Here is a 102245-nt window from a genome sequence, read left to right as displayed (position 1 = left end):
CGATGTGCTGAAAGCGATCGCCTCGCGCTATCCATCATTGCGACATGTATTTGCGGATGGCGGGTATGCAGGGCCCAAACTGCGGGACGCGCTAAAGGCCCTCGGCCGATGGACCGTCCAGATCGTCAAACGCTCTGACACCGCGGAGGGCTTTGAAGTGCTGCCGCGACGGTGGGTCGTCGAGCGCACCTTCGCCTGGCTGAACCGATGTCGCCGCCTATCGAAAGATTGGGAAAAATCCATCGCAAGCGCAGAGGCTTGGATCCTCATCGCACACATCAGACGCGTCACACGGCATCTCGCAAGGGATTGAGAAGGTGCAGTTAGTTTTGAATCAGACTCTAAGGCCCAATGGGTCGCTTGGCCCGGTTCGAATTGGAAACCTGCCGGGTGGTCGAAGGTCAGGTGCCACGTGTCGTGGGTGACGGGGGCGATGGCGGTCAGGGTCAGGGTGTGAGTCATGGCGAGTTCTCCTGCAGGGGTTGCAGGCTTAACCCGGACCTTGCGGCCCGGGTTCCGGATCAGATGACGATCTGCTGGCCAAGTTCAATTACGCGGTTGGGCGGCAGGTGGTAATAGGCCGGCGCGTTAGTCGCGGTTTTGGTCATTGCCACATAAAGACGCTGTTGCCAGCCGGGCATGGCGCTTTTGTCGGACAGTTTGTAACTGCGACGGTTGATGAAGAACGAGGTGGCCATAATCTCGAACTTTACGCCAAGTTTGCGGGCCATCATCAGGGCGCGGGGCACGTTTGGATCGTCCATATAGCCGAAGGTGATAAAGACGCGGGTGAAGCCGTCGGTGAGCATTTCGATCACGACCTGTTCGTTTGGCGGCACATGGGGCGCGTTCGATGTGGCGACGGTGACGATGTAGTTGCGTTCGTGCAGGACCTGATTGTGTTTAAGGTTATGCAGCAAGGCAGGCGGCGCGACGACGGACTCGGCGGTCAGGAACATGGCGGTGCCGCTGACGTGGGCCAGATGCTCTGACCCGTTCAGCGAGGTGATGAGAGTCGCGAGCGGCACGGAATCGGCGCGGGACTTTTCCTGCATGATCCGGCTGCCGCGCACCCAAGTGATCATCACGATCACCAATAGGGCCGCGACGGTCAGGGGCAGATAGCCGCCTTCAAGGAATTTGGTCATGTTGGCAGCAAAAAGGCCGATTTCGATCACAGCCAGCGGGGCAAGCATCGCGAGGGCCAGCGGGACGGACCATTTCCACAGGTAGCGGTAGACGAAGAACGCGAGGATGGTTGTGACCAGCATTTCACCTGTCACGGCGATGCCGTAGGCCGTGGCAAGGCTGGCGGAAGAGCCGAAAGCCAGCACCAGTACGACCACGCAAAGCAGCAGGATCGCGTTCATGCGGGGGATGTAGATCTGCCCGTGTTGGGTTTCAGAGGTGTGGTGCACCTCCATCCGTGGCAGCAGGCCCATTTGCACGGCCTGGTGCGCAACAGAGAACGCACCGGTGATCACGGCCTGCGATGCGATAACCGTGGCAACGGTGGCAAAGGCGACCAAGGCGGGCAGCGCCCATGACGGGGCCATCAGAAAAAAAGGGTCGCGGGCGGCGCTGGGGTCGGCGAGCACCAGCGCGCCTTGGCCCAGATAGGACAGGGCCAGCGATGGGAAGACGACAAAAATCCACGCGAGGCGGATCGGACGGCGGCCAAAGTGGCCCATGTCGGCATAAAGCGCCTCTGCCCCCGTGATCGCCAGAAAGACCGAGCCAAGGACCGGCAGGGCAGAGGCCCCGTGGGTAAAGAGGAATTGCAGGCCGGGGACCGGGCTGAAGGCACCAAGGATACGCGGGTCATCGGCGATGTGGATCAGACCCATGATCGCGAGCATTGCAAACCACACCAGCATGATCGGGCCGAACAGGCGGCTAATGCCTTCGGTGCCGCGGCGCTGGGCGGCGAAAAGGGCGATGATGATGCCGATGGTGACGGGAATCACGTATGGCGCGAAGGACGGGACGATCAGGGTCACGCCTTCGACCGCGGACAGGACGGAAATTGCAGGGGTGATGATCGCGTCGCCAAAGAACAGCGAGGTGCCGACGATCCCCAATATGAGCAGGCCTCGGCGTTTGCCAAGGGCGCGCTGGCCAAGGGCGAGCAGGGACAGCGTGCCGCCTTCGCCCCGGTTGTCGGCGCGCAGGATCAGGACGACATATTTAAAGGTCGCGATCAGGATCAGCAGCCAAAGCAGCAGCGACACGATGCCAAGGACATCGCCGGATTGCGCCGGACTGCCGCGCGTTGCGGCGGCCAGCCCTTCACGCAGGGCATAAAGCGGGCTTGTGCCGATATCGCCGTAGACGACCCCGACGGACCCAAGCGCAAGGGCAACGGTCGAGGCAGGGCGCGCGGCGTGACCAGTAGTGACGGGGGACATGGCAGTGACCCATATGAGGACAGCAAGCGCGCAATTAATCCTGCGCGATATGCTTTACAAGTGGTCCTGATCGGGCGGCTGAAGAAGGGTCCGGTAGAGGTGATCGACAAAGGTGTCGGCGCCACTGAACGGATCGACATCGCCAAGGACGGCGCGCACCTGAACGTCGAAATCGGCGTAATGCTGAGTCAGCGCCCAGATCGAAAAGATCAGGTGGTGCGGGTCGGATTTGCGGATCAATCCGGCGTCCATCCAGCCGCGCATGATCTGCGCCTTTTCATCCACAAGGGTGCGCAGCGGGCCAGCAAGCACCGCGTGAATTTGCGGGGCACCGGCAAGGATTTCATTGGCAAACAGGCGGCTTTCGCGGGGGAAATCCCGGCTCATCGCCAGCTTGCGATGGGCGTAGGCGAGGATCTCTTCGATGGGGTTGCCGTTTGGATCAAGGGTCCGCAGCGGGTCGAGCCATGTTTTGAGCAGCTCTTCGAGCAAGGCGGCATAAATCGCCTCTTTCGAGGGGAAGTAATAAAGCAAGTTTGGTTTGGACAGGCCCGCCGCATCGGCGATCTGATCAAGGGTCGCGCCCTTGAAGCCAGCGGTTGAAAAAGCGTCCAGCCCGCCAGACATGATGGCAGAACGGTTGCGGGTCTGAATGCGGGTCAACGGCGGCAAGTCATCCATTTTTTTACCATGCGCTAAAAAACGCGGCATGGTCTAGCCAGCGCGTGTACCACTGCATGTTTTTTAAGCATTTGCCATGGTTTTGCGCGTGACGCTTGACTGAGTATGACCCTCTGTTAGCGTTTGTTTGACCGTACGGTCAAATCGGCAACACGCAGGAGAATACCATGGCAGCCCCCGGAGAGAACCTGAGGATTAACCCGGATCGTTTGTGGGACACCTTGATGGATATGGCCAAGGTTGGCCCGGGTGTTGCAGGCGGCAATAATCGCCAGACGCTGACGGACGAAGACAGCGAAGGGCGTCATCTGTTCGCTGGCTGGTGCGCCAAGGCGGGCTGCAAGATGGGTGTCGATAGCATGGGCAATATGTTCGCCCGGCGCGAAGGCACGGACCCGGACGCGCTGCCAGTCTACGTCGGTTCGCACCTAGATACACAGCCAACGGGCGGCAAGTATGACGGCATTCTTGGCGTGCTGGGCGGACTAGAGGTGATCCGGTCGCTGAACGATCTGGGGATCAAGACGAAGCACCCGATTGTTGTGACGAACTGGACGAACGAGGAGGGTACCCGCTTTGCCCCCGCGATGCTGGCCTCTGGCGTCTTTGCTGGGATGCACACAGAAGACTGGGCCAAGGACCGGGTAGACGCCGACGGCAAGCGTTTCGGTGACGAACTGCGGCGCATTGGCTGGGAAGGCGACGAGAAAGTCGGCGAACGTAAGATGCATGCTTTCTTTGAGCTGCACATCGAACAGGGGCCGATTTTAGAGGCGGAGAATAAGCAGATTGGTGTTGTCACGCACGGTCAGGGCCTGTGGTGGCTAGAGGTTACGCTGACCGGTAAGGACGCGCATACAGGCTCTACCCCGATGAATATGCGGGTAAATGCAGGTCTGGGCATGGCGCGGATTACCGAGGCGGTGCACCGGATCGCGATGGATCACCAGCCTGCAGCTGTGGGTGCTGTGGGGCAGGCGAATGTCTATCCGAACTCTCGCAACGTGATCCCGGGCAAAGCGGTGTTTACCATCGACTTTCGTTCGCCCGATTTGGCGAAGCTCACATCGATGCGCGAGAAACTGGAGGCCGAGGCGGCGCAGATTGCGGCTGATCTGGGGTTGGGGATCACGATTGAGCCCGTTGGGCATTTCGATCCGGTGACCTTTGACGAAGGTTGCGTGACTGCGATCCGCGATGCGGCAGAGCGGCTGGGTTATAGCCACATGGATATCGTGTCTGGCGCTGGGCATGATGCCTGCTGGATTAACCGGATGTATCCGACCGCGATGGTGATGTGCCCTTGTGTGGACGGGCTGAGCCATAACGAGGCGGAAGAGATTTCCAAAGAGTGGGCGGCTGCTGGCGCTGATGTGCTGCTTCATGCGGTGGTAGAGACGGCAGGCGTGGCGGAATAGGGGCGCTGCCCCCGGCCCCAAGGGGCCTCCCCCGAGGTATTTGTGACCAGAAGAAGGTCGGACGAGGAGACGTGATATGAGCAAGGTGATCAAGAACGGGACGGTGGTGACCGCCGATCTGACCTACAAGGCGGACGTGCTGATCGAGGGGGATGTCATCACGGCGATTGGGCCGGATTTGCAGGGGGATGAGGTGCTGGACGCGACCGGCTGCTACATCATGCCCGGCGGGATCGACCCGCATACCCACCTAGAGATGCCGTTTATGGGCACCTATTCGGCCGATGACTTTGAGTCCGGCACCCGCGCGGCGTTGGCGGGCGGCACGACGATGGTTGTCGACTTCGCATTGCCTAGCCCCGGGCAAGGGATGCTGGACGCCCTGCAGATGTGGGACAACAAATCCACGCGGGCGCATTGCGATTATTCCTTCCACATGGCGGTGACCTGGTGGGACAAGCAGGTGTTCGACGAAATGCCCGCGGTGATCGAGCGGGGGATTACGACGTTTAAGCACTTTATGGCGTATAAAGGTGCGCTGATGGTGAATGACGACGAGCTTTATGCCTCGTTTTCGCGTCTGTCAGAGCTGGGCGGGATCGCAATGGTCCATGCCGAGAATGGCGATGTCGTGGCAGAGCTGTCGGCCAAGTTGTTGGCTGCGGGCAATACCGGGCCAGAGGCGCATGCCTATTCTCGCCCGCCGCAGGTCGAGGGTGAGGCGACGAACCGCGCGATCATGATTGCTGATATGGCGGGCGTGCCGCTGTATGTGGTGCATACGTCTTGTGAAGAGAGCCACGAAGCCATCCGCCGGGCGCGGATGGCGGGCAAGCGCGTCTGGGGCGAGCCGCTGATCCAGCATCTGACGCTGGATGACAGTGAATATGCCAACGCCGATTGGGATCATGCGGCGCGGCGCGTGATGTCGCCGCCGTTCCGCAACAAACAGCATCAGGACAGCCTGTGGGCTGGTTTGCAGTCGGGGTCGTTGTCCTGTGTGGCGACGGATCATTGCGCCTTTACCACCGAGCAGAAGCGGAATGGCGTGGACGATTTCACCAAGATCCCGAATGGGACTGGCGGACTGGAGGATCGGCTTCCGATGCTGTGGACGCACGGCGTGAACACCGGGCGGCTGACGCCGAACGAATTTGTCGCGGTGACATCCACAAATATTGCCAAGATCCTGAACTGTTATCCCCGCAAGGGTGCCGTGCTGGTGGGGTCGGACGCCGATCTGGTGGTGTGGGACCCGGAAAAGTCGAAAACGATCAGCGCGACCGACCAGCAATCAGCCATCGATTACAACGTGTTCGAGGGGCAAGAGGTCAAAGGCCTGCCACGCTATACGCTAACGCGGGGGCGTGTTGCCTTTGCCGATGGCGCGATCATTCCAGAGCCGGGGCATGGGCAATTTGTTGCCCGCGCGCCGAAGGGGGCGGTCAATGAGGCGCTGTCGACGTGGAAAGAGCTGACGGCACCGCGGGCGGTGGAACGGTCGGGTATTCCGGCGACGGGGGTTTGAGCGAAACAATGGTGACCTCCTCCGATCCTCGCTTTTTTGAAAACACTCCGGGGGAGGGCCCGCTTGCGGGACCGGGGGCAGCGCCCCCAACGATTATCGCGGCTAAGTCCGTCGATCTGACCTTTCAAACCGGCGACGGCCCCGTTCACGCGCTGAAGGATGTCAGTCTTGATATCAATAAAGGTGATTTCGTCAGCTTCATCGGGCCTTCGGGCTGCGGTAAGACGACGTTTTTGCGCTGTATTGCCGGATTAGAGACTCCGACGGGGGGCAAGCTGACGGTAAATGGCATGTCGCCAGAGGAGGCGCGCAAAGCGCGGGCTTATGGCTATGTGTTTCAGGCGGCGGGGCTGTATCCTTGGCGGACAATTGGCGGGAATGTGAAATTGCCGCTAGAGATCATGGGGTTTTCCAAGGCGGAGCAGGCGGAACGTGTGGCCCGCGTGTTGGATCTGGTTGATCTGGCGGGGTTTGAAAAGAAGTTTCCTTGGCAATTGTCGGGCGGGATGCAGCAGCGGGCCAGCATTGCGCGTGCGCTTGCATTTGATGCGGATATTTTGCTGATGGACGAGCCCTTTGGTGCGCTGGACGAAATCGTGCGCGACCATTTGAACGAGCAGCTGTTGCAGCTGTGGGCGCGGACAGAAAAGACGATTGGGTTCGTCACACACTCCATCCCTGAGGCGGTGTATCTGTCGACCAAGATCGTTGTGATGTCGCCGCGACCGGGGCGGATTACGGATGTGATCGAGAGCACGCTGCCGCGCGAGAGGCCACTGGATATTCGTGATACGCCGGAGTTTATCGCGATTGCGCACCGGGTGCGGGACGGACTGCGGGCGGGGCATGCGGATGATTGAGGGTGGTGCTTGGGGCCGGCGTTGGACGCTCCGCGGGGAGTATTTCTGGCAAGATGATGGGGGATGCCGTGCGTAGTGTCCTACCGATCCTGACGGTTGTCGCTGTGTTGCTGGGGGTTTGGATGCTGTCGGTGGTGCCGATGAATATCCATCTGGCGGCCGATCAGGCCCAGCGTGATGGGGTGGTCGTGGTGCCGGATACGCCTATCGCGCGGCAGGACGTCGGCGCTGTGGCACTGGCGCTGCGCAATCCGGCGGTGGTGCCGATGACTTATGTCTTAGACAGGCCGCGGTTGCCGGGGCCGCAGCAGGTTGCGGCAGAGCTGTGGAAGACGACCTTTGGCGTGAAGGTGACGTCGAAGAAATCGCTGGTCTATCATGGCTGGGTGACGCTGTCGGCGACGCTGCTGGGATTTGCGATTGGCACGACGCTGGGGATCGCGCTGGCCGTCGGGATCGTGTTTTCGCGCACGATGGACCTGAGTGTGATGCCTTGGGCGATTGCCAGTCAGACGATCCCGATTTTGGCGTTGGCCCCGATGATCATCGTGATGCTGGGGTCGCTTGGGATACAGGGCTTGCTGCCTAAAGCGATTATCAGTGCTTATCTATCGTTCTTTCCTGTCGTCGTTGGCATGGTGAAGGGGTTGCGGAGCCCGGACGGGATGCAGCTGGATCTGCTGCGTACCTATCATGCAAGCGCGTCGCAGGGGTTTTGGAAGCTGCGGTTGCCGGCTTCAATGCCCTATCTGTTTGCCTCGCTCAAGATCGGGATTTCCGCCGCTTTGGTCGGCGCGATTGTGGGAGAGTTGCCGACGGGTGCGCGGGCCGGATTTGGTGCGCGGATGCTGGTTGGCGATCAATATGGGCAGCCGCTGGTCACTTGGGCCGCGCTGTTTGCGGCGGCGATTACGGCGGCGGTTTTGGTGGGCATCTTTAGCTTGGCTGAGCGGGCGTCGTTAAAGCGGATGGGGATGGTGCGATGATGGCTTTGGTTGCGATCATCGTGATCTGGGGGATTGGCTGGACCATGAACCTAGCGCTGGCGCGCAGCGGGCATCGTAGTGCTGGCTGGGCTGCGCCGCTAATCTTTGGCCTGACGCTGCTGCTGGTCTGGGAAGTGGGCGTGCGGCTGGGCGATGTTAGCCCGATCATTCTGCCGCCGCCATCGGCGATTGCGGTGACCTTTATGGCAAGCCTGCCGATCCTGTGGGCTGACTTTGCGCAGACGATTTTGAAGGGCGCGCTGACGGGGTATGTACTGGGCGCGGTTGCGGCTTTTGCTGTGGCGGTCATGGTGGACCGGTCAGAGTTTTTGACGCGGGGCGTGTTGCCGGTGGGGGCGTTTATGGCGGCTTTGCCGATCGTGGGCACCGCGCCGATTTTCGTCAAATGGCTGGGCTCTGACTGGCCGTCGAAGGCCGCTGTGGTCGGCGTGATGGTGTTTTTCCCGATCCTTGTGAACACGGTCGCAGGTTTGCGCGATACAAGCGCGATGCAGCGTGATCTGATGCGGACTTATGGCGCGGGTTATTGGCCGAGCTTGTTTAAGCTGCGGGTACCGGCGGCGATGCCGTTTGTGTTTAATGGACTAAAGATTGCCACAACGCTGGCGCTGATTGGTGCGATTGTTGCTGAATTTTTCGGCTCTCCGACCGTCGGGATGGGGTTTCGGATATCGACCTCTGTCGGACAGCTTGCGCTGGATCTGGTCTGGGCCGAGATTGTCGTCGCAGCCCTTGCCGGAAGCGCCTTTTACGGGGCGATGGCGATGATTGAGAAGCGGCTGACCTTTTGGCATCCGTCACAACGTAAATAACAGACCGGGAGAACCCGGCATATTTCCATCAACAAGGAGAGAGACATGAAGCATTTGATGACCGCCGCCACACTGGCCTTTGCCGCCAGTGGCGCACAGGCGCAAGACAACGATGTGACCTTGCAGCTGCAATGGGTCACACAGAGCCAGTTCGCCGGCTATTACGTCGCGCAGGACAAGGGCTTTTACGAAGAAGAGGGTCTGAACGTCACGATCCTGCCGGGCGGGCCTGATATTGCTCCACCACAGGTGTTGGCTGGTGGCGGCGCTGATGTGATGCTGAACTGGATGCCATCGGCGCTGGCTGCCCGCGAAAAGGGTCTGCCGGTCGTGAACATCGCGCAACCTTATAAGACATCGGGCCTGATGCTGACCTGCTGGAAAGATACCGGCATCACCAGCGTCGAGGACTTCAAAGGCAAGACCATCGGCGTTTGGTTCTTTGGCAATGAATATCCGTTCCTGTCGTGGATGTCTCAGGCTGGCATCTCCACCGATGGCGGCGATGATGGCGTGACGGTGTTGAAGCAGGGTTTCAACGTTGACCCGCTGCTGCAGCGTCAGGCGGATTGCATCTCGACCATGACCTATAACGAATATGGTCAGGTGTTGGATGCAGGTGTATCCCCGGACGAGCTGGTGACGTTCAAGTACGAGGACCAAGGCGTCGCGACGCTGGAAGACGGCATGTATGTGCTGGAAGAGAACCTGAACGATCCGGCGTTCGTCGAGAAGATGGTCAAGTTCGTCCGCGCGTCGATGAAGGGCTGGAAGTACGCAGAAGAGAATGCGGCTGAAGCGGCGCAGATCGTGCTGGATAACGACGAGACAGGTGCCCAGACGATTGAGGCGCAAGAGCGCATGATGGGCGAAGTCGCTATGCTGACCGCTGGATCGAACGGTGCACTGGACGAGGCTGACTATCAGCGCACGGTCGATACGCTGCTGGCTGGCGGCTCTGATCCGGTGATTTCGGCCGCACCCGAAGGGGCTTGGACCCATGTGATCACCGATCAAGCGCTGAACTAATTACAGCGCTTAGTGATTAGGTATGAGCCGCGCCGCAGGATGATCTGCGGCGCGGCTTTTTTAATGGGATGCAGCGCGCTGGGTCACGGACAGCTGATAGGTAAAGCCGTCCGGGCGCAGGTCGCGCTGGGCGGTGGCTTGCAGCTGGGCGGGCACGATTTGATCAAGGATGAATGATCCAAACCCCTGACGCGGCGGGGTGTCTGCAATGATGACATCGGATTCGCGCCATTCGAAGTCAAACCCCGCAGTGGCGTTCGGTTTCCATGCGACGTTCAACTTGCCGCCCCGGGTTTTCAGGGCACCGTATTTGATCGCGTTGGTCGTCAGCTCGTGCACGGCCATGGTCAGGATCTGTGCCTCTGTCGCGTTGACTTTGATGTCGCTGCCGACAGCGGTGATCTGATCGGGGCCGATGTCGCTGTGTTCGGACAGTTCGCGCTGAACGATTTTGTCGATGGTGATGCCGTCCCAATTATCGCCAGTCAGATAGGTATGGGTGCGCGCAAGGGCCATAAGGCGGCCCTGAAACTTGGGCAGGAAATCGGCCAGATCATCGGCGCTGCTGGCCATGCGTTTTGCCGTGGCGGACACGAGGGCAAAGATATTGCCGACGCGGTGGTGCAATTCGCCGACGACGGCGTCTTTGAGCTGCTCGGCCATTACCTGTTGCGTGATGTCCTGTGCGTTCTGGATCATGTAGCGGACCGTGCCGTCAGTCTGGAATATCGGGTTATGATGGCAAGACCAGTACATTTCCTTGATCTTGCCTGTGGGCTGGCCGTCGTCGTCCATGACAGGGATCGCGTAAAGCACCTTTTCCAAAGAGTTCGCCTCGCCTGCAAGCGCACGGCGGAAGGCGGCTTCGAGCATGGCGCGGCGGTCCGGTTCCTCTGGGAACACGTCAAACACCGGGCGGCCTTGGATCGCGTTCAAGTCGCGACCGACTGTCGCCAAATACAGCTTGCTGGCGGTCACGATGTGAAGGTCCTGATCAAGGACCAGACAAGGGGCCGGAAGGTCTTGGAACAGCGCAGACCATTCGATGTTCGAGAACGTCATGTCGTGTCGTATGCCTTTGATATCCAGCCGATCAAGCGCGGCGGTTTGCACGATAGTTCACGTATGCCTGAGAGCTATTTAAACCGGGCGAAAGCATAATCAAATCCCTTTTGCTTGCCGCGCAGGATATGAAGACGATCAGCTTAGCAGGTCAGATCAGTCCCAAAAATCGCAGCAGCATGTTCGGCCAGATAGATGCGCAGCCACGGGGTAAAGGCGTCTGGCGTGGCGGCGATTTGGGCGGTCAGATCGGGCAGTGTGATCCAGCTGGTCTGCATCACTTCGGCAGGGTCAGGTGCAATGTGCAGGTCATTCGGCGCATGGGCCAGATAGACCTCGACCAGCTCGTGTTCGATCAGGCCGCCACCGACATCGGCGCGATATTCGATCTGGCCTTTGTGGTGCAGGGTCAGGCCGGTGATGCCCAGTTCCTCGGTCAGGCGGCGGGCGGCGCAGGTGGCGGCGTTCTCGTCCCAGTGCGGATGGGTGCAGCAGGTGTTCGCCCACAGGCCCGGCGTGTGGTATTTGCCCAGCGCTCGCTGCTGGATCAAGATTTGATCGCCGCGCAGCACAAAGACGCTGACCGCCTTATGGCGCAGCCCGCGCACATGGGCGTCGAGTTTGTCGACTGGCTGAAGGGTGCCGTCGACCCAAGCGGGGATCATTGTCGTCATAGCTTCTTTCGGTGGCGCGTCGCCGATATAAGCGAGATTGTCCAGGGTTTGAAGGATTAGATCGCGGCGGGATTTCGCGGTGCCAGAGTATTGTGGTGGGGTGTTTCAGGCGGGATTGCCAGCGGGAAAAAAGCGTCGCAAGGTGCACCCGAAACGATTTGGAAAGGCGGAAGCCATGACGATACGCGCTGTAGTCTGGAACGAGAACGTTCACGAGACGCATAACAAAGTGGTCGGGGATTTGTACCCGGATGGTATTCACGGCGCGATCGCTGCCGCGTTGAATATGGACGCAGGCATCACCGCGACGACCGCCACGATGCAAGAGCCAGAGCATGGTTTGACCGCCGCGCGGCTAGCGGAAACCGACGTGCTGCTGTGGTGGGGACATGCGGCGCATGGCGATGTGGATGACGCGGTTGTCGAACGTGTGGCAGAGGCGGTTTGGGGTGGCATGGGCCTGATCCTGCTACACTCGGCGCATTTTTCGAAGATATTTAAGCGGCTGATGGGCACGCCCTGCAACCTGACATGGCGCGAGGCAGGCGAGCGTGAGCGGCTTTGGGTGACGTCCCGTAGCCACCCGATTGCCGCGGGCATCGGTGACTATTTCGAGCTGGAAAACGAAGAGATGTATGGCGAGCCTTTCGGTGTGCCAGAGCCACTAGAGACGGTTTTCGTCAGCTGGTTTGCCGGGGGCGAGGTGTTCCGCTCTGGTCTGACGTACAAGCGCGGGGCGGGGAATGTGTTCTATTTCCGTCCGGGGCACGAGACCTATCCGACATATTTTGACGCCAATGTGCAGACTGTGCTGCGCAACGCGGTGAAGTGGGCGCATAACCCGGCGGCGCGGATCACGGCGGTGAACGACGCGCCGAACGTGCCGATCGAGGAGGCGCTGGAGAAGATCGAGCAGCGCGGGCTGAAGCTGCATGCTGACGGCGAAGAGGGCTTTCGGTGAAGCCGGTCCGTGTTCTGATCGTTGGCACCGGCGGCATGGCGAATGCCCATGCCGAGGCCTATGCCGCCATGGAGGGCGTGGAACTGGTGGGCGGTGTGGACCGCAACCCGGACAATCTGCACGCCTTTAACGCCAAGCACGGGATCACCCATGCGTTCGACTCTGTCGTCGATGCGCTGGAATGGGGCGCGTTTGACGCAGTGTCCAACGTGACGCCGGATGCTGTCCACTTTCCCACCACGATGCCGTTGCTGGCGGCGGGCAAGCATGTGCTGTGCGAAAAGCCCTTGGCCGTGAACCATGGTGAAGCCGTGCAGATGGCCGAAGCGGCGTTCCATGCGGGCGTGGTGAATATGGTCAACCTGACCTACCGCAACATCCCTGCGGTGATGGAGGCCGCGCGTCTGGTCGGCGAAGACACTATCGGAGAGGTGCGCCATTTCGAGGCGTCTTATCTGCAAAGCTGGCTGACCCAGCCTGCTTGGGGCAAGTGGAATGAAGAGGCGCAGTGGCTATGGCGGCTGAGCTCCAAGCACGGCAGCCTTGGCGTGCTGGGCGATGTCGGCGTTCATATTCTGGACTTTGCGACCTTTGTCGCCGGGTCGAATACAGAGCGGATGTCGTGCCGGCTCCGGACCTTTGACAAGGCACCGGGCGGGCAGATCGGTGAATATACGCTGGACGCCAATGACAGTGCCACGATGCAGGTGCAGTTGCACAACGGCGCGGTGGGTGTGGTGCATGCCAGCCGCATGGCCAGCGGGCATCTGAATGATCTGCGGTTGCGGATTTTTGGCACCAAAGGCGGCCTTGATGTACGGTGGGAGAATGACCAGAGCATTCTGCGCGCCTGCCTAGAGGGCGATCTGATGGAGGCGACTTGGCAGGATATGCCGCTGCCAGCGGTCAAGACGAACTACGTCCGCTTTATCGAAGCGATCCGTGCCGGAGAGGCAGTCCTGCCCGACTTTGATCGCGGTGCGATCTTGCAGCAGGCATTGGATGCGGCGGTTGCGTCGGATGCGGATGGTTGCCGGGATCTGGCGATCTGATGGGCGGGCCGGCGATCTTTTTCCATGCGGACGCGGTCGAGGGCGAAGGCAAGGAATTGGTGGGTCGCCGGTCTGCGGGTCAGTCGTTCCTGCGCGGATTTCTGCAGCATGTGCCGGGGGACCGGGTGCATGCGCTGACGCAGGACGCGCAGGCGGGAAAGGCCTTTGAAAAGGTGGCGCGGGAACTGGGCGAAGAGCGCACCCTGAGCGTGCACAATCTGCGCGGGGACAGCGATTTCACGCAAGCCGGGACAGTGTTTTTCCCGGGGCCGGGGTATCTGTCTGCACCATGGCGGCGGCAGCGTTACGGCGCGGACAAATGCAGTCTGGTCGGGATCACGCATACCGTGTCCACCCGCCGCGTGATCGAGGGGCTGCATCACCTGATGCTGGACCCGGTCGAGGACTGGGATGCGATCATCTGCACGTCCCATGCCGTGCACAGCATCGTGGCGCGGCAGCTGGAGGAAGAGGCCGCGTATATCCAGGACCGCTTTGGTGCGACCCGCGTGCCGCTGCCGCAATTGCCGGTTATCCCGCTGGGGATTCATGCTGCGGATTTTGCGCCAGTGGACGGTGCCCGCGCGCGGATGCGGGCGCAGTTTGCTACGCCGGATGATGCGCTGGTCGTGATGACGATGGGGCGGCTGACGAGCGTTGAAAAGGCGAACCCTGCGCCGCTGTTCATTGCGCTGGAACAGGTCGCGCAGGCGCTGCAGCGGCCTGTGCATTTGTGGATGGTCGGTTGGGCGAACCGGGATGACGAAGAGGCGCTGCACCGGGATGGCGCGGCCGCCTTGGCACCTTCGGTCAAGATGCAGATCATCGACGGGCGCGGCGCGGATGTGCGGCGCAATATCTGGGCGGGGGCCGATGTCTTCACCCTGCCGGTGGATAATATCCAAGAGACGTTTGGCCTTGTCCCGGTCGAAGCGATGGCTGCTGGCCTGCCCGTCGTGATGCCGGATTGGGACGGGTTTCGGGATACGGTCGTGCATGGCAAGACGGGTTTCCTGATCCCGACGCGCATGACGGGCGGCGGGCATCCGATTGGCGCGGATTTAGCGCAGCGGTTTGCTGATGGCACCGACGGGTATTTGCAGCATTTGTCCCTGATGCAGCAGCAAACGCAGATTGATATCCCGGCCTATGTTGCCGCCTTTGTGGCGCTGGGCGACGCAGGGCTGCGGGCACAGATGGGACAGGCGGGGCGGGACCATGTGGCCGCAACCTTGGATTGGTCGGCGGTGATCCCGCAGTATCTGGCGTTGGCCGGGGAACTGGCGGCGCGGCGCAAGAGCGCGCGCGTGCGCCCCGCGATCAACCCGCTGCAGGTCGATCCGTTCACGCTTTATGGCCGTTATCCGACAGAGCAGCCGGATGGCACCTGGGTGGTCACGCTTCGGCAGCCCGGGGACGCCAGCGCCTTGGCCGCATTGGACAAGCTGAACGGGCGCGATTTGTACAAGCGTACGCTGATGCCGCCCGCACGGATGGCAGCGTTCTTGCAGATCGTGGCCGAAAGCGGCCCAATTACGATTGCAAAGGCCGCAAACGGCGCAAAGATGCGGCTAGACCTTGCGATTGGTGCTGCTTTGTATTTAGCAAAGTATGATTACCTGAGTATTACGCGGCCCCAGACAAATTAAGGCCGTAATTAACCGCATATTGACCACCAACAGTTCAATCCGGACAGTGCGCAGGCATAAATGGCAACCGGACGACGAAGGGCAGATCAATGCGGCTATCGGTCAATTTCGAAAACACGCAAGGCACGGAGCCCGGTAAAGGCCCGGTGCAGGTCGGTTGGTTTCTGAACCAGCGCAAAGCAGGCATCGTTTATTTCCCGCCAGAGCGTGTGCGCTCTGCTGATATGAACAAGACGCACGCCAAAAGCGCGAGCCGGTGTCCGGCGGTGATCAATATGGAAAGCCGCTATTTCATGGTGCGCTGCCCGTTCGATCTGAACCTTGCGTTTGTGCGCGACAAGGACGGCAAGCCAGCGCTGCGCAATTTGAACGGCGATATGTCAGGTATTCGCGCCAATAAGCTGCGCGAAAAGCTGCATATCACGGCAGAGCATGAATGGCGCTATCCCGGTGTGCCGACGATCCAGCTGGAATTGCCATACGTCTTTATCGCGGACGAGCCGGTTTACATGAGCCAAGTTGCGCCGTTCTTGCATTATGCAAAGGTGCCGCTGCCGGGTACGATCTTTGGCGGGCGGTTCCCGATCAACGTCTGGCCGCGCCCGCTGATGTGGGCGTTTGAGTGGGCGGATATCGAAAAACCGCTCAAGGTGAACCGCGGCGATCCCCTGTTTTACTGCACCTTCGAGGTTGCGCCTGCGGATCGGTCCGTCGTGGTGTCAGAGGTCGAAGTGACCGAAGAGCTGACTGACTACATGGACCTGATCAGCGGCGCCGTGAACTATGTGAACCAGACGTTTTCCCTGTTCGAAGCCGCCGAGGCCCGCCGTCCGGCGAAGCTGGTGCAGCCGATTAAACGCACGCGGCAAGACTGATTACGATGGTTGAAGACTATGCCAAGCTAAAGGCGGACGCCCAGCAGGCGCATCGCAATGGGCAGCTTGATGTCGCGATGGCAGGCTATGCCCGCTATCTGGCGCAGGTGCCGGGCGATGGCGGGGTCTGGTCCAATCTTGGCGTGCTGCACCGCAAGACCGGGCGACATCTGATGGCGCTGCGTGCGCATCAGCGGGCCTTGGCGCTGGACCCGGGCGGGACCATCACGATGAACAATGCGGCCAATGTGATGTCCGATATCGGTCAATATGCCGAGTCTTTGGCCCTGCGCCGCCAGATATTGGCGCAGACGCCGGATGATCTGGGGCAGTTGCAGATGGTCGTGCGCTGTTTGCGCGGTCAGGGCGATTACGCCGGCGCTATTAGTTTTGCCACTGACGCGCTGGCGCGGTTTCCGGATGACGCGGAACTGCGGATGCAGCTTGCCTTTGCCCAGCTGGGGCATGGCGATTACGCGCAGGGGCTAGAGAATTACAAGGCGCGCTGGCGGGCCGGAGAGTTAAAGCCGCGTGATCTGCCGTTTCCTGAATGGCAGGGGCAAAGCCTGTCCGGCAAAGTGATTGCGGTGCTGCCAGAGCAAGGCTTTGGCGACGCGGTGCTGTTCGCGCGGTTCCTGAGCGTGTTGCAGGGACATGATTGCCGTGTCGTTATGGCAGTGAAATCGCCGCTACGGCGTCTGTTTGCGAACCTGCCTGGTGTCGACGCGGTGATTGACGGGCTGCGGGCGGATACCAAGGTCGATTATTGGGTCAATATGATGGACCTCGCAGCGCTGTATTTTCAGCAAGGCGGCGCGGTGCCCGCACCCACCGTTCTGTCCGTGCCGGATGACGCGCGCGCGCGGGCGCAGGGGCTGGTGGCCCCTTTTACGGATAAGCTGAAGGTTGGCGTGGTCTGGACCGGATCGGTGACCTATCGCGGCAACGGATTTCGGTCGTTCAACCACCGCGATTTCCTGCCGCTGACCGACATACCCGGCGTGCAGGTGTTTTCTCTATATAAGGGGCCTGAACTAAAGGCCTATTACGCGGACGGATCGGACGGTTTTATACTGGATACGGGCAGCACAGAGCGCGACTTTGCCGATACGGCAGCCATGATGCAGGCCTGTGATTTGGTTATTACGTCGGACACCGCAACGGCCCATATCGCCGGATCGCTGGGCGTTCCGGTTTGGTGTATCCTGCATTGGGATGCGTTCTGGGTCTATACCCACCACGGTGCATCGACCCCGTGGTATCCCCAGATGCGCCTGTTTCGGCAGCATCGCCCGCTGTATTGGTCCGGCGTAATGGCGGATGTGACCGATGCCCTGCAGACCCTGTCGGAGGCGAAAGCATGAAGGATATCCTTGTTCCAACCGCGCCAGGAGAGTTGATCGACAAACTGACGATCCTGCGCCTGAAGACCGAGCACATCAGCGACGCGGCCAAACTGGCGAACGTGCGGCACGAGCAGCAGGTTTTAACCGCGATTGCCGATGACGCCTTGCCGCGCAGCGACGCGCTGGCAAAGTTGTGGGACGAACTGTACCGCATCAACGGCGATCTTTGGGTGATCGAGGATGACATCCGCGCCTTTGAGGCGCGCGGCGACTTTGGTGCTGGCTTCATTGCGTTGGCGCGGGCGGTTTACGTGACCAACGATGAACGCGCCGCGATCAAGAAGCGGATTAACCTTCTGCTAGGCTCTGCTATCGTCGAAGAGAAATCCTATTACGCCCCGGAGACAAATCGATGACATCTGCCAAACGTGCCCCCGCCGACCGCATCAAAGCGGCGCGCCGCGACCTGTCCGAACTGCGCGCAGAGCTGACGGAGGCGTTGAGCATAGAGCGTACGCGCAAGCGCGGGCCGCTGGTGCGGATGATGCACGAAGTGCAGGGCATGCTGGTGCCCGGCTTTCCCTATGTCTCTCAATCCGGGCAGGATCAGGCGGTAGAGCGTATTTTGCAGGGCAAGCGCGGTGGCACGTTCGTCGATATTGGGGCCTATGACGGGCTAACTGGTTCAAATTCTCTGTATTTTGAAAAATATCTTGGCTGGACGGGTACGCTGGTCGAGCCGGTGAAACAGAACCGCGACAAAGCGGAAATGTGGCGCAGCAGCCCGTGCCTGCCCTATGCGATTGCGGACAGCGATGGCGAGGCGTCCTTTATCGCAGTCACCCAAGGTTACACCCAGATGAGCGGCTTGGAGGGTGAATATGACGCCGGGCTGTTGTCGCGCGTGCGGGCTGATCCACGCCACGCCGAGGACCGTATTGTCGTGCCAACGCGCAGTCTGAACAGTCTTTTTGCCGAACTTGGGCTGACGCAGATCGACTTTGTCTCGCTAGATATCGAAGGCGGAGAGTTGGCGGCGCTGCGGGCGTTTGACCATGCGGCATGCCGTGTCGATGTTTGGGCGATTGAAAATAATACCGGCGGCCCGCAGATCGCGGCTTTGATGCGGGAAAAGGGTTATAATCTGACAGAGTTCTGCGGCGTGGACGAGATTTACGTGCGTCATGATCTGTAAACCATATTCGCGCGCATTGCGCGTTTAAGGTCACCTTCATACCCCGCGTTGCATGCCTTGTGTTACGTCAACGCGAGGAACGAACCCATGAGCGGCAACCCCAACCAACCGATCATCATTAAACGCAAGAAGGTCGTTAAAGGCGGCGGCCATCATGGCGGCGCTTGGAAGGTTGCCATGTGTTTAATCCTTTAGGGACAGCGTTTTGCGGTCCACGTTTTGGGAATGCGCCCCTGTATTGGGGCAATGACACGCCGTTCTGACGTTTGTGACCGCATCTTCGGCGGTGATACCGTCCGTTTTCGGACTACCCTTTATTGGCATCTACATTCTCAATGCCAAGTTAACGGCGGCCTCGAAATTGGAGGCAATTTGAATAAATTTGATCAAGCTTTATGCTCTAGAATATCAGACCGACGGGCCACGGTCTGACGCTCGCCGGCCGCAGTATACAAGCTTAGACCGTTGCGAACTTCGTTTAAGGCCGTCAGTCGCGCATGAGCAGAGCGGATGCCACCGCAGACCGCCAAAAGCAGTCTAGCATTACGTTGCAGCGCTTGATCAAGCTGGGCTGCAATTGGGCCTGGCGGTGTGGCTGCTGCAACGGTTTGCGCTAGAATTGCCTTGCGATCGGCCAGTTCGGACAAGTCCATTAAATCGCCAGAGCGTATCAATTTGCGTTCGTCTGCCAGCAAATCGAGGAGGTCCTCTGCAGGAGTGTTACGCATTGGCACGTGCTTTCATTGCGTCGAAAAGTGATTCGGCAAGTCCAATCCCGCCAGCCGAAACCAGATTTTCGGCCTGCGCATCGCGCAGAAATGACGCAAAACTGTCCTCTCCTTCGCCTCCGCCGAATGCGCCGCGCGCGGCGTCGAAGCCGGCTGACTTCAACATTTCTGATAAAAATGTCGCTTCTAATTTTTGTGCTGCAGCCATCAACTTTGCGTCCGAAGTCAAAGGCAGCGTGCGAACTTGTGGCGGCACGGCGGCGGGCATTGCGGGAATCGGCGTCATGGGGACCTCTCGATCTATGTTTTTTACGTTGTCGCTGAGAGCGGTAAAAAATTTCGTAACCTTCTTGAGGTTAAAAGAGGAAATCAGAACAGAAAGTCTCGTGATGCAGTTACCGATTGTATTGTCTGCCGGCACCGCCGCCGCCGCGCCTGCTAGCGCTGCTCTCGACGGCCGTAAAACCATAACAGACGGGGTCGCGATCACTTTTGCGGATACTTATATGCGATTGCTACAATCGACCCAAATACCGTCATCTGACCCCGGCACGGCGATAGTTGACGTTGATTCGGGCGATATTATTTTGGACGAGGCGACAGTCGAAGTTGACCCAGAAAATCCAGAAATTTCCGACAGTGATGTTTCCAAAGCATCGGTTTCGGACATGGCTCCAACTGATTCACACAGTAAATTATTGCCCGACCTGCCTGCGGGTGCGTTGGCAATTATGCCGTTGTCGATACAGGCTCCCCTTACGGTGGCGCAGGGTGCGAAGAGAGATATTGAAGGTCTTGCACTTCGTGTGGGTGCCCAGGGTTCTCGATCCATCATCGACTCTATTGCGACCAATCAAAGTCCAGACGAAGAGCAAACTTTCGGTTTAGGTCTGCGTCGAAGCGATTTATCGCTCTCTGGAAATGGTAGCGTGCCAACACCAGAAAACACTAGGCAAGTCCCTGACACTAAGCGTAACTTTGGAAACTATGGCGCTGTTTCGCTGCCTCAACAGCAAGGCGGGCTCGGTGAGGTTAGTCAGACTGCATTAGAAACCGCAAAGTTAGTGCAAGCATTAACTGACAAAAACGCGCCAACCTTGCAGATCCAGACGTCGCCCTCACCAGACACCGCCATACCGGCGGGTGTGCTGTCTACTTTCGCCTTGTCCGGCACCCGGCTTCCTCCGATCGCGGGGGGGCAAACAGTGCTTAAAGACTCTGATGCGGTAGATGCGCCCATTGGGACTGGTGAAAAGATCGTTAAAGTAATGGCTGAAACTGATTTCCGTCCAACTGGGCCACTTCCGCATGAAAAAAATCCGGAACAGGCCGATATCGTAAATTTACCCAATAAGCGGGGCCAGGCTACTGATTTCACGCCTGAATTCACGTCAAAAACAGAACGATCTCACCCAGATCTCTTGGCTTCTGTAGTGGCTCCCCCACTCGGTACCCGCGAGGATACCGTGAACAATGCCGGGTTAGGAATTCCGGCTCCAGCAGGTGCATCAAGCTTGTCGGCAGCTGGATTTCCCGATCAGCCAACACAGCGTCCACACACGCCATTGCTGGCGCAGCACGTTGCACATCAGGTGGCAGTCAGCGTCCAGCAGACCTCTGATCGCGTCACGGAAATGGCGCTCGACCCGGTTGAACTGGGAAAGGTCCGCATGACAATTAAAGCGACTGACCAGTCAATTGTGCTGACCGTCGTGGCCGACCGACCCGAAACTGCGGACCTCATGCGGCGTCATGTTGATGTCCTTCAACAAGAGTTCAGGGCCCTTGGCTATACGTCCGTCACACTTAATTTCAGTGCGGGGCAGGATCAGGCCGGTTTTGGTCTGACAGGCGGTGCGGCGGACCGTTCGGGGTCCGAAGGCGGTGAGGCCGACAACCCTTCAACTATTGACGCGGCAGATGCCGTACCTGCCGAAACGATCCGCGAGGCGGACGGCAGCCTTGACCTTCGCTTGTAGGAGCACCGAATGGATATCAATACAGTATCAAGCAGCGCGGCCACGTCATCAGCAGTGGCCACCGCCGACAACGGAAGCGGAGCCAAGATCAGTTCAGATTTTGAGACTTTTTTGAAAATGCTGACGGTACAGATGCAGAATCAGGACCCGCTCAATCCTGTCGATTCATCGGATTACGCAACCCAACTCGCCACTTTCTCTGGGGTAGAGCAGCAGGTACAGACGAACGACCTTTTACGATCGCTCGCGGGGCAAATGGGCACCGGCGGGTTGGCCCAGCTTGCGGGTTGGGTCGGCATGCAGGCCCGCGCCCCCGTACCTGCCTACTTCGATGGCGCGCCCGTCAGCGTCGTTCCGAACGTTCAACGCGGCGCAGACGCCGCGCAGCTTGTTGTTTTCAACGAATCCGGGGCCGAAGTGCAGCGCCTCGACATCGGCTTGGACAATCAGCCCGTCGTTTGGGCTGGCGTTAAGGCGGATGGTCGGCAAATGCCCGACGGTCACTATCGTTTCGAAACAGTCAGCTCTGCGCTTAATGAGGTTGTCGCCACAAACACGGCAGAGGTTTACGCCACAGTCAGCGAGGTTCAGATCAAGGATGGTATCAATACACTTGTCCTGTCTGGCGGTCGCACCGTCGCGGCAAGCGACGTTACCGCAGTGCGCGATGCAGCCCTGTCCTAGACCAGACCTTGAATGAACCAAGCCGCGCCGACGATCACGCCGCCCAGTGCCATCCACGCCAAGCGCGCGCGGCGGCGTTGGGGCCGTGGCGGTGGGGGCGGGTTGTTCAAACGGATCAAAGCTTCTTCAGCAAGCCGGGGCAGTTGCGGACCAAATCGCGCCAAAACCAGCGCTGTTTTACGCAAATCGTTCAACAAGGCGCGGGGACCGATGCTTTTGCTGACGTAGTCCGTGACGATGGGTTGGGCCACTTGCCAAATGTTCATATGAGGGTCGAGCGACCGCGCCACACCTTCGACGACAACCATCGTGCGCTGCAAATGAATCAGCTCGGTGCGTGTTTCCATGCCAAAACGCTCGGTCACCTCGAATAAATAGGCCAGCAACCGCGCCATAGAGATACGGCTGGCATCCATACCAAAGATCGGCTCGCCAACAGCGCGCAGGGCGCGGGCAAAATCGTCAACATTCATATGTGCAGGAACGTAACCCGCCTCAAAATGCACCTCGGCAACGCGCTGATAATCCCGTCGGATAAAGCCAAACAGGATCTCGGCATAAACGCGGCGGGTGTATTCGTCGATTCGCCCCATGATCCCAAAGTCATAGGCGATGACTGTCCCGTCAGGCGCGACCTTCAGGTTCCCTTGGTGCATGTCGCCGTGAAAATAGCCGTCCCGCAGGGCATGGTTCAGGAAAAGTTGCAAAATACGCGCAGCCAATGCGGGGCGATCGACCCCGGCCGCATCCAGCGCGGCATTGTCGCCTGCGCCGATTCCCTCCACCCAGTCCAGTGTCATGACGCGGCGGCTGGACAGGTGCCAGCGGATCGACGGCACCTTGAATTTCTCGTCTTTGACCGTGTTCGCCTGAAACTCCGCTGCTGCCGCGCTTTCAAGTCGCAAGTCCAACTCGCCCATCACGACACCTTCAAAGTGGGTGATGACCTCCATCGGGTGCAGACGGCGCGACGCAGGGGATAGCACCTCGATCATGCGGGCAGCAAAATAGAAGGCGTCAATGTCGCGGCCAAAGGCGCGTTCAATGCCGGGGCGCAAAATCTTAACGGCCACCGATTCGCCTGTTTCGATCAAAGTGGCCTTGTGCACCTGCGCCAGTGACGCTGCCGCGACGGGTTCGGAAAAGCTGGAAAATACCGTTTCAACGGACACCCCAAGTTCGCGCTGCACCTCGGCCTTCGCCTCTGCAATCGAAAACGGTGGCAGCTTATCCTGCAGCACGCGCAGCTGGACGGCCAAGTCGTCGCCGACAACATCGGGCCGGGTGGATAGGATTTGACCAAACTTAATGTACGCTGGACCCAGCGCCGTTAGGGCCCGCGGGGCAGGGGGCGCGGTTGGGTCGCCCTTATAGCCAAGCCACTGAAAAGGCCAAACAATCCCGCGCACGACGCCGCGCAGCAGCGGTCCGGCATCGAAGGCATCCATGATGACTTTCATGGCCCCTGTCCGTTCCAGCGTCGCGCCGGTTCGGATCAGGCGGATGATATTGTGGGGGCCGCGCACTTACAATTTCCATCCCGAATGTAGGGCCGCCACGCCCAGCGTCAGGTTGCGATATTTCGCATTATCAAAGCCCGCCGCGCGCACCATGCCAAGAAATGTTTCTTGATCTGGAAAGTTGCGGATCGATTCGACCAGATACTGATAGCTGTCGCGATCGCCGGCGATGATCTGACCCATGCGGGGAATCACGTTGAACGAATAGGCGTCATAGGCCTTTTGCATCATCGGATTCGGCAGCTGGCTGAATTCCAACACCATCAACCGCCCGCCGGGGCGCAGCACACGGAAAGCTTCGTTCAGCGCTTCTTGGGGCCGGGTCACGTTCCGAATGCCAAAGCTGATCGTGTAGACGTCAAACGTATTGTCCGGGAACGGCAGCGCCATCGCATCGCCGACAACCCAATCAAGCTGATCGTGCATGCTTTCTGCCTCGGCGCGTTTGCGTCCCTCGACCAGCATAGATTCGGTAATATCCAGCACTGTCGAATGGCCAGACCCGGCACGCTTCAGGAACCGGAACGAAATATCGCCGGTGCCGCCAGCCACATCCAGCAGGCGTTGACGGGGGCGCGGGGCCAGCCAGTCCATCATCGCGTCTTTCCAAATCCGGTGCACACCGCCCGACATTACGTCGTTCATAATGTCGTATTTACTGGCCACGGACGAAAAAACGCCCTGCACGCGTCCGGCTTTGTCTTCTTCGCGCACGGTCTCAAAGCCGAAGTGGGTGGTTTTGTCGCTCTCGGTCATGGCTTGCGGTCCTGTCCTTGTCGCACCAGATGTAGTGTGCCGCGACGGTCCTACAATGTCGCATCCGCTGAAGGAACAGCCAATGCCCGAATTGCCAGAGGTAGAGACAGTGCGCCGCGGGCTGGCCCCCGTCATGGAAGGGCAGCAAATAGTGCTCGCAGAGGTAAACCGCCCTGACCTGCGCTGGCCTTTTCCCGACCGCATGGCCGCCCGTTTGACCGGCGCGCGGGTCGAACGCCTGCGGCGGCGGTCCAAATATATCCTTGCCGATCTTGATAGCGAAGAGACGCTGCTGATCCACCTCGGCATGTCGGGGCGCATGTTGATCACCGGCGCAATGCTGGGCGATTTTCATCACGACCACCCCGCGCCTGCCAAGCATGATCACGTCGTGTTTCACATGGGGCAGGGCGCGCGGATCACCTTTAACGATGCGCGCCGCTTTGGTGCGATGGACTTGATGCCAACGAGGGCCGCCGCCGAACACTGGCTAATGAAGGATCTGGGGCCAGAGCCTTTTGCCAATGATTTCAACGAAGCCTACCTGATCGATCGCCTTAAAGGGCGCAACACACCGATCAAATCTGCCCTGCTGGACCAGCGCATCGTCGCGGGACTTGGCAATATTTACGTCTGCGAAGTGCTGTATCGCGCGGGCATTCATCCCGCCCGCAAGGCCGGACAGATTGCAGAAAAAGGCGTGGCTGAATTAGTCCCCCTGATCCGCCAAGTGCTAGAGGAAGCCATCGCCGCAGGCGGGTCATCCTTGCGCGATTACCGCCAGGCAGACGGTGAGTTGGGCTATTTTCAGCACGGTTTCGCGGTCTATGGACGCGAAGGTGAACCCTGCGTCACCCCCGGCTGCTCTGGCACGATTGACCGGATCGCACAGTCAGGACGCTCGTCCTTCTTTTGCCCGCAATGTCAAAGATAGCTTGATCGCGGCGGCAGTTTTGCGCATCACATGGTGTCTGACCTGTTGAACGGAGGGCCGCATGGCCTATGAGACCATAATCGTCGACACCGCCGACGACGTCGCCACGATACGCCTGAACCGGCCTGACGCGCTTAATGCGCTGAACCAGATGCTGCTGAACGAGCTTTGCACAGCGCTGGAAGAGGCCGACGCCTCTGACAAGGTGCGCTGCATCGTTGTCACCGGATCGGAAAAGGCATTCGCCGCTGGCGCTGACATCACCGAAATGGCCGACAAATCCTACGTGGATATGACGGCGCAAGCTTATTTTCAGAACCAATCCCGCCGGATCGAACAGATCCGCAAGCCTATCATCGCTGCCGTATCCGGCTACGCGCTGGGCGGCGGGTGCGAGTTGGCGATGATGTGCGATTTCATCATCGCCTCTGACACCGCCAAGTTCGGCCAGCCCGAAATCAACCTTGGCGTCATCGCCGGGATGGGCGGCACTCAGCGCCTTGCGCGCTATGTTGGCAAATCCAAAGCGATGGACATGAATCTGACCGGCCGCTTCATGGACGCCGAAGAGGCGCTGTCCTCTGGCCTTGTTAGCCGTGTCGTGCCTGCGAAAAAGCTGATGGAAGAAACGCAAAGCGCTGCGCAAAAGATCGCAGCTAAGTCGCTGCTTGCCTCTATGGCCGCCAAGGACGCCGTGAACCGCGCGTTCGAGACGACATTGGCCGAGGGCCTGAATTACGAACGTCGTACCTTCTATGGCCTCTTCGCGACTCAGGACCAAAAAGAAGGCATGGCTGCCTTTCAGGAAAAGCGCGAAGCGCAGTTCCGCGACAAGTAACGCTTTCCTTTTTGGCGGGGCCGGTCTATAGGCCCCGCTACATGCGCGTGATGCCCGCTTTGGCAGATCATTCCGGTAGTGAACCCGGTGGGCCTTTTAGGTGCGCAATATTATTGTATCGACTTAGAAAAGAAGGCCCAGAATCATGGCAAACACCCCACAGTCCAAAAAACGTGCAAAGCAGAACGAAGCTCGTTTTGCAGTCAACAAAATGCGCCGTTCGCGCATCCGGACATTCCTACGCACCGTCGAAGAAGCAATCGCTTCCGGTGACCAGACCGCTGCTGCTGCGGCTCTGAAGGCTGCTCAGCCTGAACTGATGCGCGGCGTGTCCAAGGGCGTCGTCCACAAAAACACCGCAGCGCGCAAGATGTCGCGCCTGTCCAGCCGCGTCAAAGCACTGGCCTAAATCCTTAGCCAATCGGCACGCTGTTGCCCGATTGCATAGGTTCCAAACGCGTCCTTCGGGGCGCGTTTTTTTTCGTCCGGACGAGTCTGTGGAAAAGTTGTGTGACGTTTCAAAGACGTCAGAGATTCTTAATGGCCCGGATAGGAGTCAAGCGCGTTGTTCTGTTGTGAACGACCCAAACCCCTTGCTAACTTAGCCATGCGATTCACATCGTTCCGGGGGGGACATGGGATTGCGGCGCAGGCAGTATGCGAACAGGGTCGTGGATTGACCCTTGGATCGCCGCCCGGATAAGTCGCCGTAATTAACGCAGCCAGACTGTTACACCGTGGATTATTCACGGGAAAATCGGTCGGCCTGACCGTTCGCGGGTGCCGTGCGTAGCACACGAATGGCGGCGCTGTTTCCCCCTTTGGTTTTGCGTTTTTGCGCAGACGCTGGTCATCCGGCGTCCTGCGCAAAGACGCAGAAATGTCAGTACGGTCATGCCCCGCAATTGCGGCGGCTTTGGCTGTGGTGCCCGGGACATGTGGACGTGGCAGGCCTGCCGGCCTGTCTAGCAGGCAGTGAAAAACGGATCGGGATACCATGAGCGACGACGTGTGGGGGCATGTGCTGGCGGAACTTGAAAAGGACATGAGCAAGGCGAAATTCCAAAGCTGGATCGCCTCTTTGTCCTTCGTCGGCGTCGAAGACCGCGTGGCCCGGTTCGAGGTCCCAACAACTTTCATCGGCAACTATGTCGATCAGCATTTTGCTGACCAGATTGTCTATGGCTTCAATCGCGCCGGGCGTGCGGTGGAACGGCTGCACTTTGACGTCAGTCTGGCCAAACGCGACGCCGCAACACCGATTCCCGTTGCTGCGACCACGGCCAAAAGCTCCACCTCTGATTTTGGCGCGGACTTTGACCCGTTGGGTCTGCCGATTGACCCGAATCTGACCTTTGACAATTTCGTCGTCGGCAAACCGAACGAGCTTGCCCACGCCGCAGCCCGCCGCGTTGCTGAAGGCGGCCCTGTGACCTTTAACCCGCTGTTCCTGTATTCTGGCGTTGGTCTGGGCAAGACTCACCTGATGCACGCCATCGCGAACGAATTGGCCCGCCGCCAGCCAGAGCTGCGCGTGCTTTATATGTCCGCCGAACGCTTCATGTATCGCTTCATCACCTCGCTGCGCGAACGCAAGATGATGGAATTCAAGCACGCTTTGCGGTCTGTCGACATCCTGATGGTCGATGACGTGCAGTTCATGGCGGGCAAAGATTCCACACAAGAGGAATTCTTTCACACCTTCAACGCGTTGGTCGATGCGCGCAAACAGGTCATCATCTCTGGTGATCGCGCGCCGGGCGAAATCAAGGACATGGAAGACCGCATGCGTTCGCGCCTGCAGTGTGGCCTGATCGTCGATCTGCACCCGACCGACTTTGAACTGCGCCTTGGCGTGCTTCAGTCCAAAGTGGACCGCCAGCAGGAAATCTATCCGGGCCTGAAAATCGCGCCCGGCGTGCTGGAATACCTTGCGCATAAGATCACTAGCAACGTTCGCGTTCTAGAAGGTGCCCTTGTGCGCCTGTTCGCACACGCCAGCCTTGTGGGCCGCGATATCGATCTGGAACAGGCCCAAGACTGCCTGTCCGACATTCTGCGCGCCAATGATCGCAAGGTCAGCGTCGAGGAAATTCAGCGCAAGGTGTCCGAATATTACAACATCCGCCTGTCCGACATGGTCGGCCCTAAGCGGGTGCGCAACTTTGCCCGGCCGCGCCAAATGGCGATGTATCTGTCCAAGACGCTAACCAGTCGGTCGTTGCCTGATATTGGCCGCCGGTTTGGCAAGCGTGACCACACGACAGTCATGCATGGCGTCAAGAAAATCGAGGAACTGTGCAACACTGACGCCCAGATCGCCGACGATCTTGAAATCCTGCGCCGCGCATTGGAGCAGTAAGAGCCACACCCAGCGGAAAAACGCTGGAAAACCCTTGAGCATGACGCAAAAAGCAGTAGCTTCGCGGTCCCGGACCACGGGTGCAACGGCGGAGCTAGACCTATGAAATTTTCCATCGAACGGGCGAGCCTGCTCAAGGCCGTGGCGCAGGCGCAGTCAGTCGTGGAACGGCGCAACACGATCCCGATCCTCGCTAACGTGCTGATCGAGGCTGAAGGCGACAGCGTTCAGTTCCGCGCCACCGACTTGGATATCGAAGTCGTCGACCGCGCTGATGCGAAGGTCGACCGCGCCGGCGCGACTACGGTCTCTGCCGTGACGCTGAACGAAATTGTCCGCAAGCTGCCTGACGGTGCCTTGGTGACTTTGACCGAAGAGGGTGCCTCTGGCCGCCTCACGATCGAAGCGGGGCGGTCGAACTTTTCGCTGGCAACCTTGCCACGCGAAGATTTCCCCGTGATGGCGACGTCCGATTACACCACCAATTTTAGCGCGCCCGCCCCGGTGCTGCGCCGCTTGTTCGATAAGGCGAAATTCGCGATTTCCACTGAGGAAACAAGGTATTACCTGAACGGCGTCTATATGCACGTCTCTGACGGTGACAGCGGAAAAGTGCTGCGCTGCGTCGCGACCGACGGCCACCGTTTGGCCCGCATCGACGCCGAACTGCCCGCCGGTGCCGAAGGCATGGCTGGCGTGATCGTGCCCCGCAAGACAGTGGGCGAGCTGCGCAAACTGCTCGACGATGACGAGCTTGAGGTCGCGGTGTCCGTATCCGAAACCAAGGTGCGCTTTGCCACGCCGAACCTGACCCTGACGTCAAAGGTCATCGACGGCACCTTCCCCGATTACACTCGCGTCATTCCACAGGGCAACACACGCCGCATGGAAGTCGACGCTGCCGAATTCGCCCGCGCCGTCGACCGTGTCGCCACGGTCAGCAGCGAACGCAGCCGCGCCGTTAAGTTGCAGCTAGAAGACGACCGCCTGATCCTGTCGGTCAACGCCCCTGATTCGGGTGCGGCAGAAGAAGAACTGGCCGTCGCCTATTCTGATGAGCGTCTGGAAATCGGTTTTAACGCGAAATACCTGCTGGAGATTGCCAATCAGGTGGACCGCGAAAACGCTGTCTTTATGTTCAACGGCTCTGGCGATCCGACCTTGATGCGCGAAGGCAACGATATGTCCGCGGTCTATGTTGTCATGCCGATGCGGGTTTAAAGTTTCGGTTTTTAGCAAAACCGAGCCTCCGGCGGAGGTATTTTTGACCAGAAGAAGGGTGGACCCAGCATGACGGGCTTGCGGGTCACCAGATTGCAACTGTCGCATTTCCGCTCGCATAAGCGGGCGGAGGTCGCGGCTGATACGCGGCCCATTGCGATATTTGGTCCCAATGGCGCGGGCAAAACCAACCTTTTAGAAGCGGTGTCTTTGTTGTCGCCGGGGCGCGGGTTGCGCCGCGCTGGCGCAGAAGATCTGGTGCGCCGGCCAGAAGCGTTGGGTTGGCGCATTTTTGCGGATGTGACCGCTGGGCGACAAACCCACGAGATCGTAACTGGGGCCGAGGCGGGTCAATCGCGCAGCGTGCAGCTAGACGGCAAAACCGTAACCCAGACTGCATTGGCAAATGTGCTGCGCGTGCTTTGGCTTGTGCCTGCGATGGACCGGCTTTGGATCGAAGGCGCCGAAGGGCGGCGGCGGTTTCTTGACCGTGCGACACTCAGTTTTGTGCCCGGCCATGCCGAGGCGGCGCTGCGCTATGATAAGGCCATGCGCGAGCGTAATCGCCTGCTGAAAGACATGGTGCGCGACGCCCATTGGTATGCAGCGCTCGAAGGCCGAATGGCCGAGGCCGGCGCGCAGGTGCAGGCCAATCGCGCCGCCACTGTGGCCGCCTTGATGGCGGCGCAACAAGACGCCGCAACGGCCTTTCCGACCGCGACTTTGTCCTTGATCGAGGGCGGCGACGACGTTCAAGGCGCGGATGCGCTGAAAGAGGCGTTCGCTGCTGGCCGCGCCCGCGATCTGGCCGCTGGCCGCACGCTTCTTGGGCCGCACCGCACGGATCTGGATGCCGTCTTTGCCGACAAAGGCACCCTTGCCCGTGATTGTTCGACGGGAGAGCAGAAGGCCCTTCTGATCAGCCTGATCCTTGCCAATGCCCGCGCCTTAATCGCGCAGGACGGCCAGCCGCCCATATTGTTGCTCGACGAGGTCGCAGCCCACCTAGACGCCGCCCGCCGCGCGGCGCTTTATGACGAAATCTGCGCCCTTGGTGCGCAGGCTTGGATGACTGGGACAGAGGCGCAATTGTTCGAAGCGCTTGGTGACCGGGGCCAATATTTACAAGTCACCGAAGCGGATGGCGCGTCGGCGGTAGAGGGCGCTTTATGACGATCACGGCCGCTGACATGGCGCTTTATGCTGCCGCCCTTTTCGCGCTGTTCCTGACGCCCGGCCCGGTCTGGGTTGCCTTGATCGCCCGTACGCTGTCGGGCGGCTTTCACGCCGCGTGGCCGCTGGCGCTGGGTGTCGTGGTGGGCGACGTGCTTTGGCCGCTACTGGCGATCCTTGGGGTCAGTTGGATCGTGTCCGTCTACGGCGACTTCATGGTGGTGCTGCGCTGGGTGGCCTGCGCGATCTTCATCCTCATGGGCTATCTGATTATCCGCAACGCGGATCGCAGCATCGGGTCCGACAGTCGCCTGACGCGCCCCGGTATGTGGGCGGGATTCATGGCGGGCGTTGCGGTCATCCTCGGTAACCCCAAGGCGATCTTGTTCTACATGGGCGTGCTGCCGGGCTTCTTTGACCTGACCAAGCTTATACGTCCCGACATTGCTGCGATCTGCTTTTTGTCGCTGATCGTGCCGTTGATCGGCAACCTGATCCTGGCGTATTTCTTTGGTCGCGCGCGCGCGCTTTTACGGTCCCCGGCCGCCGTGCGCCGCACCAACCAGATCGCCGGCGGGCTGCTGATCGCGGTCGGCTGTATCATCCCCCTGATCTAGCACAAAATATGGGGGTTCGTGCGTGACAGTGGGGCCGGAAATGACTATATTTTCCCGGTAAGAAGAAGGAAATTCCCGCATGTCCGACGACACCGCCGAAAACGCCGCCTACGGCGCTGATTCCATCAAAGTTTTGAAGGGGTTGGAGGCTGTTCGCAAACGGCCCGGCATGTATATCGGCGACACCGATGACGGTTCTGGCCTGCACCACATGGTCTACGAAGTCGTGGATAACGGCATTGACGAGGCGCTTGCCGGTCACGCCGACCACGTCAGCGTGAAAATTCATGCCGATGGCTCTGTCTCTGTGGGCGATAACGGTCGTGGTATCCCTGTCGACATGCACAAAGAAGAGGGCGTCAGCGCGGCCGAGGTCATCATGACCCAGTTGCACGCGGGCGGCAAATTCGACAGCAACTCCTACAAGGTGTCCGGCGGTCTGCACGGCGTCGGCGTGTCCGTTGTGAACGCGCTGTCCGACTATCTGGAACTGCGCATCTGGCGGAACGGCAAGGAGCACTATGCGCGTTTCGAGGGTGGCTACACCACGGAATCCCTGCGGGTCGTGGGCGACGCCAATGGTCGCAAAGGCACTGAAGTACGCTTTCTGGCCAGCCTCGAGACATTCTCTAACCGCGACTACGACTTTCACACGCTGGAAAAGCGCCTGCGCGAACTAGCCTTCCTGAACTCCGGCGTGCGCATCATCCTAGAGGACGAACGCCCCGCAGAACCCCTGCGCACAGAGCTGTTCTATGAGGGCGGTGTTAAGGAATTCGTAAAATACCTAGACCGTTCGAAATCCTCGATTCTGCCAGAGCCAATCTATGTCCGCGGCGAACGGGACGATATCGGCATCGAAGTCGCGATGTGGTGGAACGACAGCTACAACGAAATGGTGCTGCCGTTTACCAACAACATCCCGCAGCGCGACGGTGGTTCGCATATGGCGGGCTTCCGGGCCGCCTTGACCCGGACGATCAACAACTACGCCCAATCGAGCGGAATCGCGAAACGGGAAAAGGTGTCCTTTACCGGCGACGACGCACGCGAGGGTCTGACCTGCGTGCTTTCCGTCAAAGTGCCAGATCCGAAATTCTCGAGCCAGACCAAGGACAAGCTGGTCTCGTCAGAGGTGCGCCCTGCGGTCGAAAACCTTGTCGGCGAAAAGCTGGCCGAATGGTTTGAAGAAAACCCGAGCATCGCCAAAGTCGTCGTCGGCAAGATCGTAGAGGCCGCCTTGGCGCGTGAAGCCGCCCGGAAAGCCCGCGATCTGACCCGCCGCAAAACGGCGATGGACGTGAACTTCTTGGCTGGAAAGCTTAAGGATTGCTCTGAAAAAGATCCGTCCAAAACCGAAGTCTTCCTGGTCGAGGGTGATTCCGCTGGTGGCTCTGCCCAGACAGGTCGGGACCGCGGGACGCAGGCGATTTTGCCGCTGAAGGGTAAGATCCTGAACGTCGAACGTGCGCGTTTTGACCGGATGCTGGGCAGTCAGGAAATCGGTAACCTTGTTATGGCGCTCGGCACCGGCATTGGCCGGGACGAGTTCAACATCAAGAAGCTGCGCTACCACAAGGTCATCATCATGACCGACGCTGACGTCGACGGCGCGCACATCCGGACTCTTTTGCTGACCTTCTTCTTCCGCCAGATGCCGGAACTGATCGAGGGCGGCTACTTGTATATCGCGCAGCCGCCGCTCTACAAAGTCGCGCGCGGCAAGTCTGAAGTGTACCTGAAGGATCAGGCCGCGATGGACGAATACTTGATCGAGCAGGGCACTGAAGGTGCGATGCTTCGGCAGGGCAATGGCGAGGAAATCAGCGGTGCAGACCTGCGCCGTGTTGTGGATGATGCGCGTCAACTTAAGCGTGTTTTGGACGCCTTTCCAACGCATTACCCGCGCCACATTCTGGAACAGGCCGCCATCGCGGGCGCCTTTGCCCCCGGCGCCGTCAGCGCCGATTTACAAGGCGTGGCCGACAAGGTGGCGACCCGTCTGAACCTGATCGCATTGGAATGGGAACGTGGCTGGCAAGGCCGGATCACGCAGGATCACGGCATGCGTTTGGCGCGCATTCTGCGCGGTGTGGAAGAAGTCCGCACACTTGACGGCGGCTTGCTGCGGTCAGGCGAAGCGCGCAAAACCGGCACATTTACGCAGGCGCTGCAGGATGTTTACGACCTGCCCGCTAAGCTGATCCGCAAGGACCGCAGCCAGATGATCCACGGCCCGCTCGACCTGCTCGCCGCGATTCTGGAAGAGGGCGAGCGCGGCTTGTCCCTGCAGCGTTACAAGGGTCTGGGCGAGATGAACCCAGAGCAGCTGTGGGAAACCACGCTGGACCCAGATGCCCGCACGCTGCTGCAGGTCAAAGTGGATGATCTGGCCGAGGCCGACGATCTGTTCACGAAGCTGATGGGCGACGTCGTCGAGCCGCGCCGGATCTTTATCCAAGACAACGCGCTCAACGTCGAAAATCTGGACTTTTAAGTCCAGATGTCCGACCGGCCCTTCGTTCGACAGCTGATCCGGCTGGCCGCACGTCTGACCGGGCGGCCGCATCGGCAAGACATCTGGCCGGGCCTTGCGATTGATCGCACGTCCGGCCAAGTGACGTGGCGCGGTAGCCAGCTGCTGACACTACTGCCCTTCGCCGCGATTGTGCCGCAGGGCATGCCGCTAATCGCAGTCGTGGGCAGCGGCCCGTCGGTGGCAGACCAAGACCTGACCCGACTTCCGCCGCGCACCGCGATTTTGTTGAACGGTGCGGCGACGTTAGCGGCCACTATTCAGCCGCTCGCCGTGATGGTCGAAGACGAACGCTTTGTGTTTCGTCACATGGCGATGCTAGCAAACCTGCCCCGCGATATCCCGCTGCTGCTGTCCCCCGCCGCCCTGCGTGCCATGGCAGAGCGGGACAGCGACGTCCTGAATGGTCGCCGTGTCGCCCTGATCGACAATCTGACTAAGCCGGTCAACCAGCCTCGCCGCAAACTGAGTGATCCAGCGTTAGACGCCGTCCTCACACGCGGCGCGAATGGCGTGGCTCTGTCCCATGATCCTGATGCGGGCGTCGTCATCTTTGGCACGGTCGCGCTATCCGCGGTGCAGGTCGCCTTGGCGGCGAAACCGGACCGCATTCTGCTTGTGGGTATCGACCTGACAAACGCAGCAGCACCGCGCTTTTACGAAACTGCGACAAAATCCGCGCCGAGTGGAATCGTGGCTGGGCTGGACCGAATCTTGGGCGGCTTCGCAATTGCGCTGCGGTCGGCACAAGCGCAGAACACGACAATACTTTGCGCCTCCCCGGTCTCTGCGCTGTTGGTCTTAGGCATCCCTAAAACAAAGATTCTCTCATGAATATTGTCATCTTGAATGATACCCGAGCGGATATGCACCACGGCTGCACACGCGTCATGCGACTGCTTGAAGAGGGATTACAGCGCCACAACATGACGATTGTCGCGCGCAGTCCAGTACATCACGACTGGGAAAACGACAGCGCCCTGCGCGAAGCTATGCTACGTGCTGACCTGATTATCGTTAACGGTGAAGGCACGCTTCACCACGGAAAATCGGGGGCAGCAAGGCTATTGCGCGTGACTGAGTTTGCTGGCGATGTTCCGGTTGCGCTGATCAATGCCTTGTATCAAGAAAACCCCCCAGAATGGTCTAAATGGCTTAATCGTCTATCATACATCGCCACCCGCGACCGGCGCAGCGCCGATGAGATCGAAAGTGTTACAGGCCAGCGGCCAGTGGTCGTGCCCGATTTGACCCTAAGTGCGCGTATTGCAGAACGGCCGGTGACCGTACCCGTGATTTTTGGCGACAGCGTCAAATCTGAAATTAGCGATTTATTGGCCAAACGCGCGCTTTTGGATCAGCTCCCATTAGTGCCCAGCCTATCCGCTTTGAAGCGGACGAAGTCGGGCTCAACCCTTGTGAGACGCGTACGACGGTGGTGGATCGCTCGTTTAACGGCGCGAACACTGGCGCGAAACCCGACGATGTCTTTGTGTCAAACCGAAGATGACTATGCTGACCGGATCGCTAGGGCCGGTCTGCACGTCACGGGGCGCTTTCATGGTGCCTGCTATTCCATGGCGGCGGGTATGCCGTTTTTAGCCATATCGTCGAATAGCTGGAAGATTGAGGCGCTAATCGCCGACGCAGGGCTCGCACCTTGGCGAGTGGTGGATGCCGCTAACCTTGATGACGCATTGTTGCGGACCCCTGATGCGCTGGCATTTTCAGCCGAGGAAAAGGCCGCGCTTGATGCTTTTTTGGATGAAGCCGCGCGGGGGGCAGAGAAGATGTTCGCGGCGTTGCGAAACCTCGCGGCACGCAGGCAATAGGTGCAAAAATGCCCCGGCCTTTCGGTCCGGGGCATCTTCTTTTTCAAAGCGAGGGCGTTCAGCCTTCGCTGGCTTCTTCTGCCATCTCGGTGCCGTTGGTCTGATCGACCATCTTCATCGACAGACGGACCTTGCCGCGATCGTCAAAGCCCAGCAGCTTGACCCAAACGTCCTGGCCTTCTTTCAGCACGTCGGACGGGTGGTTCAGGCGACGGTTCTCGATCTGAGACACGTGGACCAGGCCGTCCTTCTTGCCGAAGAAGTTCACAAAGGCACCAAAGTCGACCAGCTTGACGACCGTACCCTTGTAGATTTTGCCTTCTTCGGGCTCTGCCACGATCGACCAGATCATGTCATAGGCCTTCTTGATCTTGTCCGCGTCGTTGGACGCGATCTTGATCACGCCATCGTCGTTGATGTCGACCTTAGCGCCGGACACTTCAACGATCTCGCGGATGACTTTGCCGCCGGAACCGATGACTTCACGGATCTTGTCGGTGGCAATCTGCATCGTTTCGATCTTTGGCGCGTGAACGCTGAACGAACCTGCACCGGTCAAGGCCTTGGACATTTCGCCAAGGATGTGAAGACGGCCAGCTTTGGCCTGCTCCAGCGCCTTTTTCATGATCTCTGGCGTGATGCCTGCGATCTTGATGTCCATCTGCAGCGACGTGATACCGTTTTCGGTACCGGCCACTTTGAAGTCCATGTCGCCCAGGTGATCTTCGTCGCCCAAGATGTCGGACAGCACAGCGTAAGAGCCGTCGTCTTCCATGATCAGACCCATGGCCACACCGGCCACGGCGGACTTCAGCGGAACGCCCGCGTCCATCATCGACAAAGAGCCACCGCAAACCGATGCCATCGAAGAGGAGCCGTTGGACTCTGTGATCTCTGACACGATGCGGATGGTGTAGGGGAAGTCGGTCGCAGCGGGCAGAACGGCCTGCAGCGCACGCCAAGCCAGCTTACCATGGCCGATTTCACGGCGACCTGGCGAGCCAACGCGGCCCACTTCACCAACCGAATACGGAGGGAAGTTATAGTGCAGCATGAAGTTCGTCTTATACATGCCGGTCAGCGCGTCGATCATCTGCTCGTCATCGCCGGTACCCAGCGTCGTGACAACCAGACCTTGGGTTTCGCCACGTGTGAACAGGGCAGAACCGTGGGTCCGGGGCAGGATGCCGACTTCGGACACGATGGGACGAATTTCGTCCAGTGCGCGGCCATCGATACGGCGGCCGTTCTTGACGACATCGCCACGCAGAACGCTTGATTCCAGCTTCTTCAGCGCGGGGCCAAGGTTGCTGTCTTCTTTCTGCTCTTCCGTCAGGGACGCAATGATATCGTCCTTGGCTTGTGCCACGGCAGAGGTGCGTTCCTGCTTGTCGGTGATCGCATAAGCGGCACGCATTTTGTCTTCGCCAGCGGCTTTCACGGCTGCGGACAGCGCGGAATAGTCGGCAGGGGTGAAGTCAAACGGCTCTTTTGCGGCATCTTCGGCCAGATCAATGATCAGGTCGATGACAGGCTGAATTGCGTTGTGCGCGAAAGTCACGGCACCCAGCATTTCGTCTTCGGTCAGCTCGTAAGCTTCCGATTCCACCATCATGACGGCATCTTTTGTGCCTGCGACAACCAGATCGAGGCGCTGCTCGGGGTTGTTGCGCAGGTTGTGCATGTCGTCGATTTCAGGGTTCAGGATGTAGTCGCCATCCACAAAGCCCACGCGGCAAGCAGCGATCGGGCCGCGGAACGGCGCGCCAGAGATCGTCAGCGCAGCGGATGCGGCGATCATCGCGACCATGTCGGGATCGTTGACCATGTCATGCGACAGCACGGTGCACATCACCAGAACTTCGTTCTTGAAGCCGGGGACGAACAGCGGGCGGATCGGACGGTCGATCAGACGCGCGGTCAGCGTTTCTTTTTCAGTCGGGCGGGCTTCACGCTTGAAGAAACCACCGGGCACTTTGCCGGCAGCGTAATACTTTTCTTGGTAGTGGACGGTCAGCGGGAAAAAGTCCTGACCGGGCTTTTGCTTGCGCGCGAATGTCACGTTGGCCATGACGGACGTCTCGCCCAGCGTGGCGATGACCGAACCGTCGGCCTGGCGGGCCACTTTGCCCGTTTCAAGTGTGAGCGTCTCTTCGCCCCACTGCATGGACTTCTTTACTTCATTAAACATCAATCGTCTTTCATATTGGGCGCGTCCCGGCGGTCCGGGTGGCCCGTTGATTGGCGGCCCCATGCCGCCGACCCCTGTCCTTTGCACAACGCCGGGGTCTTTTGCGTTACGTCACAGATGGGCGGGCTTTACAGCAAAATGGGCTGCAATGAAAGCGGGCTGTGGTGGGTCGATTTTGACAGGCGGCCGTGGCAAGATCGAAAGATGATCGATCAAGGGCCGACATTGGCAGCAAGGACTGGGTTTGCGCGTTTCAGGTCCGCTGCCGCGCGGTGGCTGTTGTTATTTGCCATCTGCGGCCCGCTGAACCCTGCGCTGTTGCTGACAGGCTTCCTGTCCGGCCCCGACATTCCGTTTTGGCCCACCGCCATTCCAGAATTTTCCGTCATAGCGCTGCAACAGCGGATCGTTTTTGTCATGGGTCCGTCAGTGCTGATGGCCTTGATCGCAATCAGGCTTTTGCTGCGCCCCGGTGCCATGGACATCAGGGCTGCGTGGTGGCGCGGGTATTGGATGTCCGTGCTTTTTGCCCCTGCATGCTTTGGGCTTTTTATCGGCATATTCGGCATTGCGACGTCCCCAACCGATACGTTGGAACTGCTACTGACGGTCCCGATGATTATGGTCATGGGCCTCGTTGTTGGCTGGCTGACCCTGATCATCCCATTCCTCGCCGTGTTTATCGGCTTGCCAGCGATGCTTTTCGCGATCTTGGCAACCAAGGTCTGTTTGCCGGGCTTGGAACATCAGGGCAGATCCGGCGTTCTCTAATTATGAACAAAGCATTCACCAAAGAAGACGAGGGCCCGCAGGCGGATCGCTTGGACGATCTGCCACAAAGTCCGCATCCGAATTATGTCACCCCTGCCGGTCTGGCCGCGCTGCAACAGCGCCTGCGCGACCGCCATGCCGATCTGTCGGCGCTGCCGCGCGATAACCTTGACGCCAAGGTGCCGCGCGCGATGGCAGAGCGGGATATCCGGTTTCTAGAAGGGCGCATCAACCGCGCCATCGTCGTTGATCCGGCAGCGCAGGACACCAAGGTCATCGCCTTTGGTGCCTGCGTTACGGTCGTGGACGAAGATGACGTTGAAACGGATTGGCATATCGTCGGCGAGGATGAGGCTGATCCGGCAGCCCATCGTATTGCACCATTTTCGCCGCTCGCGCGGGCCTTGCTGGGGGCGCGGGTCGGGGATGTGGTGGAGTGGGCCAAGCCCGGCGGGACTGTGGATTTAGAGGTCACAGCGATCCGCTATTTTACATAATATGTATCGCATGCGAAACATTGGGCGATTTTTCCCAATGTCGTCAAAATCGAGCGCTGCGGCAGGATTTTCTTAACCCTGCCGCAGATTTTGCGTGGTTTAGCCGCGCAGCATAACCTTGCCAGCCCGGCCCGGTGTCAGGGCAGCCTTCATCGCTTCGGTCACGTCGTCCAGATCAAACGCGCCGCCGTCTTCCAGCGTCAACTCTCCTTTGACGGCCAGCGTCAGCAGCTCGGTGATCAGGCGCTTGCGGTCAGCGGGGTCCATGTCGTTGCTGACCATGGAGCCCCAAAAGCCTTTGACGGTGATCTGCTTCATAATCAGCGCGCCAGAGTTCAGCTGAAGCGGCGCACCTGTAGCTGTGCCAAAGACGTAAAGCTCGCCGTTCACGCCAAGCAGATCGACCAACTCTGCGCCCATCTCGCCGCCGACAGAGTCGATGGCGGACACGGCACCGGCCTTGCCGATCAGCGTACGGGCCTGCTTTTGCCAGCCTTCGGTGCTGGTGGACAGAACGTTGTCCATGCCCAGATCGGTCAGCTCTTTCACGGCCTCTTCGCGGCGCACAAGGTTGATCAAGTTGATGTCACGGGACTTTGCCAGCACCGCCATGATCTTGCCGACAGCGCCGTTGGCTGCGGTCTGGATGATCCAGTCGCCTGGCTTGGCTTGCAGCAATTCGAGCAGCGAAATCGCGCTAAAGGGCATGGCGATCAGCTGCGCGCCTAGCGTATCGGGGATGCTGTCGGGCAGGGGCAATACGCCAGCGGCGGGGGCGGTGAAATACTCTGCCCATGTGCCGTGCACGCCAGCGATAGTGACCCGCTTGCCGATCATGGCTTCGTCCACGCCTTCACCCACGGACGCGACCGTGCCGATGGCTTCGGACCCGCCGATGGCGCCGGGCAGGTCTGGCTTGTAGCCATAGTTGCCGCGCACGGTCCACAGGTCGTGGTTATGGATCGGGGACAGGATGGTCTTGATCAGCACCTCGCCTTTGCCCGGGATCGGCGTGTCGACGGTTTCGGTTTTCAGGACGTCGGCGGGTTCACCAAAGGTGTCGTGGATTGCAGCGCGCATGGGCTATTCCTTTATTGCGTGGGGTTAAGGCGGCGGGCTGTGTCTTGCAGGGCAAGGCGCAGCGGGGCGTCGCCGGAGGAGAGTTTCGCCAGCACAGCCGCGCCCAGCCATTGGGCGTAAAGCGTGCGGGCGGTGGTGACCGGATCGTCTTGGGCGCGGATGGAGCCATCTGCAGCGCCCTGCCGCAGCAGGTCTGCGATGCGGCTGGTCAGTTGCGTCACGCCGTCGTCTAAAATGCGGCGCATATCTTGGGACAGATCGGCAACCTCTGCCGCGAGCTTGACGACAAGGCAGCGGGTCGCGATGCCTTGGGTGTCGTCGGTTGGCAGCCAAGCAGCCCAGAAGGTCGCCAGCTTGTCGCCGGCCGTGCCGGGCGTGGCGGTCAGGGCGTCGATGCGGGCCAGATAATCGGCCACATAGTCGTCCAGCATCGCGCAGCCAAAGGCCTCTTTCGAGGCGAAGTAATAGTAAAACGATCCCTTCGGCACGCCCGATTCGGACAGAATTCGTGACAGCCCGATGCCGCCAAAGCCACCTTGCAACACAAGTTCGCGCCCTGTGGACAGGATGCGCTGGCGGGTTTGATCTGATTTGCTGGGCTGTGTCATACCTGTCAGATAAGCATAATAGACCAGTCGTCTAGTGGTCGCGCGGGTTGACGTTGCGATACCCCAAAACGCAAAACGCCCGCCGGTAAGGGCGGGCGTTCGGATCGCGGTAGCTTGGCCGGGTTAGCGGCGCAGGCCCAGACGCTTGATCAGGTCCTGATAACGGGCTTCGTCCTTGCTGCGGGTGTAATCCAGCAGTTTCCGGCGCAGAGCGACCATTTTCAGCAGACCACGGCGACCGTGGTTGTCTTTTTTGTGCGACTTGAAGTGCTCTGTCAGCGTCGCGATACGCGAGGACAGGATCGCAACCTGGACTTCGGGCGAACCGGTGTCGCCTTCTTTGGTTGCGAATTCTTTCATGACGCGGGCTTTTTCTTCGGGCGTAATCGACATCGGGGTCTCCTTAGATAAGGGTGAATGGCGCGATCCGGGATGTCGTCCAGAAAGGCCCTTGGAGGGTCCGGCACGCCAAACGGCGCACGCGGATGGGTGCCTCTAGGCGTTTTGCGCCTAAAAGGGAAGGTGGAAAATCAGGCCGCGACCAGCAGGATCGTCGATGTATCCAGCGCGGTCACGCCGCTTAGGCGGGCGACGACGGCGTCGTCAGCCAGCAGCGTTGTGCCGTCCGCGTCAGTGATCGTCGTCAGGACGGGTGGGACATCGCCAGCATAGGTGATTTCGATCATATCCTCCGCCGGGTTAAAATCATCGATGGTGTTGTGGCCCCCCGGCAGCACAGAGAAGGTGTCTGCGCCGTCGCCGCCGTTCAGATGATCGCCGACGCCCGCCAGCAATAGATCATCGCCCGCGCCGCCGTTGATGTAGTCAAAGCCACCGTCATCGTCGTTCCCGTCGATCACGTCATTACCCCCGCCGCCGTTCAGCAGGTCGTTGCCGTTGTCGCCGATCAGAATGTCATCGCCCCAGCCACCAGCGAGGGTATCATCACCGTCACCGCCAAACAGGGCGTCGTCACCAGCGCCAGCCAGCAGCGTGTCGTTGCCGTCGTCGCCGAACATGGCGTCGTTGCCCATATTGCCAGTCAATTCATCGTCGCCTGCGCCGCCAAACAACATGTCATCGCCAAGGCCACCGTCCAATGTATCGCCATCGTCTGTGCCGGTCAGTGTCAAAGAGGGGGTGGTGATGACCGGCTCTTCGGGCAGATCGTCATAATCGTCATAATCGTCATCGTCGAAATCAAAGGGGAATTCGTCCGTTGTTTCGACGGGCAGATCAGTTTCGATGGCGGGCTCTGTTTCCAGGGTGTCATCCCCACCGGCCGACGGATCAGCGTCATCCGTAATGCCCCAGTCGGCGTCCGTCAGGGCACCGTAAGCTTGCGCGCCGTCAGCCAAGACGCCGCCCGCACCAGCGTCGCCGTCGGTATCGGACAGCCCGCCAGCCCCGGCGTCACCATCGCTGTCGGACAGCATTTGGAACAGGTCGGGACCAACTTCGGTCAGACCATTTGTATCAATCTCGGACTCCTGTGGGGAGTCTTCTTCTTCGATGTCATCACGGCCAATCATCGCAAACGACGACATAGCAATGCCAAGAAAGCCAAGAACAGCAAGCATTTATGTGCCTCAACAAATAAGGATCGCCCCCGATCCAGGAGTGTTGAAATTCTTTTAACACCGCGCTGTCAGGTTTACACTCTCCCAATGAAAGAACAGTTAACGCGCCTGAAAATGCGGTAGAAATGCTGACAGGACGGCGGCGGGGTTTTCTTCCATCGCGAAATGGCCAGAGCGGCAGGCATTGCCGGTCACGTGCCGCGCCCATCCGCGCCAAGCTGACAAGGGATCGCCGGTTTGCGCGGGAAAGCCGCCTTCGGCCCATAGGAAATGCAGTGGCGCGTCGATCATCGTGCCTGCGTCCTTTGTTTTGCGGTCCTGCGCGCGGTCGAAATACGCCCCGGCGCGGTAATCTGCGCACATCGCGTGAATGCGTGCCGGATCGGACATCTGCGTGCGATAGCTGTCCAGCGCGGCGGGGGTGAAGGCGTCCAGTGACTTGGCCAAAGTCCATTGCGCCAGCGTCCAATCAGCATAGCCTGCGCCATCCGCGGCGATCATCCGTTCCGGCAGCGGCGCGGGCTGGGCCAAGAATGTCCAATGGTAGGCGTTCAGCGCCAGATCGGCGTTCCAGCTGTCCCAGAAGTCGCCGGTGGGCACGATTTCGATAATGCCAAGGCGCAGAATGCGATCGGGATGGTCCAGCGCAAGGCGGTAGGTGACGCGCGCACCGCGGTCGTGGCCAAGGATATGGGCGCGGTCCAGGCCAAGGGCGTCCATCAGGCCGATGATATCGGCGGCCATGCGGCGCTTGGAGTATCTGCTGTGATCGGCGTTATCAGCCGGGGCGTCGCTGTCGCCATAGCCGCGCAGGTCGGGAATGATCACGTCGAAATGCTGCGCGAGGGTGGGCGCGACTGACGCCCAGCAATGGTGGTTTTGCGGGTAGCCGTGCAGCAGGATCAGGGGGATGCCTTGGCCTGCGCGGTGGAGCGACAACGTCACGTCGCCGGTATCGATGCGCGACGCGGTGAAACCTTCAATCATTGGGCCATGGCTCCGGCTGGGCGGCGTAAGCGACATAAAGCGGGTGCCGCGGGTGGCCGTGTTGCGTTAGGCCAAGTGTATGGATTTGCACGCCTCTGTCACGCAATATGCGCAGGACAGTTGCGGCGCGGTTTTCATGGGCACCGTGGATGCCCCAGCCTGCGACGACCAGACCTGCGCCGCCGCAGGCACCGACAAGCGCGGTGTCGTTGTCCGGCCCGATGGGGGCCGCCGCGCGTTTCAGATCGGCGGGGGCCGTGGCGCGATAGGCGAAAAGGTTCACGATCCGCACGCCGCCAAAGCCGCCGGTGCGGGCGCGCGTTTCGCACCGGGCGATGGTGGGATCGTTGGCCAGTTCCGTCGCGGTCGATGGGTTGAGCATGATCCAGACCAACGGCGCAGCATCCGACCACTGCCGGTCAAGGCGATAGCGATAGGCCTCGCAGTCGGAATAAAGGGCGGAGGACGTGGTGCCGTCCGCAGTATGGGTGCGGTGGATCATGGCCTTATGGTGCACGGGGTGGCGATCTGGCGAAAGGCCAGACGCCGATTTTTCGACGAAATCGGCGTCTGCACGCGGCCGTTAGTCGACGAAGACGCGGGCGGGGTGCAATTCGCTGCCCATCAGGCGGCCAACAGCGACGGCGCGGCCTTCGTGGGCGGCCCAGACTTCGGTGCCGTAATCGATGCCGGATGCAATCACCATCGCCGGGTTGCCGTTGCGCAGTGCCGTCAGGCTCGCGGAGGGGCAGTTGACCATCGGAAGGTCGGCTAGGCCGACTTCTAGCGGTTGGATGTGGGTGTCCAGCTCTTCGGTGCGGGCGATGGCGTCGATTTGGTCCAACGTTAGGCCGTCTTCGGCCTTGAAAGGGCCGGACCAGATGCGGCGCAATTCGCGCACGTGGGCGTGGCAGCCCAGCGCTTCGCCCAAGTCGCGGGCGATGGACCGGACATAGCCGCCCTTGCCGCAGACCATTTCCAGCGTGACGTGATCGGCGTCGGGGCGGTCATCCATCAGCAGGCTTTCGACCCACAACGGGCGGGCCGCGATTTCCATCGTCTCGCCATCGCGGGCGCGTTTATAGGCACGCTCGCCGTCGATTTTCACGGCAGAGAATTGCGGCGGGACCTGCATGATGTCGCCGACGAACTGGCCGAGGGCGTCCTTGATCTGTTCATCCGTCGGGCGCGCGTCGCTTTCTGCGATGATTTCACCTTCGGCGTCGTCGGTGTTGGTCGACTGACCCAGACGGACGGTAAAGGTGTAAGCCTTCAGCGCGTCGGTGATGTAGGGGACGGTCTTTGTCGCCTCGCCCAGCGCAATCGCCAGAACGCCTGTCGCATCAGGGTCGAGGGTGCCAGCGTGGCCCGCCTTGTTGGCATTCAGCGCCCAGCGCACCTTGTTCACGACAGTTGTGCTGGTCAGGCCCGCGGGTTTGTCCACGATCAGCCAGCCCGAAATGTTACGTCCTGATTTGCGCCGTCCCATAGGGGCCTCCGTCGTGATGTGAAGGCGCCTGCTAGGCCTGCGCGGCGCCGGGGTCAAGCTATTGCACGACCCCGACGATTGGACCCAGCGCCGCAAAGCCGAAATCTGCGCGGTTCAATTCAGGCGCATAGAGCCGGGAAACAGAGCCATCGAGGAACAGCGCGTTGGGCGTTTTCAGCACATCGCGGAAATAGCGCCCGAAGGTGTCAAAGTTCACTGCATCGTTGGAAATCGCAAAGATTGCCGTCTTGCCGTCTGCCATCGTGCCAACGCCGTTGCGCACATGCAATGATGGCGAATCAGGGATGAAACGCGGGTGAAGTTTGCCGTCGATCACCAGCATCGGCCCGGATTGGGTGGCGTCGCGGCAGGCGGGCTTTGTCAGCTCAAACGTCAGCGATTCGATGACGTTGGCGCTGTCGTCAGTCAGGCACAGCAAACCGTTCGGCAGCAGGCCAAAGTTGCCCGGCCCCGCGCGCGTGACCAGCGGCGCAGTTTCCACGCCGTTCTGGATATAAAGGCCAACCGCGCGGCGATCGTCGTGATACATGCCAGCGTTCATCGCAAATTGCACCGACTGCGGGGCAACCGATGCGCCAAGCGCGGTCCAACCGCCCAGTACACCGCCGTCGGCGTTGCGGTGGAATAGGCGCAAGTCTTCGGTCGCCGCATCGACGGTGCAGGCCGTAAAACTGTGCCCTTCAAAGGTGTCGTCGGCGCAGGTGACCGCGCTGGCGGGGCCAGCGACAAACGCCAGCAGCAGCGCCAGCGCCCTCATCATGCGTCGTTGTCCTTGTCAGCCTCGGTCGATTCGCCTTCTGGCGCGCCCGGTGCAGCAAGGTCGGCTTTCACGTCGGCACGCTCGAACAGGGCGCGGGTGGCGTCCATGCGGTCAAAGGTGTCGTCGATTTCGAACCGGATTTCAGGGGCGAACTTGATGCTGAGCACCTTGGCAACTTCGCGGCGGATCTCGTGCCGGGATTTGCGCAGGGCCAGCAGCGCCTCTTCTTTTTTGTCGCCACCAAGGGGCAGGATGAACGCGGTCGCCACGGACAGGTCCGGGGAACAGCGGACTTCGCCCACGGTGATCATCATGCGAGAGAGCTCCGGGTCATGGATCTCTCCGCGTTGAAGGAGTTCTGACAGACGCCGGCGGATCAATTCGCCGAGCCGTAGCTGTCGCTGGTTGGGGGCGCCGCCCCCGGAGGATGATGTCTTTGCCATGGCCTGCATGTAACGCTGCAACACGACAATTCCAAGCAAGCCTTTTCCGAGCGCGTTTGGGGCGCTATGGCTTGGCGGAAATTTGCGCAGGGGACGGGCATGATGGGCACACCTATGACAGGCACACCGGGAATCGTGATTACGGGGGCTTCGGGCCGCATGGGGCAAATGCTGGTGCAGGCTGTCACGCAGTCGGACGCCTGCCATCTGGTCGCCGCGCTTGAACGCGAAGGCCATGCTTGGGTCGGACAGGATATCGGCACGGCGATGGGCGGCGCTGCGCTGGGCGTGACTGTCACGGACGATCCGGTCGCGGCCTTTGCAAAAGCGCAGGCCGTTATCGACTTTACCGCCCCCGCCGCCACGGTCGCTTTTGCTGGCCTCGCGGCGCAGGCGCGGGCGGTGCATGTGATCGGCACGACTGGCCTGTCGGATGACGACATCGCCGCCATCGACCGCGCGGCGCATCATGCTGTCATCGTACGCGCGGGCAACATGAGCCTTGGGGTCAACCTGCTGGTGCAGCTGACGAAAAAGGTCGCTGCCGCGCTGGACGAGGATTTTGATATCGAAGTGATCGAGGCGCATCACCGCCACAAGGTTGATGCGCCATCGGGCACCGCCCTGATGCTGGGAGAGGCTGCCGCAACGGGGCGGGGCGTCGAACTGGCTGACGTGCGCGACAGCGGGCGCGACGGCATCACCGGGGCGCGCAAGCGCGGCGACATCGGCTTTACCGCCATTCGCGGCGGCGACATCGTGGGCGAGCATGACGTGATGTTCGCAGCAGATGGCGAACGGATCACCCTGCGCCACGTTGCGACCGATCGCCGCGTTTTCGCGCGCGGTGCGCTGAAAGCTGCGATTTGGGGGCAGGATCGCGCGCCAGGACACTATGACATGCTGGATGTGCTGGGTCTGTGACTTGATCTGCCGCAAGATGCCCTAAATTATCTTGGCAGGAGGACTGCCATGAAGTTTTGTTTTGCAATTGCCTTGAGTATTTTGCCGGCTATGGCCGCGGCGCAGGATTACGTCCGCGTCAGCGACGAAGGCACGTTTCTGGACCTGATGGGGCAGGGCGACCTGACCCACATGCTGTATAACATCACGGTCAAAGTGATGCCTGACGGCCAGATCACGGGCGACGCGCTTGGCTGGCCCGTGTCAGGCAGCTGGTCATGGCAGGACGGTTATTTCTGCCGCGCAATGGACTGGGGCGGCGACGAAATTCCCTATAATTGCCAATTGGTTGAGCAAAAGGGCGATCTGGTACGCTTTACCGTCGATCAAGGCGCTGGCCGCGCCGCCGCGCTGCGATTGCGCTAAAAGTCGATCGCGAGGCCTTTGTTTTCCCAGTCGCCATAGCGCACAGGTTCTGGCCCTTCGCGGCCGCCAAGTTCGGGCGGTAGCGCAAGCGCCTCTGCCTTGGCGCGGCGCTCTGCCGCTTCGGCAAGGGCGCGCTGGGCGGCGGGTGGAAGGTGTGTATTGTCGTCCGTCATGGTCTTGTCCTTGCCGGGGGTGTGCTGCTGATATACCCCGCTTACGACACCAAACAAGGGTTTCCCATGGATCAGACCGGCATCGCCCCGCGCCGCGCCGCGCATCACCTGCTGCAACAGGTCATCGAAGAAGGGCGCTTGCTGTCCGAATTGCTAGGTGGCGGCGCGCTGGACCACCTTGCGCCAGAGGATCGCGCCCGCGCGCAGCGGCTGGCAACAGACGCGTTGCGGATGCTGGATCGGTCCGACCGGATGCTAAAACCGTTCCTGACCAAAGAGCCGCCGGTCTATGTGCAGAACGCCTTGCGTCTGGGCACATTGGAAATCGTGCAGGGCGCTGCCGCTTATGGCGTGGTGAACGCTTATGTCGAGATTGTCGGCCGCAATCACCATACGGCCCGGCTAAAGGGTCTGGTGAATGCTGTGCTGCGTAAGGTGGCTGATAAAGGCCCGGACGCGTGGGCCAAGATGCCAGCGCCGCTGATGCCCGGTTGGCTGCGTCAGCCGCTGGTCGCCGCATGGGGCCGCAAAGATATCGAAGCGATCGAAGCTGTGCAGGCGACGACTCCGCCGCTGGACATCACGCCCAAGGGCGATGCGCAGGCTGTCGCAGATGCGCTGGGCGGCACGGTGCTGCCGACGGGATCGGTGCGCTTGATGGATGCGGGGCAGGTCACGCAGCTGCCGGGTTATGACGCGGGCGATTGGTGGGTGCAGGACGCCGCCGCAGCGCTGCCTGTGCAATTGCTGGGCGATGTCAGTGGCTTGTCCGTGCTTGACCTTTGCGCAGCTCCTGGTGGCAAGACGATGCAATTGGCCGCACGCGGCGCGACTGTCACCGCCGTCGATGCCTCTGCCAGCCGCATGACGCGGGTCGGGCAGAACATGACGCGCGTTGGGCTGAACGCGGATGTGCAGGTCGCCGATGCCTTTGATGTGACGGGGCAATGGGATGCGGTTCTGTTGGACGCGCCGTGCAGCGCCACTGGCACGATGCGCCGCCACCCGGACCTGCCTTATGCCAAGGACGGATCAGAATTTGGCGCGTTGATCGACCAGCAAGGCGCGATGATCGACCATGCCTTGTCGCTGGTCAAACCCGGCGGGCGTCTGGTGTTCTGCACCTGCTCGCTTTTGCCGGACGAGGGCGAAGTGCAGATCGAAGAGGCGCTAGAGCGTCACCCCGATCTGACCATCGACCGCGCCGCGCTGGACCAGCCCGGCATCGATCCCGCATGGATCACAGAAGAAGGCGGGCTGCGGCTGCGGCCTGATTTCTGGGCCGAAATCGGCGGCATGGACGGCTTCTATATGGCGGTGCTGACAAAGCCTGCGTGACAGGGCCGCAGCACCGCGTTAACTTGAGCCCTAAGAAGAATGCGAAACCGCAATTCAGAGGCAGCAGCTTGGTCGACCACGACTCATGGCGTGCCCGTCAACGGGCCTTCATGCACCGCGCACATGCGCGGTGGGCGGCGCGCGCGCGGCCTGCGACTGGATTTGTGTCGCAGCCTGAACCCCGCAGCATTGGTCATTTCGCCCGTGGACGGCAGTTGCTGGCCGGTAACTTTCTGTTTGCAGGTGTTCTGACAACGGCCCCCGGTGGGTCAATCTGGGCCGCGCAAGGCGACCGGGCGATGGTCGATCAGGAATTGCACAGCTTTGCTTGGCTTGATGATTTGGCCGCTGTTGGCGATGCCCGCGCCCGCCATGCGGCGCAGGCTTGGGTTGCGGAATGGATCGACGCTTTTGGGGACGGCACCGGCCCCGGTTGGACGCCTGACCTGACCGGGCGGCGCCTGATTCGCTGGATCTCTCATGGGGTTTTCCTGCTGCGCGGGCAGGACAAGGACGCACAGGCGCGGCTGTTTCGCTCGCTTGGGCAGCAAACGCTGTTCCTGTCGCGCCGTTGGCGCAGCACGCGCCCGGGCCTTGCCCGGTTCGAGGCGCTGGCCGGCATGATCTATGCGGGCCTGTCGCTGGAGGGGATGGAGCATCTGACCGCCCCTGCCATTGCTGCGCTCGCCTCTGATTGCGCCAGCCAGATTCGCGCTGACGGCGGCATTGCGACACGCAATCCCGAGGAGTTGCTGGACGTTCTGACGTTGCTGTTGTGGGCGCAGACCGCGATTGAAGGCAGCGAACAGCTTGTGCCGGGCGCGATCACGCAGGCGATTGCCCGTATCGGCCCGACCCTGCGGGCGCTGCGCCACGCTGATGGCGGCCTTGCGCGGTTTCATGGCGGCGGGCGCGGGCTGGATGGGCGGCTGGATCACGCGCTGGCGCAGATCGGCGGCAAGAAGGAAATTGGCGACGCGGAGTGCATGGGCTTTGCCCGCATCGGCGCGGGGCGCACCACGCTGATCGCTGATGGCGCGCGTCCACCGGAAGGCGCGGCATCGCTGAACGCGCATGCCTCGACCCTTGCGTTCGAAATGACATCGGGGCGCCGTCCGTTGATTGTGAACTGCGGGTCTGGCGTCAGCTTTGGCGCGGATTGGCGCAGGGCGGGGCGCGCGACGCCAAGCCATAGCACGCTGGGCATCGGCGGTTATTCATCGTCGCGCCTTGGCCCGTCGGTCACGACAAGCGGTGTGGCGCAGGAAATGCTGGTCGATCTGCCGGATGTCGTGAACTGCATTGTCACCCATCTGGACGATGGCCGCCGGGCAGAGCTGTCGCATGACGGCTTTCGCATTACCCACGGGCTGACCCATGCCCGCACGCTGGAAATGACGACGGACGGTCGCGGTCTGGCCGGAGAGGATTTGCTGACGACGCTTGATGGCTCTGACAAGGAACGCTTTGACCGGGCGCTGGATGCGACGCAGATGCAGGGCATCCCCTATGCGATCCGCTTTCATCTGCACCCCGACGTGGACGCGACCGTTGATCTGGGCGGGGCCGCCGTGTCGATGGCGCTGAAATCCGGCGAAATCTGGGTGCTGCGCCATGATGGGCACGCTGAATTGCGGTTAGAGCCGTCAGTTTATCTGGAAACAGGGCGATTGAAGCCGCGTGCGGCGCGACAGGTGGTTTTATCCGGCGTCGCAATGGCCTATGCGACCCGCATCCGCTGGTCGCTGGCCAAGGCGCAGGACACACCCGACGTGGTGCGTGACTTGGCCCCCGCGCGCGCGGCGGAGGATGATGACACAGATTTCGGGGACGACACATGACCTTGCAACCCATCCGCCGCGCACTTCTTAGCGTATCTGACAAAACTGGCCTGATTGACCTGGGCCGCGCACTTGTGGACCGGGGCGTTGTGCTGCTGTCCACGGGCGGCACCGCCAAGGCGCTGCGCGACGCGGGCCTTGATGTGACCGATGTGGCCGACATCACCGGCTTTCCTGAAATGATGGACGGCCGGGTCAAGACCCTGCACCCCATGGTCCACGGCGGCCTGCTGGCCCTGCGCGATGACGCGGGTCATGTGAAGGCGATGGATGATCACGGCATCGCGCCCATCGATCTGCTGGTCGTGAACCTGTATCCATTTGAAGAAACCGTCGCCAAAGGCGGCGACTACGACGATTGCATCGAAAATATCGACATCGGCGGTCCTGCGATGATCCGCGCTGCGGCCAAGAACCACGCCTTTGTCAGCACCGTTGTTGACGTGGCCGACTATGACGCGCTGCTGGCTGAACTGGCTGCGAACGACGGTCAGACCACGCGGGCGTTCCGTCAGAAGCTGGCCCAGACCGCCTATGCCCGCACGGGTGCCTATGACGCCGCTGTCAGCACGTGGATGGCTGGCGCGATTGAACTGGCCACGCCCCGCCGCCGCGCCTTTGCTGGCGAGTTGCGTCAGGAACTGCGCTATGGCGAGAACCCGCATCAGACCGCCAGCTTTTACACCGACGGCACCGGGCGTCCCGGCGTTGCCACGGCAAGCCAACATCAGGGCAAAGAGCTGTCTTATAACAACATCAACGACACCGATGCGGCGTTTGAATTGGTGGCAGAGTTTGATCCTGCAGACGGCCCCGCTGTCGCGATCATCAAGCATGCCAACCCCTGCGGCGTGGCGCGCGGCGCGACGCTGATCGAGGCTTATAACAAGGCGTTTGATTGCGACCGCACCAGCGCCTTTGGCGGTATTGTCGCGCTGAACATGCCGCTGGACGAAGAAACCGCAAAAGCCATCGTCGAAATCTTTACCGAGGTCGTGATCGCCCCCGGTGCATCTGACGCCGCCAAGGCTGTGTTCGCTGCGAAAAAGAACCTGCGCCTGCTGACCACGGACGGTTTGCCCGATCCGAAGGCCACTCAGCTGACCTATCGTCAGGTTGCTGGCGGGATGCTGGTGCAGGACAAGGATACCGGCCACGTCCCCGCCGACGAACTGCGCGTTGTGACCAAGGTGCAGCCATCGGCCGATCAGATGGCCGACCTGCAATTCGCATGGAAAGTCGCCAAGCACGTCAAATCCAACGCCATCGTCTACGTCAAAAATGGCGCGACCGTCGGTGTTGGTGCGGGGCAAATGAGCCGCCTCGACTCTGCCCTGATCGCCGCCAAGAAATCAGAGCGTATGGCCGAAGCGATGGGCCTGCCCCAGCCGCTGACCATCGGCTCTGCCGTGGCGTCGGACGCGTTCTTTCCCTTTGCTGATGGCCTGATGGAGGCCGCCGCTGCGGGTGCCACCTGCGTTATCCAGCCCGGTGGGTCGATGCGCGATAACGAAGTGATCGCCGCCGCGGACGAGGCCGGGATTGCCATGGTGTTCACCGGCATGCGCCACTTCAAACACTAGGAGCGCGTGATGCGATTGGTCTTTTGGGCGGGGTTCTGGACGTTTCTTCTGGATCAGGCGACGAAATATATCGTCGTCCACATGATGAATCTGATGACCCGGCAAGAGATCGACGTCGCCGCCCCGTTCCTTGTGTTCCAGATGGCGTGGAACCGGGGTGTGAACTTTGGCATTGGGGCGGCGGCGGATATGCGGTGGGTGCTGATTGGCATCGCACTGGCGATATCTGCCGCCGTTCTGGTCTGGCTATGGCGCGCGGGCGGGACAAAGTGGACCTATATCAGCGCCGGCCTGCTGATTGGCGGGGCGCTGGGCAACGTGGTTGACCGCGTGCTTTATGGCGCTGTGGCGGATTTCATCAACATGTCCTGCTGCGGTATTAACAACCCGTTTTCCTTCAACGTGGCCGACGTCGCGATCTTTGCGGGGGCTATCGGACTGGCGCTTTTGCCCGATGGGCGCACGCCGCCAAGCAGAAAAACCAAGGCGTGATCGCATGGTGCACCGGAACGGCGTGACGCGGGCCTCGGTCTGCGTTAGAACACTGCGAAGATGAGAATGAGGGTGACTATGCTGCGGTTCGGAATTGGAATGTGCCTCTGTGCGGCGCTGGCGGCCTGTAGCGGTAACCGTGGGCCATCTGGCCCCGATGAATCGAGCGTGGAAACCTTTCGTCCGCTGGTGATTCCGGCGACGAATGCGCTGCCCGTTCCGACGCCGGGCGGCACGAACCCGGCTGACATGCCGCCGCGCGCGGCACCTGTCGCCACAGTCAGCCTGCGTCCCCCAGTTTAAACGACCAGCGATCAGGGGCGTTCATCACAACCCCGTTTGGCCAATTGCGGTCGCGCTGCGAAAGGTTAGGTTGACGGCAACGTTGACCAATCTTGCAGGATTTTCATGACACGCATGCTGGCCGTTCCGTTTCTGTTTCTGGGCCTTGCCCCGTTGCAGGCGCAAACCGCAACCGACACGGCCCAAGGCGCCAGCTTTACCGAAGGCGGTAAGACGGTCACCGTCACCGCGCCGGTCAAGATCGGCGATGACGTCACCACCTTTACGCTTGATAACGGCATGGAAGTCGTCGTGATCGAAGATCACCGCGCCCCTGTCGTCGTCCAGATGGTCTGGTATCGCGCCGGCTCTGCCGACGAAAAGGTCGGCCAATCCGGCGTTGCCCACTTCTTGGAACACCTGCTGTTCAAGGGCACGGACAAGCTGGCACCCGGCGAGTTTTCGGCCACGGTTGCGGCAAACGGCGGGTCAGACAACGCCTTTACCAGTTACGATTACACGGCCTATTTCCAGCGCGTCGCGGCAGACCGTTTGCCGCTGATGATGGAAATGGAAAGCAACCGGATGGAAAATCTGCGCCTGTCCGAAAGCGATATCGAGACAGAGCGCAATGTCATCATCGAAGAGCGCGCCCAGCGGACCGACAACAATCCCGGCGCGCTGGCCCGCGAACAGTTCATGGCCGCGCAATATCAGAACCTGCGTTACGGCGTGCCGATCATCGGCTGGAAGCACGAGATGGCAGAGCTAAGCCTAGAGGACGCGCTGGCCTACTATACCCTGAACTATTCCCCCAATAACGCGATCCTAGTGGTCGCGGGGGATGTGCAGCCGGACGATGTGATGGCGCTGGCTGCGAAATACTATGGCGTGATCCCGCCAGAGCCGGACCTGCCCCCGCGTCTGCGCCCGACAGAGCCGCCGCAGACCGCGCCGCGCCGCATGACCTATACCGACCCGCGCGTCAGCCAGCCCTATATCGTGCGCAGCTATCTGGCGACGGAACGCAACGCCGGCGATCAGAAAACCGCCGCCGCGCTGGTCTATTTGTCGGAACTGCTGGGCGGCTCGCCCTTCACCTCGGCGCTGGGGCAGGCGCTGCAATTCGACACGCAGACGGCGATTTACACCAATGCGGGCTATGATCCGTCCAGTCTTGATACCTCTACCTTTTCGCTGTCAGTCGTGCCGTCGACGGGCGTCAGCCTAAGCGAGGCAGAGGCCGCGATGGACCAAGTGGTCACCGATTTCATGGCCGCTGACATTGACCCAGCGGCGCTGGACCGGATCAGGAACCAGCTGAACGCGCAGGAGATTTATGCGCTGGATAACGTGCAGGGCCGCGCCCAGCGCTATGGCGCTGCGCTGACGCAGGGGCTGACCGTGCAGGACGTGCAGGACTGGCCGCAGATCTTGCAGGACGTCACCGCCGAAGACATCAAATCCGCCGCAGCGCAGGTGTTCGATCTGAACCAATCAGTGACCGGCTGGGTCGTCGCTGAAAAGGAGCAAGCCCAATGATCCGTTTCGCCCTGACATTCTGCGCCGCGATGGCCGCCTCGGTCGCGCATGCTGCTGTGGATATTAAACAAGTCACCTCGCCCGGCGGCATCAACGCGTGGCTCGTCGAAGAGCATGGCATCCCATTCACCGCGCTGGAGATCCGCATCCGCGGCGGCGCATCGCTAGACCTGCCCGGCAAACGCGGCGCGACCAACCTGATGATGGCGCTGATTGAGGAAGGCGCTGGCGATCTGGACGCGCAGGCGTTCCAGACCAAGCGAGAAGAGCTGGCAGCGAGCTATGGTTTTGACACTGGCGACGATGTCGTGGCCATCAGCGCGCAGTTTCTGACGGAAAACCGCGAAGAGGCGGTGGCCCTGCTGCGCGATGCGCTGATCGAGCCTCGGTTCGATCAAAGCGCGGTGGACCGGGTGCGCGAACAGGTGCTGTCGAACATCGCTGGGGATGCGAAATCACCCAATGCGATTGCCAGCGCGGCCTTCGATGCGGCGGCTTTTGGCGATCATCCTTACGGGTCTTCCCTTGATGGGACAGTGGAAAGTGTGACCGCGTTGACGCGCGATGATATCGTGACCGCCCACGCCAACGCGCTGACGCGCGATCGCCTTTATGTCGGTGCTGTGGGTGACATCACGGCGGATGAACTGGGGACGATGCTGGACGACTTGCTGGGCGATCTGCCTGCGACGGGGCCTGCCTTGCCCGCAGATGCAGAATTTGCGCTAAAGGGTGGCACCACCGTTATTCCTTATGACACGCCGCAGTCTGTGGCGCTGTTCGGTCACGCAGGGATTGAACGCGACGACCCTGACTATTTCGCTGCCTATATCCTGAACGAAGCGCTTGGCGCTGGCGGTTTCGAGTCGCGCCTCATGCAGGAAGTGCGCGAAAAACGCGGGCTGACCTATGGCGTCAGCACATTCCTTGTGTCCAAGTTTCACGCCGATCTGGTGCTGGGGCAAGTCGCCTCTGCCAATGCGACGGTTGCGCAGGCGATTGACGTGATCAAGGCGGAATGGGCCCGCATGGCGCAGGACGGCATGACGCAGGAAGAGCTGGACAGCGTCAAAACCTATCTGACCGGTGCCTATCCGCTGCGCTTCGATGGCAATGCGGATATCGCGGGCATCCTGGTCGGCATGCAAATGATCGACCTGCCGCCTGAGTATATCGTGAACCGCAACGACATGCTGAATGCCGTGACGCTGGACGATGTGAACCGCGTGGCGCGCGAGTTGTTGCAGCCCGATAACCTGCACTTTGTCGTGGTCGGACAGCCTGAGGGACTAGAGGCGGACGCGGCGGCTGGGAACTAAAAGGCTTCGTACGAAGACGCTTTCTGCATTAAGGATTTTTGCGAAAATTCTTGTGGGCCGCCTTGGCGGTCCGGTTTTGCCCCTCGCAGAATCGGGCGCTGACTGCTATCTGTTGTGGCATGCAAACCGCTTCCCCCCAGATACGCCAAGACGCGCGCCCTGTGATCCGTCAGCTGGACGAATCTGCGATCAACCGTATTGCTGCGGGAGAGGTTGTGGAACGCCCCGCCTCTGCGGTGAAAGAGTTGGTCGAGAATAGCATCGACGCCGGGGCGACGCGGATTGATGTCACCATCGCCGATGGCGGCAAGACGCTGATCCGTGTGGTCGATGATGGTTGCGGGATCGCCGGTCCTGATCTGCCGCTTGCGCTGTCGCGCCATGCCACGTCCAAGATTGACGGCTCCGACCTGCTGAACATCCACTCCTTTGGTTTCCGCGGAGAGGCATTGCCATCCCTTGGCGCTGTCGGGCGGCTGACAATCACCAGCCGCGCGGGTGACGAGGGGGCCAGCGTCCATGTCGCAGGTGGCCGCATGGGTGATGTGCGCCCCGCGGCCTGCGCGCGGGGCACCCAAGTCGATCTGGCTGATTTGTTCTATGCGACCCCGGCGCGGCTCAAGTTTCTGCGCACGGACCGCGCCGAAACGCAGGCCGTTGTGGATGTGATCCGCCGCCTTGCCATGGCAGAACCCTTTGTGACCTTTATCCTGCGCGATGCGACCGGGGGCGATACCCGCACCCTATTTCGCGCTGATGGTGAAACCGGTGATATGTTCGACGCCCTTGGCGGGCGGCTGCGCGCCGTGCTGGGGCGCGATTTTGCCGAAAATGCTCTGCCGCTGGATGCAGAGCGTGACGGCTTTCACATGACCGGCTTTACGGCCCTGCCGACCTATTCCAAGGGTGCCGCCGTTGCCCAATATCTAAACGTAAATGGCCGCCCTGTGCGGGACAAAATGCTGCTGGGTGCCCTGCGCGCCGCCTATATGGACGTGATGTCGCGCGACCGGCATCCCGTGGCTTGCCTGTTCATCGACTGCGATCCAACCTTGGTTGACGTGAACGTCCATCCCGCCAAGTCAGAGGTCCGCTTTCGCGATCCCGCCTGTGTGCGGGGGCTGATTGTCTCTGGCATCCGCCATGCGCTGGCCGAAGCGGGGCATCGCAGTTCGTCCACCGTCGGCCATGCCGCTTTGGGCGCGATGGCTGCGGCGCCCGCACCCACGGACGCACCGCGCATCTATCAGATGGACAGGCCTTCGCTTGGCCCGCGCTTTACCGCCGCGTCGATGACCTTCCAGTCCGGCTTTGCCGAACAACCCTCTGCCCGGATCGAGCCAGAGCCAGAGGCAGGCGCCGCGCCAGAACCGCAGCATTTGCCGCTTGGGGCCGCGCGGGCGCAGCTGCACGAAAACTACATCCTGTCGCAGACCGAAGCTGGCCTTGTGATCGTAGATGCCCATGCGGCGCATGAACGGCTGGTGTACGAGCGGCTGAAGGCGCAGATGGCCGATAGCGGCGTCGCTGCGCAGGCGCTGCTGATCCCAGAGATTGTCGATCTGACGCCAACGGAATCGGCGCTGCTTCTTGAATCAGCGGATGATCTGTCGCGGCTTGGGCTTGTGATCGAACCCTTTGGCGGCAGCGCGATTGCGGTGCGCGAAACGCCTGCGATCCTTGGGACTGTCGATGCCCGCCGCCTTGTGCTGGACGTGCTGGATACCCTGCAGGACGGCGGCGATACCGCCCCGCTGCAAGCGCGGATTGACGCGATCTTGTCGCGGGTTGCCTGCCACGGCTCTGTCCGCACAGGGCGCCGCATGTCGGGGCCAGAAATGAACGCCCTGCTGCGAGAGATGGAGGCGACGCCGCTCTCGGGCCAGTGCAACCACGGGCGGCCCACGTCGATCACGCTGTCGATGGCAGATATCGACCGGTTGTTCGGGCGCACATGATCCAGATCGGGACGATGACGGTTGATTTAACCGATCCGCTGGTGTTGGCCGCGTTGGTCGCTGCCATTGCGCTGATGATCCTGTTCTGGCTGCTGATCGCCGCTGCCCGCCGCGCGGCCCGGACGACGGAAACTGTCGATGCGCTGGCCGGACAATTGGGGCAGCTGGGCGATTACATGCAGGCGCTTGGCAACGGGCAAAGCCAGCTTGCGGGTAATATCCAAAGCGTTAGTGACGCGCAGGCGACGGCGCAGATGCGCGTCATTCAGACGATGGAAACGCGTCTGGCGCAGGTGAATGCGCAGGTGGCGGAAAAGCTGGCGGATAACGCGCTGAAATCCGCCCGCAGCATGTTTGACCTGCAAGAGCGGATGAAAGAAACGCTGACCGGCAGCTCTGAAAAGTCGACCAAGCAGTTGACTGAATTGCAGGAACGGCTGGCCACCATCGACCGGGCGCAATCCAATATCGAAAAGCTGTCGGGCGACGTACTGTCCTTGCAGGACATCTTGTCGAACAAGCAGCGGCGCGGGCTGTTTGGGGAAATTCAGCTGACTGACATCGTGTCCAAGGCGCTGCCGACGGACAGTTATACCCTTCAACACACGCTGACGAACGGCAAGCGGGCCGACTGCCTTGTGCATCTGCCAAACCCGCCCGGCCCTATCGTCATCGACGCCAAATTCCCGTTCGAGGCCTACGAAGCGCTGACCCGCGCCGAGACGCCAGAGCTGCAAAAGCTTGCCCTGCGCGATCTGGGGCTGGCCGTGCGGGTGCACATCAAGGCGATTTCCGAGAAGTACATCATCGAGGGCGAGACGGCGGACGGCGCCATCATGTTCCTGCCATCAGAGGCGGTTTACGCCGAACTACACGCCCGCCTGCCAGAGGTCGTGCGCGCGGGCTTTGATGCGCGCGTCTGGATCGTATCGCCTACGACCTGCATGGCGACCCTGAACACGATGCGGGCCATCCTAAAAGACGCGCGGATGCGCGAGCACACCAACGAGATCCGCAAGAACCTAAAGCTGCTGCACCGCGACGTCGAACTGATCGGCGTGCGCGCCAGCAAGCTAGAGATGCATCTGCGGCAGGCGAGCGAGGATGTGTCAGGCGTGATGACGGCCGCGACGCGGGCGGGCAAGCGGGCCGACCGGCTGGACAACTTCGACTTTGAAGAGCTGTCGCAGGACGACACAAGTGATCCATTGCCCCTTGCACCAGCGCGGGTCAGCGGCCAAGACTGACGCCAAGCCCGAAAGGAACGCGATATGAAATACGCTTTGATGACCCTTGCCGCCTTGACCGTCTCGGCCTGCACCGGCCCGCTGGCTGATGGCCCGAACGCAACCAAGGCCGCCTTTGCCGATGCCTTTACCGATACGCCCTTCGAAGACGGCGCTGCGGTGACAGTGCTGGTGCGCGACACGGACCCGCTGCGCACGATCCAAACCTTTAACCTTGTGCCCTGCCAAGGCGGTAAAGCGGTTTGCGGCGGCTCTGCGCGCGGCACCGCTGGCACCTTGACGCTGGAAGGTCGCCAGTACGTGGTGCGCGGCGCCTATACCGGGCGCGATTTCTATCTGGACCCCAATGGCGACGGCTTTATGGGGCGCGGCACTGTGCTGGTTCCGCTGGCTTGGAACTAAGCCTGCGACAGATTACCACAAAGAATTATTGAAACCTTTTGTCCCGCCCCTGCGTGGCATGTGTCATGACACATCCCAACGCCCGCGACGGAGCCTGTAATGCCATTTGAGACATCCACGAACCTACCCCGCAAGATCGCAGTGATCGGGGCCGGCATTTCAGGCATGGGGGCGGCGCATGCTTTGGCGCGTGATCACCGCGTTGTGCTGTTCGAGGCAGGCAATCGCCTTGGCGGTCATGCCCGCACCCGCATGGCTGGCCCGCAAAAGGACACGCCGGTCGATACCGGATTTATCGTTTTCAATTATGCTAACTATCCGCATCTGACGGCGCTGTTCGATCACCTGTCGGTGCCTGTCGTCAAAAGCAACATGAGCTTTGGTGCGTCCTTTGATGGCGGCCGTTTGGAATATGCGCTGACCTCGCTTGATGCGCTGTTCGCACAGCGGCGCAATGCGGCGAACCCTTATTTCCTGCGCATGATCCGCGACGTGCTGCATTTCAACAAACACGGTCTAGCCGCCTGTCAGGACACAGACCTGACGATTGGCGGGCTTATGAAACAGCTGGGGTTGTCGGATTATTTCCGTGACCATTACCTGCTGCCGTTTTCCGGTGCGATCTGGTCGACGCCCAAGGAAAAGATCCTCGATTTTCCGGCCTATGCGCTGCTGAAGTTTTTCGACAACCACGCGCTGCTGGGGGCCACGGGGCAGCACCAATGGTACACGGTTGAAGGCGGCAGCACCCAATACGTGCGCCGTCTGGGCGATGATCTGGAACAGCGCGGCGTTGATGTGCGGCTTGGCGCGCCCATCGGCGCTGTGCAGCGTACCTCCGCCGGGGTGCAGGTCCGCGCCATCGGGTCAGAGTGGGAGGATTTCGACGAGGTCGTCTTTGCCACCCATTCCGACGACACGCTGTCCTTGCTGGCGGACGCCAGCCCGGACGAGCGCGCAATCCTAGGGGCCGTGCGCTATCAGGCGAACAGCGTCGTGCTGCATTCGGATACCGGGATCATGCCAAAGCGGCGCAAGGTCTGGGCGTCTTGGATTTATACGGAATCCGCGAAGAAGCGCAGCGACCAAATTGATCTGACCTACTGGATGAACTCGCTGCAGCCGTGGCTGACCGGGACCGATTACATGGTCACCCTGAACACCACGCGCCCCATCCGCGAAGAGCTGATCTGGGATCAAACCAGCCTGCGCCACCCCGTCTATGACACCGCCGCGCTCGCTGCTCAGGACAAAGCGCGCGCGCTGAACGGCACCAACCGGACTTGGTTCTGCGGCGCATGGATGAAGAACGGGTTTCACGAGGACGGCCTGTCGTCGGCCTATGACGTCGTCACCGCCTTGAACGCGAACGAGCGGCAGGAGCTGGCCGCCCAGTGACGCAGATCGATCATATCGCAGGGCATACGTTTCACAGCCGCAAGGGCGCGGTGAAGAATGCCTTTCGATATTCGATCGACTACGTGATCTGCGATGCAGAGGCTGACGTGTCCGGCCCCTCGCTATTCGGGCGCAACGCTGGCGGTGTGATGTCGCTACACGACAGCGATCATGGCGGCGTGATGAAGGCTGGCACAGGCGCGGCATGGGTCCGCGCCGTGCTGGCCGCAAACGAAATCGAGCTGACAGGCCGGATCGATTTGCTCGCGCAGCCGCGCGTGCTGGGGCATGTGTTTAACCCCGTCAGCTTTTGGCTGATCCACGACGACGCCGGCGTGCTGCGCTGCGTCATTGCCGAGGTGGGCAATACCTTTGGCGATCGCCATTCCTATCTGTGCCGCAGTGCGAACCTTGCGCCGATCACCAAGGGCGTGCCGCTGGCGGCGGATAAAATATTCCATGTCTCACCCTTCCAGCCGATTGAAGGCGGATATGTGTTCCATTTTGATATCACGCCAGAGGCGGTTGATGTGCGCATTGACTACACGCGCGGCGCGGGCGGCTTGATTGCCACGCTAGCCGGCCCGCGCAAGCCGCTGACCAATGCGGGTATCCTGCGTGCGATCCTGCGTCGTCCTTTCGGCTCTCGCCGCGTTCTGGCGTTGATCCATTGGCAGGCGATAAAGCTGTGGTGGAAGGGCGCAACCTTTCGTCCATGGACCAAGCCGCCGACCGACGACATCACATGACCCGGCTGCCCGCCTTTGCGCTGTTCGCGGCGATCATTAATGCGGCAGGGCTGCCGATCTATATCTACGCACCGAAGTATTATGCCGACACTTACGGCGTCAGCCTGACGGCCCTTGGCGCGTTACTGGCCGCACTGCGGCTGGTGGACGTGGTGCAAGACCCGGCGCTGGGGTGGATCAGCGAACGGCTGGACAAGGGCAAGGCTTGGGCGGTCACGCTAGGCGTGCTGCTGCTGGCGGCGTCGATGCTGGGATTGTTTGCCGTGCCACCGCCCATCGCGCCGCTGTGGTGGTTTGGCATCACGATCACCGCGCTGTTCAGCGCCTTTTCATTCCTGACCATCAACTTCTATGCCCAAGGCATCGCGAAGGCGGGCGCAGATGGGCACGTTCGGCTGGCGGCATGGCGTGAAACAGGCGCCTTGCTGGGCATCTGCGCCGCTGCCATCGCACCGACGTTTCTGATGGGCGCGGTCGCAGCCCCCTTTGCCGTGTTCGCATGGGGCTTTGCCGTGCTGGCGCTGCTGGCCGCGGCGGTGATGTGGACGGAATGGCAGGGCCGCACGGTGGCAGAGGTCACGCCCATCCGCACCATCCTGTCCGACGCCATTACCCGCCGTCTGCTGCTGCTGGCCTTGGTCAACGCGACGCCGCTGGCGGTGTCGTCTACGCTGTTCCTGTTCTACGTCGACAGCCGCCTGCAAGCCCCAGGGTGGGAGGGACCCTTGCTCGTTCTCTTCTTCCTTGCCGCTGCGGTGTCATCACCGATCTGGTCGGCGCTTGCCCGCCGGTTCGGGCCAAAGCGCGTGCTGCTGGCAGCGATGGCGCTGGCGGTGATGTCCTTCGGTTATACCCTGCGCTTGGGCGCGGGCGATCAGGTCGCCTTTGCCGTCGTTTGTGTGTTGTCAGGCGCATCTATTGGGGCCGACCTGACGCTGCTGCCCGCGATGTTTGCCCGGCGCATGGCGACGGTATCGCCCAATGGCGGGCAAGGCTTTGGGCTTTGGTCACTGGTGAACAAGCTGACGCTGGCCTTCGCGGCGGCGCTGCTGTTACCTTTGCTAGAACAGGTGGGCTTTCGGTCCAGCGGCGGCAGCACGGCGCAGGCGCTGACGCTGCTGACGTGGCTTTATGCAGGCGTGCCATGCGTGCTCAAATTACTGGCAATCGCGCTGTTATCCGCGACTCGGCTTGAGGACGCCTGATCCGGACCTATCTATAAAGGTAACAAAGACAGGAGAGTGCGACGTGGACTGGCAAGGCAAAAGATACTGGATCGTAGGCGCAAGCGAAGGTCTGGGCCGCGCGCTCGCGCATAAACTCAGCCGCGTCGGTGTCGAAGTCGTCGTCTCTGCCCGGTCAGAGGATCGCCTGAAATCGCTTGTCGAAGAGCTGCCCGGCAAGGCCAGCTATGTCACCGTCGATGTGTCCGATCTGGACGCAGTCGAAGCGGCCCGCGCAGAGGTGGGAGAGATCGACGGCGTGGTCTATCTGGCCGGCGTCTATTGGCCGATGGAATCGTCCGCTTGGAATAACAAACAGGCCGAGGCGATGGCCGATATCAATTACCTTGGTGCATCTCGCGTCGTGGGCAGCGTCATTAATGATTTCACCGCCCGCGATCATGGCCATATCGTTGTGACGTCCAGCCTGACCGCATTCCGCGGTCTGCCCGGCACGATTGGTTATACCGCATCGAAAGCTGCGGTCATGTCGCTGGCCGAATGCATGTATGCCGATCTGCGCAAGACCGGCGTGAACGTGCAGGTGGTCAATCCGGGCTTTGTTAAAACCCAGCTGACCGAAAAGAACGATTTCAACATGCCCTTCATCATGGAGCCCGAAGAGGCGGCGACCGCCATCTTCGAACACATGAATAATCCGGAAAGCTTTAAGAAAAGCTTCCCGGCGGTATTTTCTTGGCTGTTCAGGCTGGGGCAATTCCTGCCGGATTGGGCCTATTACGGCATTTTCCGCCCCAAGGGCTAAGCGATCGCCTGATCGAACAGCTTTGACGCGCGCGCCCAGACATCCGATCCGGGCGCGGCTAAGTGCGGCAAAAGTTGCGCCGCGAAATCGGCAGAGCTTTCCAGCGGCATCAGCGACGGCAGGTTGTCGATCGCAGTGACGTCCAGCACGGGCGCGTCATGCACCCGCAGCGCTGGCGCATCCCAGGTCGTCACGCGGTCATAAACTTTGATCGGGGAAAAGTCGCTGTCCGGATCGCAGGCGATATCGCCGATGACGCTGAGCCGGCGCTCTGCTGTCTTGGCGCTGGCAGGCACAAAGACGGGCGTGCCGGGGCGGGCTAGGATGCAGTTAAAGAACAGCTCATGCGCTAGGATTTCTGGGAAGGGGCCGCCGCTGGCGGTCTCTGCCATGTCCCACAGGGTCGTGCCAACGCCCATGTCCCGGCACAGATCGGCAGCCCCGGTGCCAACCCGGCCCAGCGCGCCGATGATCAGTGCGGACGGTAGCGGGCCGGTGATTCCCGCCATCGCGCCGCGCAAATCGGCAAGCAAGGCCGCCTGTGTCGGCACGGCGCGCACGGGGCCCATGACCTTGCCCTGCTGCTGCGCCATCCAGCACATCAGGCTAACCGCCGCGCCCGCATAGCCAGCCCAATAGCCAAAGGCGGCGACCCTGCGGCCTGAGTCATCCGTCAGATATTCCAGATCAAGCAGCCGTCCGCCGCCCGTTTTGAAACGGTCCAGCAGGACGCGCCCATCGGGCTGGCCCTTGTACGCGTGGCCGAACATGATGTGGGTGTGGCGCAGGGGTGTGCCGTCGGCGGGCAGTTCTTTTAGACCAAAGATCAACGCATCAAGGGGGGCGTCCACCCATGCGCCCTCTGCTGCGATTTCGGCCCCTGCGGCGACGTAATCGGCAATGGGGACGATGCGCTGAACGCTGTCTTCGACCGTGACGCGCAGCCCTGCGGCGATCAGCGCAGCAACGCCGTCGGGCATGATGCCGACGCGGGCCTCGTGGTCGCGGCTTTCAGCGCGGACCCAAAGATGTGTCATGCGAGCATTCCTTTGTTGCGGGCGGCGCGCACGGCATAGCGATCGTGCATCATCACCTGATGCGCCGACAGGTTCGGAAACTGCGCAATGTCGATGTGCAGGCGCGTCGCAAACCCGGTCAGCACGAACAGCCATGGATCAGCCAGCGTCAGGCTGTTGCCGATGGCAAAGGGTGCAAAGTCCAAGTGACCCTCAAGATAAGCCAGCGAGGCGGCCATCGTGTGCGGCGCTTTGGCAGTCATGTCGGCCCAAGAGGATTCTAAGTCCGCCCAACGCGGGCCCCGCATGGCATGGGCGTAATTCACATGCACGGTGGATGCGAGGTAGTGCATTGTTTCCCGCATCCGGGCCGCCTGAAAGGGGTCTTCGGGGATCAGGTGGGGGCCATGCTGCGCGGCAAGATATTCAAGGATCGCGCCCGTTTCTGTCAACACGCCCTGCGGTGTTTGCAGCGTCGGCACCCGCCCTTTGGGGTTCAGCGCAAGGTAGGCGGGCGACTGCTGCGACACGTCGCTGAAATCAACAAGGATGGGGGTATAGGGGACCTCCAGCTCTTCGAGCACGATGGCGGTGGCGGCGGAAATGGTCAGGGGATTGTAATGCAGGGTCAGCATTGGCGAAGCTTTCAGTAAAAAGTGCGCTGGTCCGCGCGCGCGGCGGTATCAAGGTGGGGGGCGCTGTTGTAGCAGGTCAAAAGCGGCCCGTGATCGGTGACTTGAATGCGGTGCACGCTAGTGTTCAGGATCGGCAATGCGACACGGGACATCTGCGGGATATCAAGGCCCAGCACATCAGAAATCGCCTGCGCGATGATCCCGCCTGACGACACGCAAAGCACGCGTTTGCCGGGCTGGGCCGCCATCGCCATCACGTCACGAACGCGCTGGCGAAAGTCCTCGTAATACTCGGCCCCGCCGATTTCACCGGCCCGCCAGGCGGTCAGAGTCGCTGGAAAATGCGTGACGAAATCGTCCGGGCTGGTGCGTTCGGTGCCGTGCTTTTCCTTCATTTCGTGCGTCAGGTCGTAATAGGCGATTTCGTTCAGCCGGGCATCGCTGGGCGCATCGGCATAGCCAAGGCCCGCGATGGTTTCGCGCTGGCGGCGCAGTGTGCCGGACAGCACGACATCATAAGGCCGGTCATGCTCGCGCATCCATGCGCCCAGCCAAGCGGCTTGTTCGTGACCAAGGTCAGAGAGGCGATCATACTCGGCCTCTGTCGTCGCAGCGGAATTGGCCTGGCCGTGGCGGACCAGCGTGATTTCACCCATGGTGCGGCTCCTTATCTTTGGCGTTGGGTTAAGCCGTTGCGCCCCTGATGGCAACGGTGCGGACGGCGCGGGCGCGGACCCTCCGGGGGGAGTATTTGGAGCAAGATGATGGGGAAGGTGCCCGGCGCGCGCGTATTTGGGCAATGCCGTATGAGGGCGTCACAAGGGTGTGCAGCGTTCGGGACTTGTTTACGGATTCCCGGCATGAAATTGTGCGGGTTCAGGCACAAGAGAGTTAGGGTACAGATGCAGGCCGACACGCTGCTGCGCGATGTCTTTGGATTCGACGGGTTTCGGCCCGGTCAGGAAGAGATCGTGGATGCCGTGGTGGCGGGGCAGAATACGCTTGCGATTATGCCGACGGGCGGCGGTAAATCGCTGTGTTTCCAGCTGCCAGCCTTGGTGCGCCCCGGTGTGACCGTCGTGATATCGCCGCTGATTGCGCTGATGCGCGATCAGGTGCGCGGGTTGCAGGCGGCGGGTGTGGCGGCGGGTGCGCTGACTTCTGGCAATACCGAAGAAGAGACGGACGCGGTCTGGGCGCAGCTGGCGGCGGGCACGCTCAAGCTGCTGTATATGGCACCGGAGCGGCTAGCGTCCTTTGGCACCCAGCGCATGTTGCGCGAGGCGAATGTCACGCTGATTGCCGTGGACGAGGCGCATTGCGTCAGCCAGTGGGGCCATGATTTCCGGCCCGATTATTTGCGTATCGGCGAGCTGCGCGAGATGCTGGATGTGCCGCTGGCGGCCTTTACCGCGACGGCGGATGCGGAAACCCAGGTCGAGATTATTCAAAAGCTGTTCAACGGGCAGCAACCGGCGACATTTCTGCGCGGCTTTGATCGGCCGAATATCCATTTGGCCTTTGCCGTAAAGGATAATCCGCGCAACCAGATTTTGGGCTTTGCCGCCGCGCGCAAGGGCCAGTCTGGCATTGTGTATTGCGGCACCCGGGCGAAGACGGAAACGCTGAGCCAAGCGCTTGGGCAGGCGGGGCATTCGGCCTGTTATTACCATGGCGGCATGGATGCGGAATCGCGCCGCGATGTGGAGCGGCGGTTTCAGCAAGAGGACGGCTTGATCGTCACCGCGACCGTGGCCTTTGGGATGGGCATTGATAAGCCGGATATCCGATGGGTTGCGCATGCGGATCTGCCCAAGTCGATTGAAGGCTACTATCAGGAAATCGGGCGCGGCGGCCGGGACGGCGAGCCTGCAGAGACGCTGACCCTGTATGGTCCCGAGGACATACGCTATCGCCGCCAGCAGATTGACGAAGGGCTTGCCCCGCCAGAGCGGCGCGCCGCGGATCATGGGCGGCTGAATGCGCTGCTTGGGCTGGCTGAAGCGCTGGAGTGCCGCCGTTTGAACCTGCTGCGGTATTTTGGCGAAGACCCAAAACCTTGCGGCAACTGTGATCTGTGCGACAAACCGGCGGAGTTGTTCGATGCGACGACGCCTGTGCGCATGGCCTTGTCCGCCGCCTTGCGGACCGATGAATGGTTCGGCGCGAACCATTTGATCGACATCGTGATGGGCGCGGATACGGCCAAGATCCGTGAGCGCGGACATGACGCGCTGCCGACCTACGGGGTCGGCAAGGAATACGATAAACGTCAGTGGCAGGCGATTTTCCGTCAGATGATGGGGCGCGATTTGTTTCGCCCTGATCCGGCGCGGCACGGCGCATTGCGCATGACCGACGCCGCGATCCCGATCTTGAAGGGCGAGGAAAAGATCACGCTGCGCAAAGATACGATCACGAATGCCAAGTTCAGCCCCGCCGTGCGCGCCATGGTCAGCGAAGAGGACGCGCCGCTACTGTCTGCGCTGAAAGCCAAGCGCCGTGCGCTGGCAGAGGCGGCGGGCGGGCCTGCCTATATCATCTTTAACGACAAAACCTTGATCGAGATGGCAGAGCGTAAGCCCGCCAATCTGGACCAGATGGCCCGCATCGGCGGCGTTGGTGCGAAAAAGCTGGAAAGCTATGGCCGCGCGTTTCTAGAAGTCATCGCTGGTGCCGTAGAAGACGTGCACCCCGCACGGCTTAAGCTCGCTGGGCGAAGCGAGGGCGCAGTCTATGATCGTCTGCTGGCCGTGCAGGCTGATCTGACGCGGGGGCCGGATGGCCTAGATAAACCGATGAGCTGTAGCGCTGCGCAGCTGGCCAAGGTGGCGCAACTGCGCAGCGCTGATAGCAGCGCCGTGGCCCGCGTGATTGGTGATCGTCACGCGGAACGCTTTGGCGATGCCTTTCTGGCGGTCTTGTCAGACGGCTAGGCCGCCAGCTTGGCGTCATACGCGGCCGACACCTGCGCGCTGGGCTGGGCCTGGCAGCGCGCCAGCCAGTCCTGTACGACCTGCGCTTTGGGCGCAAAGGTCGGCATCCATTGGAAGGGAGAGCTGACCAGCAGGTCGGCCGCCGAAAAGGTGTCGCCCAGCAAATAGGGCTGATCGGTCAGGGCGGCGACCAAGGCATCGCTCATTTCTTGTGTGCCGCGGAAATTGCTGTGCAGGCCGGGGTGGTCCAGGCCAAGCAAGGTTGTGACCATCACCGGTTCCACGACGGCACCATAATAGGCCAGCCAGCCAAGGTAAGCGCCGCGATTTGGGTCGCCGATGGCAGGGGCAAGCGGGCTTGGGAACAGCTCTGTCAGATACTGGATGATCGCGCCGCGTTCGCGGATCGCGGTGCCGTTATGGACCAGCAACGGCACCTTGCCTTCGGGGTGGGGGTTGGCCGGGTCGGGGGCGCCACTTCCGTCCTGCTTCACGATATCGACGATGCGGATATCGACCTTGTCCATCACGTCCAGCGCCATCAACAGTTGGATGATGCCGGTCGAACGGGTGAAGGGGGCGTGATAAAGCGTCAGCATGGTTTTTCCTTTTCAAGTGCTGTGTGATGGCCCTTTATAAGCGCAGCACTACTGTCAGTTTCCGTCAGGATCGTCATGGCCCGCACTGATCGCCTGTTTCGCCTTATCGACGCGCTGCGGCGCTTGCCGCCGCCGGTCACAGCCGCGCAGCTGGCGGCAGAGACCGAGGTGTCGCCGCGCACGCTGTACCGGGACATCGACACGCTGCGCCGCGGCGGTGCGCTGATCGATGGCGCGCCGGGATATGGCTATACCCTGACCGAAGACACCGCCTTGCCGCCGCAGACCTTCACCCAAGAGGAAATCGAAGCGCTGGTGCTGGGGCTGGCCGAGGCACAGCATCGCGGCGATCCGGCTTTGTCAGCGGCGGCAGATACGGCGCTGGGCAAGATTATCGCGACCTTGCCCGACAGGATGCAGCGGCAGGCGCAACATGCCGCCATCATGGTGCGGCGGGTTGAACGCCCGCCCCAGCCCGCCGCCGATCTGTCGCTGATCCGCCGCGCCTGTTGGGACGAACTGGCGCTGGGTATCGCCTATGTCGATGCCACGGGGGCTGCGTCGGACCGGCGGATTTTGCCGCTGGCGATGGTCTATCTTGATCGCGGCATCATGGTGCTGGCGTGGTGCGTCTTGCGGCAGGATTTTCGCAAGTTCATGGCCGACCGCATCACCAGCGCGGCCTTGACCGATGACAGCTTTCGTCCGCGGCGTGCCGGGATGCTGCGGGACTATGTGGCGCAGATGACGACCAATCGCCACTGACCTGCGACATCGGTGCCGGGTGGTATCCGCCCGCTGGAGTGCTAGAACATAGCCAAACCTGCCCGGAGGCCCCATGCTCGTCACCATCTCGCCCGCCAAATCGCTGGACCTGTCCCCCGTGGGCCACGCGCCGACCCAGCCCCTGTTCGCCGATGACGCCGTGCGGCTGGCGAAAACCATGCGCGGGCTGACCTTGGCAGAGCTGCGGAGCCTGATGAAGTTGTCAGAGGATCTGGCCAAGCTGAACCGCGACCGGTTCAAAGCCTTTAGCGCCGACCCCGCGCCAGAGGCTATAAAGCCTGCCGCTTGGCTGTTCGACGGCGACACCTATACCGGTCTGGATGCGACATCGCTGGAACCCGAGGATATCGGGGCCGCGCAAGAGCGGCTTTGTATCCTGTCGGGGCTTTACGGCGTGCTGCGGCCTTTGGATGGCATCCAGCCCTACCGGCTCGAGATGGGATCGCGGCTGAAAACCCGCCGCGGCGCGAACCTTTATGACTATTGGGGCGACAGCATCGCCAAAGCGCTGAATGCGCGGGCCGATGAGGCCGGGACAGATGTCTTGGTGAATTGTGCCAGTCAGGAATACTTTGGTGCGGTGGACCGCAAGGCGCTGAAATTGCGCGTGATCACCCCGCAGTTTCTAGAGGTGAAAGAGGGACGGCCGCGCGTTGTGTCCTTCTTTGCCAAGCGCGCCCGCGGTGCGATGGCGCGGTTTATGGTCACGCAGCGTGTCACCGCGCCTGACGGGATCAAGGATTTCGGCACCGGTGGGTATCGCTTTGATCCGGACTTGTCGGAGGGCGACAGCTGGGCCTTTGTGCGTGATTATCCAAGCTAAGCGATTTCTGGCAGGGTGGATGCCTCCGGCGGGAGTTTATTTGGCAAGATGAAAGGGTGTCATTGGGCCCGGTGCCGCGAAATGCAGGCCGAGGGTCGCGTGTGTTTGATGACGCGGGGGCGCAGGTGCGCTAGGTCTTGGGGTAAGCGGGGGAGCAGGACGCCATGACCGAGACCATTACATTCACGCTGGACGGCGAAACTGTGCAGGCCCGCCTGGGCGAGACGATCTGGGAAGTGGCGCATGGGCGCGGCCTGGTGATCCCGCATCTGTGCTTCAAGGACGCCAAAAGCTATCGTCCTGACGGAAATTGCCGCGCCTGCATGGTCGCGATTGAAGGCGAGCGGACTTTGGCTGCGTCTTGTGTGCGGGTGCCTTCGGACGGCATGGTCGTGACGACTGACAAGCCGCGCGAAGTGCAGGCACGGGCGATGGTGATGGAGCTGTTACTGGCCGACCAGCCGGCGCGGGACGTCGCGCATGATCAGTCGAGCCATATGTGGGATATGGCGGATCGCGTCGGCGTTGCTGGCAGCCGCTTTGCGCCAAAGGATGCGGTGCATGTTCCGCTGCTGGATTCCAGCCATGTCGCGATGCGCGTCAATCTTGATGCCTGTATTCAGTGCAACCTGTGTGTGCGTGCCTGCCGAGAGGTTCAGGTGAACGACGTGATCGGCATGGCGGGACGCGGGGCGGATGCCTATCCGGTATTCGATCTGGATGATCCCATGGGCGACAGCACTTGCGTGGCTTGCGGCGAATGTGTGCAGGCCTGCCCGACCGGTGCGCTGATGGAGGCATCCGTGCTGGACGCGGCGCAGGTTGGCGATAGCGCGGATTTCGATGAAGAGATCGCCAGCGTTTGCCCCTTCTGCGGCGTCGGCTGCCAGATCAGCCTGAAGGTCAAGGATGGACGGGTTAAATATGTGGACGGGTTGGACGGTCCCGCGAACGAGGGGCGGCTTTGCGTCAAAGGGCGCTTTGGCTTTGACTATATCCACCACCCGCACCGCCTGACTAAGCCGCTGATCCGCCGGATTGATGCGCCCGCGAAGGGGCTGAACGTTGATCCAGGCAATTGGGGCGATGTGTTTCGAGAGGCCACGTGGGAAGAGGCGATGAGCGTCGCCGCTGGCGGTCTGGGCGGCTTGCGCGCCGCACATGGCGGTACGGCTGTCGCAGGCTTTGGCAGTGCGAAATGCACCAATGAAGAGGCGTATCTGTTCCAAAAGCTGATCCGTCAGGGCTTTGGTCACAACAACGTCGATCATTGCACCCGGCTGTGCCATGCGTCATCTGTGGCCGCGCTGATGGAAAATGTCGGCTCTGGCGCTGTGACTGCGACCTTTAACGAGATCGAGAATGCGGATGTGGCCATCGTCATCGGGGCCAATCCGATTGAAAACCATCCCGTTGCCGCGACCTATTTCAAGCAGTTCACCCAGCGCGGCGGCAAGCTGATTGTCATGGACCCGCGCGGGCAGGCGCTGAAGCGGTTTGCATCCCATATGTTGCAGTTCAAACCGGGCACCGATGTGGCCATGCTGAACGCGATCTGCAACGTGATCGTCACCGAAGGGTTGTTCGACCGCCAATATATCGAAGGCTACACCGAAAACTGGGCGGCAGAGCAGGCACATCTGCAAGCCTATGATCCGGAAAGCATGGCCGCGATTTGCGGCATCGACGCAGACATGTTGCGCGATGTGGCCCGCACCTTTGCCGGGGCCAATGCGGGGATGATTTTCTGGGGAATGGGCGTCAGCCAGCACACCTATGGCACCGATAATGCGCGGTGCTTGATCAGCCTTGCGCTCATGACCGGGCAGATCGGGCGGCCGGGGACTGGCCTGCATCCGCTGCGCGGGCAGAACAATGTGCAGGGTGCCTCTGACGCCGGTATGATCCCGATGTTCCTGCCGGATTATCAGTCTGTCACCAGCGCTGACATCCGCGCGAATTTTGAACAGGTCTGGGGCGGCACACCGATTGATCCGCAAAAGGGTCTGACCGTGACCGAGATTCTGGACGCCGTCCACGAGGGCCAGATCAAGGGGATGTACATCCTTGGCGAAAACCCTGCGATGTCGGACCCTGACCTAGATCACGCCCGCGCGGCGCTGGCCAAGCTGGACTGTCTGGTCGTGCAGGACATCTTTTTGACGGAAACCGCGAACTTTGCCGATGTGATCCTGCCCGCCAGCGCCTTTGCCGAAAAGACCGGCACAGTCACCAATACGAACCGCCAAGTGCAGATGGGTCGCCCTGCCGTGCCGCCGCCGGGTGATGCGCGCGAGGATTGGGTCATCATCACCGATCTGGCGCAGCGGCTGGGCCTTGATTGGACCTATGACCATCCGCGCCAAGTCTATGACGAAATGGCGGGGACGATGCCGTCGCTGGACAACATCACGTGGGACCGGTTGGAACGCGGCGCTGTAACCTATCCGTCGCTGTCGCCCACCGATCCCGGTCAGCCGATCATGTTCGCGAACGGCTTTCCCCGCGACGGCGGCCGCGCAAAGTTCACGCCTGCCAATGTCATCGCTCCGGCAGAAGAGCCGGATGCCGACTATCCGATGGTGCTGACCACCGGCCGCCAGTTGGAACATTGGCACACGGGATCAATGACGCGCCGTGCCACTGTGCTGGACGCGGTCGAGCCTGAGGCGAACTGTTCCCTGCATCCTGACACACTGCGCCGCCTTGGCGTAGCCCCCGGTGATCTGGTGGAACTGACGACGAGGCGCGGATCCATTCGGATCATGGCACGGGCAGATCGCGCTGTTGCGGCTGATATGGTGTTTTTACCCTTTGCCTTTGTCGAAGCCGCCGCTAACCTTCTGACGAACCCTGCGGTTGATCCTTTTGGCAAAATACCAGAGTTTAAGTACGCAGCGGTCCGCGTCACAGCGATTCAAACGGCTGAAAACGTGTTGTAACGCCCGATCAGGTTCCATCACATTCAAGAGTCCGCGTTGATTATTTTGAACACGGGCCCGTGATAATTTTTATTTCGTTTAAAATCAGCGCGCTAGCATGCGCTGATTTTAGCGCATGTCACAAAAACCATACAATCCTTGCTGCACAGCAGCAAAATGAGCAAGGGATCTCGAACTTTTGCAGGGTGCAGCGCATTTAGCAGTCACACCCGCAGTGCTGCGGGACCACAGAATAAGGATTTCGCCATGACCAAGACAGTCAACATCTTCGTCGTTGCCGCTGCTGCAGCTACGATTGCCGGCGCTGCCGTCGCACAAACCACCACCTTCAGCAACGAAGACGCCGCTGCAGACCAGTTCGACGACCTGCAAGAGCAGATCGCTGACGATGCAGAGCGTGACGTTGGCCGTTTTGGCAACGAAGGCCGCGTTGTTGGTTCGTACGGTTCGGTCGCACTGCGCGCCACCGCTTACAATGACGACAACGGTTCCGCTGAAGGCACCGGCGACGACAATGCAAACGTCGGCCTGGGCCTGCGTTACGGCACATTCGACGGCGTGAACGGCATCGACGTGACCGCAGCCTACAACTACTCCGAAGACAACGGCGACGAGTCGCAGAACCAGCTGCTGCTGGGCGCTGACTACCGCCGCGATTTCGGCCCAAAGTACTTTGGCTACGCCAAGCTGGACGCGTCCCAAGACCGCGCTGCTGAGAACCTGGACGACAACTACATCGACGTGTTCGTTGGTGCAGGCCTTGGCTACCGTATCCTGAACGATGCAACCAGCCAGTGGTCCATCCAGGCAGGCCCCGGCTACCGTTACACCGAGACCGTTGCAGGCGACGACAACTCCGAAGTTGCTGCGTCGATCTCGTCCAACTACTACCGTTCGCTGAGCGCCACGTCCTACGTCACCAACGACACCGACGTGATCTACTCGGAAACTTCGACCCTGCTGACCAACGACTTGGCACTGAACGTTGCAATGACAAACTCCCTGTCGCTGCGCACGTCGCTGTCCACGTCCTTTGACGACGCAGTCGATGACTCCTTCGGCGACGCATCCAACACTCTGGGTGTGGCAGTCGTTTACAACTTCAACTAATACTTCGGATTGCATTCCAAGATATTGCTGAAGACGGGCGGTGGCGAAAGCCACCGCCCGATTTCGTTTGCGGGTCTGTTTTTGAAAGAAATGAACAACCGTTCATAAAATATTTGACGCAGGGCATTTGACCTCTCAGTATGGTGATGAAGATGCGGCGCGGGGAGGCGTTGCATTGACGGTTTGGGCAAACCCGAACCGAGGGAGGGGAATCCATGGCATCTGCTGCGTCTGGCGCTGCACCTGTTTCTATTCCGCATCTGCTAGCGCGCAACGTCGCGCAACATGGCAGCAAGGCGGCATATCGTGAAAAAGAATTCGGGATCTGGCAAAGCTGGACCTGGTCAGAGGCTGCGGCCGAAATCGACGCGCTGGCCCTTGGCCTGCTCGAGATGGGGGCCAATATCGGCGATCATATCGCCGTTTCAGGCCGCAACCGTCCGGCCCTTTATTGGGCCATGGTTGCCGCGCAGAAAATCGGCTGCATTCCGGTGCCCCTGTATCAAGAAGCCGCGGTGGAAGAGATCGCCTATGCGCTGGAACATTCCGGTGCGCGATTTGCTGTCGTTGGCGATCAGGAGCAGGTCGACAAGCTGACCGATGCCAGCACTGACAAGATCACGCTGGAACATATCATTTACCTCGATGGGCGCGGGCTGCGCCGTTATGATCACAACGTCATGACGTCCTATGCCGACGTGCAAGAGCGTGGCCGCGCATCAAGCCGCAAGGCTGAAATGCAGGCCCGGACCGACGCGCGCACCTATGACGACACCTGCGTGATGCTTTACACTTCTGGCACGACCGGGCGCCCCAAGGGCGTCGTGCTGTCGAACCGCAATGTTATCGAGACATCCAAGAATTCCTCTGAATTTGATCATCTGCGTGCGGGCGACGAGGTGCTTGCTTATCTGCCGATGGCTTGGGTTGGCGATTTCATCTTTTCCTTGGGTCAGGCGATGTGGACGGGGTTCTGCGTGAATTGCCCCGAAAGCGCCGACACTATGCTGACCGACCTGCGCGAAATTGGGCCGACCTATTTCTTTGCCCCGCCCCGCGTGTTTGAAACGCAGCTGACGACCGTGATGATCCGCATGGAAGACGCGAGCAAGATCAAGAAGCGTCTGTTCGATCATTACATGGCCATCGCCCGCCGCGTCGGCCCTGATCTGCTGGACGGCAAGCCCGTCGGCCTGATGGACCGCATCCGTTACGGCCTTGGCAATCTGCTGATCTATGGTCCGCTGAAAAACACCCTTGGCCTATCCCGCGTGCGCGTCGGCTACACCGCAGGTGAAGCGATTGGCCCCGAGATTTTCGATTTCTATCGCAGCCTCGGTATCAACCTCAAACAGCTTTACGGTCAGACCGAAGCAACCGTTTTCATCACTCAGCAACCTGACGGCGAAGTCCGGTCCGACACGGTCGGCGTGCCGTCGCCGGGGGTCGAACTGCGGATCTCGGATAATGGGGAAGTCTTCTATCGGTCCTCTGGCACCTTCGTGGAATATTACAAGAACCCCGAAAGCACCGCGTCGACCAAGGACCCCGAAGGCTGGGTCGCCACGGGCGACGCTGGCTTCATCGAGGAAAGCACCGGCCATCTGCGCATCATCGACCGTGCCAAGGACGTGGGCAAAATGGCCGACGGCGCAATGTTCGCGCCCAAGTACGTCGAGAATAAGCTGAAGTTCTATCCCAACATCCTGGAGGCCGTCGTCTTTGGCGCGGGCCGCGATCGCTGCACCGCGTTCATCAATATTGACCTGACCGCGGTGGGCAACTGGGCAGAGCGGAACAACATCGCCTATTCGTCCTATCAGGAACTGTCCCAGCATCCTCAGGTTCTGGAACTGGTCGCAAGCCATGTGAATGATGTGAACGCCAGCATCGCGGATGATCCAATGCTGGCGGGTTGCCAGATCCACCGATTCCTTGTGCTGCACAAAGAACTAGACGCTGACGACGGCGAAATGACTCGGTCCCGCAAGGTGCGCCGCGCCGTTGTGGGCGACAAATTCGCCGACCTGATCGCCGCGCTTTATGACGGATCGCCCGAAATCTACACCGAGACTGAGGTCACTTATGAAGACGGCCGCAAGGGCGCGATCAAGGCGACTTTGGTGATCTGTGATGCCGTCGTCACCGCGCGTCGCCGAATGGCTGCGGAATGATGGCGGTGTCGGGGCAGTGCCTGCGGCGCGAGTACTTTAAGCAAGATGATGCCGGGAGAAGCGCATGAAAGATACGGTTGCGCCATACACGACTGCTGACGGGCGTCAGATTGGCGATGTCCTGATGGACATGCGCGGGATTACGCTGCGCTTTGGCGGGGTCGAGGCGATCAAGGACATCAGCTTTGACATCCGCGAAGGCGAAATTCGCGCGATTATTGGTCCAAACGGGGCCGGAAAATCGTCGATGCTGAACGTGATTTCGGGCTTCTATAACCCGCAAGACGGCGAGGTTTGGTTCCGCGGCGCAAAGCGTCCGCCGATGAAGCCCTATCAGGTCGCGCGGCAGGGCATCGCCCGCACGTTCCAGAATATCGCGCTGTTTGATGGCATGTCGGTGCTCGACAACATCATGACGGGCCGGCTGACGCATATGAAAAGCGGGCTGCTGGCGCAGGCGGTCTGGAAAGGCCGGGCCGAGCGCGAAGAGGTGGAAAACCGCGCCGTGGTCGAACGGATCATCGACTTTTTGGAAATTCAGGCGATCCGCAAGACGCCCGTTGGGCGCCTGCCTTATGGTCTGAAAAAGCGTGTCGAGCTGGCCCGCGCGCTGGCAGCAGAGCCGAAACTGTTGCTGCTGGACGAGCCGATGGCCGGCATGAACGTCGAGGAAAAAGAGGACATGAGCCGCTTTATTCTAGATGTGAACGACGAATTTGGCACCACGATTGCCTTGATCGAACATGACATGGGCGTGGTTATGGACCTGTCTGACCGGGTGGTCGTCATGGATTACGGCCGCAAGATCGGCGACGGCACCCCGTCAGAAGTGCGCAACAATCAAGAAGTGATCGACGCTTATCTGGGGGTCGCCCATGACTAAGACCATGACTGAAGGAGCACGCAATGTCCGCTGATTTTCTGTATGGTGTGGAAGTCGTCATCAACGGCCTGATGTCAGGCGTGCTGTATGCGCTGGTCGCGCTGGGGTTCGTTCTGATTTTTAAGGCGTCGGGTATTTTCAATTACGCCCAAGGGGTTATGGCGCTGTTTGCGGCCTTGACGCTGGTCGGTGTGATGGAAGGGCAGGTGCCGTTTTCGCATATCATCAACGCGACCTTTGGCACGGATATTCACCACTTTGGCTGGCATGTGCCGGCGCTGCTGGCGATTGCGCTGACACTGGTCGTCATGATCGCCTTTGCATGGATGGTGCATACCTTTGTGTTCAAGCATCTGGTCGGGCAAGAGCCGATCATCCTGTTCATGGCAACCATCGGTCTGGCGTATTTCCTAGAAGGCATCGGCGATCTGATGTGGGGGTCCGACATCAAGACGCTGGACATCGGCATCCCGCAGGGCGGGTCGATGTGGGTCGAGAATATCTCGGTCCATCTGGGCGGCGAAGATTTCTATGGCTTCTTTATCGACAAGCTGGACATCACCGCCAGCATCGTCGCTGCGATCCTTGTGATCGGTCTGATCGTCTTTGCCCAATACACCAAGCAGGGCCGCGCGATGCGGGCCGTGGCCGACGATCATCAGGCGGCGCTGTCGGTCGGGATTTCGCTGAACTTTATCTGGATTCTGGTCTGGTCGCTGGCGGGCATGGTGGCACTGGTCGCGGGTGTGATGTGGGGCGCAAAGTCCGGCGTGCAGTTTTCGCTGTCGCTGATCGCGCTTAAGGCGCTGCCGGTGCTGATGCTGGGCGGGTTTACGTCGATCCCCGGCGCCATCGTGGGCGGGCTGATTATCGGCGTGGGCGAGAAGCTGTTCGAATTCATGATCGGCCCGATGGTCGGGGGCGCCACCGAGAACTGGTTCGCCTACGTGCTGGCGCTGATCTTTCTGGTGTTCCGCCCGCAGGGCCTGTTCGGGGAGCGGATCATTGAACGTGTGTGACCGTGCAAGCGCCCGCGTGAGGCTCTGCCTCACGGCGCCCGCCCGCCCGGCCACGCAGGCCTGCGGCGCAGGTATTTGGAACCAGAAGAAGGGGACGCATCATGCTGTATCGTGAGGCCGGTGACTTTAAGACGAGCTATGCCGCGGATAGCCAGACCTTTCCGATCAAGTTCGACCGGTGGCGCTATTGGGTTGTGCTGGCCGTCGCTTGGCTGGTGATCCCATTTTTCATCAACGATTATTGGGCAAACGCCATTCTGGTGCCGTTCCTGATTTATGCGATTGCGGCGATCGGGCTGAACATTCTGACAGGCTATTGTGGGCAGGTGTCGCTGGGCACGGGCGGGTTCATGGCCGTGGGCGCATATAGTGTTTACAAGCTGATGACGTCATTTCCCGATGTCAGCATTCTGATCCATGTCGTGCTGGCCGGGTTCATCACGGCTGCGGTCGGTGCTGCGTTTGGCTTGCCGTCGTTGCGGATCAAGGGGTTCTACCTTGCTGTCGCGACGCTGGCCGCGCAGTTCTTTCTGGTGTGGCTGTTCAACAAGGTGCCGTGGTTTTACAACTACTCTGCCTCTGGCCAAATTTCCGCGCCGGAGCGGTTTATCGGCAATATCGCTGTCACTGGGGCCGAAACGACGCCTTGGGCGCAGTATTTGATCTGTTTGTTCTTTGTGACGCTTTGCGCCCTGCTTGCGCGCAATCTGACGCGGGGCTCTTTGGGCCGGCAATGGATGGCGATCCGGGACATGGATATCGCAGCCGAGATTATCGGAGTTGATCCGCTCAAGGCGAAGCTGACGGCGTTTGCGGTGTCATCCTTCTTTATCGGGATCGCGGGGGCGCTGTTCTTTGCAGTGTATCTGGGCGCGGTCGAGGTCGGCGAAGCCTTTGGCATCCAGAAATCGTTCCTTGTGCTGTTCATGTGCATCATCGGCGGGCTTGGCAGCATCTTTGGCAGCTTTGCCGGGGCGGCGTTCCTTGTGCTGCTGCCTGTCGCACTAAAGGTGCTGGGCGTTGATATTCTGGGATGGCCAAGTTCCACCGTCGCGCATCTACAACTTGTTGCCGTGGGCGGGTTGATCATGTTCTTCTTGATCAAGGAACCGCACGGCTTGGCGCAACTGTGGCGCGTCGCAAAGGAAAAGCTGCGGATGTGGCCGTTCCCTTACTAAATACCGGGCGGGGTCATCCCCGCCGGGCAAAGCCGGAACGCATTCCGGCGCATCGATCAATCTTTGGGAGGAGACTTGAGATGAAAATGAAGACATTTGCCACGGCGGCATTGGCCGGGCTTTTGGCCAGCGGGCCTGCACTGGCCGAACTGGTCCTGCCGGATCTAAGCTATCGCACCGGCCCCTATGCCGCCAATGGCACGCCGTTTTCCGACGGTTATCAGGACTACCTGAACCTGCTGAACGCCCGCGATGGCGGCATCGGCGGCGAGATGATCCGCATTGATGAATGCGAGACCGCCTATAACACCGAAAAAGGTGTGGAATGCTACGAGGCGACCAAGGGCGACAACGCGCTTGTCTATCAGCCGCTGTCCACTGGCATCACCTATCAGCTGATCCCCAAGGCGACCGCTGACACCATCCCGATGCACACGATGGGTTACGGCCGCACGTCCGCCGCAGCAGGCGAGACTTTCCCATGGGTCTTTAACTATCCGGCGACTTATTGGGACGCGGCATCTGTCGCGGTGAATTATCTGCTGAGCGAGAACGGCGACGATCTGTCCGGCAAGACGATCGCGCTGATCTACCACAATTCTGCTTATGGCAAAGAGCCGATCCGCACGCTGGAAGCGCTGTCAGAAAAGCATGGCTTTAAGCTGACGCAGCTGCCGGTTGATCCTCCGGGTCAAGAGCAGAAGTCGCAGTGGCTGCAGATCCGCCGCGAGCGTCCTGACTATGTCATCATGTGGGGCTGGGGCGTACAGAACCAGGTCGCCATCCAAGAGGCCGCGAACGTTGGCTATCCGATGGATCAGTTCATCGGCAACTGGTGGGCTGGCGCAGAGCCTGACGTTCTGCCCGCAGGCATGGCAGCCGACGGTTATAAGTCGCTGAACATGAACCGCATTCAGGACTACCCTGTGCTGGATGAAATCCGCACGCAGGTTATCGATGCGGGCAACGGTGCTGGCGACGGATCGAACATTGGCCAAGTGCTGTACGTGCGCGGCATGTATGCAGCGATGCTGGCGGCTGAATCGATTGCCAAGGCGCAAGAGCTGGCTGGCACATCCGCCGTGACACCTGCGCAGGTGCGCGATGGCATGGAAGCGTTGGAAATCACCAACGCCCGCATGGCTGAACTGGGCATGGAAGGCATCGGGCCAGAGTTTTCTGTCTCTTGCCAGAACCACTCTGGTTCGGGTGAAGGTCTGGTCCAGCAGTGGAACGCGACCGACAAGGTCTGGGTGCCGCTGACTGACTTTATCGCGCCCGATAAGGACGTGATTGACCCGCTGATCGCAGAAGACGCCGCCGCCTATGCGGCAGAGAACGGTATCACGCCGGGCTGTCTGTAAGACATATCGGGCGGCCCTTTGCGGGGCCGCCCGGTTTTTGAGTATTTTAGGCAAGATGATGCAGGGGGGCACCGCCATGCTGGATAACACCGGGACCGAGACTGAGACCTTGCTGGACGTCAGCAATATCGAGGTGATCTATAATTCCGTCATCCTTGTGCTGAAAGGCGTCAGCCTGAAGGTGCCTAAGGGCGGGATTACGGCCCTTTTGGGCGGCAATGGCGCGGGCAAGACCACGACGCTCAAGGCGATTTCGAACCTGCTGCATTCCGAACGCGGCGCGGTGACCAAGGGCACGATCACCTATCGCGGCGAGCGGGTGCAGGAACTGTCGCCAGAGGCGCTGGTCAAACGCGGCGTCATTCAGGTCATGGAAGGGCGTCATTGCTTCGAGCATCTGACCATCGAAGAAAACCTGATGACCGGTGCTTATACGCGCGGTGATGGTAAGGGCGCTGTCAGCGCCGATCTAGAAATGGTCTATAACTATTTTCCGCGCTTACGCGAGCGGCGCAAGAGCCAGGCGGGCTATACCTCTGGCGGGGAGCAACAGATGTGCGCGATTGGCCGTGCGCTGATGTCCCGGCCTGAAACGATCCTACTGGACGAGCCGTCGATGGGCCTTGCGCCGCAGCTGGTGGAGGAAATCTTTGGCATCGTCAAAGATCTGAACGAGCGCGAAGGCGTAAGCTTTCTGCTGGCAGAGCAGAACACCAACGTCGCGCTGCGCTTTGCCCACCACGGGTATATCCTTGAATCGGGCCGCGTCGTCATGGAAGGCCCCGCAGCAGAGCTGCGTGAAAACCCCGATGTGAAGGAATTCTATCTGGGTGTCTCCGACGAAGGCCGCAAATCATTCCGCGATGTGCGCAGCTACCGCCGGCGCAAGCGCTGGTTGGCGTGATCCGCATCGCCTGACACCCCCACGTTATTGTATAGCGACGGCCGACGTCCCTAGATCTGAACTGTCCGGGGCGGCACAGTGTCGTCACCCACCGGACAGGAGAGACCGTGATGACCGCCCCATACGACAATCTGGAAACCCGTGACGCCAAGACCCGTGCGACTGCACAGCTTGCGGGCCTTCAAGAGCAGATTAAGCGGGTGGAGGACACTCCGGGCTCTTGTCTGGCGGGCGGGCAGGTGGACCAGTTAGGTGACCTGCCCCGCCTGCCGGTGCTGCGCAAATCGCAGCTTGTCGATTGGCAGCGGGACAATCCGCCCTTTGGCGGCATTCCAGTGCAGAATATCACGCATATCTTTCAATCCCCCGGTCCGATTTATGAACCGGGCGGCAGCAGCCACGACTGGTGGCGCTTCGGCCGCTTTTTGCATGCTTGCGGGATTGGTGCTGGCGATGTGGTGCAGAACTGCTTTGGCTATCACCTGACCCCCGCCGGCACGATGTTTGAAAACGGTGCGCGTGCGGTGGGCGCAGTTGTGGTGCCTGCTGGCACCGGGCAAACCGAGTTGCAGGTGCAGGCCGCCGCCGCCGCTGGTGTTACCGCCTATGCTGGCACGCCGGATTACCTAAAGGTGATTTTGGAAAAGGCCGACGCGATGGGCGTGACCCTGAACATCACCAAGGCCGCCGTGTCAGGCGGCGCGCTATTCCCGCAACTGCGCCAATACTATGCGGATCGCGGCATCGCCTGCCTGCAATGCTATGCCACCGCCGATCTGGGCATGATCGCCTACGAGACGTCGTCCACCAGCGGCATGATCGTCGACGAAGGGGTGATTTTGGAAATCTGCACCCCCGGCACCGGTGATCCCGTCCCGTCAGGAGAGGTCGGCGAGGTGATTGTCACCACCCTGAACCCTGATTACCCCCTGATCCGCTTTGCCACCGGCGATCTTAGCGCCGTGATGGATGGCCAATCACCTTGCGGGCGCACCAATATGCGCATCAAGGGTTGGATGGGCCGCGCGGATCAAACGACCAAGATTAAAGGCATGTTCGTGCGCCCCGAACAGGTCGCGGCGCTGGTCACGGCCCTTGGCGCGGACCGTGCGCGGGTAATCGCGGACCGGGACGGCGATGCCGATACTTTGATCGTGCAGATCGAAGGTGCAGGTCTTGACCCTGATGCCGCCGCAAGCGCAATCAAAGACATCCTCAAACTGCGCGGCGACGTGACGTTTCACGCTGCTGGCAGTCTGCCCCGCGACGGCCTCGTGATCGAGGATCGTAGGACATACGACACCTAAAGCCCCTGTAAGGACCATTCCCATGCGCCAATTGTTGCTGTCTTCCGTTTTGTTCTGTGCCGCGTCCCTTGCGCAGGCGCAGGATGCGGCCTTGATCGTCGGGATCACCGATTATGCCGCGCTGCCTGATGTCACCGGCGGGATCGAGGTCGCGCAGGCCGGCGCGGCGCTAAATACGGCGGGCTTCCGTGTCTTCGGATCTGGGAACGGGGCTACGGATAGCACAGCGGTGCAAGGGCAGGGCAACGCCTTTGCTGCGCTATCGCCGGATGCCGACCGCATGGTCGTGGTGCTGGCGGGGCAGTTCGTGAATGACGGCACGCGCAGTTGGCTGCTGACCGCAGATTCGCCCCAGCCCGCGCCCTTTACCGTGGGGCAGCGGTCCCTGTCGGTGGAAACCGCGATGATGCTTCTGGCGCAGACCCCCGGATCGGCGGTGCTGGTGTTGGGCGAGCAAGACAGTGATGCTGATATCGCCGGCCCGGGCCTGCTGTCAGGCATCGGCGATCTGACGATCCCCAGCGGCGTTACCGTTGTGCGCGGTGATGTGGCCGCAGCCCGCAACCTGCTACGCGATGTGATCGCTGTGCCGGGCGGTGATGTGATCGCGGCTGTACGTAAATCAAAAAGCCTGACCGCCAGCGGCTTTGTGCCCGGTCGGTTGGTGCTGGTGCCTAGCGGCCAAACGCCCAGCGCACCTGTTCCGCAGGCCACCAATGATGTTGTCACTGGCGTGACCGCGGATCTAGCCACCATGTTTGAAGGGTCCGCATGGGAGCAGGCCCGCAAAACAGACACCCAAGCATCCTACGCCGCCTATCTGGACCGCTTCCCGAACGGGGCCAATGCGGGCGATGCTGTTGCGCGCTTGCAAGCTTTGCGCGATCCCAACCTTGCGCTCAAACAGGCAGAGGACGACCTGAAGCTTCCCGTTGAGGCGCGCCGCGCCGTGCAGCGTAATCTGCAAGTGCTTGGCTTTGACACACGCGGCATCGACGGTATCTTTGGACCCGGCACGCGCGGGGCCATTAAGACGTGGCAGGGCCAGAACAATACGGCCCAGACCGGGTACCTGACGGCGGATACGATTGGTCTGATCAACGATCAGGCCGCCCGCCGCGCCGCAGAACTGGAACTGCAAGCAGAGCAGCGCCGCGCCGCCAATCGGGCGGCGGACCGCACCGATTGGGAACGGACAGGCGCGACGGGAACCGCCGCGGGATTGCGTGAATATCTGGAAAAACATCCGGACGGCCAATTCGCACCGCAAGCTATTGCCGCCTTGCAGCAGATTCAGGCACAGACGCGGAATACGGCCCAGGCCGAAGATCGTGCTTCTTGGGATCGCGCGCGGCAGGCGGACAACGCTGCCGCCTATAAAGCCTATCTGGATCGTCCCGGTGATGGTGCGTTTGAGGCAGAGGCGCAGGCGCGTCTTGCGGATTTGACTGCGCAGAATGGTAGGCAGGCCGAACAGGCCGCCGCCGCCGCAACAGAGCGGCAGCTTGCGCTTGACCCGATCAGCCTGCGCTTGGTCGAATCTCGGCTGCAACAGCTTGGCCTACAGCCGGGGGCCGTGGATGGTCGGATCGACAACGATACCCGCGGCGCGATCCGCCGGTATCAGCGTGACCGCCAGCTGACCGCCAGCGGTTATCTAGATCAGGCGACGGTGTCGCAGATGCTGACCGACGCTTTTCGTTAAGGGGCGGGGATAAACCGTTCGGCCAGCAGGCGGACGAACCCGCTCTGGTCGCCGACCTGTTTGACGCCGACCAGATAGGTGCCGGGCAAGGTGCGGGCGACCAAGCGGGCGTCCGTGCCGTCGCCGCCATCGTCATCCTGCGCGATCTCGCGGCCCAGATCGTCGTACATCACCAGCCACGGATCGCCTTCTGATCCGCTGGAAATCGCCTCGATCAACAACAGGCCCGGCGCGTCGAGCGTCAGGCTGAACCACGTCGCATCGCCAGAGATTTGCTCGTCGCGGCGCAACCGGTTCGGCAGTGCGCCCAAGTCGGTGATGGCGACAGAGCCATCCATCGGCGGCGCGGCTTCGCCTTGGGCGAACAGATTGGCCAGCGCAGCAGCCGCGTCATAGGCGCTGACGGCGACATCAATCGGCAGGTCGCGGTCGCTGATCGCATCCAGCGCGATGCAATAGGTGCCTGCCGCCAACGGTGTCGACGCATCAATGCGGGAATTCAGCCCGTCGAAGTCGTCATTTTCGCCAACGGTTTCGTCGTCCGGCCCGATCAGGGTCAACGTCGGGTCAGCCTCTGCGTTATCGGCGGTCACGCTGATCGCAGCGGGGGCCTCTAGTGTGAAACGGGCGAAACCCGCCTCTGCCGCGCTGCCCTGATAGGACAGGCCGTCTGCGCCCATGACGCCCAGATCGCGTCCATCAGCACAGCTTTGCACCCGTTCTGCAGACGGCCCGCCATCAGGAGCATCGTTTGCGCCGGTTGTCAGCGCTTCCATGTCAATGCGGCCAACGCGGACAAAGGCGGTCATGGGCGAATCGTCAAAGCTGCGCACCACGGCGCAGTATTCGCCGGGCTCCAGCGTCGTCTCAATCCGCGATGCGCCATTGCCGCCCGAATCGTCGTCAGTGGCTACTTCCGTGCCGTCCGGCCCCAGCAGCGTTAGCGTTGGGTCACCATTGCCTCGGCCTGCGGCCTCGATCCGAACCTCGGTCGCCTCGCTGAGGCTGAACAGTCCAACAAAGCGGTTGCCGTTCAGCACCAGCGCCATTTGCTCGCCAAAGCTGTCCGCAGTGGCGATGTCCGATGTCTCGGCCGTGCCGCCGATCCACTGGCCGCCCGTGCCTGCCTCGCCGCAAAAGGTGTCCTGCGCAGCGGCAGGGGCCGCGATTAGTGTGGCAAGGGCGGCAAAGCCTAGGCGAAATTTTGGCATGGATCATGGCCTTCGATAAAGGAAAATCAATTACCTTAACCTAGGACAGACGGCAGGCAGGACGCCACCCCAAACGCAAAAGGCCGCGCCCAAATGGGCACGGCCTTTGCATCGATAGAAAACCGATATTAGCCCTGACGGGCTTTGAACCGGGGTTGTGTCTTGTTGATAACGTAGACACGGCCCTTACGGCGCACGACGCGGCAATCGCGGTGGCGCTGCTTGAGCGAGCGGAGGGAGTTGCGTACTTTCATATTGAAAGGCTCCTCTTGTCGCGGCGCGGCGGTTGCGCCTTGGGTTAAAATAAGGGGACCATTGCTGGCCCCCCGCGAATTCTGGTGGACGATACTGGGATCGAACCAGTGACCCCTTCGATGTCAACGAAGTGCTCTACCGCTGAGCTAATCATCCATTCCGTTTGCTGTTTGCCTGTGCCCTTGAGTGAACAAGTGCGCGGGCAGAACCGCGTCGGGTAGGCGGTCTATAAAAGGATCATTCGGGGGGATCAAGGCCTTTTGGTGTTTTCTATAAACGCGCTATCTTTGACCCGAACAGGAGCAGCCATGACCCACCCCGCATACGACCTTTACAGCCCTTCCGTGCGGTCCACCTGCGTGGTTTTTGCGTCGCCCCATAGCGGAAGAGCCTATCCTGCTGCGTTTTTAGCGCAATCAAAGCTGAATAGCGATGCGATCCGATCGTCCGAAGATGCCTATGTTGACGACCTGTTTGCAGGTGCCCCCGGGCACGGCGCGCCCCTGATCGCCGCCCGCACGCCGCGTGCCTATGTCGATTTTAATCGCGCACCCGAAGAATTAGACCCCGCTTTGATCGACGGCGTGCGCCGAATCTCGTCCAATCCCCGAGTCGCAAGCGGTCTTGGCGTGATTCCCCGCGTTGTTGCGGGGGGCCGGGTGATTCACGACGGCAAGATCACGCTGGAACAGGCGCATGCGCGGATCACGCAGCATTGGCGCCCCTGGCATGACCGTTTGCAAACGCTGCTGGACGAATCAGCGCGGCTGTTCGGCCAGTCCGTGCTGATCGACTGCCATTCCATGCCGCACGAGGCGCTGGACAATATCACCGGCCCGCGCCCTGACGTTGTGATCGGCGACCGCTTCGGCGCATCCGCCAGCCCCGCGCTGGTCCACGAGGTCTGTGAAGCCTTCACGGCCGCCGGTCTGCGCTGCGTGCGCAATGCGCCGTTTGCCGGGGCTTATGTCGCGCAGCACTACGGCAAACCCGCCCGCCGCCAGCACGCGGTCCAGATCGAGATTGACCGCGCCCTCTATATGAACGAGCAGACGCTGCAAAAGCGTGACGATTTCGACGACCTGCGCCGCCTTCTGGACGGCGTCATCGTCCGGATTGCCGCCGCTGGCGCAGCAGACGACCATGCACTTGCGGCTGAATAAACAGTAACCGTTTCCCCTCTTTTCGATGGACCCCATGACCGATTTCATCCCTGCCGACTGGGCGCCCTTGGTGGCGCTGGGCCTTTTGGTGTTGCTGCTTGTGACCTTTATCTGGGAAAAGTACCCGCCAGAGGTGACAGCCGCAGGCGCTGCCGCGCTGTTCATCGTCCTTGGGCTGGTGCCCGTGGATCAGGTGCTTGGCGTCTTCTCAAACTCCGCCCCGATCACGATTGCGGCGATGTTCGTGCTGTCCGGCGCGCTTGTGCGCACGGGCCTGCTAGAGGAGCTGTCGAACCGTATCATCACCCTCGCCGGGCAACGCCCCTTTGTCGCTGGCGCGGCTTTTGTCGCGGCGACGGTCATCGGCTCTGCCTTCGTGAACAATACCCCGATCGTGCTGGTGCTGATTCCCGTGGTGATCCGGCTGGCCCGCTCGCTTGGCATTGCCGAAACCCGCCTGCTGATCCCGCTGTCCTATGTCGCCATCCTTGGCGGGACGCTGACCCTGATCGGGACCTCGACGAACATCCTGATTTCGGGCGTCGCAACGGATCAAGGGCTAGAGGCGTTCGGCATCTTTGAAATCATGCCCGTCGGCCTGATCGCCATCGCAACTGGTCTTGCGACCCTTGCGGTGCTGGGCCCGCTGCTGTTGCCCGCCCGGCGCGGTACGATGGACAACACCGCCAAAGACGATTCCGTCTACCTGACAGAGGTCCGCGTGACCGAAGATTTCGCCAGCCTTGGCAAGCTGCTGCCCGAAGTCGTGGTCTTTTCCCACGCCGGCGTTCAAGTCACAGCTATTCGCAAAGGCGGCCGTCTGCGCCGCGATGGGTTGGATACCCACGAGGTCAGCGCCGGCGATGAAATCGTCATCCGCGCCAGCATGTCCGAACTGCTGACCCTGCACGGCGTCCCCGGCCTTGTCACCGGCTATCGCCGCGGCGCCGCCCCCACGGGTGCCCCCGATGGCGATCTGGTCATCGCCGAGGCGATGGTGACCGGCGGCAGCCGCGCTGGCAGTCAGACCCTTGATCAAATGTCGATCGGCTATCGCCATGGCATGCGCGTGCTGGGCGCATACCGGCACGGTCACCAGATGGGCCCGGACCTGCGCAGCGCCCGTCTGCGCGCCGCCGATTCCTTACTCCTCGAAGGCACGCAGGGCGCGTTTGAACAACTGTCCAGTGCGGGTGACATGATGACCGTCACCCTGTCCTCTGGCCGGGCTTACCGCCGTGGCCGCGCGCCGATTGCCCTGCTCGCCCTGCTCGCCGTCGTTGGCCTCGCGGCGCTTAACGTCGCCCCCATCGCGATTGTGTCGCTGGTCGCCGTCGCGCTGATCCTGATCCTGCGCTGCATCGATAGCGAGGAAGCATGGGGCGCCATCGACGCCCAGATCCTCGTGCTGATCTTTGCGATGCTGATCGTCGGTGTCGGCCTTCAGGAAACCGGCGCTGTGCAGCTGATCGTGGATACGCTCGCTCCGGTGCTGGACGGCCTGCCGCCCATCTTGCTGCTGGCTGCGATCTATGCGGTGACGTCGATCCTGACGGAAATGGTGACGAACTCTGCCGTCGCTGTGATCCTGACCCCCATCGCCGTGGGGCTTGCCGCGCAAGCGGGCATTGATCCGCGCCCCTTGGTCGTGGCGGTGATGTTCGGTGCTTCTGCCAGCTTTGCGACCCCCATCGGCTATCAGACCAACACACTGGTTTACGGTGCCGGGGACTACCGCTTTACGGACTTTCTTAAGATTGGTGTGCCGATGAACCTGATCGTGGGTGCCGCCTCGGTCATCGCGATCCCATTGTTCTTTCCGTTCTAGGCGCAGCCCAAAGGACGTTTTAGCCCCTACCGCAAGGCGCGGCCTTTGATAATGGCCGCGTCGCCAAAGCGCCCCCTGATCGCATCTGCCGCCCGCTCGGCGCGGATACGCTTGTCGGCGCCGGGGTCCAGCAGATCGGCGGTCAAATCCGCCTCGGTTCCCGGCGTCAGCTCGGACAACCCGACACCCAGCAAACGGTAGGTTGGATGCGGGGCTGCGGCGTCAAACAGACCGCGCGCCGTGCGGTATATCGTGTCGGCAATCTGAGTCGGATGCCGCAGAGACTGCCGCCGTGTGATCAACCCATGATCGCTGCGCTTCAGCTTCAACGTCACAACGCGCCCGGCGATATCCTTGGCCTTGGCGCGGGAACTGACCTTTTCCGCCATGCGCCAGATATGCCCGTCAAGGATGTCGACATCCTTGGTATCCTCGTGAAATGTCGTCTCATTCGACAGCCCGCGCACGGGCGTATGGGCGCTGATCCGCCGCCCGTCTTCGCCGCGGGCAAGCTGCCACAACCGATCCCCCATGCCGCCAAAGCGGTCATTCAGATCGCGCCGATCCCAGCGCAGCAGATCGTCAAAGGTGCGAATCCCCGCGCTGGCCAGACTTTCCTGACCCACCGCGCCAATCCCCCAGATCAATCGTACCGACTTGGGCCGCAAAAATTCTGTCGTCTCTGCCGCGCCGATCAGGGAAAACCCGCGTGGTTTATCCAGATCAGACGCAACCTTGGCCAGAAACTTGTTGTGGCTCAGTCCGATAGACCCGGTCAGCCCCAGCTCGTCCTTCATCCGCTTGACCAGCCGCGCCAGCATCACCGCAGGCGGCGCACCGTGCAGGCGGGCGGTGCCCGTCATGTCCAAAAACGCCTCATCCAGGCTCAGCGGTTCCACCACCGGTGTCAGTTCGTCCATCAGCACGCGGATCGCGCGGCTGGCTTCAACATAGGCCTCGAACCGCGGCTTCACGATCACCGCGTCAGGGCACAGCTTCAGCGCCTGAAACATCGGCATCGCCGATTTCACGCCCCTGATCCGCGCCACGTAACACGCCGTCGACACCACGCCGCGCCGGCCGCCGCCAATAATGACAGGCTTATCCGCAAGCGCCGGGTTGTCGCGCTTCTCGACGCTGGCGTAGAATGCGTCGCAGTCCATGTGGGCGATTGTCAGGTCGAACAGCTCTGGGTGCGACGTCACACGCGGGCTGCGGCAAGCCGGGCACCGCCGCGCGGTGTCAAAGGTCGTCAGGCAATCGCGGCAAAGACTTGGCATACATTTAGAATAAGGGGTGCGGGCGATGGTCACAACGCCGGTTGATGCACAAAGCAGCGACGACTTTGACGGGGCCAAGGTCGCGCTGTTTCTGGGTGATCAGTTGATCGTCATCCGCCGCGATAAAAAACCGGACATTCCCTATCCCGACATGTGGGATTTCCCCGGCGGCGGCCGCGACCCTGGGGAGTCTCCGTTTCAATGCGTCGCAAGAGAGACGCAGGAAGAGGTCGGCCTGATCCTGCCCCCGTCCGCCGTCATCTGGCAACGCCGCGCACGCCGCGCCTCTGACGGCCTGATCATCTGGTATTTCGTTGCCCGCTTGCCCGCTTCGGCGCAAAACGATGTCATATTCGGCGACGAAGGCCAGTTCTGGCGCATGGCCTGCGTCGACACGGTCCTGCAATGGCCCGACGTCGCAGGCGCATTGCAAGATCGCCTTGCGCTGTGGCGCGCGGGCGCTCCGGCCAGCGACCCCGCGCTTGCCGGTCTGCCACGGTAATGCGGCCCGTGTGCGATTGGGGCTAGAAGGCCAGCCTGCCGGGGCGCTACACCCAAGCCGCAAGTAAAAGGGGCAGGCCATGGGCTATCTACTCGGCGTCGATACCGGCGGCACCTATACCGACGCCGCCGTGCTGGACGGCGATGCGACCCTCGTGCTGGCGAAAGCCAAGGCGCTGACCAGCCGTCCCGATCTGGCGATCGGCGTCGCTGGTGCCATCGACGCTGCCATCGCCAAGGCGGGTATCGCGGCCACTGACATTGACGTCGTCTCCCTCTCGACCACCCTCGCCACCAATGCGCTGGTCGAAGGGCAGGGGGGCCGTATCGCCCTGATTTTCATCGGCTTTGACGCGCAGGAACTAACCCGCGCTGGCCTGCAAGACGCCCTGCGCGGCGACCCCGTGATCGCCCTGCCCGGCGGCCATACCCACGCCGGGACCGAAGCCGCGCCTTTCGACACAGACGCCCTGCGCACCGCCCTGCAGGACCTGCCGCCCGTCACCGGATTCGCCGTCGCCGCCAGCTTTGCCACCCGCAATCCGGCCCATGAAATTGCCGCCGCCGATCTGATCCGCACCGCCACCGGCCTGCCGGTCACCTGCTCGCACGAACTCTCTGCCGCGCTGGGCGGGCCGAAACGCGCCCTCACCGCCGTGCTCAACGCCCGCCTCATCGGCATGATCGCGGGGCTGATTACCGCCGTCGAAGCACACCTGACCACCATCGGTGTGACCGCCCGCCTGATGGTCGTGCGCGGCGATGGCGCCCTGATTCCCGCCGACATGGCTCGCACCCGCCCGATCGAGACGATCCTCTCCGGCCCCGCCGCCTCTGTCGCAGGGGCCGCTTGGCTGACGCAGCAGCGCGATGCGCTGATCTCTGACATCGGCGGCACCACGACCGATATCTGCCAATTGCAAAACGGAGCCCCCCGCATTGATCCGCAGGGCGCAATGGTCGGCGGCTTCCGCACAATGGTAGAGGCTGTGGCAATGCGCACCTGGGGCCTTGGCGGCGACAGCGCCGTCAGCGTTGTGCCCGGTTTGGACGGTGCCCTGCACCTTGGCCCGCGCCGCTTGATGCCGATCTCTTTGCTGGCGCAGACACACCCCGATCTGGTGCATCCCGTGCTTGACCGCGCTCTTGCCCAAGACGGCCCACCGCTGGATGGCGGTCAATTCGCCGTGCCGCTCTGGCACCACCTGCCGGGCAATCTGGACAAGCGCGAAGCCATCGTCGCCGAACGCCTCGCCGCTGGGCCTGCGCGCATGGGCGATGTGGTCACAACGCGCCTCGACCAACCCGCGCTGCTGCGCCTCGTCACGCGCGGCCTTGCCATAATCGCTGGCGTCACCCCGTCCGACGCGGCCCATGTCCTTGCCCTGACCGATCAATGGGACGCAGACGCCGCAACCAAAGCGCTCACCCTCTTCACCCGCACCCGGCGCGGCGACGGCCAGCGCATCGCCACCGATGCCACCAGCCTTGCCCAGACCATCATCGCCCAAGTCACATCGCAAACCGCCGATTGCCTGCTGCAAGCCGCCTTCGCCGACGACGCCCGCGACTGGGGCGAGGTCACGCCGGAACGCCTTGCCGCTCACCCGCTGACGATGGCGGGCCTCGACCGGCACAACGGGCTGATCAAGACGCAACTCTCCCTTGGCGTGCCCGTCATCGGCCTCGGTGCCTCTGCCGCCAGCTACTATGGCGCGGTGGGCGACCGCCTTGGGACGCAGATGATTGTGCCAGACCACGCCGATGTCGCCAACGCCATCGGTGCCGTCGTCGGCCAAGTCGTCATGCAAGCCAGCGGCACCATCACCGCCCCCGGCGCGGGCCGCTTCACCGTCCACACCGAAGAGGCCCCGCAAACCTTCCCGACCTCCGCCGCCGCACTTGCCGCCCTCGAATCCAGCCTGACCGCCACCGCGACCGTCCGCGCAGCACAGGCCGGCGTCACCGATCCACAAATCACCATCACCCGCGACATCAACGCCGCTTTGATAGAGGGGCAAGAGATGTTCTTTGGCGCGGGCCTACGCGTGACCGCCCGCGGCCGCCCCCGGATCGCCCGGTCGTAGCTTATTCTCGTCCCAAATATCCCGGGGAAGTCCCGCAGGGACGGGGGCTGGCCCCCTCCACCTCTCCGCCTAAGACCTTCTTCTGGTCAAAAATACCTCGGGGGGCGGCGCAGCGCGCCGGGGGGCTGGCCGCCCTCTACCCTTTCCCGCTAGCATGACCGCCAATGCCCAAACTCAAAGGCCCGCCATGATCGCTGTCATCTTCGAAGTCCTGCCCCACGCAGACAAGCGCGACGCCTACCTCGCCATGGCCGCCAAAATGCGCCCGCTGGTCGAACAGATCGACGGTTTCCTGTCCGTCGAACGCTTTCAGTCCATCACCAACCCGGATAAACTTCTGTCCATCAGCTTCTTCCGGGACGAGGCCGCATTGGAAGAATGGCGCAAACTCACGGCCCACCGCGGTGCCCAGTCCGCTGGCCGGACAGAGATGTTCGCCGATTACCGCATCCGCGTGTGCGGCGTCATGCGCGACTACAGCATGACCGACCGCGCCGAGGCCCCTACCGACAGCCGCGCCTTGCACGATTAACACCATTTCACTGCGTCACGTTGCTGTCAGGCGGATTGCAAGGCCCAGGCGGCTGCGTCAAAACAGATCAACCCGTACAAGGCTGCTGATATGCTCGACCGCACTGCCCGCCAGCTGATCGACCCGCCGCTTAACCGGCTGGGCCGCGCTCTGGCAGCGCGTGGTTGGACAGCGAACACCGTGACGCTGCTGGGCTTGGCGCTGGGCCTGATTGCCGCCGCGATGATCGCCTTTGGCGCTCCGCTGCTGGCGCTGATCCCGCTGCTCGCTAGCCGCCTTGCTGACGGTCTGGACGGTGCCGTCGCCCGCGCAACCCGGAACACCGACTTCGGCGGTTACCTTGATATCGCGTGCGATTTTGCTTTTTACGCCGCTATTCCGCTCTCTTTTGTGTTCCTGAATGATGCAAACGGCCTCGCCGGTGCTTTTCTGCTCGCGTCCTTCTATATCAATGGCACCAGTTTCCTTGGCTATGCCATCCTTGCGGAAAAGCGCGGGATCACGACGCAGGCGCAGGGCATCAAATCGCTCTACTACTCCAACGGCCTGCTCGAAGGGACCGAGACGATTGTCTTCTTCGTCCTGCTTTGCCTGTTTCCTGCTGCCTTTGCCCCGCTGTCTTGGGTCTTTGGCGCGTTATGTCTTGTGACAGCCACCTTGCGTATCTACGGCGCGTCCAAGCTCTTCACTTGATCCCTCTTTGAAAGGACCGACATGAAATCTCTCGCCCTTCTGGCCGCCATGGCCTTGCCACTTGCGGCCCACGCGCAAACCGACCCCGCCGATTGGGATGCGGTCACCGCCGCTGCCAAGGGGCAGACTGTCTATTGGAACGCTTGGGGCGGGTCGACGACGACCAATGATTTCATCGCTTGGATCGGCGCAAAGGTGCAGGACGAATACGGCGTCACGCTGGAACACGTCAAACTGACCGACACCGCCGACGCCGTGACACGCGTGCTGGCCGAAAAGCAGGCAGGCACCGATACGGACGGCGCGATCGATATGATCTGGATTAACGGCGCGAACTTTGCCGCAATGAAGGACGCAGGCCTGCTGTTCGGCCCCTTCGCAGAGCAACTGCCAAACTGGCAATACGTCGATGTCGACGGCAAAACCGTGCAGACCGATTTCACCGTCCCCGTCGAAGGCTTTGAATCCCCTTGGGCCATGGCGCAGGTCGTGTTCGACTATAACAGCGAGGTGCTGGAGCCGATGGGCTCGATGCAGGCGATCCTTGACTGGTCCACCGCAAACCCCGGTCGCTTTACCTATCCGCAGCCGCCAGACTTCCTTGGCACGACGTTTCTGAAACAGGTGCTGGTCGATACGCTGGTTGACGCCAGCGTGCTGCAACAGCCCGCGACGGACGACAATTACGAAGACGTGACAGCACCGCTTTGGGCTTACCTTGACGCGCTGACCCCTACCTTGTGGCGTCAGGGCCGCGCCTATCCTGCGACTGGCACCGCCATGTTCCCACTGATTGCGGATCGTGAAATCGACCTGTCGATTTCCTTCAGCCCGGGCGCAGCCACCGCGGCGATCGCCAATGACGAACTGCCCGACACCGTGCGCACCTTCGTGCTGGACAAGGGCACCATTGGCAACGCGTCCTTCGTTGCGATCCCCTACAACTCTGGCAGCTTCGAGGGCGCGATGGTCGTCGCCAACGCTTTGCTTTCGCCAGAAGCGCAGGCGCGCGCGCAGGACCCCAACATCCTTGGTTACGGCACCGTGCTGGCCATGGATAAACTGGACGCAGACCAAAAGGCGCTGTTCGATGCCCTCGACCTTGGCATCGCCACCCTCTCGCCAGAGGAGCTTGGCACCGTTCAGGCAGAGCCGCACCCAAGCTGGATGACCCGCATCAGCGACGATTGGACAGCCCGCTACGGCGTGGCGCAGTAAACTTGTCCAAGCGGCTACCATCTTTCAGCCCTCAGCGCCCTCCCGTAAACCGGAGGGCGCTTTTGCCTTTATCCGCGCCGGGCAGGACCAGCGTATGAAGAATCGCGTCCTTCCCGTCGTCCCCGCGCTGACGCTGCTTGTGATGCTTGGCCCTGTGCTGGCGGGACTTTACGGCACAGTGCTGCCCGCCTTTGGCCACCTGCCTGCCGGTGGGTTGGTTGGGCCGAACCTAGACGCCTTTCGCGCACTGCTTGATTGGCCGGGCCTGCCGCGCAGCGTGATGCTGTCCCTGACGACGGGGATCGGCACGACGGTCATCGCGCTTGCGCTCGTCATGCTGCTGGTCGCGGGCTGGTCCGGCACCCGCGCCTTTCGCGCATTGGAACGCCTGCTGTCCCCGCTGCTTAGCGTGCCGCACGCCGCTGCGGCCTTTGGCCTCGCGTTTCTGATCGCGCCGTCGGGGTGGATTGCCCGGCTGTTGTCGCCCGGCATCACCGGGTGGACCAATCCGCCTGACTGGCTCATCGTGCAAGACCCGCTTGGCCTGACCCTGATGCTGGGGATGGTGGTTAAGGAAATGCCATTCCTGCTGCTGATGACCCTTGCCGCGCTGGGCCAAACTGACGCCGCCCGCGCCCGCGCGATTGCATCGGCCCTTGGCTATGGTCGCACGACAGGTTGGCTCAAGACCGTTTTCCCAAGGGTCTACGCCCAAATCCGCCTGCCGGTTTACGTCGTGCTGGCCTACGGGATGAGCGTCGTTGACGTGGCTCTGATCCTTGGCCCCAACACCCCGCCGCCGCTGTCCGTGCAGATCGTCCGCTGGATGGGCGAGCCTGACTTTACCGCCCGCCTGCTCGCCAGCTCTGCCGCGCTGTTGCAGCTGGCGCTGGTCGTGGGTGCGTTGCTGTTCTGGCGTCTTGGCGAAATCATCGTCGCCACCCTTGGCCTGCGTTGGATTACCAGCGGCCATCGCGGTGCATCCGACGCACCCCTGCGCATCGCCGCGTTGTCGGCCGCGTCCATTGCGGCGTTGTCGATCCTGCTCGGTCTTGTCGTGCTGGCCGTCTGGTCGTTTTCCGGTTTCTGGAGCTTTCCAAACGCGCTGCCTGATGCCTTCTCTCTCAAGACTTGGATGCGCCAGTCAACTGGCGTGCTGGACGCGCTGGGCGAGACAGCTTTGATCGCTGGCAGCGTTACCCTGCTGGCGCTGATCCTGACCATCGGCTGCCTAGAGGCCGAGTATCGCCAGCGCCGTAACCTAACGCAGCGCGGGCTGTTGCTGCTGTATTTGCCACTGCTGATCCCGCAGACTGCATTCCTGCCGGGCCTGCAATCGTTGCTGTTGAATGTGGGGGCCGATATCGGACGCGCCCCTGTCATGCTGGCGCACTTGGTTTTCGTGCTTCCCTATGTGTTTCTGTCCCTCGCCGATCCGTTTCGCGCTTGGGATTCCCGCAACGCCAGCGTCGCTGCCGCCCTTGGGGCCAGTCCCGACGGCATCCTTTGGCGGGTGCGCTTGCCGATGTTGCTGCGGCCAGTTCTGACAGCGGTTGCCGTCGGATTGTCGGTCAGCGTTGGGCAATACCTGCCGACCCTGCTGATCGGCGGTGGCCGGGTCGCGACCCTAACGACCGAGGCGGTCGCCCTCACCTCTGGCGGGGACCGGCGGGCGATTGCTGTTTGGGGCCTGATGCAAACCGGCGCCGCGCTTGTGCCATTCGCGCTGGCCCTGATCATTCCCGCGCTGGTCTGGCGTAACCGAAAAGGACTAAGCCATGGATAAGGGCCTGACCCTAGACCGCATCGCCGTTTTCAAAGACGGCAAGCCGTTGGTGGCGCTGGACCATCACATCGCGCCCGGCGAGGTGCTAAGCGTGATGGGCCCGTCGGGCATCGGCAAATCGACGCTGCTGTCTGTGGTCACAGGTACCTTGCCGCGGGCCTTTAGCTTTACCGGACGGGTGCATCTGGACGGACGCGACATCACCGACGCCGCCCCGCAGCGCCGGATGGTCGGCATCTTGTTTCAAGACGATCTGCTGTTCCCGCATTTGTCTGTCGGTGCGAACCTTGCCTTTGGCCTGCGCCCCGGCGGCAGCCGTGCCGCGCGGCAAAACCGGATCGAGGATGCCCTGGCCGAAGTCGATCTGGCAGGCTTTGCGAACCGTGATCCTGCGACGCTTTCGGGCGGGCAAAAGGCGCGGGTTGCGTTGATGCGGATGCTGCTGGCAGAGCCTTGCGCCTTGCTGCTGGACGAAGCCTTTGGCCGGCTCGACACGGCGCTGCGGGCGCAGGTGCGCGATCTGGTTTTTGCCCGCGCCCGCAGTCGCGCCTTGCCCGTCCTGATGGTCACCCATGATGCCCAAGATGCAGAGGCCGCAGGCGGAGAGGTTGTGACCCTTGGCACCTAGCCCTGCGGGCAGCGCTATCGGTAAATGATCGAAACAGGCACACACGGCGGAAATACATTTCAAAAACTAAATGTTTCGCACGCGATACATATTATGTAAAAGAATCGTTTTTCCTGACAAGGGGTTAGCATTGCATTGACGTGGTGGTCGTAGGGCAACGCCGTAACAGACCTTGGGTTTTGGCGGTTGGTTTGCGTTGCAACCACGGCGCGCCGGTCTTAGCTGTTCCGCAACACTATGGGAGTGATGCGGATGGACCCTCAAGCGCAATTGACTGATTTTCTGGGACAGAACCTTGTGCTGCTGTTGCTGGCACTGTTCATCATCGTCTGCGTCTTTGCTGGCGTGCGCATCGTGCCGCAGTCCGAAAAGTATGTCGTTGAACGGTTGGGCCGTCTGCGCGCTGTGCTTGGACCGGGCATCAACTTCATCGTGCCGTTTTTGGATCAGGTCCGGCACAAGGTCAGCATTCTGGAACGCCAGCTGCCGACGATGAAACAGGACGCCATTACATCTGACAACGTGTTGGTGCAGGTCGAAACCAGCGTGTTTTACCGCATTATAGAGCCTGAAAAGACTGTCTATCGTATCCGCGACGTGGACGGTGCCATCGCCACCACCGTGGCCGGGATCGTCCGGTCAGAGGTTGGCCGGATGGAGCTGGATCAAGTGCAGTCTAACCGGAGTAGTGTCATCGCCGCCGTGCGCGAGCAGTTGGCGCAGCAGGTCGACGATTGGGGGATTGAGGTTACGCGGGCCGAGATCCTAGACGTGAACCTAGACGCCGCCACCCGCGCCGCGATGTTGCAGCAGTTGAATGCCGAACGCGCCCGCCGTGCCCAAGTGACAGAGGCCGAGGGTAAGAAGCGCGCGGTCGAATTGCAGGCTGACGCTGACCTGTATTCCGCAGAGCAAGAGGCCAAAGCGCGCCGCGTGCTGGCTGATGCAGAGGCCTATGCGACCCAAGTCGTCGCTGTCGCCATCGCGGAAAACGGGCTGGAGGCCGCGCAGTACCAAGTCGCGCTGAAACAGGTCGAGGCGATCGCGAAGATCAGCCAAGGGGCGGGTCAACAGACGGTTATCCTGCCTGCCGATGCGGTCGAAGCCTTTGGTAACGCGTTCCGTATGTTGAAAGGTAAGGTCTGATGTTGGCCTCTGTCTGGTGGGTCTGGCTGTCTGCCGCCCTTGGTTTGGCAACGCTAGAAGTGATCGTGCCGGGCTATATCTTTTTGGGCTTTGCCATAGGCGCAGCCTTGGTGGGTCTGCTTTTGCTGATCGTGCCGATCGCGTCGATGCCGCTTATCCTGGTGATCTTCGCGGCGCTGTCGCTGGGGGCCTACCTTGCGATGCGCAGAGTTTTCGGCCTGCCGGGGCAGACTCCGAAAATCTGGGAACGCGACATCAACGACTAAGCGCACGCCGTGTTTTCCTGCGCGATGGCAGGTGACGCATTGGGTAAAAAAATGGCCCGGTGTCCGAGGGAACACCGAGCCAGTTCGAAGGTCGCGCCATGATGCAATCAACTCGGGACAGAGGCAGAGACTGCGGCAGCAGGCCGTCGGGAATCTTAAAATCAGATGGACGACATCAGCGACGCGCCGCTGTCGGACATGCGCAGGGCGTGCTTGGCCAGACCGGTGCGAACGCGGTCCATGTCCATGTTCAGCGGGCCTGCCACCATGCAGGGATAGCGGAAGGTGCGGCCAGCGCGCTGGATATCGACGCGGGCCTCAAAGGCACCGGCGGTTGCGTTGTAACGGACATCGCCAAGGTTGATCTGTGTCATGCTCTTTACTCCTCGATCAGCGGGCAGTGTTTGCCACGTCTGTGGTGTGATCTATTGAGTTAGTAACGACACAAATTCAAAATAGTTCCGAAAAAGTCAAAAATACGGTTTACATGCCGTTTTCGTGACGAACAGCGGCCATCTGTTTCAGAATCGATAGGGCGGCAGCGCGGGGGTCTTGGGCCTGCCAGATGGGGCGACCAACAACGATGTGGTCAGCGCCGTCCTGCAGGGCAAGTGCCGGTGTGGCAACGCGTTTTTGATCGCCAAGCGCGGCACCGTCGGGGCGCACGCCGGGGGTGACGATCAGGCCGCCTTTTGCTTCGGGCAGGGCGCGAATCGCGGCAGCCTCTTGCGGGGAGGCGATGATGCCATCGGCACCGGCGTCAAAGGCGCGGCCAGCACGGTCGACGACCAGATCGGGGATCGCGCCGTCGCGGATCAGCGATGCATCTAGATCGGCCCGGTCGAGGGAGGTCAGGATCGTGACGGCGAGGATTTTCATGTTGCTGCCAGCGGCACCGGCTTTGGCGGCGCGCACAACATGCGGGTCGCCGTGGACCGTCAGAAAGTCGATGTCGAATTGGGTAAAGCCGCGCACGGCCGCCTCTACCGTGGCACCGATATCGAACAGCTTCATATCAAGGAAGATACGCTTGCCATGCTCGTGCTTCAGCTCGTTCGCGAGGGCGAGCCCGCCGCCGGTCAGCATGCCAAGGCCGATCTTATAGAAGGACACGGCGCTGCCAAGTTTATTGGCCAGCTCCATCCCCGCAACGACATTGGGCACATCAAGGGCAACAATCAGGCGGTCATCGGCAGCGGTCATGGGCTTTCCTTTCGCGATTTGAGTGTGGTTTAGTCGCAAGCGGCCGCAGGGGCAATCAGGGGGACGGGATGCGCAGCAGTCTGGAAGTGTGCGATCTGGCGCGGGGACGGACCCGCGTGCTGTGGGAGACCGATGATCTGATCGAGGCGCCGAATTGGCACCCTGATGGCTGGCTGCTGGTGAACCGCGACGGGAGGCTGTTGCGGGTGCCGCTGGACGGGGGCGAGGTGGCAGTGATCGACAGCGGGATCGCGCAGGCCTGTAATAATGACCACGGGTTCAGCCCAGATGGCGCATGGATCTATGCCTCTTCCCATGTGGATAAGCTGTCGACGCTGTATCGCATTCCTGTGGCGGGCGGTGCGGCGGAACAGATTGTGCGCGATGTGCCGTCCTATTGGCACGGCGTCAGCCCGGACGGGGCAGAGATCGCCTATTGTGCGCGGCGCGGCGAGCGATACGAGATTTGCGTGCAGCAAGAGCAAGAGGTTCAGTTGACCGGACGGCTTGGGGATGAGGGGCATAATGATGGCCCGGATTATAGTGCAGACGGCGAATGGATTTGGTTCAATTCCGACCGTAGCGGGCAGGCGCAGATTTGGCGGATGCGGCGCGACGGCTCGGACGTGCAGCGGATGGTGACATCGGATACGGTCGATTGGTTCCCGCACCCCAGCCCTGACGGGCGTCATGTGCTGTACTTGGCCTATCCAGGTGGCACGCTGTACCATCCGCGTGATTTGAACGTCACCTTAAGGATTATGCCCCAAGGTGGCGGTGAAAGTGTGCCGGTTTTGACGCTATTTGGCGGGCAGGGATCGATCAATGTGCCGTGCTGGGCACCGGATGGCCGATCCTTTGCCTTTGTGCGCTATGCGCCCAGCGTGGATTGACCATGGCGGGCGATGGACCTAGGTCTTTGGCCAAAGGGCGTGGCCCGTCATATGACAAGGAGTTTTGCGGTGGCACAAAAGACAGGCGGTTTCGCCTCTAACCCGTTTTTGATGATGGTCGGCCTTGGCGCTGGCGTCATGATGGTTATCGCGCTGGCAATCGCCGTGACGCGCCCCACTGTGGGTGAAGCGGTCGGCTCTGGCCCCGTCGCGGCCCATGGTGCCGCTGCTGAGGATCATGCCGAGGGTGTTGTTGAGGCGGAAGCCGATGCGCCTGCTGAAGAAGCTGCACCTGCTGAAGAAGCTGCACCTGCTGAAGAAGCTGCACCTGCTGAAGAAGCTGCACCTGCTGAAGAAGCTGCACCTGC

The 102245-nt window shown here is 61.2% G+C and carries 98 protein-coding genes and 1 tRNA gene; 70 read left to right on the top strand and 29 right to left on the bottom strand.

Features of this window, described 5'->3' with window-relative positions; genetic code table 11:
* On the top strand, nt 1–313 hold a 313-nt coding region (locus BM131_RS13410; protein ID WP_139222630.1), incomplete at its 5' end, for a transposase.
* A gap of 208 nt (nt 314–521) precedes the next feature.
* Here the strand turns inward: BM131_RS13410 and BM131_RS13405 are convergent.
* Both BM131_RS13405 and BM131_RS13400 read right to left on the bottom strand, forming a co-directional pair.
* Nucleotides 522–2408, bottom strand: a complete 1887-nt coding sequence (locus BM131_RS13405; RefSeq protein WP_090190266.1) for a potassium transporter Kup — start codon at nt 2406–2408, stop codon at nt 522–524.
* 54 nt (nt 2409–2462) lie between these two features.
* Entirely contained in the window at nt 2463–3089 is a 627-nt protein-coding gene (locus tag BM131_RS13400) for a TetR family transcriptional regulator C-terminal domain-containing protein (RefSeq protein WP_090190290.1), read from the bottom strand.
* A gap of 167 nt (nt 3090–3256) precedes the next feature.
* Between BM131_RS13400 and BM131_RS13395 the strand changes: the two genes are divergently transcribed.
* From BM131_RS13395 to BM131_RS13370, 6 genes are all read left to right on the top strand, one after another.
* Nucleotides 3257–4507 (top strand): Zn-dependent hydrolase, encoded by a 1251-nt coding sequence (locus tag BM131_RS13395; protein WP_090190264.1) that lies wholly within the window; start codon nt 3257–3259, stop codon nt 4505–4507.
* A gap of 76 nt (nt 4508–4583) precedes the next feature.
* Nucleotides 4584–6035 carry a dihydropyrimidinase gene (gene hydA, locus BM131_RS13390; RefSeq protein ID WP_090190263.1) on the top strand — a complete coding sequence of 484 codons (1452 nt, stop codon included), beginning with the start codon at nt 4584–4586 and terminating at the stop codon, nt 6033–6035.
* Nucleotides 6036–6127: 92 nt separating this feature from the next.
* On the top strand, nt 6128–6895 hold the full coding sequence (locus tag BM131_RS13385; RefSeq protein ID WP_245754244.1) for an ABC transporter ATP-binding protein: 768 nt from the start codon (nt 6128–6130) through the stop codon (nt 6893–6895).
* Nucleotides 6896–6963: 68 nt separating this feature from the next.
* The gene (locus tag BM131_RS13380; RefSeq protein ID WP_090190288.1) at nt 6964–7881 is read left to right on the top strand and encodes an ABC transporter permease; all 918 of its coding nucleotides are present in this window, start codon (nt 6964–6966) and stop codon (nt 7879–7881) included.
* A complete protein-coding gene (locus tag BM131_RS13375) occupies nt 7878–8714 on the top strand; it encodes an ABC transporter permease (protein ID WP_425434305.1) in 837 nt (278 codons plus the stop codon). The genes BM131_RS13380 and BM131_RS13375 overlap by 4 nt, the downstream gene beginning before the upstream one ends.
* A 45-nt stretch (nt 8715–8759) precedes the next feature.
* Nucleotides 8760–9743: an ABC transporter substrate-binding protein gene (locus tag BM131_RS13370; protein ID WP_090190259.1), complete on the top strand. Its 984-nt coding sequence runs from the start codon at nt 8760–8762 to the stop codon at nt 9741–9743.
* Nucleotides 9744–9803: 60 nt separating this feature from the next.
* Here BM131_RS13370 and BM131_RS13365 read toward each other — a convergent pair whose 3' ends face one another.
* Complete coding sequence (locus tag BM131_RS13365) at nt 9804–10856, bottom strand: HWE histidine kinase domain-containing protein (protein ID WP_139222629.1); 1053 nt, start codon at nt 10854–10856, stop codon at nt 9804–9806.
* A 92-nt stretch (nt 10857–10948) separates the two neighbouring features.
* Nucleotides 10949–11479, bottom strand: coding sequence for an isopentenyl-diphosphate Delta-isomerase (idi, locus tag BM131_RS13360; RefSeq protein WP_090190256.1), 531 nt, complete (start codon nt 11477–11479; stop codon nt 10949–10951).
* A gap of 175 nt (nt 11480–11654) precedes the next feature.
* Between idi and BM131_RS13355 the strand changes: the two genes are divergently transcribed.
* The 7 genes from BM131_RS13355 to BM131_RS13325 all read left to right on the top strand — a co-directional run bounded on the left by BM131_RS13355 (nt 11655) and on the right by BM131_RS13325 (nt 18557).
* A complete protein-coding gene (locus BM131_RS13355; protein WP_090190254.1) occupies nt 11655–12440 on the top strand; it encodes a ThuA domain-containing protein in 786 nt (261 codons plus the stop codon).
* Complete coding sequence (locus BM131_RS13350; RefSeq protein ID WP_090190253.1) at nt 12437–13492, top strand: Gfo/Idh/MocA family protein; 1056 nt, start codon at nt 12437–12439, stop codon at nt 13490–13492. Before BM131_RS13355 ends, BM131_RS13350 begins: the two co-directional genes overlap by 4 nt.
* Nucleotides 13471–15141, top strand: a complete 1671-nt coding sequence (locus BM131_RS13345) for a glycosyltransferase family 4 protein (protein ID WP_090190251.1) — start codon at nt 13471–13473, stop codon at nt 15139–15141. The genes BM131_RS13350 and BM131_RS13345 overlap by 22 nt, the downstream gene beginning before the upstream one ends.
* Before the next feature lie 89 nt (nt 15142–15230).
* On the top strand, nt 15231–16016 hold the full coding sequence (locus BM131_RS13340; RefSeq protein WP_090190249.1) for a hypothetical protein: 786 nt from the start codon (nt 15231–15233) through the stop codon (nt 16014–16016).
* A gap of 5 nt (nt 16017–16021) precedes the next feature.
* Nucleotides 16022–17380, top strand: a complete 1359-nt coding sequence (locus BM131_RS13335) for a tetratricopeptide repeat protein (RefSeq protein ID WP_090190247.1) — start codon at nt 16022–16024, stop codon at nt 17378–17380.
* Nucleotides 17377–17778: a DUF6165 family protein gene (locus BM131_RS13330; RefSeq protein ID WP_090190245.1), complete on the top strand. Its 402-nt coding sequence runs from the start codon at nt 17377–17379 to the stop codon at nt 17776–17778. Before BM131_RS13335 ends, BM131_RS13330 begins: the two co-directional genes overlap by 4 nt.
* A complete protein-coding gene (locus BM131_RS13325) occupies nt 17775–18557 on the top strand; it encodes an FkbM family methyltransferase (protein ID WP_090190243.1) in 783 nt (260 codons plus the stop codon). The genes BM131_RS13330 and BM131_RS13325 overlap by 4 nt, the downstream gene beginning before the upstream one ends.
* Nucleotides 18558–18943: 386 nt before the next feature.
* On the opposite strand, the gene BM131_RS13320 is transcribed toward BM131_RS13325, so the two are convergent.
* Together BM131_RS13320 and BM131_RS13315 are read right to left on the bottom strand one after the other, a co-directional pair.
* On the bottom strand, nt 18944–19285 hold the full coding sequence (locus BM131_RS13320) for a hypothetical protein (protein WP_090190242.1): 342 nt from the start codon (nt 19283–19285) through the stop codon (nt 18944–18946).
* Complete coding sequence (locus tag BM131_RS13315; protein ID WP_090190240.1) at nt 19278–19571, bottom strand: rod-binding protein; 294 nt, start codon at nt 19569–19571, stop codon at nt 19278–19280. Before BM131_RS13315 ends, BM131_RS13320 begins: the two co-directional genes overlap by 8 nt.
* 16 nt (nt 19572–19587) lie before the next feature.
* Here BM131_RS13315 and BM131_RS13310 point away from each other — a divergent pair, with 16 nt between their 5' ends.
* Nucleotides 19588–21264, top strand: a complete 1677-nt coding sequence (locus BM131_RS13310) for a flagellar hook-length control protein FliK (protein ID WP_175499339.1) — start codon at nt 19588–19590, stop codon at nt 21262–21264.
* Nucleotides 21265–21273: 9 nt separating this feature from the next.
* Nucleotides 21274–21948: a flagellar hook capping FlgD N-terminal domain-containing protein gene (locus tag BM131_RS13305; protein ID WP_090190237.1), complete on the top strand. Its 675-nt coding sequence runs from the start codon at nt 21274–21276 to the stop codon at nt 21946–21948.
* On the opposite strand, the gene ubiB is transcribed toward BM131_RS13305, so the two are convergent.
* Both ubiB and ubiE read right to left on the bottom strand, forming a co-directional pair.
* Nucleotides 21945–23474 (bottom strand): 2-polyprenylphenol 6-hydroxylase, encoded by a 1530-nt coding sequence (gene ubiB / locus BM131_RS13300; protein WP_090190235.1) that lies wholly within the window; start codon nt 23472–23474, stop codon nt 21945–21947. The genes BM131_RS13305 and ubiB overlap by 4 nt on opposite strands.
* Nucleotides 23475–24224 carry a bifunctional demethylmenaquinone methyltransferase/2-methoxy-6-polyprenyl-1,4-benzoquinol methylase UbiE gene (ubiE, locus tag BM131_RS13295; protein WP_090190233.1) on the bottom strand — a complete coding sequence of 250 codons (750 nt, stop codon included), beginning with the start codon at nt 24222–24224 and terminating at the stop codon, nt 23475–23477. It abuts the gene before it with no gap.
* Nucleotides 24225–24306: 82 nt separating this feature from the next.
* Here ubiE and mutM point away from each other — a divergent pair, with 82 nt between their 5' ends.
* The 10 genes from mutM (at nt 24307) to BM131_RS13245 (ending at nt 35737) form a co-directional block, all read left to right on the top strand.
* The gene (mutM, locus tag BM131_RS13290; RefSeq protein WP_090190231.1) at nt 24307–25158 is read left to right on the top strand and encodes a bifunctional DNA-formamidopyrimidine glycosylase/DNA-(apurinic or apyrimidinic site) lyase; all 852 of its coding nucleotides are present in this window, start codon (nt 24307–24309) and stop codon (nt 25156–25158) included.
* A gap of 61 nt (nt 25159–25219) precedes the next feature.
* A complete protein-coding gene (locus BM131_RS13285; protein WP_090190229.1) occupies nt 25220–25996 on the top strand; it encodes an enoyl-CoA hydratase in 777 nt (258 codons plus the stop codon).
* Nucleotides 25997–26141: 145 nt separating this feature from the next.
* Nucleotides 26142–26405 (top strand): 30S ribosomal protein S20, encoded by a 264-nt coding sequence (rpsT, locus tag BM131_RS13280; protein ID WP_090190227.1) that lies wholly within the window; start codon nt 26142–26144, stop codon nt 26403–26405.
* A gap of 588 nt (nt 26406–26993) precedes the next feature.
* On the top strand, nt 26994–28358 hold the full coding sequence (gene dnaA / locus BM131_RS13275; protein ID WP_090190225.1) for a chromosomal replication initiator protein DnaA: 1365 nt from the start codon (nt 26994–26996) through the stop codon (nt 28356–28358).
* Between the two features lie 102 nt (nt 28359–28460).
* Nucleotides 28461–29579: a DNA polymerase III subunit beta gene (gene dnaN, locus BM131_RS13270; RefSeq protein ID WP_090190224.1), complete on the top strand. Its 1119-nt coding sequence runs from the start codon at nt 28461–28463 to the stop codon at nt 29577–29579.
* 69 nt (nt 29580–29648) lie between these two features.
* Complete coding sequence (gene recF, locus BM131_RS13265; RefSeq protein ID WP_090190222.1) at nt 29649–30752, top strand: DNA replication/repair protein RecF; 1104 nt, start codon at nt 29649–29651, stop codon at nt 30750–30752.
* Nucleotides 30749–31369 (top strand): LysE family translocator, encoded by a 621-nt coding sequence (locus BM131_RS13260; protein WP_090190220.1) that lies wholly within the window; start codon nt 30749–30751, stop codon nt 31367–31369. The genes recF and BM131_RS13260 overlap by 4 nt, the downstream gene beginning before the upstream one ends.
* 79 nt (nt 31370–31448) lie before the next feature.
* Nucleotides 31449–33866, top strand: coding sequence for a DNA topoisomerase (ATP-hydrolyzing) subunit B (gyrB, locus tag BM131_RS13255; RefSeq protein ID WP_090190218.1), 2418 nt, complete (start codon nt 31449–31451; stop codon nt 33864–33866).
* Between the two features lie 6 nt (nt 33867–33872).
* Nucleotides 33873–34739, top strand: coding sequence for a hypothetical protein (locus BM131_RS13250; RefSeq protein WP_090190216.1), 867 nt, complete (start codon nt 33873–33875; stop codon nt 34737–34739).
* Nucleotides 34736–35737 carry a polysaccharide pyruvyl transferase family protein gene (locus tag BM131_RS13245; protein WP_090190214.1) on the top strand — a complete coding sequence of 334 codons (1002 nt, stop codon included), beginning with the start codon at nt 34736–34738 and terminating at the stop codon, nt 35735–35737. Before BM131_RS13250 ends, BM131_RS13245 begins: the two co-directional genes overlap by 4 nt.
* 58 nt (nt 35738–35795) lie before the next feature.
* Here the strand turns inward: BM131_RS13245 and pnp are convergent, their stop codons facing one another.
* Nucleotides 35796–37928, bottom strand: coding sequence for a polyribonucleotide nucleotidyltransferase (pnp, locus tag BM131_RS13240; RefSeq protein WP_090190213.1), 2133 nt, complete (start codon nt 37926–37928; stop codon nt 35796–35798).
* Nucleotides 37929–38132: 204 nt separating this feature from the next.
* Between pnp and BM131_RS13235 the strand changes: the two genes are divergently transcribed.
* Together BM131_RS13235 and BM131_RS13230 are read left to right on the top strand one after the other, a co-directional pair.
* The gene (locus BM131_RS13235; RefSeq protein ID WP_139222628.1) at nt 38133–38699 is read left to right on the top strand and encodes a hypothetical protein; all 567 of its coding nucleotides are present in this window, start codon (nt 38133–38135) and stop codon (nt 38697–38699) included.
* A gap of 2 nt (nt 38700–38701) precedes the next feature.
* A complete protein-coding gene (locus BM131_RS13230; RefSeq protein ID WP_090190209.1) occupies nt 38702–39196 on the top strand; it encodes a GreA/GreB family elongation factor in 495 nt (164 codons plus the stop codon).
* A 99-nt stretch (nt 39197–39295) separates the two neighbouring features.
* Here BM131_RS13230 and BM131_RS13225 read toward each other — a convergent pair whose 3' ends face one another.
* The 9 genes from BM131_RS13225 to rbfA all read right to left on the bottom strand — a co-directional run bounded on the left by BM131_RS13225 (nt 39296) and on the right by rbfA (nt 46164).
* Nucleotides 39296–40276, bottom strand: a complete 981-nt coding sequence (locus tag BM131_RS13225) for a zinc-binding dehydrogenase (protein ID WP_090190207.1) — start codon at nt 40274–40276, stop codon at nt 39296–39298.
* A gap of 11 nt (nt 40277–40287) precedes the next feature.
* Nucleotides 40288–40884 carry a TetR/AcrR family transcriptional regulator gene (locus tag BM131_RS13220; RefSeq protein WP_090190205.1) on the bottom strand — a complete coding sequence of 199 codons (597 nt, stop codon included), beginning with the start codon at nt 40882–40884 and terminating at the stop codon, nt 40288–40290.
* 123 nt (nt 40885–41007) lie between these two features.
* The gene (gene rpsO, locus BM131_RS13215) at nt 41008–41277 is read right to left on the bottom strand and encodes a 30S ribosomal protein S15 (RefSeq protein WP_090190203.1); all 270 of its coding nucleotides are present in this window, start codon (nt 41275–41277) and stop codon (nt 41008–41010) included.
* 137 nt (nt 41278–41414) lie between these two features.
* Nucleotides 41415–42464, bottom strand: coding sequence for a calcium-binding protein (locus tag BM131_RS19975; protein ID WP_139222627.1), 1050 nt, complete (start codon nt 42462–42464; stop codon nt 41415–41417).
* A 99-nt stretch (nt 42465–42563) separates the two neighbouring features.
* Entirely contained in the window at nt 42564–43451 is an 888-nt protein-coding gene (locus tag BM131_RS13205; RefSeq protein WP_090190202.1) for an alpha/beta hydrolase, read from the bottom strand.
* A complete protein-coding gene (locus BM131_RS13200; protein ID WP_090190200.1) occupies nt 43444–43953 on the bottom strand; it encodes a DUF1643 domain-containing protein in 510 nt (169 codons plus the stop codon). The genes BM131_RS13205 and BM131_RS13200 overlap by 8 nt, the downstream gene beginning before the upstream one ends.
* A gap of 81 nt (nt 43954–44034) precedes the next feature.
* Nucleotides 44035–44940, bottom strand: a complete 906-nt coding sequence (gene truB, locus BM131_RS13195; protein WP_090190198.1) for a tRNA pseudouridine(55) synthase TruB — start codon at nt 44938–44940, stop codon at nt 44035–44037.
* A gap of 58 nt (nt 44941–44998) precedes the next feature.
* A complete protein-coding gene (locus BM131_RS13190) occupies nt 44999–45721 on the bottom strand; it encodes a phosphodiester glycosidase family protein (protein ID WP_090190196.1) in 723 nt (240 codons plus the stop codon).
* The gene (gene rbfA, locus BM131_RS13185; RefSeq protein WP_090190284.1) at nt 45718–46164 is read right to left on the bottom strand and encodes a 30S ribosome-binding factor RbfA; all 447 of its coding nucleotides are present in this window, start codon (nt 46162–46164) and stop codon (nt 45718–45720) included. Before rbfA ends, BM131_RS13190 begins: the two co-directional genes overlap by 4 nt.
* 114 nt (nt 46165–46278) lie before the next feature.
* Between rbfA and dapB the strand changes: the two genes are divergently transcribed.
* A complete protein-coding gene (dapB, locus tag BM131_RS13180) occupies nt 46279–47088 on the top strand; it encodes a 4-hydroxy-tetrahydrodipicolinate reductase (protein WP_090190282.1) in 810 nt (269 codons plus the stop codon).
* A gap of 48 nt (nt 47089–47136) precedes the next feature.
* Complete coding sequence (locus tag BM131_RS13175) at nt 47137–47493, top strand: dihydrodipicolinate reductase (RefSeq protein ID WP_090190194.1); 357 nt, start codon at nt 47137–47139, stop codon at nt 47491–47493.
* On the opposite strand, the gene BM131_RS13170 is transcribed toward BM131_RS13175, so the two are convergent.
* On the bottom strand, nt 47490–47666 hold the full coding sequence (locus tag BM131_RS13170) for a DUF1674 domain-containing protein (RefSeq protein WP_090190280.1): 177 nt from the start codon (nt 47664–47666) through the stop codon (nt 47490–47492). The two genes, BM131_RS13175 and BM131_RS13170, sit on opposite strands and share 4 nt — an antisense overlap.
* Before the next feature lie 66 nt (nt 47667–47732).
* Here BM131_RS13170 and BM131_RS13165 point away from each other — a divergent pair, with 66 nt between their 5' ends.
* From BM131_RS13165 to BM131_RS13100, 14 genes are all read left to right on the top strand, one after another.
* The gene (locus BM131_RS13165) at nt 47733–49004 is read left to right on the top strand and encodes an RsmB/NOP family class I SAM-dependent RNA methyltransferase (protein ID WP_090190192.1); all 1272 of its coding nucleotides are present in this window, start codon (nt 47733–47735) and stop codon (nt 49002–49004) included.
* A 110-nt stretch (nt 49005–49114) separates the two neighbouring features.
* A complete protein-coding gene (locus tag BM131_RS13160; protein WP_090190190.1) occupies nt 49115–50845 on the top strand; it encodes a heparinase II/III family protein in 1731 nt (576 codons plus the stop codon).
* Nucleotides 50842–52428, top strand: a complete 1587-nt coding sequence (gene purH, locus BM131_RS13155) for a bifunctional phosphoribosylaminoimidazolecarboxamide formyltransferase/IMP cyclohydrolase (protein WP_090190188.1) — start codon at nt 50842–50844, stop codon at nt 52426–52428. The genes BM131_RS13160 and purH overlap by 4 nt, the downstream gene beginning before the upstream one ends.
* A gap of 9 nt (nt 52429–52437) precedes the next feature.
* Complete coding sequence (lspA, locus tag BM131_RS13150) at nt 52438–52920, top strand: signal peptidase II (RefSeq protein ID WP_090190186.1); 483 nt, start codon at nt 52438–52440, stop codon at nt 52918–52920.
* A gap of 78 nt (nt 52921–52998) precedes the next feature.
* Nucleotides 52999–53223 (top strand): DUF3035 domain-containing protein, encoded by a 225-nt coding sequence (locus BM131_RS13145; RefSeq protein ID WP_090190184.1) that lies wholly within the window; start codon nt 52999–53001, stop codon nt 53221–53223.
* Nucleotides 53224–53328: 105 nt separating this feature from the next.
* Nucleotides 53329–54744: a M16 family metallopeptidase gene (locus tag BM131_RS13140; protein ID WP_245754243.1), complete on the top strand. Its 1416-nt coding sequence runs from the start codon at nt 53329–53331 to the stop codon at nt 54742–54744.
* Nucleotides 54741–56063, top strand: coding sequence for a M16 family metallopeptidase (locus BM131_RS13135; RefSeq protein WP_090190182.1), 1323 nt, complete (start codon nt 54741–54743; stop codon nt 56061–56063). The genes BM131_RS13140 and BM131_RS13135 overlap by 4 nt, the downstream gene beginning before the upstream one ends.
* A gap of 119 nt (nt 56064–56182) precedes the next feature.
* Nucleotides 56183–58021, top strand: coding sequence for a DNA mismatch repair endonuclease MutL (mutL, locus tag BM131_RS13130; protein ID WP_090190180.1), 1839 nt, complete (start codon nt 56183–56185; stop codon nt 58019–58021).
* Nucleotides 58018–59268: a DNA recombination protein RmuC gene (locus BM131_RS13125; protein ID WP_090190178.1), complete on the top strand. Its 1251-nt coding sequence runs from the start codon at nt 58018–58020 to the stop codon at nt 59266–59268. Before mutL ends, BM131_RS13125 begins: the two co-directional genes overlap by 4 nt.
* Before the next feature lie 24 nt (nt 59269–59292).
* Entirely contained in the window at nt 59293–59670 is a 378-nt protein-coding gene (locus BM131_RS13120) for a hypothetical protein (protein WP_090190176.1), read from the top strand.
* 99 nt (nt 59671–59769) lie between these two features.
* The gene (locus BM131_RS13115; RefSeq protein WP_090190175.1) at nt 59770–61068 is read left to right on the top strand and encodes an NAD(P)/FAD-dependent oxidoreductase; all 1299 of its coding nucleotides are present in this window, start codon (nt 59770–59772) and stop codon (nt 61066–61068) included.
* The gene (locus BM131_RS13110; RefSeq protein ID WP_090190173.1) at nt 61065–61817 is read left to right on the top strand and encodes a DUF1365 domain-containing protein; all 753 of its coding nucleotides are present in this window, start codon (nt 61065–61067) and stop codon (nt 61815–61817) included. The genes BM131_RS13115 and BM131_RS13110 overlap by 4 nt, the downstream gene beginning before the upstream one ends.
* A complete protein-coding gene (locus tag BM131_RS13105; RefSeq protein WP_090190276.1) occupies nt 61814–63022 on the top strand; it encodes an MFS transporter in 1209 nt (402 codons plus the stop codon). The genes BM131_RS13110 and BM131_RS13105 overlap by 4 nt, the downstream gene beginning before the upstream one ends.
* Nucleotides 63023–63065: 43 nt before the next feature.
* The gene (locus BM131_RS13100) at nt 63066–63806 is read left to right on the top strand and encodes an SDR family NAD(P)-dependent oxidoreductase (protein WP_245754242.1); all 741 of its coding nucleotides are present in this window, start codon (nt 63066–63068) and stop codon (nt 63804–63806) included.
* On the opposite strand, the gene BM131_RS13095 is transcribed toward BM131_RS13100, so the two are convergent.
* Genes BM131_RS13095 through BM131_RS13085 form a run of 3 tightly spaced genes read right to left on the bottom strand, consistent with a single transcriptional unit; the run spans nt 63803 to nt 66113 of the window.
* Entirely contained in the window at nt 63803–64843 is a 1041-nt protein-coding gene (locus tag BM131_RS13095) for a saccharopine dehydrogenase (protein ID WP_090190169.1), read from the bottom strand. The genes BM131_RS13100 and BM131_RS13095 overlap by 4 nt on opposite strands.
* Nucleotides 64840–65457 (bottom strand): glutathione S-transferase family protein, encoded by a 618-nt coding sequence (locus tag BM131_RS13090; protein WP_245754241.1) that lies wholly within the window; start codon nt 65455–65457, stop codon nt 64840–64842. Before BM131_RS13090 ends, BM131_RS13095 begins: the two co-directional genes overlap by 4 nt.
* 11 nt (nt 65458–65468) lie before the next feature.
* Nucleotides 65469–66113 (bottom strand): histidine phosphatase family protein, encoded by a 645-nt coding sequence (locus BM131_RS13085; RefSeq protein WP_090190168.1) that lies wholly within the window; start codon nt 66111–66113, stop codon nt 65469–65471.
* Between the two features lie 246 nt (nt 66114–66359).
* Here BM131_RS13085 and recQ point away from each other — a divergent pair, with 246 nt between their 5' ends.
* Nucleotides 66360–68393 carry a DNA helicase RecQ gene (gene recQ, locus BM131_RS13080; protein ID WP_090190166.1) on the top strand — a complete coding sequence of 678 codons (2034 nt, stop codon included), beginning with the start codon at nt 66360–66362 and terminating at the stop codon, nt 68391–68393.
* Here the strand turns inward: recQ and BM131_RS13075 are convergent.
* A complete protein-coding gene (locus BM131_RS13075) occupies nt 68390–68992 on the bottom strand; it encodes a glutathione S-transferase family protein (RefSeq protein WP_090190164.1) in 603 nt (200 codons plus the stop codon). The genes recQ and BM131_RS13075 overlap by 4 nt on opposite strands.
* Nucleotides 68993–69067: 75 nt before the next feature.
* Between BM131_RS13075 and BM131_RS13070 the strand changes: the two genes are divergently transcribed.
* From BM131_RS13070 to BM131_RS13015, 12 genes are all read left to right on the top strand, one after another.
* A complete protein-coding gene (locus BM131_RS13070; protein ID WP_090190163.1) occupies nt 69068–69757 on the top strand; it encodes a helix-turn-helix transcriptional regulator in 690 nt (229 codons plus the stop codon).
* Nucleotides 69758–69830: 73 nt separating this feature from the next.
* On the top strand, nt 69831–70601 hold the full coding sequence (gene yaaA / locus BM131_RS13065; protein ID WP_090190161.1) for a peroxide stress protein YaaA: 771 nt from the start codon (nt 69831–69833) through the stop codon (nt 70599–70601).
* Nucleotides 70602–70765: 164 nt separating this feature from the next.
* Nucleotides 70766–73543 carry a formate dehydrogenase subunit alpha gene (fdhF, locus tag BM131_RS13060; RefSeq protein ID WP_090190159.1) on the top strand — a complete coding sequence of 926 codons (2778 nt, stop codon included), beginning with the start codon at nt 70766–70768 and terminating at the stop codon, nt 73541–73543.
* A 246-nt stretch (nt 73544–73789) separates the two neighbouring features.
* Entirely contained in the window at nt 73790–74653 is an 864-nt protein-coding gene (locus tag BM131_RS13055; RefSeq protein ID WP_090190157.1) for a DUF481 domain-containing protein, read from the top strand.
* A 215-nt stretch (nt 74654–74868) separates the two neighbouring features.
* The gene (locus BM131_RS13050; protein WP_090190155.1) at nt 74869–76827 is read left to right on the top strand and encodes an AMP-binding protein; all 1959 of its coding nucleotides are present in this window, start codon (nt 74869–74871) and stop codon (nt 76825–76827) included.
* A gap of 64 nt (nt 76828–76891) precedes the next feature.
* A complete protein-coding gene (locus BM131_RS13045; protein WP_090190153.1) occupies nt 76892–77710 on the top strand; it encodes an ABC transporter ATP-binding protein in 819 nt (272 codons plus the stop codon).
* 23 nt (nt 77711–77733) lie between these two features.
* The gene (locus tag BM131_RS13040; RefSeq protein ID WP_090190151.1) at nt 77734–78729 is read left to right on the top strand and encodes a branched-chain amino acid ABC transporter permease; all 996 of its coding nucleotides are present in this window, start codon (nt 77734–77736) and stop codon (nt 78727–78729) included.
* Between the two features lie 101 nt (nt 78730–78830).
* Nucleotides 78831–79907, top strand: a complete 1077-nt coding sequence (locus tag BM131_RS13035; protein WP_090190149.1) for a branched-chain amino acid ABC transporter permease — start codon at nt 78831–78833, stop codon at nt 79905–79907.
* An 80-nt stretch (nt 79908–79987) separates the two neighbouring features.
* On the top strand, nt 79988–81271 hold the full coding sequence (locus BM131_RS13030; RefSeq protein ID WP_090190147.1) for an ABC transporter substrate-binding protein: 1284 nt from the start codon (nt 79988–79990) through the stop codon (nt 81269–81271).
* Nucleotides 81272–81347: 76 nt separating this feature from the next.
* A complete protein-coding gene (locus BM131_RS13025; protein WP_090190272.1) occupies nt 81348–82175 on the top strand; it encodes an ABC transporter ATP-binding protein in 828 nt (275 codons plus the stop codon).
* 110 nt (nt 82176–82285) lie between these two features.
* Nucleotides 82286–83482 (top strand): phenylacetate--CoA ligase family protein, encoded by a 1197-nt coding sequence (locus tag BM131_RS13020; protein WP_090190144.1) that lies wholly within the window; start codon nt 82286–82288, stop codon nt 83480–83482.
* Nucleotides 83483–83504: 22 nt separating this feature from the next.
* Nucleotides 83505–85187 carry a peptidoglycan-binding domain-containing protein gene (locus BM131_RS13015; RefSeq protein WP_090190142.1) on the top strand — a complete coding sequence of 561 codons (1683 nt, stop codon included), beginning with the start codon at nt 83505–83507 and terminating at the stop codon, nt 85185–85187.
* Here BM131_RS13015 and BM131_RS13010 read toward each other — a convergent pair.
* The 3 genes from BM131_RS13010 to BM131_RS13000 all read right to left on the bottom strand — a co-directional run bounded on the left by BM131_RS13010 (nt 85184) and on the right by BM131_RS13000 (nt 86809).
* Nucleotides 85184–86398 carry a PPC domain-containing protein gene (locus BM131_RS13010; RefSeq protein ID WP_090190140.1) on the bottom strand — a complete coding sequence of 405 codons (1215 nt, stop codon included), beginning with the start codon at nt 86396–86398 and terminating at the stop codon, nt 85184–85186. The two genes, BM131_RS13015 and BM131_RS13010, sit on opposite strands and share 4 nt — an antisense overlap.
* Before the next feature lie 128 nt (nt 86399–86526).
* Nucleotides 86527–86652, bottom strand: a complete 126-nt coding sequence (gene ykgO / locus BM131_RS13005; RefSeq protein ID WP_072857948.1) for a type B 50S ribosomal protein L36 — start codon at nt 86650–86652, stop codon at nt 86527–86529.
* Between the two features lie 82 nt (nt 86653–86734).
* A tRNA-Val gene (locus tag BM131_RS13000) sits at nt 86735–86809 on the bottom strand.
* 152 nt (nt 86810–86961) lie between these two features.
* Here BM131_RS13000 and BM131_RS12995 point away from each other — a divergent pair.
* Both BM131_RS12995 and BM131_RS12990 read left to right on the top strand, forming a co-directional pair.
* Entirely contained in the window at nt 86962–87816 is an 855-nt protein-coding gene (locus BM131_RS12995; RefSeq protein ID WP_090190138.1) for an N-formylglutamate amidohydrolase, read from the top strand.
* Nucleotides 87817–87850: 34 nt separating this feature from the next.
* Entirely contained in the window at nt 87851–89644 is a 1794-nt protein-coding gene (locus BM131_RS12990; protein ID WP_090190270.1) for an SLC13 family permease, read from the top strand.
* Between the two features lie 26 nt (nt 89645–89670).
* On the opposite strand, the gene BM131_RS12985 is transcribed toward BM131_RS12990, so the two are convergent.
* Nucleotides 89671–90924 (bottom strand): DNA polymerase IV, encoded by a 1254-nt coding sequence (locus BM131_RS12985; RefSeq protein WP_090190136.1) that lies wholly within the window; start codon nt 90922–90924, stop codon nt 89671–89673.
* A gap of 25 nt (nt 90925–90949) precedes the next feature.
* Here BM131_RS12985 and BM131_RS12980 point away from each other — a divergent pair, with 25 nt between their 5' ends.
* From BM131_RS12980 to BM131_RS12940, 9 genes are all read left to right on the top strand, one after another.
* Nucleotides 90950–91426: an NUDIX domain-containing protein gene (locus tag BM131_RS12980; RefSeq protein ID WP_090190134.1), complete on the top strand. Its 477-nt coding sequence runs from the start codon at nt 90950–90952 to the stop codon at nt 91424–91426.
* A gap of 79 nt (nt 91427–91505) precedes the next feature.
* Nucleotides 91506–93512 (top strand): hydantoinase/oxoprolinase N-terminal domain-containing protein, encoded by a 2007-nt coding sequence (locus tag BM131_RS12975; protein ID WP_090190132.1) that lies wholly within the window; start codon nt 91506–91508, stop codon nt 93510–93512.
* Nucleotides 93513–93699: 187 nt separating this feature from the next.
* Nucleotides 93700–94044 (top strand): antibiotic biosynthesis monooxygenase family protein, encoded by a 345-nt coding sequence (locus BM131_RS12970; RefSeq protein ID WP_090190130.1) that lies wholly within the window; start codon nt 93700–93702, stop codon nt 94042–94044.
* Nucleotides 94045–94134: 90 nt separating this feature from the next.
* Nucleotides 94135–94737 (top strand): CDP-alcohol phosphatidyltransferase family protein, encoded by a 603-nt coding sequence (locus BM131_RS12965; RefSeq protein WP_090190128.1) that lies wholly within the window; start codon nt 94135–94137, stop codon nt 94735–94737.
* 21 nt (nt 94738–94758) lie between these two features.
* Entirely contained in the window at nt 94759–95955 is a 1197-nt protein-coding gene (locus BM131_RS12960; RefSeq protein WP_090190126.1) for an ABC transporter substrate-binding protein, read from the top strand.
* Between the two features lie 94 nt (nt 95956–96049).
* The gene (locus tag BM131_RS12955; protein WP_090190124.1) at nt 96050–97741 is read left to right on the top strand and encodes an ABC transporter permease; all 1692 of its coding nucleotides are present in this window, start codon (nt 96050–96052) and stop codon (nt 97739–97741) included.
* Nucleotides 97734–98369 carry an ATP-binding cassette domain-containing protein gene (locus BM131_RS12950; protein ID WP_090190122.1) on the top strand — a complete coding sequence of 212 codons (636 nt, stop codon included), beginning with the start codon at nt 97734–97736 and terminating at the stop codon, nt 98367–98369. Before BM131_RS12955 ends, BM131_RS12950 begins: the two co-directional genes overlap by 8 nt.
* Nucleotides 98370–98621: 252 nt before the next feature.
* Nucleotides 98622–99515, top strand: a complete 894-nt coding sequence (locus BM131_RS12945; protein ID WP_090190268.1) for an SPFH domain-containing protein — start codon at nt 98622–98624, stop codon at nt 99513–99515.
* On the top strand, nt 99515–99781 hold the full coding sequence (locus tag BM131_RS12940; protein ID WP_090190120.1) for an NfeD family protein: 267 nt from the start codon (nt 99515–99517) through the stop codon (nt 99779–99781). Before BM131_RS12945 ends, BM131_RS12940 begins: the two co-directional genes overlap by 1 nt.
* Before the next feature lie 161 nt (nt 99782–99942).
* Here the strand turns inward: BM131_RS12940 and BM131_RS12935 are convergent, their stop codons facing one another.
* Both BM131_RS12935 and pyrF read right to left on the bottom strand, forming a co-directional pair.
* The gene (locus BM131_RS12935; protein WP_090190119.1) at nt 99943–100155 is read right to left on the bottom strand and encodes an orotidine 5'-phosphate decarboxylase; all 213 of its coding nucleotides are present in this window, start codon (nt 100153–100155) and stop codon (nt 99943–99945) included.
* Nucleotides 100156–100264: 109 nt separating this feature from the next.
* A complete protein-coding gene (gene pyrF / locus BM131_RS12930) occupies nt 100265–100984 on the bottom strand; it encodes an orotidine-5'-phosphate decarboxylase (protein ID WP_090190117.1) in 720 nt (239 codons plus the stop codon).
* Between the two features lie 68 nt (nt 100985–101052).
* On the opposite strand from pyrF, the gene BM131_RS12925 reads away from it, so the two are divergent.
* Nucleotides 101053–101877 carry a TolB family protein gene (locus BM131_RS12925; protein WP_090190113.1) on the top strand — a complete coding sequence of 275 codons (825 nt, stop codon included), beginning with the start codon at nt 101053–101055 and terminating at the stop codon, nt 101875–101877.
* A 69-nt stretch (nt 101878–101946) separates the two neighbouring features.
* Nucleotides 101947–102245 (top strand): hypothetical protein (locus BM131_RS20280; protein ID WP_217646867.1); only part of this gene is annotated, 299 nt, incomplete at its 3' end.

Source organism: Loktanella salsilacus (assembly GCF_900114485.1).
In the GTDB taxonomy this organism is placed as follows: Bacteria; Pseudomonadota; Alphaproteobacteria; order Rhodobacterales; family Rhodobacteraceae; genus Loktanella; species Loktanella salsilacus.
The sequence above is the reverse complement of the archived record's forward strand: the minus strand, read 5'-3'. Positions and strand labels throughout refer to the sequence as shown.

What these genes read in the sequence shown, in the direction of transcription:
- pyrF (WP_090190117.1), bottom strand. Translation starts at nt 100,984, where the DNA reads ATGACCGCTGCCGATGACCGCCTGATTGTTGCCCTTGATGTGCCCAAT.
- hydA (WP_090190263.1), top strand. Translation starts at nt 4,584, where the DNA reads ATGAGCAAGGTGATCAAGAACGGGACGGTGGTGACCGCCGATCTGACC.
- pnp (WP_090190213.1), bottom strand. Translation starts at nt 37,928, where the DNA reads ATGTTTAATGAAGTAAAGAAGTCCATGCAGTGGGGCGAAGAGACGCTC.
- BM131_RS13115 (WP_090190175.1), top strand. Translation starts at nt 59,770, where the DNA reads ATGCCATTTGAGACATCCACGAACCTACCCCGCAAGATCGCAGTGATC.
- BM131_RS13030 (WP_090190147.1), top strand. Translation starts at nt 79,988, where the DNA reads ATGAAAATGAAGACATTTGCCACGGCGGCATTGGCCGGGCTTTTGGCC.
- recQ (WP_090190166.1), top strand. Translation starts at nt 66,360, where the DNA reads ATGCAGGCCGACACGCTGCTGCGCGATGTCTTTGGATTCGACGGGTTT.
- dnaA (WP_090190225.1), top strand. Translation starts at nt 26,994, where the DNA reads ATGAGCGACGACGTGTGGGGGCATGTGCTGGCGGAACTTGAAAAGGAC.
- BM131_RS13140 (WP_245754243.1), top strand. Translation starts at nt 53,329, where the DNA reads ATGACACGCATGCTGGCCGTTCCGTTTCTGTTTCTGGGCCTTGCCCCG.
- BM131_RS13085 (WP_090190168.1), bottom strand. Translation starts at nt 66,113, where the DNA reads ATGGGTGAAATCACGCTGGTCCGCCACGGCCAGGCCAATTCCGCTGCG.
- BM131_RS13245 (WP_090190214.1), top strand. Translation starts at nt 34,736, where the DNA reads ATGAATATTGTCATCTTGAATGATACCCGAGCGGATATGCACCACGGC.
- rpsO (WP_090190203.1), bottom strand. Translation starts at nt 41,277, where the DNA reads ATGTCGATTACGCCCGAAGAAAAAGCCCGCGTCATGAAAGAATTCGCA.
- rbfA (WP_090190284.1), bottom strand. Translation starts at nt 46,164, where the DNA reads ATGGCAAAGACATCATCCTCCGGGGGCGGCGCCCCCAACCAGCGACAG.
- BM131_RS13355 (WP_090190254.1), top strand. Translation starts at nt 11,655, where the DNA reads ATGACGATACGCGCTGTAGTCTGGAACGAGAACGTTCACGAGACGCAT.
- BM131_RS13395 (WP_090190264.1), top strand. Translation starts at nt 3,257, where the DNA reads ATGGCAGCCCCCGGAGAGAACCTGAGGATTAACCCGGATCGTTTGTGG.
- BM131_RS12955 (WP_090190124.1), top strand. Translation starts at nt 96,050, where the DNA reads ATGAAGAATCGCGTCCTTCCCGTCGTCCCCGCGCTGACGCTGCTTGTG.
- gyrB (WP_090190218.1), top strand. Translation starts at nt 31,449, where the DNA reads ATGTCCGACGACACCGCCGAAAACGCCGCCTACGGCGCTGATTCCATC.
- BM131_RS13225 (WP_090190207.1), bottom strand. Translation starts at nt 40,276, where the DNA reads ATGCGCGCTGCAATCCACGACACCTTTGGTGAACCCGCCGACGTCCTG.
- BM131_RS13105 (WP_090190276.1), top strand. Translation starts at nt 61,814, where the DNA reads ATGACCCGGCTGCCCGCCTTTGCGCTGTTCGCGGCGATCATTAATGCG.
- ykgO (WP_072857948.1), bottom strand. Translation starts at nt 86,652, where the DNA reads ATGAAAGTACGCAACTCCCTCCGCTCGCTCAAGCAGCGCCACCGCGAT.
- BM131_RS13120 (WP_090190176.1), top strand. Translation starts at nt 59,293, where the DNA reads ATGAAATACGCTTTGATGACCCTTGCCGCCTTGACCGTCTCGGCCTGC.
- BM131_RS13285 (WP_090190229.1), top strand. Translation starts at nt 25,220, where the DNA reads ATGGCCTATGAGACCATAATCGTCGACACCGCCGACGACGTCGCCACG.
- mutM (WP_090190231.1), top strand. Translation starts at nt 24,307, where the DNA reads ATGCCCGAATTGCCAGAGGTAGAGACAGTGCGCCGCGGGCTGGCCCCC.
- BM131_RS13160 (WP_090190190.1), top strand. Translation starts at nt 49,115, where the DNA reads ATGCACCGCGCACATGCGCGGTGGGCGGCGCGCGCGCGGCCTGCGACT.
- BM131_RS13375 (WP_425434305.1), top strand. Translation starts at nt 7,878, where the DNA reads ATGATGGCTTTGGTTGCGATCATCGTGATCTGGGGGATTGGCTGGACC.
- BM131_RS13010 (WP_090190140.1), bottom strand. Translation starts at nt 86,398, where the DNA reads ATGCCAAAATTTCGCCTAGGCTTTGCCGCCCTTGCCACACTAATCGCG.
- BM131_RS12945 (WP_090190268.1), top strand. Translation starts at nt 98,622, where the DNA reads ATGGACCCTCAAGCGCAATTGACTGATTTTCTGGGACAGAACCTTGTG.
- dnaN (WP_090190224.1), top strand. Translation starts at nt 28,461, where the DNA reads ATGAAATTTTCCATCGAACGGGCGAGCCTGCTCAAGGCCGTGGCGCAG.
- BM131_RS13220 (WP_090190205.1), bottom strand. Translation starts at nt 40,884, where the DNA reads ATGACACAGCCCAGCAAATCAGATCAAACCCGCCAGCGCATCCTGTCC.
- lspA (WP_090190186.1), top strand. Translation starts at nt 52,438, where the DNA reads ATGCGATTGGTCTTTTGGGCGGGGTTCTGGACGTTTCTTCTGGATCAG.
- BM131_RS13170 (WP_090190280.1), bottom strand. Translation starts at nt 47,666, where the DNA reads ATGACGGACGACAATACACACCTTCCACCCGCCGCCCAGCGCGCCCTT.
- BM131_RS13055 (WP_090190157.1), top strand. Translation starts at nt 73,790, where the DNA reads ATGACCAAGACAGTCAACATCTTCGTCGTTGCCGCTGCTGCAGCTACG.
- BM131_RS13035 (WP_090190149.1), top strand. Translation starts at nt 78,831, where the DNA reads ATGCTGTATCGTGAGGCCGGTGACTTTAAGACGAGCTATGCCGCGGAT.
- BM131_RS13400 (WP_090190290.1), bottom strand. Translation starts at nt 3,089, where the DNA reads ATGGATGACTTGCCGCCGTTGACCCGCATTCAGACCCGCAACCGTTCT.
- BM131_RS12970 (WP_090190130.1), top strand. Translation starts at nt 93,700, where the DNA reads ATGATCGCTGTCATCTTCGAAGTCCTGCCCCACGCAGACAAGCGCGAC.
- BM131_RS13320 (WP_090190242.1), bottom strand. Translation starts at nt 19,285, where the DNA reads ATGCGTAACACTCCTGCAGAGGACCTCCTCGATTTGCTGGCAGACGAA.
- BM131_RS12965 (WP_090190128.1), top strand. Translation starts at nt 94,135, where the DNA reads ATGCTCGACCGCACTGCCCGCCAGCTGATCGACCCGCCGCTTAACCGG.
- BM131_RS13175 (WP_090190194.1), top strand. Translation starts at nt 47,137, where the DNA reads ATGAAGTTTTGTTTTGCAATTGCCTTGAGTATTTTGCCGGCTATGGCC.
- BM131_RS13090 (WP_245754241.1), bottom strand. Translation starts at nt 65,457, where the DNA reads ATGCTGACCCTGCATTACAATCCCCTGACCATTTCCGCCGCCACCGCC.
- BM131_RS13070 (WP_090190163.1), top strand. Translation starts at nt 69,068, where the DNA reads ATGGCCCGCACTGATCGCCTGTTTCGCCTTATCGACGCGCTGCGGCGC.
- dapB (WP_090190282.1), top strand. Translation starts at nt 46,279, where the DNA reads ATGACAGGCACACCGGGAATCGTGATTACGGGGGCTTCGGGCCGCATG.
- BM131_RS13015 (WP_090190142.1), top strand. Translation starts at nt 83,505, where the DNA reads ATGCGCCAATTGTTGCTGTCTTCCGTTTTGTTCTGTGCCGCGTCCCTT.
- BM131_RS12960 (WP_090190126.1), top strand. Translation starts at nt 94,759, where the DNA reads ATGAAATCTCTCGCCCTTCTGGCCGCCATGGCCTTGCCACTTGCGGCC.
- BM131_RS12995 (WP_090190138.1), top strand. Translation starts at nt 86,962, where the DNA reads ATGACCCACCCCGCATACGACCTTTACAGCCCTTCCGTGCGGTCCACC.
- BM131_RS13260 (WP_090190220.1), top strand. Translation starts at nt 30,749, where the DNA reads ATGACGATCACGGCCGCTGACATGGCGCTTTATGCTGCCGCCCTTTTC.
- recF (WP_090190222.1), top strand. Translation starts at nt 29,649, where the DNA reads ATGACGGGCTTGCGGGTCACCAGATTGCAACTGTCGCATTTCCGCTCG.
- BM131_RS13020 (WP_090190144.1), top strand. Translation starts at nt 82,286, where the DNA reads ATGACCGCCCCATACGACAATCTGGAAACCCGTGACGCCAAGACCCGT.
- yaaA (WP_090190161.1), top strand. Translation starts at nt 69,831, where the DNA reads ATGCTCGTCACCATCTCGCCCGCCAAATCGCTGGACCTGTCCCCCGTG.
- BM131_RS13040 (WP_090190151.1), top strand. Translation starts at nt 77,734, where the DNA reads ATGTCCGCTGATTTTCTGTATGGTGTGGAAGTCGTCATCAACGGCCTG.
- BM131_RS13025 (WP_090190272.1), top strand. Translation starts at nt 81,348, where the DNA reads ATGCTGGATAACACCGGGACCGAGACTGAGACCTTGCTGGACGTCAGC.
- BM131_RS13340 (WP_090190249.1), top strand. Translation starts at nt 15,231, where the DNA reads ATGCGGCTATCGGTCAATTTCGAAAACACGCAAGGCACGGAGCCCGGT.
- BM131_RS13205 (WP_090190202.1), bottom strand. Translation starts at nt 43,451, where the DNA reads ATGATTGAAGGTTTCACCGCGTCGCGCATCGATACCGGCGACGTGACG.
- BM131_RS13050 (WP_090190155.1), top strand. Translation starts at nt 74,869, where the DNA reads ATGGCATCTGCTGCGTCTGGCGCTGCACCTGTTTCTATTCCGCATCTG.
- BM131_RS13230 (WP_090190209.1), top strand. Translation starts at nt 38,702, where the DNA reads ATGAACAAAGCATTCACCAAAGAAGACGAGGGCCCGCAGGCGGATCGC.
- BM131_RS12950 (WP_090190122.1), top strand. Translation starts at nt 97,734, where the DNA reads ATGGATAAGGGCCTGACCCTAGACCGCATCGCCGTTTTCAAAGACGGC.
- BM131_RS13165 (WP_090190192.1), top strand. Translation starts at nt 47,733, where the DNA reads ATGGATCAGACCGGCATCGCCCCGCGCCGCGCCGCGCATCACCTGCTG.
- BM131_RS13135 (WP_090190182.1), top strand. Translation starts at nt 54,741, where the DNA reads ATGATCCGTTTCGCCCTGACATTCTGCGCCGCGATGGCCGCCTCGGTC.
- BM131_RS13190 (WP_090190196.1), bottom strand. Translation starts at nt 45,721, where the DNA reads ATGATGAGGGCGCTGGCGCTGCTGCTGGCGTTTGTCGCTGGCCCCGCC.
- BM131_RS12980 (WP_090190134.1), top strand. Translation starts at nt 90,950, where the DNA reads ATGGTCACAACGCCGGTTGATGCACAAAGCAGCGACGACTTTGACGGG.
- BM131_RS13335 (WP_090190247.1), top strand. Translation starts at nt 16,022, where the DNA reads ATGGTTGAAGACTATGCCAAGCTAAAGGCGGACGCCCAGCAGGCGCAT.
- BM131_RS13145 (WP_090190184.1), top strand. Translation starts at nt 52,999, where the DNA reads ATGCTGCGGTTCGGAATTGGAATGTGCCTCTGTGCGGCGCTGGCGGCC.
- truB (WP_090190198.1), bottom strand. Translation starts at nt 44,940, where the DNA reads ATGGGACGGCGCAAATCAGGACGTAACATTTCGGGCTGGCTGATCGTG.
- ubiE (WP_090190233.1), bottom strand. Translation starts at nt 24,224, where the DNA reads ATGACCGAGAGCGACAAAACCACCCACTTCGGCTTTGAGACCGTGCGC.
- BM131_RS12990 (WP_090190270.1), top strand. Translation starts at nt 87,851, where the DNA reads ATGACCGATTTCATCCCTGCCGACTGGGCGCCCTTGGTGGCGCTGGGC.
- BM131_RS19975 (WP_139222627.1), bottom strand. Translation starts at nt 42,464, where the DNA reads ATGCTTGCTGTTCTTGGCTTTCTTGGCATTGCTATGTCGTCGTTTGCG.
- BM131_RS12940 (WP_090190120.1), top strand. Translation starts at nt 99,515, where the DNA reads ATGTTGGCCTCTGTCTGGTGGGTCTGGCTGTCTGCCGCCCTTGGTTTG.
- fdhF (WP_090190159.1), top strand. Translation starts at nt 70,766, where the DNA reads ATGACCGAGACCATTACATTCACGCTGGACGGCGAAACTGTGCAGGCC.
- rpsT (WP_090190227.1), top strand. Translation starts at nt 26,142, where the DNA reads ATGGCAAACACCCCACAGTCCAAAAAACGTGCAAAGCAGAACGAAGCT.
- BM131_RS13315 (WP_090190240.1), bottom strand. Translation starts at nt 19,571, where the DNA reads ATGACGCCGATTCCCGCAATGCCCGCCGCCGTGCCGCCACAAGTTCGC.
- BM131_RS13325 (WP_090190243.1), top strand. Translation starts at nt 17,775, where the DNA reads ATGACATCTGCCAAACGTGCCCCCGCCGACCGCATCAAAGCGGCGCGC.
- BM131_RS13405 (WP_090190266.1), bottom strand. Translation starts at nt 2,408, where the DNA reads ATGTCCCCCGTCACTACTGGTCACGCCGCGCGCCCTGCCTCGACCGTT.
- BM131_RS13305 (WP_090190237.1), top strand. Translation starts at nt 21,274, where the DNA reads ATGGATATCAATACAGTATCAAGCAGCGCGGCCACGTCATCAGCAGTG.
- idi (WP_090190256.1), bottom strand. Translation starts at nt 11,479, where the DNA reads ATGACGACAATGATCCCCGCTTGGGTCGACGGCACCCTTCAGCCAGTC.
- BM131_RS13125 (WP_090190178.1), top strand. Translation starts at nt 58,018, where the DNA reads ATGATCCAGATCGGGACGATGACGGTTGATTTAACCGATCCGCTGGTG.
- BM131_RS13075 (WP_090190164.1), bottom strand. Translation starts at nt 68,992, where the DNA reads ATGCTGACGCTTTATCACGCCCCCTTCACCCGTTCGACCGGCATCATC.
- BM131_RS13330 (WP_090190245.1), top strand. Translation starts at nt 17,377, where the DNA reads ATGAAGGATATCCTTGTTCCAACCGCGCCAGGAGAGTTGATCGACAAA.
- BM131_RS13235 (WP_139222628.1), top strand. Translation starts at nt 38,133, where the DNA reads ATGATCGATCAAGGGCCGACATTGGCAGCAAGGACTGGGTTTGCGCGT.
- BM131_RS13250 (WP_090190216.1), top strand. Translation starts at nt 33,873, where the DNA reads ATGTCCGACCGGCCCTTCGTTCGACAGCTGATCCGGCTGGCCGCACGT.
- purH (WP_090190188.1), top strand. Translation starts at nt 50,842, where the DNA reads ATGACCTTGCAACCCATCCGCCGCGCACTTCTTAGCGTATCTGACAAA.
- BM131_RS12925 (WP_090190113.1), top strand. Translation starts at nt 101,053, where the DNA reads ATGCGCAGCAGTCTGGAAGTGTGCGATCTGGCGCGGGGACGGACCCGC.
- BM131_RS13370 (WP_090190259.1), top strand. Translation starts at nt 8,760, where the DNA reads ATGAAGCATTTGATGACCGCCGCCACACTGGCCTTTGCCGCCAGTGGC.
- BM131_RS12975 (WP_090190132.1), top strand. Translation starts at nt 91,506, where the DNA reads ATGGGCTATCTACTCGGCGTCGATACCGGCGGCACCTATACCGACGCC.
- BM131_RS12985 (WP_090190136.1), bottom strand. Translation starts at nt 90,924, where the DNA reads ATGCCAAGTCTTTGCCGCGATTGCCTGACGACCTTTGACACCGCGCGG.
- BM131_RS13310 (WP_175499339.1), top strand. Translation starts at nt 19,588, where the DNA reads ATGTTTTTTACGTTGTCGCTGAGAGCGGTAAAAAATTTCGTAACCTTC.
- BM131_RS13200 (WP_090190200.1), bottom strand. Translation starts at nt 43,953, where the DNA reads ATGATCCACCGCACCCATACTGCGGACGGCACCACGTCCTCCGCCCTT.
- BM131_RS12935 (WP_090190119.1), bottom strand. Translation starts at nt 100,155, where the DNA reads ATGACACAGATCAACCTTGGCGATGTCCGTTACAACGCAACCGCCGGT.
- mutL (WP_090190180.1), top strand. Translation starts at nt 56,183, where the DNA reads ATGCAAACCGCTTCCCCCCAGATACGCCAAGACGCGCGCCCTGTGATC.
- BM131_RS13095 (WP_090190169.1), bottom strand. Translation starts at nt 64,843, where the DNA reads ATGACACATCTTTGGGTCCGCGCTGAAAGCCGCGACCACGAGGCCCGC.
- BM131_RS13045 (WP_090190153.1), top strand. Translation starts at nt 76,892, where the DNA reads ATGAAAGATACGGTTGCGCCATACACGACTGCTGACGGGCGTCAGATT.